The sequence below is a fragment of the uncultured Alistipes sp. genome (assembly GCF_902388705.1).
Lineage (GTDB): Bacteria > Bacteroidota > Bacteroidia > Bacteroidales > Rikenellaceae > Alistipes.
Map to the genome: position 1 here is coordinate 1 of NZ_CABMQJ010000003.1, position 115343 is coordinate 115343.

Here is a 115343-nt window from a genome sequence, read left to right on the forward strand (position 1 = left end):
GGATTCCGCCGCCACAGGCCCGGCAGCGGCAACCCCGGCTGGCTCCGCACCGCCGCACACGGCATTCAACACCGCGACCAGTTCGTTGAGCGTAAAGGGCTTGCGCAGGCATCCCGCGAATCCGCGGGCCGAGAAATCCCCGGCATCCATCTCCCCGCGGGCCGAAACCGCCACCACGGGCAGCGAGGGGGCTACGCCATGCACGGCGGCCAGGACGCTGAACCCGTCGGCCGAGGGCATCTGAATATCGGTGAGGACAGCGGTGAAAGTTCCCTCCGCGACCAGTTTGGCGGCATATTCGGGATACTGACAACACTCGGCACCGATTCCGGCCTGCCGGCACATCCCGGCAGTCATTTCGAGCTGCAGCGGATCGTCGTCGATCAGAAGCACCCGCATCCCCCGACAGGCGGGAAGCGCGGTTTTCGGCTGCGGCCCGCGGCTGCGGCTCTCCGAACCGGCACTGCCGACCGGAATCGAAACGATAAACCGGCTGCCCTCGCCCGGACGGCTTTCGAGCGATATGGTGCCCTCCAGCAGCTTCACGAGGCGGTCGACAATCGAAAGCCCCAGCCCGAAGCCGTCGACACCCTGCGCCGAGCGCAGGCGTACGAACTCCCCGAAAATCCGCTCTTTCTCCGCGCGGCTTATGCCCCGGCCCGTGTCGCGCACCGAAAAGACCAGCCGCCCCTCCGCGATGTCGACGCGCACCGTGACGCGACCCTTGTCCGTAAATTTCAGGGCGTTGGATATCAGGTTCTCGGCAATCTGGCGGATGCGGAACGGATCGCCCGTCACCTCGCCCCCGGCACGGGGCGCCGTATCGAGCAGCAGTTCGATGCCTTTCGCATCGGCGCCCGCGGCGAATCCGGCACAAATCGTTTCGAACAACTGCGCGGGACAGAAGGCCACGCTGTTGACGTCGACTTTGTTGATGTCAAGGCGGTAAAAATCCAGCAGGCTGTTGATCAGCGCCAGCAAATGCTCCGACGACTCCTTCATATTGCGCAGGTAAAGCTCCTCGCGCTTGCCCGTGGTCAGGCGCGAAAGCAGGTCGATGTACCCCATCACCGACCCCAGCGGGGCCTTGATGTCGTGCGTAATGGCCAGCATCAGCTTCTCGCGCGCCGCAAGCAGGGCCTCGTTGTCGCGGTTGGCCCGCTCGAGGGCCCGGCGGTAACGGTTGCTGCGGTTGACGTCCCGCAGCAGAATCCCCACAAAAAGCAGCATCAGCACCACGGCGACGGCGGCTATGCCGCCCAGCACGTACGACGAGCGACGGCGCATCAGCTCCGTCTGGTCGATTTTCCCCAGCAGGTAGGCCGTATCCTCGTCCTCGAAATCCATGATGAGGCGGTATATTTTGGTATTCACCAAATCGTTGCTGTAACGCAGCCGCATGCCCTCGTTCCACGCCCGGTCGTAGATGCCGATACGGTCGCTGGTCACCCGATCCTGCAGCGTGCGCAGCACCGTGGCAATCGTGTCTTTCACGGCCGAAGCGGGCATCGAATCGACCACCCGCTCATGGCGGGAAATCACGATGCCCGAATCCTCTTTCGGCGGGCTGAACAAATCGGCGAAACGCCGGAAAAAGTTGCGTTTGCGCCGCGGCACGGCCACGGTGACCGTGTCCTGCAGCACCCGGCTCACAAACGCGCTGTCCGCGGTGAGCCCGGCGCTGTCCACGCTGTCCGCCGGACCGATCATCTCGCGGATGTTCTTCTCCAGCAGGCTGGCCGTGCCCGCCGAACGAATCGAGCGCTGCAGGCTCATCGTGCGCCGCTCTTTGTCGGCCAAGAGGCGGACGATGCTGTCCAGGCGCATCCTCTGCAGGGAATCCTGCCCGCCGGTCAAGCCGCGCAGCGAGTCGATATACCCGCGCACAGTGCGCAGCTCGCGCTTGTAACGCACCTCGTAGGACTTGTACCCGGCAATCATCAGCTGGCCGTAGCTCTCCGCCTGGTAGAGGTGGTAGAGGGTCTGTCCCACGACGTTGCGCTTGGAGTGCAGCAGCGCATAGCTGCCGTCGGAGGTCGAAAAACGCACCACCGCCCGGTAGACATAGCCTACCGAGAGGACGCAGACCACAATCAGGATGGCGTAACCCGCGACAATCTTCGTCTTGACGAATTTCGACTCTTTCATGCCTCCAAAGATAGTAAAAAGCCCGGAAAAACCGGACTGCCCGGCAATTTCGCGCCCCGCTCCCGCAACAGGCTCCGGAAACCCCGCGGGCGCACCGCGACGGATACCGCGCAAAAAGGGGCCGCGACACTCCCGCAGCCGGCCCCGCCCCTATCCCGTATTCCTCCGCCGCTCGTCCCGCCGCACCCTTTCGGCACCCTTTTCCGGCCGCACTTTCCCGGACACGCTTTTCCGGACACGCTTTTCCCGCGCTTTTCCACCGCCTTGCCCCGCACGCCAGGCCGCCCATAGGCGCCCGGAAACGAACCGGGCCGCACGACAACGTACGGCCCGGTATTTTCGCGAAACGCGGCGACGGTCAATACTTATACCGTATCCACTTGTAAAGTTCCTTGAACGACGGCTTTTTGCCGTACATGAAGATACCCACGCGGTAAATCTTGGCTGCCAGCCATACCATGGCGGTAAACGAGGCGTAGAGGATTACCAGCGAGAGAATCACCTCCCACACGGGAATGCCGTAGGGAATACGCGCCATCATCACCACGGGCGAGGTGAACGGAATCATCGAGAACCAGAAAGCCACCTGCGAGTTGGGGTCGTTCATGATGGTCATCATCACCAGCAGGGCGAGGATAATCGGGATGGTGATCGGCGTCTGCAGCTGCTGGGCATCCTGGATGCTGTCCACGGCCGAACCCACGGCGGCGAACATCGCCGAGTAGAGCAGGTAACCGCCGAAGACGAACAGCAGCAGGTAAACGAAAATCTGCACGACATACCCGAAGTCGGTCATGGCGGCCACCGCCTGCAACATCTCGGGATTCATATCGACCGACGCGGCCGCATCGGGAATTCCCTGCTGCATGGCCTGCGCGCTCGCCATCACGTCAGCGGGCATCAGGTGGGGCATCACCAGCGCCCCGATACCGCAAATCAGCACGCCCCAAATCAGCACCTGCACGACCGCTACCGACGCCACGCCGAGGATTTTACCCAGCATCAAATCGAAAGGCCGCACCGAGCTGACCATCACCTCCAGCACGCGGCTGTTCTTCTCCTCGATTACCGACTGCATGACCATCGAACCGTAAATCAGCAGGAACATGTAGAGAATCATGCCCAGCACGAACCCGACGCCCGTGGCGATCACCGAAGACTTGGCGTGCGCCTCCTCCTCCTGCGACTCGTCGTTGCGGAAGGTCTGCATGCCGACTTTGGTTTTCACCTCCTGCAGTATCTGCGAGAGGTTTTCGATATTGTACGATTTGAGTTTCTCGGTTTCGATAATGTCCTCGATTTGTCCCGTGATGTTGTTCTCGACGGTCATCGACGACGACGAGTTGACGTAGAGTTTCACGTTATTGGGATTGGTGAGGATATCCGACCCGATGTAAAGCACGCCGAACTTGTCGGTCAGCTCCTTGCGGGCGGCCTCGGTCGAGAGGTCGGTGGCCTCGAAAACCAGCTCGTCGCCGCTTTGCAGCTGCGGAGCGACCAGGCCGCTCTCGTCGATAACGGCGATGTGCTTCTCGTCGCCGCGCGAGAACTGCATGATGAGCGCCGGGGCGGCCATCAGGCCGATTACCAGCAACGGCATCAGCAGCGTGGTGATGATGAAAGATTTTTTGCGGACGCGCTCGTTGAATTCGCGCCCTATGATAATTCCTACCTGTGACATAATCGTATCGTTTTAAAGGTTTCCGCTGACGGCGCGGATGAAAATGTCGTTCATCGAGGGGATAATCTCCTGGAACGAACGCAGCTCGACGGCATCGTTCACGGCGGCAATCACCCCGCGCACCTCCTCGTCGCGCTCGACGTGGAGTTTGAGCGAAGCATACACCGACTGGGCCTGCGTGCCCTCGAGTATCTCGCAGCGACCCTCGACGGCACGGCGCAGCGCCGCTTCGTCGCCGCGGTAAGCCACCTCGAAGATATTCAGCCCGTGGCGGCGGCGAATGTCGTCGACACGGCCCGAAAGGATGTTGTGCGACTTGTTAATCAGCGTGATGTGGTCGCAAATCTCCTCCACCGACGACATGTTGTGCGTCGAGAAGATGATCGTAGCGCCCTTGTCGCGCAGGGCGAGGATTTCGTCCTTCAGCAGGTTGGCGTTAATAGGGTCGAACCCCGAGAAAGGCTCGTCGAAAATCAGCAGTTCGGGCTCGTGCAGCACCGTGACGATGAACTGGACTTTCTGGGCCATGCCTTTCGAGAGTTCCTCGATTTTCTTGTCCCACCAGTCCTGGATGCCGAATTTCACGAACCACTGCTTGAGGCGCGTAACGGCCTCGCGGCGCGAAAGGCCTTTCAGGCGGGCGAAGAAGACGGCCTGTTCGCCGACTTTCATCTTCTTGTAGAGGCCGCGCTCCTCGGGAAGGTAGCCGATCCGGTAGACATCCGCAGGCGAGATTTCGCGGTCGCCGAAAAGAATGCGGCCGCTGTCGGGCGCGGTAATGCGGTTGATGATGCGGATCAGCGTCGTCTTGCCGGCGCCGTTGGGGCCGAGCAATCCGTAGACCGAACCTTTGGGAATTGCGAGCGATACGTCGTCGAGGGCCTTGTGCCCGGCGTATTGCTTTGTGACATGTTCTACAGTGAGTAAATCCATGGTCGCTGTGAGTTATTTTGGGGTTTGTTCGGCGACAAATATAACGACAATTTTTGAATATCAAAAAATATTTATCGTTTTTCGATATAAAACCTCAAAAAATAATCCGCCGCCCGCATGCAAAAAAGCGGCCGGAAGTTTCCGGCCGCTTTTCCCGTTACAAATTACATCGATTACCAGATAATCACACGCTCCTGCTCGGGCAGGAACATCTCCCCGTCGGTCATCCCGAACGCATCGTAGAAATCCTGCAGGTTGCGCAGCGTGGCGTTCACACGCCACTTGCCGAGCGAGTGTACGTCAAGTTTGGTGAGGCGCGCGATTTCCGCATCGCGGATATTCTGTGCCCACAGCGTAGCGTAGGCCAGGTAGAAGCGCTGGTCGGCCGTGAAACCGTCGATCGGCGCCGGCTCCGAGCCGTTGAGCGAGTTGCGGAACGCCGTGTGCGACACGCGCAGGCCGCCCTGGTCGGCGATGTTCTCGCCCAGGCTGAGCGCGCCGTTTGCCATAATGGCCGGCTGTCCGTCCTTGGCGGGCAGCACCTCGATGGCGTCGAACTGCTTCACGAGCACGTCGGTCTTGGTCTTGAACGCTGCCGCGTCCTCTTCCGTCCACCAGTTGTTCATGTTGCCGTCCTTGTCGAAATTGCGGCCCTGGTCGTCGAATCCGTGGGTCATTTCGTGGCCGATTACCACGCCGATGGCACCGTAATTCACGGCATCGTCGGCATCGGGATTGTAGAACGGCGGCTGGAGAATGGCGGCCGGGAAGCAGATTTCGTTGGTCGTGGGGTTGTAGTAGGCGTTGACCGTCTGCGGCGACATGTGCCATTCGTCCCGATCCACGGGCTTGCCCAGTTTCGAAATGTTGTCGGCCGTATACCAGCGGCTGGCGTTGACGATATTCTCGAAATAGCTCTTCGACGGGTCGATTGCCAGCGTCGAATAGTCTTTCCACTTGTCGGGGTAGCCGATTTTCACCGTAAAGGCGGCCAGTTTCTCCTGAGCCTTGGCTTTCGTGGCTTCCGACATCCAGTCGAGGGCCGCGATGTGTTCACCGAGGGCTTTCTGCAGGTTCTTCACCAGCACCAGCATACGCTCCTTGTCCCTGGCGGGGAAATACTTGGCGACGTACATTTCACCGACGGCCTCCGACAGCGTACCGTTGGGCACCGACATGGCGCGTTTCCAGCGCGGTTTCATCTCCTGCTGTCCCGACATCGCCTTGCCGTAGAAGTCGAACGAGGCCTGCTGGAAATCGTCGCTCAAATACGACGCGGCATCGTCCAGGTACTGCGCGGCCAGGTAATAGCGGATATCTTCCAGCGGGGCGTTCTTTATCAGTTCGTTGGCGTTGGCGATGGACGATTTCGTGGTCACGATAATCGAGTCGAAGTCGCCGATGCCCATGACCTTGTAATAGGTCGGCCAGTCGATGGCGTCGTAGGTCTTCTCGAACTCGACCTTCGCCGTGGGGTTGTACTGCGCCGGAATGTCGCGCAGCTGGGTGTTCGACCACGATTTCTCGGCCAGTTTCGTTTCGATGTTCATCACGCCGGCCACGGCTTTCTCGACATCGGCCTCGGGGATGCCCGCAAGGCGGAACAGCTTGCCGAGGTACTCCTTGTAGGCCGTGCGGATGTTCTCGTTCTCGGGAGCGAGGTAATAATCGCGGTCGCCCATCATGATACCCGACTGCCCGATATACAGGGCGTTGACGTCGCTGTTCATCAAGTCGGCGCCGACACTGATGCCGAAGAACGGATTGGCGACGGCCGTGTGGAGTCCGGCGATGGCGCCGGTCAGCTGCGAGCGGTCGCCGATGGCGAGAATCTCTTCGACGGCGGCTTTCACTGGCGCCGCGCCCTCGGCGTTCAGGCGCACCGAATCGAGGCCCATCTTATAGAGGTCCGAAATCTTCTGCTCGACGCTGCCCGGCTCGGCCTTTATTTTGGTCATCTCCGAGAAAAGCTCGTTGATGCGTTTCTCGTTGTTGTCGCGCAGAATGTCGAACGAGCCGTAGCGCGAATATTCCGGCTTGAGGGGATTGTTCTTCTGCCAGCCGCCCGTGGCGTACTGGTAGAAATCGGCGTTCGGGGCGACTGTCAGGTCGAAGTTCGCCATGTCGATAGCCGGGGTTTTGGTTGTATTCTGACAACTTGCCATACAAGCTACTGTTGCTGCGAAAAGGATGATTTTCTTCATGGTATCAGTCCGGTTTATTGGTTTGAAAACAGGGGTGCCCCTCCGGACACCCCTTGTTTTGCGAGTTATTTTGCGGGTTCGTCCGGATTATTTGCGGATAGCCGCAACGCCCGGAAGCTCCTTGCCCTCCATGTACTCGAGCAGGGCGCCGCCGCCCGTCGATACGTACGACACCTTGTCGGCCAGGCCGAACTTGTTGATGCAGGCCACCGAGTCGCCGCCGCCGATGAGCGAGTAGGCGCCTTTCGAGGTAGCCTCGGCGATTGCCTCGGCCACGGCGCGCGAGCCGGTCGCGAACTTGTCGATTTCGAACACGCCCACGGGGCCGTTCCAGAGGATTGTCTTGCAATTGAGAATCTCCTCGCGGAAGACTTTCTTGCCTTCGTCGGCGATGTCGACACCTTCCCAGCCGTCGGGAATGTTGTCGGCCGGAGCCACGTCCGTGTTGGCGTCGGCCGAGAATGCGTCGGCGATCAGCGCGTCGGGCGACATGACGACTTTCACGCCCTTCTCCTGCGCTTTGGCCAGGATGTCGAGCGCCGTCTGGAACTGGTCGGGCTCGCAGATCGAATTGCCGACCTTACCGCCCTGCGCAGCCGCGAAGGTGTAGGTCATACCGCCGCCCAGCACGAGCACATCCACCTTCTCCAGCAGGTTCTCGATGATGGTAATCTTGGTCGAAACCTTCGAACCGCCGAGGATGGCGCAGAACGGACGTTTCGGCTCCAGCATGATGCCGTCGATGGCTTTCAGTTCGTTCTCCATCACGTAGCCGAACATCTTGTCGTTGGGGAAATAATCGGCAATCAGGGCCGTCGAGGCGTGAGCACGGTGCGCCGTGCCGAAGGCGTCGTTGATGTAGCAGTCGGCATACGAGGCGAGCTTCTTGACGAACTCTTTCTGCGGACCCTCCTTCAGGGCTTTCTTGGCCGCTTTCTTCTGCTCGTCGGTAGCGTCCTCGGCCAGGCCGCGGGGCTTGCCCTCCTCCTCGGCGTAGAAACGCAGGTTCTCGAGCAGCATCACCTCGCCGGGTTTGAGGTTCTTGGCCATCTCGGCGGCTTTCTCGCCCATGCAGTCGCCGGCGAACATCACCTTCACGCCCAAGCGTTTCTCGATGGCGGGAACAATCTGCTCCAGCGAGAATTTGGGATCGGGATTCTTCTTGGGACGTCCCAGGTGCGACATCAGGATCACCGAACCGCCCTTTTCGAGCACCTTTTTGATGGTGGGAATCGCCGCGCGGATGCGGGTGTCGTCCGTCACCTCGCCCTTCTCGTTGAGGGGCACGTTGAAGTCCACGCGGATAATCGCGCGCTTGCCTTTGAAATCGTAATTGTCGATTGCGAACATAGTACTTTGATTTTGAATTATTTCGATAAATTGATTTTTCGGGGTTTCATTCCGGGGCAAATTTATGAAAATATTTTAAAAAACTGTTATTCCGATAACAGAAAAAATGATGCAAAACGCACCGGAAAAGTTGCCGAACTGCCCGCCGCCGTTCCGTCCGCACCGCTGACCCGGTCCTGCGCACCGGGAAACGGCCCGCTAATAGAACGTCCCCTTCGGCGCGAAGATCGCATAGCCGAAGTTGAACGTCAGGTACATGTTCTTCCAACTGTGCAGGTCGTATTTGGTCAGCGCGAGGCTGACCGGGCCGATCGGCGTATGGTAGACCAGCGACGCCTCGGCGATGTAGTGCCACCGCCTGTCTTCCACCCCGACCCGCGCCCCGGGGTTGTAATTCCGCTTCTCGCGGAACATCGTGTAGAAACCCGTGCGGAAGAAGAAATTGGGCATCAGGTCGAAAGTCGGCATTATGCCGCCGGCCGCAAAGCGCTTGCCCCGGAAATCGGGCATGTAAATCATCTGCGCGTGCGGCACCGGCGTATAGGCCGGCATCGACATCAGGGTGGCGCCCCGGGTCGTGAATTCGGGATGGTTGGTCATTACGCCGTCGACGTTCAGGCCCAGCGAGAACCAGGGCACCCCGGGCATGTCGAAATACTTGTCCCACGTAAACCGCGCGCCGACCCACTGGCGGGATATCCGCGAGCGGAAGCCGTCGGCATCGAACGGTTCGTACTTGTCGCGCCCCGTGACGAAAATCGCCGAAAGTTTCAGGTCGGAGCCCCGGCGGGGATAGAGGAACTTGTCGAGGGTGTTGCGCGCCAGTTCGGCCTTGAGCCCGAAGAACGAATACCGCGAATGGTCGGTGTCGTCGGCAAAAAGCACGTCGGAATCGTAGTGATAGTTGACGTGTCCGCCGTTGGCCCGCAGCAGGAATACGCCGCGGCGGGCGAGGGGCATGCCGACGGCGGTCGAAAAGAAGCTTTCGCTGTTCTTGACCTGCTGCGTATTGTCGACTTTGGTGACGTTGCCGAACGAGCCGTGACGGAAGTTGCGGACGGCGAAATTATACGAGTAATCCAGGAACACGGGCTTCCACATGTAGAAATCCGTGCGCCCGCCGATGGTTCCCCACGTATAAATCGGCCCGAGGTAGAGGTCGGCGCCCAGCTGCTGGCCCACGCGGCCGATCGTCTGGTAGTTCACGCCGATATACGCCTGGTTGAAGGCCGTCGAGGAGACGTTGCCGCCGATGGTGATTTTGAAATTGGGCTTGGTATGGAACACCGCCGAGAACGAATAGCGCTCTTTCACGGAATCGTAGGCCGCATGCGGGAAATCCATCGTGAAGTTGCCGTCCCCGAGTACTGCGTAGAGGTTGTCGCGCAGTTCGGAAAAACCCATCGGTCGCTGCCGCCCGGGTGTACGCCGGTCCACTTTCAGGAAGTCGCGGATGTAGGCCTCCGGCGCCGGCGCCAGCCCTTCGAGCTTGTAGTCGTTGAAAATCAACGGCGGGCATTTGGCGCGGAACTCCTCGCGGCGCTCGGCGTACTGCTGCGGCGTCCAGCGCTCGGAAACCCGCTCCAGAATCTGCGGCATGACCGCTATGGCATCCTCATATCCCGCATTCATGATGGACTCGGCGCTGTCGAAATCGAGCATGTTGACATCCACCGCGCGGCGTATCGTCACGCTGCGGCCTTTGGGCAGGTCGTAGTCGCTGTCGTGCATCGCCAGCATGAAAGCCTGGTCGAGGATGCTGCTGTTCTGGCTGGGCGGGGTGTTGCCCGACGTGCAGATGCTGCCCACAATCAGGTCGGGACGGAACCCCACGTCGAGCGGCCGCCACGGAAAGTTATCGTAAATACCGCCGTCGTACAGCAGCATCGAATCCACTTTCATCGGTTTGAAAACCAACGGTATGGACATGGAGGAACGCACCGCCTCGCTCAAGTCGCCGTTGCGCATCACCACCGGCTCACGGGCGTTCATGTCGCTCGACACGCACAGGAAAGGCACCATCAGCCGGTCGAAATCGCCCTCCGAGGCGGCCGTCGCCGGGGCGAAAAGCTCCGTCAGCGCCATGTCGATCGGCGTCGACGAAATCAGGTTTGTCACCCGGAACCGCTTGCCCGAATTACCCAGGTTCATCCGCACGCTGATAAAGGCCGGGTTGTGGCCAATCTGCCGGTAGTAGGGGGTATAGCGGGGGTCTATACGGCCCGACACCCACTCCTTGACCACGCCCGAGGCGACGATTTCCCGCATCTCGGCCGGGGAGTAGCCCGCGGCATACATCGCCGCGATGATCGACCCCATCGAAGTGCCGGCCACATAGTCGATCGGCACGCCGTTTTCCTCGAGGGCCTCGAGCACGCCGATATGGTAGAGCCCCTTTGCGCCGCCGCCGCTCATCACGACGCCCACCGTGCGGGGCCGCACGGTATCCGCATCGGGATTCCGCGCCCCGGCGACCGTTGCGACGAGCAGCAGCACCGAGATAAATGAGAGGGTTTTACGCAACATGTCTCAATTTTTTTATAACTTTGCACGTTATATAATCGGTAAAAGTAGGGAAAAAGCGTAAACAATCAAAATATGACCGACAAAATCAATGAACTCCTCCGACGTGTCGAAGAGTTCAAACCGAAGGCAGCAGCCGAAATCGAGGAGTTCCGCATCAAAATCCTCGGCAAGAAAGGCGAACTGAACGCCCTGATGGAGGAGTTCAAAACGGTGGCTCCGGAGCTCAAACGCGAGCTCGGTCAGCAGCTCAACAAGCTCAAGGCCACGGCGCTCGAACAGATAAACAACCTGCGCGAACAGTTGCAGGACTCCGCGGAAGGCGACGGCGCCGCCACGGAGGACATGACCCGTCCCGGCTCGGCCGAACAACTCGGTTCGCGCCATCCGATTTCGCTGGTCAAAAACCAGATTGTCGAGGTCTTTTCCCGCCTGGGCTATACCGTGGCCGACGGCCCCGAAATCGAGGACGACTGGCACGTATTCTCGGCGCTCAACTTCCCGCCCGAACATCCGGCGCGCGACATGCAGGACACGTTCTTCATCGAAAAGAACCCCGACATCCTGCTGCGCACGCACACCTCGTCGATTCAGGTACGCACCATGGAGCGCCAGAAACCGCCCATCCGCGTCATCTGCCCGGGCCGCGTGTTCCGCAACGAGGCCATTTCCTACCGCGCGCACTGCATCTTCCACCAGATCGAAGGCCTCTACATCGACGAAGGGGTTTCGTTCGCCGACATGAAGCAGTCGCTGCTCTACTTCGCCAAAGAGGTATTCGGCGAGCAGGCCGTCATCCGCATGCGCCCGTCGTATTTCCCGTTCACCGAACCTTCGGCCGAGGTCGACGTTTCGTGCAACCTCTGCGGCGGCAAGGGATGCCCCGTCTGCAAGGGCACCGGCTGGCTCGAAATCATGGGCTGCGGCATGGTCGACCCCAACGTACTGAAAGCAAACAACATAGACCCCGAAAAATACGCCGGATTCGCCTTCGGCATGGGTATTGAGCGTATCGCCATGCTCAAATACGGCGTCAAGGACCTGCGCCTCTATTTCGAGAACGACGTAAGGTTCCTCCACCAGTTCGACACCGCACTCTGAAACCGATGACCATGAAGCGTCTGACAGCGACAACGGCACTCTGCGCACTCTTCTTCACGGCGTTCGCCGCCGGAAGGGGCCCGGCCGGAGTGCCCGAATATCCCGATTCGCTGCGCAGCGTCTGGCTCTACACCGAAGGCATCAAGCAAAACACCATCGCCGGCGACACGGCCCGGGCGCGGGAGTTTTTCACCGAAGCCATCCGCAACGACTCGACATTCGCCCCGGCCTATTACGAAATGGCGTCGAACGGCATGTATTCCACGCCCGACGAAGCCGTGGAACTGGCGCGCAGCGCCCACCGGCTCGACACGGCCAACAAGTGGTACCACCAGTTCCTCGGGCAGACGCTCATCTTCGCCCGCCGCTACGACGAGGCGCTGGCCGTCTACCGCCGCCTGCGCACCGACGATCCGCAGAACCCCGACAACTACCGGCTCCTGGCGGCTCTCTACGAGCAGGCGGAACAGCCATTCTCGGCCATCGCGACGCTCGACTCGGCCGAGATGCGTTTCGGCCGCATTCCGGTGTTGAGCACCATGAAGCGGCAACTGCTGGTCGCCACGCGGCAGCTCGACAAGGCCGTCGAGGAGGCAAAGGCCATGGTCGATGCGGTGCCTTACGAGGCGCAGCACCACGTGGTGCTGGCCGACCTCTACAACATCCTGGGCAAGGACTCGCTGGCGCTCGCCGAATACGACCAGGCCCTGAAAATCGACTCGACGAACGTCGGGACGCTGATGTCGCTGGCCGACTACTACAACGGGCGCCGCGATTACCGCTCGCTGCTCTCAATCACGGAGCGCCTCTTCAAATCGGACGAAATGCCGCTCGACGCGAAAATCAAACGTTTCGAACTGTTCACCTCCGACATGCGGTTCTACCGCGAATATTACACCCAGCTCAACGCCCTGGCCTCGACGCTCGCCGTGCGTTATCCGCAGGACAAGCGCGTCGTGGAGCTCTACGCCCGGCACCTGATTGCCTCGGGAGAGCTGGAACAGGCGCTGGCGCTCTACAAACTCCACCTCGGCGACCAGCCGCCCGTCGAGTCGTTTTACCGCTCGGTCATCGACATCGAAAGCTACCTCCAGCACCCCGATTCGGTCGACCGTTACGTCAGCCGTGCGCTGGAGCTTTTCCCGGACCAGGTCGATTTCCACATCGCGAAAGGGCATGCGCTGAACTACTCCAAACAATACGCCAAAGCCGTCAAAGCCTACCGGCAGTCGCTGTCTTTCGCTGCCACCGACTCGCTGCGCAGCGCCATTTGGGGCCTCGTCGGCGACACATGGCACCAGAAAGCGGTGGCGGGGGACACAAACGACGAAAATTTCAGCCTCGCCGGTAAAAAAGGCGCCTCGCGTTCGGATATGAAGCAGTGCTACAAAGCCTACGACCGCAGCCTGCACTACAATCCGGACAACGCCATGGTGCTCAACAACTATGCCTACTTCCTCTCGCTCGAGGGGCGGGATCTCGAAAAGGCCTTGGCCATGGCCAGCCGCGCCGTCGCCCTCACGGACAACAATCCCACTTACCTCGACACCCACGCATGGGTGCTCTTCAAGCTGGGACGCACGGCCGAAGCCAAGAAGGTGATGCAGCAGGCCATCGCACTCGACAGCCAGAACAGCCCCGAGCTGCTGGTTCACTACGGCGACATCCTGCATGCCATGGGCGAGCAGTTCATGGCCGAGGTATACTGGCGCAAAGCCCTCGAAAAAGGGTATGACGCCGACCGGATAACCCGCCGCATGGAACAGGGCAAAACCCCGAAAGAGTGATTGCAATGAAACCCGCCCGCATACTACCGACCTTCCTGCTGCTGATCGCCGCCCTTACGGCCGCCGCACAGAGCGACCCTAAAATCGAAGAGCAGAAACGCGTGATTGCGGCCCTCGAACAGCGTATCGCCGCCGAGGAGCGCGAGCTCTCGAAAATCAAGCAGGGACGTGCCGCCACCGAGGAGCGCGTGCGCCGGCTGGCCCGCCAGCTCGATTCGCGCAACCAGCTGCTCGAGGCGACCGAGAAGCAGGCCCGACTCCTGCGCGAGGAGATTTCACGCACCGACAGCGTTGCCGGCGACCTCAATTCCACCCTCGAGCGCAACCGGGCGCAATATGCGGAGATGGTGCGCGAAGCATACCGCAACTACAAGCACAACAATTATTTAACCTATATTTTTTCATCGCGCAGCTTCACCGACGTAGCCCGCAAGCTCACCAACCTGCGCGAGGTCGCCTCGATGCGCGAGCGCAAGCTGCAGGACATCGCGGCGCTGTCGAAACAGGTCGCCGAAGAGAAGATGCTGCTCGACCGCCGCAAGCGGTCGCTCGACTCGGTGACACAGCAGCTCACGGCCCAGAAGCAGAAACTCCAGCGCGACGCCCGCAACGCCCGCACGAGCATCCGCCAGATGTCGCAGAAGGAGAAAACGGCCCTGCAGCGCAAAATGGCGCAGGAGCAGCAACTGGACGTGGCCATCAGCGAACTGCGCAAACTCACCAAAGGAAATACCGAGGGCGCTTCGTTCTCGACAAAGACCACCGGGCTCCGGCTCCCCGTTACGGCGGGCCGCGTCAAGCGCTACAAGGAGAACATGGCCGAAATCACGGGCCCCAAGGGCGCGCACGTCATTTCGATCTACGACGGCAAGGTCGTCGACATCAAGCGCAACCGCATTACCAACAAATACGACGTTTACGTGGCCCACGGCGAATACATAACCTCCTATGCCAACCTGGGGTCGATCTGCGTCGAAAAGGGCCAGAAAGTGGCACGGAACGCACAACTGGGCACCATCGGCTCCAAGGTCAACATCCTGACCATGGAAACCGAGTACCAGCTGGTCTTCGGGATCTACCCGCCGAACCCCGGCCAGAAGCTCCGCGCCGAAAATTGTTTCAGGAAGTAGGGCGGCGCGACGGCATACGCTCCGCAGCGGCCGGCCGGATGCATTCCGCAAGGCCATGCCCGGAATAACGGCAGCAGACCGGGCAGACCGCTAAAGGTGACGGTACGGACGACTGATGGGAACATCCACAAGTCCGGTCGCGCCGGAGTTGGCTGCAACAAAAACTCCGTATGCACGGAAGCCGGGATGAAAAGCACCGGCGGAAAGCCCGCCTGCAAACTCCGGTCGGGGAAACCGGCAGGAAACGCCGGACGTATTTCCCCGGGCTGAAAAACTCCGGCGGGGAATTTGGTCGGAAATGCCGGACAGGAGGCCGGATGAAGAAGACCGAACTGAAAAAACCGGACAGGAATGCCGGACGTAAAGCACCGGAGTATAAATCCGGACCGGCATGTCATAACACGGGAACCGGGCCCCGCAAAGACCGGACAAAAAATACGAAAACACCGCAAAATGGCTGTCAAATACTATACGGACGACTGTACCTACCTGCTGCCGCAGAAACGCCTGACGGCGGCATGGCTGCGCGACGTGGCCCTTTCGGAGGGGTATACGCTGGGTGACGTGAATTATATTTTCTGCTCGGCGCAGCGGCTTCTGGAGATGAACCGCCAGTACCTCGGGCACGATTATTTCACGGACGTCATCACGTTCGACTACAGCGACCGCAAGGGCACGGGTATCGTTTCGGGCGACATTTTCATCGATGTCGAAACCGTAGCCGACAATGCCCGGCAATACGGCGTCACGGCCTTGCAGGAGATGCGCAGGGTCGTGGTGCACGGCGTGCTGCACCTGTGCGGGCAGGGCGACAAAACGCCCCGCACCAATGCGCAGATGCACCGCAAGGAGGATAAATACCTCGAATTCTGGGAGCAGCCCGCCGAACGGCCCTGAAAATGCGCACGCCGGATTCCCATACCGCTTTGCCCTCCAACGTCCGCACGGGCCGCAGCACGGCGGATAACACGGCGCAAAACGGCCTTGCAGCCCCATCGGCAACAGCCTCCGCCGCAGTCGGAACCCCAGCTTCCCGGGCATACGAACCCATCCCGGAAAAAGTGCAGGAAACCCGGCCCGGCAACGAACAAAACGACACGAAATGACACTCGACTACGACATCATCGTCATCGGCGGCGGACACGCCGGGTGCGAAGCCGCGGCAGCGGCGGCGCGCCTCGGTTCGCGCACGCTGCTGCTCACGATGGACATGGCGAAAATGGCTTCGATGTCCTGCAATCCCGCCGTCGGCGGAGTTGCCAAAGGACAGATAGTCAGAGAAATAGATGCTTTGGGCGGTCAGATGGGCCGCATCACCGACCTCACGACCATCCAGTTCCGGATGCTCAACCGCTCGAAAGGGGCGGCCATGTGGAGCCCCCGGGCGCAGTGCGACAAGACGCGTTTTTCCGAGGAGTGGCGCCGCACGCTCGAAAACACCTGGCACCTCTATATCTGGCAGGACGCCGCCACCGAACTGCTGTTCGACACCTCTGCCGGCAAACCCCGTATCCGGGGCGTCCGGACGCGCATGGGCATCGAATTCACATGCCGCGCCGCCGTACTGACATCGGGCACTTTTCTTGGCGGACTGATGCACTGCGGTACCTCGCATGCCGAAGGCGGCCGTGCCGGGGATGCCGCTTCGCACGGCATTACGGAATCGCTCCGAGCCGTCGGATTCGAAACGGGACGCATGAAAACAGGCACGCCGGCGCGCCTCGACGCCCGCACGATAAATTTCGAAATCCTCGAGCCGCAATACGGCGACGAGAATCCCGCAAAATTTTCTTTTTCTACTGATACACAACCAGTTAAGGAACAATTACCCTGTTTTCTGGTCTACACCTCCGCCGAGGTGCACGACATCCTGCGCACCGGTTTCGACCGCTCGCCGCTTTTCAACGGCACGATAAAGGGAATCGGGCCGCGTTACTGCCCAAGCATCGAGGACAAGCTCCGCACCTTTGCCGATAAGGAACAACACCAACTCTTCCTGGAACCCGAAGGCCGTAGCACCAACGAATATTACCTCAACGGTTTTTCGTCCTCGCTGCCCTGGGACATCCAATGGGAAGCTCTTCACAAAATCCGGGGATTTGAAGATCTGCACATTTATCGTCCGGGCTATGCCATCGAATACGACTATTTCCCGCCGACGCAGCTGCATCATTCGCTCGAAACCAAACTTGTTTCGGGACTTTACTTTGCCGGACAGGTCAACGGTACGACCGGATACGAAGAGGCCGCTGCGCAGGGACTTATTGCCGGAATCAATGCTCACCGGGCATTGGTGGGGGAGGAGCCCGTCGTATTGCAACGCGACGAAGCCTATATCGGCGTACTAATCGACGACCTGGTGACCAAAGGCGTCGACGAACCTTACCGCATGTTCACCTCGCGCGCCGAATACCGCATCCTGCTCCGGCAGGACAATGCCGACATCCGGCTCACTCCGCTCGGATATAAAATCGGTCTGATTTCACAAAAAAGATACGACTGTTTCGTCAAAAAAAATACGCTCGTAGAATCGCTTATTTCATTCGCCCGCCGGCAGAGCATCAAAGCAACCGAAATTAACGACTATTTAAAATCGATAAATTCGGAGCCTTTGGCACAGGGACGGAAGCTTTACGACATCCTGATGCGCAACAATGTGACGTTCGATTCGCTGAAATCCGTATTGCCCAAACTTCGGAATTTCATCGAAACGAACGAAATGGATGCCGAAGTCATCGAAGAAGCAGAAATCCAAATCAAGTATAAAGGATACATAGAACGCGAAAAATTCATTGCCGAAAAACTTCACCGGCTCGAAAACATCCGTATTCCCGACGATTTCGATTTTCATTCGATGAACTCCCTCACTATCGAAGCCCGGCAAAAACTCTCGCGCATACGACCGAATACCATCGGACAGGCTTCGCGCATCCCGGGCGTTTCACCGGCCGACGTCAATGTTTTATTGGTAAAATTCGGGCGGTAGGGGAGTGTTCCACGTGGAACAATTCAGAAGACAACAAATCAGAAAATAACAATTTCATCACAAAGACCCGGCAAACAAATCGACAACACATAGTTCCACGTGGAACAAAAAGAATAGGGGTGGCCTAATATAAGCCACCCCTATTCTATCTTTCGGAACTAAAAACTACAATACAATCGTACACCAATTGTATTTATCTTCCGCCCGGCCGTACTGAATATCCTGCAGGCTCGTATATAAAGCCATCGAAACTTTACCCACTTCGCTGCCATACTCATACGTTTTTTCAGTTTGCATATCGTAAATCTTCCCGATAGGGGAGATTACGGCCGCAGTTCCGCAGCCTCCGCACTCCTCGAACGTCGAAAGTTCTTCTACGGGAATCTGACGATCCTCGACCTCGAGGCCCATATCGCGGGCCAACTGGCGCAGGCTCATATTGGTAATGGAGGGCAGCACCGACGGAGATTTAGGCGTAATATACTTACCGTCCTTAATTCCATAGAAATTGCATGCTCCGCACTCCTCGATATATTTGTGTTCGGCAGCATCGAGATACATAATATTCGAATAACCCAATGCATGGCCTTTTTCACCCGACAAGAGGCTGGCCGCATAGTTACCGCCGACTTTAACGTCACCTGTTCCACGTGGAGCAGCGCGGTCCTGTTCCCGGTCGATAGCAACCGGAATCGGTTTAATCCCTGCTTTGAAATAAGCGCCGACAGGCGAGCAATAGACAATCAGCAGCGCATCTTTGGCCGGTTTGACACCCAGTCCGGCCGTCGTGCCGAACATCACGGGACGCAGGTAAAGCGAAGCACCCGTTCCGTAAGGAGGAATGAATTCTTCGTTCCGGCGAACCACTTCGATGCAGGCATTGACAATCATTTCGATGCTCGGAATCGGCAGGCACAGACGCTCGGCCGAAGATCGGAGGCGCCGGGCATTATCTTCCACACGGAAAAGGCGGACTTTGCCGTCGACTCCCCGGAAAGCCTTAAGCCCCTCGAAAAGTTCGATACCGTAGTGCAGGCACGAAGCCGACATGTGCATCTTGATATACTCATCGTCCGTAACCTCCATATCACTCCACTTGCCGTCCGTATAATAATAGCGAACATTGAAATTGGTCTTGTGATAGTCGAAACCCAAGGCACCCCAATCTGTATTTTCCATTATCGTATAATTTAAAGGTTTTTCTAAAATTAAAATCCGAAACAACAAAAAGGGGAGCCGGAAACATCGGTTTCCTCTTTTTGCTGTAATCAGCCTACTACAGCCCCGTTATTCGTTTTTCCGTCGGGGGAGAGCAATTTCAACTTTCCGCTGGCATCTTCGGCCATCAGAATCATTCCCTGTGAAAGAATTCCTTTCAATTCGCGCGGAGCAAGGTTCACGAGCACCAGCACCTGGCGGCCGATCAACTCCTCGGGTGTGAAATATTCAGCGATACCCGACACAATCACCCGCTGGTCGATTCCCGTATCCACGGTCAGCTTCAGCAGCTTCTTGGTCTTTGCGACCTTCTCTGCCGCGAGTACGGTGGAAACACGGATATCCATTTTCTGAAAATCGTCGAACTGGATTGTATCTTTCTGTGCTTCAATATTTTGCACCGATTCTGCCGCCTGATTGGCCTCTTTTGTCGCCGCGAGTTTATCCAGCTGGCGCTGGATTACATCGTCCTCGATTTTCTCGAACAGCAGCGACGGCTCGCCAATGCGGTGTCCCGCTTCCATCAAATCCATCGCACCCAGCCGTTCCCAATCGAATTTTCCGGCGGCAAGCATCTTCAGCATCCTGGCGGCCGAGAAAGGCATGAAAGGCTCGATGGCCACCGCCGTATTGGCCGTAATCTGCAAAGCGATGTTCAGAATCGTTTTCACACGATCGGGATCGGTCTTTACGACTTTCCACGGCTCCGTGTCGGCCAAGTATTTGTTACCGATGCGCGCCACGTTCATGGCATCCTTGAGCGCCTCGCGGAAACGGTAGTTTTCGATATTGTTTTCGAGCGACCCTTTCACGGCTGCAACCTCTTCGATTGTCCGGCGGTCGTAATCGTCCAAGGCACCGCAGGCCGGAACTATGCCGCCGTAATACTTCTGCGTAAGCACCAGCGCCCGGTTGACGAAATTACCCAGCACGGCTACCAACTCGTTATTGTTGCGGGCCTGGAAATCTTTCCAGGTGAAGTCGTTGTCCTTGGTTTCGGGAGCATTCGCGCAAAGCACGTAACGCAGCACGTCCTCCTTGCCGGGGAACTCCTCCAGGTATTCGTGCAGCCATACGGCCCAGTTGCGCGAAGTCGAGATTTTGTCACCCTCGAGGTTCAGGAATTCGTTGGCCGGGACGTTTTCGGGCAGCACGTAACCGCCGTGTGCCTTGAGCATCGACGGGAATACGATGCAGTGGAAAACGATATTGTCCTTGCCGATAAAATGCACCATCTTGGTATCCTGCGACTTCCAGTATTTTTCCCAGTCCGGCGTGAGATCCTTCGTAGCGGAGATATAGCCTATCGGCGCGTCGAACCACACGTAGAGCACCTTGCCCTCGGCGCCTTCCACCGGCACCGGAATGCCCCAGTCCAAATCGCGGCTCACGGCACGGGGCTGCAAACCCCCGTCCAGCCAGCTTTTACACTGTCCGTAAACATTCGTTTTCCACTCTTTATGACCGTCGAGTATCCACTCGCGCAGGAATCCCTCGTACTCGTCCAGCGGCAGGTACCAGTGTTTCGTTTCCCGCTTCACGGGCACGGAGCCCGACACGGCGCTGTGGGGGTCGATCAGCTCGTCGGGCGAAAGGGTAGAGCCGCATTTCTCGCACTGGTCGCCGTAGGCACGGTCGTTCCCGCACTTGGGACAGGTTCCCACGATGTAACGGTCGGCAAGGAAGGTCTGCGCCTCCTCGTCGTAATACTGCATCGAGGTGCGTTCGATGAACTTGCCCTCGTCGTAGAGTTTGCGGAAGAATTCCGATGCCGTCTTCGCATGCGTCGCCGACGTCGTACGCGAATAGATGTCGAACGACATGCCCAGCCCCTCGAACGACTTTTTAATCAGGTTGTGGTAACGATCCACAATCTCCTGCGGAGTCACACCCTCCTTGCGGGCCTTGATGGTGATGGGCACGCCGTGCTCGTCCGATCCGCAGACCGAAATCACGTCGCGGCCCCTCAACCGCAGGTAGCGCGTATAAATGTCCGAGGGTATGTAGACTCCCGCCAGATGGCCGATGTGCACCGGGCCGTTGGCATAGGGGAGAGCCGATGTAACGAGGTAACGTTTGAACTCTTTTGCCATATTCAAGATATACAGTATTACTAATTTCTGTCAAAATTAGTAATTTTTGGGTTAAAGAAAAAGCAAAGCACCATTATTTGTTTACGGTCGTTAAGAAAGAGCGTAACCGGTCAAGAAGGAATCGGTGCATCCGCCGCACTTTTTCCGGCACGGGCGGTCGAATATCCGCGAATCGCCCGGAGCGCCTGTCCGGAAAAACGAATAAAGCGTGCACATGCACGCTTTATTCCTGCCGGCAGCACCCGAAAATCCGTTTGCTGCCGTACACCTTGCGGACGTTACCGAATATCCAGTTCGTCCAGGAGCCAGCCCGCTCCGGCGAATTTGTCGATTACGAACAACACATAGCGGATGTCTACCGAAATCGTGCGCTGCAGCTCGGGCTCGAAAGCCACGTCGCCCGACATCGCCTCCCAGTTGCCGTCGAACGCCAAGCCGATCAGTTCGCCCTTGTCATTGAGCACCGGCGAGCCCGAGTTGCCGCCCGTAATATCGCAGTCGGCCAGAAACGCCACGGGCAGTTCGCCCCTGTCGTTGGCATAACGGCCGAAGTCACGCGCCGCATAGAGCTCCTTGAGCTTTTCCGGTACGGTGAATTCGGTGGGATTCTGCGGATTTTCCTTCTCCATAACGCCCTTGAGCGTCGTATAGTAATTGTATTCGATTCCGTCGGCCGGCGAATAAGGCAGCACGCGGCCGTAGGTAAGGCGCAGCGTGAAGTTGGCATCCGAAGCCCATGCCTTTTTCGGGTTCTGAAGCATCAGCCCGGCTACGTATTTGCGGCTTCCTTCGTTGTATTTCTCCACGAAAGGCTTGCGTGCCGCGGAGAGTTCGCCGTACTTTTCCATAACCGACCGCATAAACGGCACCACCGGGTCGGAAGTGTACTTTTCGACCGAAAAATCGTCAATCAGACCATTCACCTTCTCTTCCGAAACGAAGAGCGAATTGTCGAACATGTAATCTACATAAGCATCCGTATCGCCGCCGAAATCCTTGTCGACAATCTCCGTGTAGAACGACGGCAGGTCGGTCATGTGCTCGTGGGCGATTTTCAGCATGCGCTTGGCCACCTTGCGGTCGGTCGGGGCGTTGTAATCCTTGTACCAGTTGGCCATCGACTCTTTGGAACGCTCGGGATTCTTTATTTCGCTCCGGTTGTCGAGCATCCGCGCAGGCGTCATGATTTCGATTGCGCGGAGGAACGCCTCGTCGATATACTGCCGGTCGTCGTCGACAGAGGCCAATCCCTCCATCGCCTCGCGCACCTTGGGCAGTGCGTCGATATACCCCTCTTCGGGCAGCGTATTCTTTTCGGCCCAGGCCTGGAAAGCCGCCTCCTGCTCCTGCTTGCGCTCCTTGACGCCCAGCTTGCGAATGCCGCGCGACTTGCCGATCGAGTTCTTCCAGTAATTCGACGATGAAGCGTACTTCGACGCATACTGGATACGCACCTTGTCGCTGGCCGCCATATCCTCTTTGAGAATAGCTTGCCTCTCCCCGCGGATGAAGATGCGGTTGGGATTGGCAATCGTCAGCATATTGTCGATCTCATACGAAGTCATATACCGCTGCGTGGAGCCGGGAAATCCCATAATCATGGCGAAGTCGCCCTCCTTGTATCCGCCGAGCGACACTTTCAGGTATTTCTCGGCCTTGTAAGGGCGGTTTTCGGGCGAATAAGCGGCAGGCCTGTTGTCGGGTCCGGCATAGACGCGAAAGACCGAGAAATCGCCCGTATGACGCGGCCACATCCAGTTGTCCGTTTCGCCGCCGAATTTGCCGATCGAGGTCGGGGGCGTTCCCACCAGACGCACGTCGCCGAAGATTTCAATCACGAATGCGAAATACTGGTTGCCGCCGAAAAAGGGCTTGATTTCGATTGCCATGCCGGGATTTGCCGCCTGCAGCTCGCCGATAAGGTTTTTCGTATTCTCCGCCACAATCCGCTCGTACTCCTGCTGGCCGGCAATGCCGGGTACGTTCCCCACGATTTCCGCCGTCACGTCGCTGATGGAGCGGATAAAACGCACTTTCAGCCCGGGAGCGGGAATCTCCTCGGCATGCGACATGGCCCAGAAACCGTTTTTCAGGTAATCGTGCTCTACCGACGACAACGACTGAATCGAACCGTAACCGCAGTGGTGGTTGGTGAAAAGCAGGCCGTCGGGCGATACGATTTCACCCGTACATCCGCCCCCGAAAATCACGATGGCGTCTTTGAGCGACGATTTGTTGATACTGTAAATATCCTCGGCCGAAAGTTTGCATCCGCGCGCCTTCATATCCCTGATATTCATTTTCTGGAGATACGGAAGCATCCACATGCCCTCGTCCGCAAACGCCGTCAGCGACACGCAAACCGCCGTCAGCAATAAAATGATTTTTTTCATAAGCTATCTGTTTAAAATATAGTTCACTATACCGCCAGGTCGTCCTCCCGGCTGCGGTTCCCTTCGCGCTCCATGCGCACCAACATCGCATTGCCGATGGTCACCACCCCCACACGGCCTACGAACATCAGCGCGATAAGTACCAGTTTTCCGGCAGTGGTGAGCGTCGCACTGACCCCGGACGACAGTCCCACGGTACCCAACGCCGATGCGGCCTCGAACATCAGGGGCAGGAAACCGCTCCTGCCGCCCTCGGTCATGGTCAGCAGATAGGTGCCGAAGAAGAGGACGACCGTGTAGAACACGAAAATCGTCAGGGCGTCGTCCACACGGTAGGCGGGAATCCTGCGGCCCGCGAGCGTCACTTCACGGCGCAGCCCGAGCCGGCTTTTGACATAGGCGAAGACAGCCGATACGGTGGTGGATTTCAAGCCGCCGCCCGTACCCGAAGGCGATGCGCCCACATACATGATAACCGTCAGCACGAAAAGCGACAGGGGCATCACGCTGCCGACGTCCACCGTGTTGTAACCCACCGTCGTCATGGCCGACATGGTCTGGAATACCGACACCATCAGCCGCTTGCCGGGCGCGAATCCTGCAAACGAAGGTTCGAAGAAATAGAGGTGGAATGTCCCCCACAGGGTCACGATCAGCGTGATGGAGAGGATGACCTTCGTGGTGAAGGTAATGCGGTGCGCACGCTCCGACACCTTACGCCACAAATCCGAAATGACGATGAACCCCATGGCCCCGGCATAGCTGAGCACCATGATTACCAGGTTGAGCGGAACGTTGCCCGCAAAGCGCACGAGATTATCGGGAAAGATACTAAAGCCGGCCGTGCAGAAAGCCGAAATGCTGTGGAACACGGCGCTCCACAACGGCCCTTCCACCCCTTCCGACCGGAAGATCGGGTAAAGCAGCAGGACACCCGCAGCCTCGAAGAAAAGCGTATACTTCAAAATGGAAGCGGCCATATCCCCGGCCGAAAAATTCTCGGGCAGGGAAAACTGTTTGCGGAATGCCCCGGCCCTCACGCCGACGAAATGGTGCGTCACGCGGTACATCACGAACGTCGAGAGGGTCATATACCCAATTCCCCCCAACTGGATGAGCAGCAGGATGAGCAGCTGCCCCCAGAAGGTGTAATCCGCCGACACGTCCACCGTGGAGAGTCCCGTCGTGGAAACGGCCGATATCGCCGTGAACAGGTTATCCACGAACGACACGTCGCCGCACAGCATGAAAGGCAGGCACAACAGCACGCCGCCAATCAGAAAATAGGAGAGATACCCCACGGTCAGCTGCCGCTGGGGCGAGGAGCAGATATACCCGAACGTGAAGAAGCGCTCCACGTCGAATTTCAACAACCAGTGGCCCAGGTGGCGTTTCACATACCCCGCACCGCGCATCAGGTTTCTCCACAGTTTCCTCATAGGCCTTTCTACCGGATTGCTATCATGTTGCGGATAGACCGCTCGGCGTCGCGACGGACCGCTTCGTCGAGCACAATCTCCGGCGCTTCGTTTTCGAGGCACGCGCAGATATTCTCCAGCGTCACCATTTTCATATACCTGCAGTTGTTGCAGCCGCACGTTTCATCGTCGGGCGGTGCCGGGATAAAATGCTTCCCGGGATAGCGTTTCTTCATCTCGGCGAGGATTCCCGACTCGGTCACGACGATAAACTCCTCCGCACCGCTGCTTCCGCAGTAGTCGAGTATGGCCGCCGTCGAACCCACGAAATCCGCCACTTCGACGATATAGGCCCGGCATTCGGGATGCACGACGACTTTTGCCGCGGGATGCTCTTTTTTGAGCTTCAGCAATTTTTCGAGCGAAAACTCCTCGTGCACATGGCAGGCCCCGTCCCACAGCACCATATTCTCGCGTCCGGTCAGCTTCTGGATATAGGCGCCGAGGTTCCGGTCGGGCGCGAAAATCACGGGCTTGTCGGCAGGAATCGACTCCACGACCTTCAGCGCGTTCGACGAGGTGCAGCAAATGTCCGTCAGCGCCTTTACGCCGACGGTCGTATTGACATACGAAACGACCGTATGGCCGGGGTACTTCGCCTTGAACGCCGCGAAATCCCGTGCGTTGCACGATTCGGCCAGCGAGCATCCCGCTTCGGGGCAGGGAATGAGCACCTTTTTGTCGGGACAAAGCACCTTGGCGGTTTCGGCCATGAAGTGTACGCCGGCGAAGAGGATGATATCCGCATCGACCGACTGCGCCTTGACCGACAGGGCGAGCGAATCGCCCAGGAAGTCTGCCGCCTCCTGCACTTCGGGCGTGGTATAGTAGTGCGCCAGAATCACGGCGCGTTTTTCCCGTTTGAGTTCCTCAATCCGGCGGCGCAGGGCTTCGGAGTTGTTAACGTTCATTTTTTATTTTTACTTTATATTGATTTTAATAAAGAAATAAGAATAGAAATAATAGCTGTTGATACTGTTCACAAGTTTTCCCGGAAAATATCGCTCAACATTCTGTCCCCCTCTTTTCCTTCCTTTATTATTTTAAACGGCTCGTCTTCAAAAATATATACTAATAATCAACAATTGTTGAAAACCGTTATCGACATTTCGACACTCCTTTTTTGTGAACATTCTGTTCCGTTTTCCGGCTTCGGGCGCTGACTATAATTCCGCATAACTTTTTTTGGTTTCCGGCAAAACTTGTATATACCCTGCCGGATTCGGGATTTGCAAGCCCGCGGAGCGGAAAGTTATCATTAGTTGTCGCCGTTTATCAACAGGTTTCCTAACACGATTTCATCACTTTTTCGACAATCTTTTCGGCGATTCCGCGATACCGGTTTTCGACGCGGGGGTCGATGCCCGCGGCGGGACGACCCTCTTCCGATCCCTCCATAATCGATTGTACGATAGGTATTTCACCCAGGAAGTCCACACCGCTCTGCTCGGCGAAACGGCGCGCGCCGCCCTTTCCGAAGAGGTAATAGCGGTTGTCGGGCAGTTCTTCGGGCGTGAACCACGTCATGTTTTCGATGATGCCGGCCACGGGAATGTTGACGTTTTCGTTGCGGAACATCTCCACGCCGCGCACCACGTCTGCAACCGCCACCTGCTGGGGGGTCGACACGATTACGGCCGCGTCGATTTTCAGTTCGCCGATAATTGAGAGGTGCACGTCGCCCGTGCCGGGAGGCAGGTCGGCCAGCAGGAAGTCGAGCGTCCCCCACTTGGTCTGGTGTATCATCTGTTTCAGGGCGCTGACGGCCATGGCGCCGCGCCACAGCAGGGCGTCGGTGGGTTTGATGAAGAATCCGATGGACATCAGCCGGACGTCCATCGACTCGGCCGGGACGATATGATCCGTACCGTCCTCCTGCACCGCATCGGGCAGGTAACCTTCCACCCCGAACATTTTGGGCTGCGAAGGGCCGTAAATATCGGCGTCGAGGATTCCGACACGGTAGCCCATGTTGCGCAGCGCAATGGCGAGGTTCGCCGTGACGGTCGATTTTCCTACCCCGCCCTTGCCCGACGCGACGGCAATCACCTTGGCGATACCGCCCGTGGTCGTTTTCAACTTGGGTTCGGGCCGCGGGGCCGCGCCGCCCTCCTTGATGACGACCAGTACGGTTTGCTGCGGGAATTCGCGCCGGAGCAACTCCTCGGCCTGGTTTTTGATTTTCACCGCGAACGGGTCGCGTGCCTTGGCGAAACGGAGTACGACGGTGATTTTCCCGGCTCCCGAGGCGATATGTTCGATAAAACCGCTGCCGACGATATCCTGTCCCGTTTCGGGGTGGACGACGGCCGCGAGCAGGTGTCTGATTTTTTCTTCCATAACCTATGTTGTAACTTTCATCGCAAAGATAACGTATATTTTGCAGAATAAATATAGGTTCACCAATTATTTTATCGAAAAACGATAAATTTTATTTGTTTTTCGTGAAAATTCTGTATATTTGCCCGAGAAACGACAAACAGGATAAATCAGTATGAATATAAAAACAGCGTAGTCATGAATTTTATCAAAACCTTTCTGGCCGGCATCCTCGCGTTCATCGTGGGATCGGTGCTGGTACTTTTCCTCTGGATTTTCATCCTGCTGGGCATAGCCGGCTCGATGGAGAAAACCGTGGCGGTCCATCCCGAGTCGATTCTGAAAATCAATTTTTCGGAGGTGCTGACCGACGCCCCGTCGAGCGATCCCTTTGCCGGGTTCGACTTCGCGACGCTCCAGTCCACACGGATGCTTCCGCTGATGAAAGCCCTGCGCGCCATCGAGGCGGCGAAGGACGACAGCCGCATCAAGGGTATCTACCTGCGCATGAACGGCGGCGGCGGTGTTACGGGCGCCGCGCTGCTCGAAGAGCTGCGCGAGGCGGTTGCCGACTTCAAGCAGAGCGGCAAATTCGTCATAGCCTATAACGAAACCTATTCGCAGGGCCAGTATTACCTCGCGTCGGTCGCCGACAAAATCTATCTCCAGCCCGAGGGGGCCATGGACTGGTCGGGCCTCTCGTTCAACCTGATGTTCTACAAGGGACTGCTGGACAAGCTCGACATCAAGGCCGAGGTTTTCCGCCCCACGGCCTGCAAGTACAAGAGCGCCGTCGAACCGTATATCCTCAACAAAATGTCGGATGCCAACCGCCAGCAGATGCAGGAGCTGGTCAATTCGATGTGGAACACGATTGCCGGTTCGGTCGCCGAATCGCGCGGCATCGACCTCAAGGAGCTGAACCGCATTACCGACAACCTGCAGGTTTCGCTGCCCGAAGATGCCGTCGAGCACGGTTTCGTGGACAGCCTGGTCTATGAAGACCAGATGGACGACGTCTTTGCCGAACTGGGCGTCGAGGCGGGTTCCGACGGCGAATACAAGTTCGTCACGCTGGGCGAATACGCCTCGCAGGTGGGCGCCGACCTCAAGAACATCTCCGCCGACCAGGTGGCTATCGTCTATGCCGACGGTACGATTGTCGACGGCGAGGGCTACGGCCGGGAGATTTACGGCAATACGCTGGCCGCGACGCTGGCCGGCGTGCGCGACGACGAAAAGGTCAAGGCCGTGGTGCTGCGTGTGAACTCCCCGGGCGGCAGCGCATTGGCTTCGGATGTCGTGTGGCGTGAAATGGAACTGCTCAAAGCCGAGAAGCCCGTGGTGGTTTCGATGGGTTCCTATGCGGCCAGCGGCGGTTATTACATCTCCTGCCCGGCCGATGTAATCGTGGCCGACAAACTGACCCTGACGGGTTCCATCGGCGTGTTCGGCATGTATCTGAACACCATCGACGCCCTGAAGAACAAACTGGGCATCACGCTCGACGCCGTGAAGAGCAACACCTCGGCCGGCATGGGCGCCACTACGGCCCTGACGCCTGCCGAGCGGGCCTCGATTATGCGGGGCGTGGATAAAGTCTACACGACGTTCACGAACCTCGTGGCGCAGGGGCGCAACCTGCCCGTCGAGAAAGTGCTCGACATCGCCGGTGGCCGCGTATGGTCGGGCGACGACGCCCTCGGCATCGGCCTGATCGATACGTACGGAGGCCTGAAAACGGCAATCGCCCTGGCCGTGGACAAAGCCGGGCTGGGCGACAATTACCGGGTGACCGAAGTGATCGAGCAGCCGACGGGTTTCGCGGCGTTCATCTCCTCGCTCAATGTCGGCATCCGCGAAGCGATGACCCGTTCGGAGCTGGGACTGATGATGAAAGAGTACAGGCAGGTGCAGGAGGCGGCTTCACAGCAGGGCGTCGTAATGTACTACCCTTACAAACTCGATCTTCGCTGATTGCGGCACATCTGCGTATAACAGGAAAAGCGGCTCCCCTCGGGGTCGCTTTCCTTTTTTGGAGTTAAAACGAAATCCGGGTTGATTACGATTCCTGTATGGCTTCTAAAGGCTCTCTGACAGCTGAAATTCCCCCCCCCCGTGGGTTCGGCCGGATTGCCGCCCGAATGCAGGTCGTCCAGCCTGCGTCCGAGTTCTTCGACCTGCTCGGCATCGGGCGAAATAAGCGTCGAACCGTACCTGCGCCGGTAGTCGCCGGGCGTGGAGCCGAGGCGCTCGCGGAAAGCGTGGTTGAAATTCGAAATGTTGTTGAATCCGCACCGGGCACCGACCTCCGCAATCGGGTCGTCGCTCTGTACGATGAGCTGCGCGGCCCGGACGATGCGGTAGCTGTTGATATAGTCCCAGAGATTCTGGTAGGTGTTTTTCTTGAAGAAACGGCATGCGGCCGAGGGGGACATGCCGACTTCGGCGCTGATCTCCTCGAGCGAAATTTTGCGGTGGTAGTTGTTCTCCACGAACTGGAGAATTTTTTTGATCCGGTCGTTGCTGCCCTGCTGTGCGAAATAATCCTCCGGCCCGATGACCTGCATTTCGTCCGGCCCGGCCTGGGCCAGGTCGTTGAGGATGTCCATGAAGAGCACGACCGATTCGAATCCCCGCAGTTCGGGCAGCCGCAGCAGCCTATCGCGGACACGGTCGACGACCGGGGCCGAAAACTGGAGTCCGGCGACCTGCCGGTTGAGCATCGTGTGGATGGGCCGCATGTGCTCGGTTTCGAATAATTTCCAGCTGGACATGTCGCGGCTGAACTGCACGGCCACCGCTTCGCAGTCCGTATTGGCATAGGCCGCGTCGCGTTTGTAGCAGTGGGGAACGCCGGGAAAGATGATAATCAGGTCTTTTTCGGTGAAATCGTCCGCCGTGCGGCCCGTGATACGTGTCCCCCGCACGTTGAGCGTGAGGCTCAACATGTAGTCTTCATGGAAATGAAGCGGCGGATCCGACTGTTTGTCCGACCAGTATTGCGTGACGAACAGATCTTTGTCGGGAAGTGGCGAGAGTTCTTTTAAAACACATTTCATGAGCGGATGCTTTCAACAAAAATACAAATTCCGGGCAAAAAACCAAAGAATTATTTAATTTTCCGTTTCCTGTTTTTAAAAAAACGGGGAAACCCCCGTTTTGGTATCTGCGGCCGAAAAAGAAGCGGGATGGTGAAAAATCGGAATTCCCTTTTTCCTTTCGCATTTAATGAATATCTTTGCGATATGAGTGTTATCAGATTGACAAAGGAGTTTTCGTTCGAGGCGGCACACGCCCTGGACGGCTACGACGGGCCGTGCCGCGAGATACACGGCCATTCCTACCGGTTGTTCGTCACCGTGAAAGGCCGCCCCGAGGCCGGCGACCGCGACCCCAAATGCGGCATGGTGATGGACTTCGGCATTCTGAAACGCATTGTCAACGAGGAGGTCGTATCGCGTTTCGACCATGCGCTCGTGCTGCGGGCGTCGCGGCGGAACGCGCCCCTGCGGGCCCAGCTCGCGGAACGTTTCGCCAACATCGTTGCCGTCGACTACCAGCCGACCTGCGAGAATATGCTCGGCGACTTTGCCGGACGCATTGCGCGCCGCCTGCCTGCGGGTGTGGAGCTGTATTCGCTCAAACTGCACGAAACCGCGACATCGTTCGCCGAATGGTTCGCCGAAGATAATTTATAAATAGAAACTCATTGGGAATGTCGCATGCGGCCGGCCCGTTTCCCCGGGAGGGGGTGGGCCGAACCTGCGGACACGGCACAACGCCGTGGGTTCCGCATATGCCGGCATGGTGACCGTGACTATACTGACGCAACATCATAATTTATGAAAAAACTATTCCTTGTCGACGCTTATGCGTTGATATTCAAGTACTACTATGCCTTTTTGGGCCGTCCGATGCGCAACCGCGCCGGAATGAACACCTCCGTGGTGTTCGGTTTCGTGAAATTCCTGCGTGACATCCAGAAACGCGAACGGCCCGACCTGCTGGGTGTGGCGTTCGATCCCAAGGGCGGCAGTTTCCGCCGCGAGATTTTCCCCGAATACAAGGCCAACCGTGCCGAAACTCCCGAGGATATCCTCCTGTCGGTGCCCTATGTCAAGCGGGTGCTCGAGGCGATGTGCATCCCGATTCTCGAAGTCGAGGGGTACGAGGCCGACGACGTGATCGGCACGTTGTCGCAGAAGGGCGTTGCAGCCGGATACGAGGTTTTCATGGTGACCCCGGACAAGGACTACGGCCAGCTTGTGCGTGACAACTGCAAGATTTACAAGCAGAAAGGCGCCGAGGGAAGCATCGAAATCGTCGACCGGAACGCAATCCGCGAGAAATACGGTATCGACGACCCCTGCCTGGTGCGCGACATCCTCGCGCTGTGGGGCGATGCCTCGGACAATATTCCCGGCGTCCCGGGCATCGGCGAGAAAAGCGCCTGCAAACTCGTGCAGGAGTGGGGAACGGTGGAGAATATCCTCGACAACGTTGCGAAAATCAAAGGCAGGCAGGGCGAAAAGATCGCCGAATGGGGCGACAAGCTGCGCCTCGCCAAAACGCTGACCACCATATGCCTCGACGTACCGATTCCGTTCCGCGAGGAGGACCTCACGGTCTGCGAACCGCATATCGACGAGCTCAAGGCCGTCTTTGCCGAACTGGATTTCAAGGCGTTCATGAACGACCTCACCAACCTCGCTCCGCCCGAGGCCCTGCCCGAGGGGCCCCGGCAGGAGGCGCAGACGCAGCTCGCGGAGATGGCCCGCGCCAAATCCGCAGCCGCCAGGCGGGCGGCACTGGTCGGCCAGGGCAACCTGTTCGGCGATCCGGTCGTCGACATGCCTGCGGCCGTTCCCGCCGCCGAATTGCAGGCCGAAGCCGAGGCGATGCAGTTCCAAACGGCACAGACCACGCCCCACGACTACCGGTTGGTGGAAAACGCCGCGCAGTTGCGCGAAGTGGTCGCCGAGGTCGGGAAATACGCCGAGTTCTGTTTCGACACCGAAACCACGGGCTTCGACATCTTCAACGACCGTATCGTAGGCCTGTCGCTGGCCGTAAAGCCTTTCGAAGCGTGGTACATCCCTTTCAAAGAGGAGGATACGGCGGAGTATACCGAAATCGTGCGGCCGTTGTTCGAAGACGACCGGATTGCCAAAATCGGACAGAACATCAAATTCGACCTGATGGTTCTGCGGCGGCTGGGGCTCGAAATCCGGGGCCGCAAGTACGATACGATGATTCTGCACTACCTGCTCGATCCCGAATCGCGCCACAACATGAACGCCCTGTCGGAGAAATACCTCAACTACAGGCCGATTGAAATCGAAACGCTCATCGGCAAGGGTTCCAAACAGCTGACGATGGATTTGGTGAATGTCGAGCGGGTCAAGGAGTATGCCGCCGAGGATGCCGACGTCACCCTGCGGCTCAAGCACGCGCTCTATCCGATGGTCGAGCAGATCGGCCTGCAGCATCTCTATTCCGAGGTCGAGGAGCCGATGATCGCCGTGCTGGCCGACATCGAAATGGCTGGCGTGCGGATCGATTCCGAAGCGCTGGCCGAATACTCCGTCGAGTTGAGCCGCAAACTGGCCGGGCTCGAGGCCGCAATCCGCGAGGAGGCCGGCGAGGCGTCGCTCAACATCAATTCCGCGCGCCAGCTGGGCGAGGTGCTCTTCGGGAAAATGCGTATCGCCGAGAAACCCAAGATGACCAAAACCAAACAGTTCTGCACCGACGAGGACTATTTGCAGTCGTTTGCCCACAAGCACCGCATCGTCGACCTTATTCTCGAATACCGGGGCGTCAAGAAACTCCTTTCGACCTATGTCGAGGCGCTTCCCCAGCTGGTCAACCGCACCACGGGACGCATTCATACGTCGTTCAACCAGGCTGTTACCGCTACGGGACGCCTTTCGTCGACGAACCCCAACCTGCAGAACATTCCCGTGCGCGAGCAGATGGGACGCCGCATCCGCCGGGCATTCATCCCTTCGGACGACGACCACCTGCTGCTATCGGCCGACTACAGCCAGGTCGAACTGCGCCTGATGGCCCACCTTTCGGGCGACGAGTCGCTGATTGCGGCCTTCGCCCACGGCGAGGATATCCACGCCGCGACGGCCGCCCGGCTTTTCAACAAGCCCCTGGGCGAGGTGACTTCCGAGGAGCGCCGCCGCGCCAAAACGGCCAACTTCGGCATCATCTACGGCATTTCGGCGTTCGGTTTGAGCCAGCGGCTCGAAATCCCCCGCAAGGAGGCCAAGGATATTATCGACGGTTATTTCGAATCCTACCCCAAGGTCAAGGAGTATATGGACAACGTGGTGGTAAAGGCCAAGGAGGAGGGCTTCGTTTCGACGATTTTCGGCCGCCGCCGCTACCTCAACGACATCTCCTCGCACAATGCCATCGCCCGCGGCCTTGCCGAGCGCAATGCCGTGAACGCCCCGATTCAGGGCTCGGCCGCCGACATCATGAAAATTGCCATGATAAACGTCCACCGCCGTTTCGCCGCCGAAGGCATCCGTTCGAAGGTGATTCTGCAGGTGCACGACGAACTGGTCGTCGACATGCTCCGCTCCGAGCAGGAACGCGTCGCGGCCATCGTCACCGAGTGCATGGAGGCAGCGGCCGCCCTCAAGGTGCGCCTGGTGGTCGACTACGGCGTGGGCGACAATTGGCTCGAAGCGCATTGATTGCGCCTGCCTGCCCGATTTCCCCTGCGGCGCGCTGTCCTGCGGGTGTTCCGGCAGCGTCCGTGCGGCGTGAAATGCTGAATAGAAAAATGTGTCTCCGGGCTTTCAGGCCCGGATTCCGGAATAAATGAATTGCTTATGATCGAACCCGTTTACCAACCGGCCCCGTCGCGTTACGACAGCGGCATGGTTTACCGGCGTGCAGGACGCAGCGGCGTGCTGTTGCCCGCTTTTTCACTCGGCCTGTGGCATAATTTCGGCAGCAGGCAATCCTTTTCGAATGTCCGGCAGATGGCCCATTACGCTTTCGACCGGGGCATCGTCCATTTCGATTTGGCCAACAACTACGGCCCCGCCTACGGTACGGCCGAGGAGAACTTCGGCCGGCTCATGGAGAGCTCGTTCCGCCCCTACCGCGACGAACTGTTCATCTCGACCAAGGCGGGCTACGACATGTGGCCGGGGCCCTACGGCGACTGGGGCTCGCGCAAATACCTCATGGCAAGCCTCGACCAGAGCCTCCGGCGCATGAAACTCGACTATGTCGACATTTTCTATTCGCACCGCTACGATTCCGAAACGCCGCTCGAAGAGACGCTTCAGGCTTTGGTCGATATCGTTCGGGCGGGCAAGGCGCTCTACGTCGGGCTGTCGCGCTACCCGCTCGCTGCGGCGCGTTTCGCGTTCCGCTACCTGGCCGAGCGCGACGTGCCCTGCCTGCTTTTCCAGGACAGGTACAACATCTTCGACCGCGAACCCGAAACGTCGGGTCTGCTGACGCTGTCCGCCGAAGCGGGGTCGGGTTTCGTGGCCTTTTCGCCGCTGGCACAGGGGCTGCTGACCGACCGCTACCTCAACGGTATTCCGGAGAATTCGCGCATGGCGGCCGGCGGCTCGCTGCGCCGGGATGCGCTGACGGATGCCGCACTGGAGCGCATCCGCGGCCTGAACGATATAGCCCGGCAGCGCGGCCAGACGCTGGCCGAAATGGCGTTGGCGTGGCTGCTGCGCGACACACGCGTCACATCGGTCATTATCGGGGCCAGCTCCGTGGCCCAGATCGAGGACAACCTGCGTGCTTTGGATCATGCGTCCTTTTCCGACGACGAACTGGCGAAAATCGAAGCCCTGTCGCGGGAATAGCAATCTCCACGGATCAGAAGAGCCGCAGTCCCGAAGGACTGCGGCTCTCGTGTTTCCGGCTTTCCGTTATTTTAGCAACCGGTAGGTTCCGTCGGAAAAGTCGATTCTGTCGAGTGTCAGCGTGCGCGGATCGTCGTAGATACGCCGCACCGCAGCGGCGGAATCCAGCTCGCCGCTTTTCTGGCTGTTGATGAAATACCCCCAGACCATGAACCACGCCCAGTCGGGCTGGTTGTGATAGCTTTCCGGTTCGGGCAGCTGCCCCACTTCGCCCAGGGCGATCAGTTTCCCGCCGGCCAGGGCTTTCAGCTCGTCGTGGTGCGACTGTTTGTAATCGCGGTGGTAGACGTCCGCCGCCAGTATGTCGACATACTCCGAACCGGGGTAGTAATCGGCATAGGGGCCGGCTTCGTCACCCTCCTTGTCCCGCGGGGCATTCGTGTTCCACACCCAGAGCAGGTTGTCGAGCCCGTGCACACGGGTCAGGTAATCGTAGGTCATAATCCACAACTTCTTGAACCCGTTTTCGCCGGGTTTGGCGCACCACCAGAACCAGACGCCGTTCATTTCGTGGTAGGGGCGCCAGAGGATCGGAATCCGGGCGTCGCGCAGCTGCTTGAGATAGGGAATGATAGTGTTCATCTGCGCCTTCCATTGCAGGTTGAGGCGTGTGCCGTCGGTGGTCAGCTCCTCCCAGACCCGTTGCGGGGGACGGTTTTTCCATGTCCAGATCGACGAGCCGTTGCAGTCGTTGCACTCCGCAGGGAAGCAGCAGTGCCACATCAGGGTGATGATTCTGCCTTCGGCGTGGCGGGCCTTGATTTCTTCGACGAGTCCCTGCCGCAGCTCTTCGGTCGATTTGTTGTTGGGAAGGCATTCGCCCCAGGGCGAGGTGAGGTTCATCGGGCCGCAGTGGTGGTAGTCGCGGACGTTGCCGCCCTGTGCATTGAAACTGAAATCGCTTCCCCACACCACGGGGCGCTTGCCCGTCATTGCGAAAACGACACTGTCGTAACGGCCGGGGTCGCTGATGAAATTATGCTGCCCGGCGAGGGTATACCGGCCGCGGACGGAATAGAGGAATTCGAGCAGCTGGCGCGCTTGCTGCGATGCGTCGGGGTTGACCGGGGCGATTTTCGGGTTATCGGAGATACATCCGCCCAGCAGGGATGCCGCCATAAAGGACACGAGTATTCGTAGCATGGACCTTTATTTTACGGTTACGCCCTTGGGCATGCGGTACATGTCGGGCAGGTCGTTTTCGAAAACAGTCCACGGGTCGTCGTAGAAGAGCTTGAAATCGGCCGCCGTCGAATCGGAAGGATAAGGCCCGTAGGCGTGGCGGGGATTGTCGTTGCGCCATGCCACGACCATGCAGCAGGGCCGGTTCCGGAGCATGGGCAGTACGTCGTGCGTCCAGTAGTCGGCGTTGTGGTTGTTTTCCAGCCCGGTTTCGGTCACACCGACGGGCTTGTGTACACGCTTCGACACCTCGGCGAGGGCTTTTACGTTCGATTCGAATGCCTTGCGGTTGCGTCCGTGGTAGCAGTCGATACCCACCAGGTCGACCCATTCGTCTCCCGGCCAGCGGAAAAGTATGCGCCCCACGGGATCGTCGTATACCTCGTCCATTTGCGGGGAAATGGCATAGATTACGTTGTGGATGCCTTTCGTGTCGCGCAGGTAGCTGACGATAAAGCGCCAGAAGGCGATGAATTCGGAGTCGGTCGTGGCCGAGCGGCCCCACCAGTTCCAGGTCTGGGTGTGCTCGTGCAGCGGACGGAAGATCACCGGGATGGGGCGGCCGTCGTCGTCGACCATTTTCTTCAATGCTTCGGCGACATCGTCCAGACGGGCTTTGTACTTGACGTTCATCGGTGAGCCTTCGGTAAGTATCCGGTCCACGACCTTGGTGTTGTCCCAGGCCGTGCCGTCGGGATATTTTTTCCCGGGGCCTTCGGTGAGGGGATTGTTCTGGTGCCATACCAGCATGCTGATGCCGCCGCGTTTGTGGGCTTTGCGGAGGAGTTCGATTTTCTGGTCGTTGATGCCTGCCATGTCGAGGCTGTAGACAGCCGGATGCGAGCCGACGATGTCTTTCACGTCCGAGCGATCCGGGTCGCCCCGCCACCCGATGCCGTAGGAGGGGTAGTCGTGGTGGCCGAACATCACGCCGCGGAATCCGATGCACCAGAGGTTGGCGTAAAGCGCTTTGGTTTCCGGCGTCGCCTGGGGGTCGACCATTTTCAGGACGGTTTTTTCCGGCGCTTTCAGGCGTTTGCCGCCTGCGAAGGCCGCCCCGCAGAGCGGGAGCAGGAGCAGGCAAATAAGCAGTCGTTTCATTTCTGTGGGTTTAGGTTGTTTTTATTTGAAGATGCGCTGTGCGAAATCATGCAGCTGAAGTCGCCAGAACTGCCATTCGTGGCCCCAGGGGCCGTCGTGGAATTCGTAGTGTATGCCGCGGCGGCGAAGTTCGCCGGCGGTGTCGAGGTGTCCCTGGTAGCGCGGGTCTTTCGTTCCGCAGGAAATCCACAACAGTTCCAGTTCGCGGTTGATGCGTTCCGGATCGCCGAGCACGCCGGGCGCATAGCGTTCGTAATCGAACCGCCCGTCACTGAGTATGCCGGCACTGAACTGTCCGATGGCGCAGAACCGATCGAGGTTGCGCAGCCCGATTACATAAGCCTGGCCGCCGCCCATCGACAGTCCGGCAATGGCGCGGTGCCGTTTGTCGGTATAGACCCGGTAGCGCCTTTCGATCAGGGGGATAACGTCCTCCAGCAACTCTTTTTCCAATGTCGCGATGCCTTCGGGTGTGCTGCCTCCGGCCCAGGAGCCGTCAATCAGGCCGTTGGTCATCACGACGTACATCGGGACGGCCTTGTTTTCGGCAATCAGGTTGTCGAGTATCGTTGCGGCGCGTCCGTCCGTAATCCAACTGCTTTCGTTGTCCCCGCCTCCGTGGCGCAGGTAGAGCACCGGGAATTTTTGCCGGGGATGCCTGACGGCTGCTTCCGGGACGTAAACCCGCAATGTCCGCATACGGCCCAGAGGGGTAGAGCGGTAATTCAGGGTGTGTATTTCGCCGGCGGGACGGTATGCTTCGTCGAAACGGCGGTTTTTCGTGCCGCGAACCTCCACGACGCTGCCGTAAACCGTGGTTCCGGCCTTGACTGCGGGGTTTTCGGGGTCGATGGTTTCGAAGCCGTCGATACGGAATTTATATTGGTAGATGCATGGCTGCAGGGGGCCGACCGTGACGCTCCACACTCCGCTGCTGTCGCGTTGCATGGGGGTGTCGGATACCTCCCACTCTCCCAAAAGCAGTGTGACCTCGTGTGCGCGGGGTGCCCGCAACCGGAATGTGACCGAGCTGTCGTCGTGTACGGCGGGTGAGAAAGGCGGGTCGGCCGGTTTCCACCAGCCTTCGGTCGAGAAGGGATTCTTTTCCTGTGCCTGCCCGGGGAGTCCGGCCAGCAGCAGCGCCGCCGCTGCAAGCCATTTCGCTATTCGTCCCATACGAAAGTGCCGGCTGCTCCCGGTTCGAGTTCGAGTTCTGCGAAACGTCCGTTATACTGGATGCGGATACTGCGCTGCGACCATGAGTCGTTGGCTGCGACGAGTACGATTCGTCCGTCGGGGGTGCGGAATGCCACATTGGCTGCCACTGCGGCGCGTTCGGCGACGTTCGTGCGGAATACATCGGGACGCTGTTCGTCCTCGCAGATGGAGACGCTCCTGTCGCAGGGGGCGGTCGAGGCGATGCGCACGGAGCCCGGGCGCACGAATTTCGATGCGTGGGCGATGACGTAGTAAGCCAGGTTGCGCGATACCGAATCCTTATCGATGGTCAGCGCGCCCTGGCACATCGAGCAGCCGCCGTTGTCCGTGTGCGGGTCGTTGAGGGGATCGGCCGCGAGGTTCCACAGCACCACGTTGCGGCTCCAGTTGCGCATGATGCCGACGATGAGCCGTTCGACGGCCGGGGCGATTGCGATTTGCCGTTGTCCGGGGCGTTCGGTGGTCATCTGTTCGGTGAAGTAAATCTCCTTGTCCGGACGCGCTTCGTGGACGTAGCTCATGGCGCTCAGGTCGCCGCGATAGTGGTGGAAAGCAGCTCCCGTGACGTATTTCGCGGCCTCCGGGTCGTTGTATACGGCCAGTGCATAGTCCGGGCGGTCGCAGTTGTGGTCGAAGACGACGATGTCGGTCGACAGCCCGGCCTCCCGGAATTTGGGCCCCAGGTGGTTCTTGATGAAATCGGCCTGTTCGCAGGCGAACCAGTACATGCTGGGGGTATTGCGCGAATTGAGGGGTTCGTTCTGCACGGTGACGGCGTCGATGTCGATGCCGTGCTCGCGCATCGCCTCCACGTAACGGACGAAATAGTCGGCATAGACTCCGTAACACTCCTTGCGAAGCTGTCCGCCGCGCACGTCGGCATTGGTTTTCATCCATGCCGGCGCCGACCAGGGCGAGGAAAGTATCTGGATGTCGGAGTTGATGGCCAGTATCTCGCGCATGATCGGAACCACGTCGTGGAGGTCTTGTGCCAATGAGAATTGTTTGAGTTTGAAATCTTCCTTGCCGGCGGGCATGTCATCGTAGGAAAAGACGAAGCTGTTGAGGTCCGAGGCGCCGAGTGTCAGCCGGATACAGCTTATGCCGATGCCTTGCTGCGGGTCGAAGAGCTCTTTCAGGACCGCTTTGCGGGCTTCGGGCGACATCTTCATCAGGTGTTCGGCGCTGCCGCCCGTGAGGGCGTAGCCGAAGCCGTCGATTCGCTGGTAGGCCTGCCGTGGGTCGATTACGATGTAGTTTCTGTTTTCCTGTCGTCGGGTCGAAAATTCGGCGGCATGCTCCTGCTGGGCGAAAAGCTCCGAGCGGTCGGGGCGGGTGATGTATGAGCGGATGGTCTGTGCCGCGGCCGGGACGGCAAGTCCGGCGGCGAGGGATAGGGTCAGGAGTTTTTTTAGCATGATTCGCGTGGTTTAGTCGTTAAAGGCGTTGCGGGCCGTGCGGTCGGGGTCTTCGGCCGTCCTGCATTTCGAGTCGAGGATTATCAGTTCACCCCGTTGGGGCGTGTAGCGGGGCCAGCGGGGCAGGGCGCGGCAATTGGGGTCGCCCGTGCGCATGAATTGCAGCAGGGCGTCGGCCATTTTGCGGGAGAGTTTGCGGGTGGCGCTGCCGCCGCCCGTATGTGTGATCATGCGGTCGGTGTTGAGTAACCAGAATCCGATATCGATGCAATGGAAAGCCCGGTGTCGTCCGTTGAAAAGCGGCGATTCCCAGCCGAACCACGCCATGTAGACCGGCGACTGCTGGTTGCATTTGGCGTTGGCCGTCCGGACTATGCCCTGTCGGTTCGAGGCAATCATCGCCCAGATTTCGATGGGGCGGCAGTCCGGGAAGGCTTCGGCATATGTGCGGACAATCTTCGCGGTGCGTGCTCCGTATCGGGGCGTGAGCCGCTCTATGACCTGCTCGAAGGAGATGCTTTCCAGTTCCGGGTTGTCCCGGTCGGGGTTCCATTCATGGAACGTCGAGCAGAGCAGCATCGGGACGTCCGAGCCCGTCGTGCGGTTTTCCCCTTCGAAGAAGGTGCCCTTCGGGATGTCTATCCCGTCGGCCACGGGGGCGAATCCGCTTCGGGAGCCCGGGTCTTCGGCCGCCATCCGCTGCTGCGCCCGGTTGGCTAATTCCAGGTATTGCTCCCAGGGCACCGACTGGAGCGAGTCCACCTGCGAAGCATCCAGCCCGGCTTCGCGCAGGATCGCATTGCCCAGCCGTTGGGCATAGCCGGAGTTGTTGGCTTTTACTGAATTGCCGCTCAAGGCCACTGCTTTGTGGAACAACCCTTTGGCTGCGGGCATGGCACACAGCAGGCAGACCTTCGAGCCGCCGCCGGACTGGCCCATGATGGTGACGTTCGAAGGGTCGCCGCCGAAGTTCGCGACATTGTCCTGTATCCATTTCAAAGCCGCTACGATGTCGAGCATCCCGGCGTTGCCCGAGTGGCGGTACTTTTCACCGCCGGCGCCGGCCAGGTCGGAGAATCCCAACGCTCCGAGGCGGTGGTTTACCGAGCAGAAGACGATGTCGCCGTAACGGGCGATATTCTCTCCGTCGTAGCTGTCCTGTTCGATGCCGTTACCCTGCGTGAAACCTCCGCCGTGGAGCCATACCAATACCGGACGGCGTTTGCCGTCGGCAATGCCCGGCGTCCAGATGTTGAGCCGCAGGCAGTCTTCGTCCATCAGGTCGTAGTTCCAGTGGTCGACGAACATCGAGTAGGACTCGGGCCGCCGGTCGTAAAAAGGCTGGGGCGACGAAGCCCCGAAAGCCACCGCGGGCCGGATTTCCTGCCATGCGCGCGGCGGTTGCGGCGGCATGAAGCGGTTTTTGCCCCCGGTGTCGTCTCCGTACGGAATGCCGCGGAAGGAGTAGATGCCGTGCAGGAGGAATCCCCGGACGGGGCCGTATTGGGTGGCGGCTTCGGCGATTCCTTCGCCGATGAAGAGTTGCTGCTCGGATGCGGCGGGACGCTTGTTCTTGGCTTGTGCATAAGCTGCTGCGAGCAGGCAGATGCCCGTCGCGAGAACCAGAGTTCTCCGGAAAATGGAAGAGGAAGGGTTCATTTTGGTTAAAATAATATAAGTGGGGCGGCAGAAAAACACAAATGAGTCGCCCGGTTTTCAAAATTACATATTAAGAATACTATTTTATAGTACTATTTTAGTTGAATATAATCTTATTTTGCGGTTTCCGGGTTGCCGAACTGCCTTGTGTCGTTGAAGAATGCGGTTGCATCCGATTCTGAATTAATGAATTATGAATCCATACCCGGTTTTGTATATAATATATATAGGTGTCGGTGAATTTAGTGTTTTTTTGCGGATTGGGAGAATTATTTAATTTTGTAACCGGAACCCACTTAAAAGCTCATTATATGGAAATACTGCGCGAGAGCACACCGCTCACCGACAACGACTGTTTTATGATTTTTTCCCGGAAGAAGAGCTGTTTCGACTTCCCCCTCCATACACACAAGGAGATGGAGCTCAATCTGGTGATTAATGCCGCGGGAGCCTCGCGCGTAATCGGCAACCATGTGGGGACAATCGGGGATATGGAACTGGTGCTGGTGAGCGGCGATACGCCCCACGCCTGGTTTACGGATCGCTGCCAATCGGAGGAAATCCATGAAATAACGCTCCAGTTCAGCCCTGATTTGCTCGACGACAAATTCTTGAACCGCAATCCGATGGGGGCGCTCAAACAGCTTTTCGACGAAGCCCGCCGGGGCGTGCTTTTTTCCCGCGAAACTACCGAACTGCTCGCTCCCCGCATCCGGGAATTGTACGAACAGGGGTCGTCGGGCGGCATGAAACCCGTGCTGGACATGCTGATGATTCTCAACAGCCTCTCCCTGTGCCAGGAGCGCCGCCTGCTTTCGGACGCAACGTTTATCCAGAAGAAAATGAAGTCCCACTCGGCGCGGCTGGAGACGGTTTTCGCGTATATGAACCAGAATTTCAACCGGCAGATTTCCCTCTCCGAAGTAGCGGCTGTGGTCAGCATGTCCGACGTGGCGTTCAGCCGTTTCATCAAGAAAGTCACCGGGCAGAGTTTTGTCGATACGCTGACCGAAATCCGCCTGGGACACGTGGCGCGTATGTTGATTGACACCGATATGACCATCGCTGAAATCGCTTACTGCTGCGGATTTAACAACATGGCCAACTTCAACCGCATTTTCAAACGTAAAAAGGGCATGCCGCCTCATAAGTTCCGGATTCTGTTCATTCCGAAAAAGATTTACGTCTGATACCGGCGGCTCCGAAAATGTTCCGTTAAGGTGCTATATGCATCGGCTTTGGTTAAAAACGTATTAAACGGGCATATGGGTTTTGTATAATTTTGCATTAGTGAATGGTACGACCGTTTTCCGGCGGAATTCGACTGCCGGAGCGGTTCGCAGCCGGACATGGCAAACTAACCTAACAACCAAAACCCTATGCAAAAATCTATCCTTCTTTTTCTGTGTGCCGTGTTGGGAGTTCTTCTTGCCGGATGCTACGAAAACGATTCGTCCGGCCCCGATATGGTCGATCCCTGGTTGCGCGAACGTACGCCGTTGAGCTTCCGTGTGGAGAGTCAGGTCGGAGAAGCAATCATTACCGACGACTGGCGCCACGACGAAACCGGTACGATTCGTTTTCAGCTGGTCACGGGCGGAATAGCCGACATGACCAAAGTCAAACTCGAAGAAATCACCTTGCAATACAATGCGAAGGCCTCGGTTCAGGCTGGTTCGACGATCGATTTGAGTTCGGGTTCCTGCGACATCGTTGTGACGGCCGAAACGGGTGAGACACGAACCTATACGGTTTCCTACGACCCCTTCGTGGAGCCTTTCGAGGGTGTTTACGACATGGATTACGATGTCAACAACCATGACGAATCGCAGTATGAGAACGGCAACGCATTCGCCTTGTGGTTCTTCGGCGGCAGCAACGACGGATGCTACTGCCAGTCGCTGATGTGGAAACACTGGAACTGGAACGGCGGTTACAAGCCGATGGTCGAGGATGACAATGTGTTGACCATCACGCTGACGGGCGTCGATTCGCAGACGGGCGATACCTACGGCACCTGTTACAACGATGCGGGCCCCGACGGCAAATATGCCGATTTCAAATGGAATTCGAACGGGGGCCACGACCTGAAAAAATTCTACCGCTGCATTCCCGAGGGGGAGAGCACGTGGCGGAAAGACGGCAAGACGGGCCTGATTACCTTCACGGCTGCCGACGGCACGGCCCATACGGCGACTTTCTACAGCGAGCCTACGACATTGACCTACGAGCAGAGCGGCAAGTCGTTCTCCTGCCAGATTATGAATCAGGGCCTGGAGTTCCCCGTTGCCGGAACTCCGATGCCGGGCTGGTCGGACTATTCGGATTTCGACAAATACGTGCAGAATCCGCAGAAGTTCGTCGTAAAGATGAAAAAGCGTCAGCAGTAATCCGGGGAGCGCCATGAACCGCCTATTCCTGTTGTTTGCAAAGGCATTCTGCTGTATTGCCCTGTGCTGTCTGGCTCCCGTTTCGTGCGGGGGCGATGACGTCGAAATTCCGCCCGCCCCCACGGTGCCGGGCGGAGGTGACGATAATTCCGACGACGATAAACCGGATCCGAAACCGGATCCCGACCCCGACCCCGATGACCCGACCCGGCTGAAAATCGTCGATTCGCAGGCGACCGAGCAGACCAGGGCTCTCTATTCGAACCTGTGGGCAGTCGCTTCCCGTGGATTCATGTTCGGACACCACGACGATTTGTGGTACGGCCGCTACTGGTATGACGTACCGGGCGGTTCGGACACCAAAGCCGTTTGCGGGGACTACCCTGCTGTCTTCAGCGTCGACCTGGCATCGCTCATGGACAACCGCGCCGGTTATGAGAGCGACCGGAAGGAGAATGCCATCCGCCGGCGTGTGATGCTCGAAGCCTACGAGCGCGGCGAAGTAATCGTCGCCTGCTGCCACCTGAACAATCCGCTCACGGGCGGAGATTCGTGGGACAACAGCAATACGGGCGTCGTACGGGCGATTCTCGATTCGCAGAGCCCCCAGCATACCCTCTACCGGCAATGGCTCGACCGGCTGGCAGACTTTGCACTCAACCTCAAAAGTGCCGACGGAACCCTGGTGCCCTTTATTTTCCGTCCTTATCACGAGCACACCCAGGAGTGGTCCTGGTGGGGCTCGAAATGTACGACCGAACAGGAGTTCATCGACTTCTGGCGGATGACCGTACGCTATCTCCGCGATACCAGGGGAGTGCACAATCTCATCTATGCGATTTCACCCCAGATGGACTCGGAATACTCCGACACCCGGGGCCGCCTGATGTTCCGCTGGCCGGGTGACGACTGGGTCGACTTTATCGGTATGGATTGCTACCACGGGCTCAACACGGCGGCCTTCACCTCCAACCTGAAGGCGTTGACGCAGCTTTCCCGTGAAAAGCTCAAACCCTGCGGCGTCACCGAAACCGGGCAGGAGTCCTTCACCAAAACCGACTACTGGACACAGTGTATCCTCGCTCCGCTGACTACCCAACGTGTTTCGATGGTGGTCATGTGGCGCAACAAGTATGTCTCCGACGAATCCGACAAACACTACTACTCGGTCTATCCGGGGCATGTTTCGGAAGCGGATTTCAAGACCATGTACGACCGTCCTCGCTCCTTGTTCAGCGCCGATCTTCCTGCAATGTACCGGCTGGCCGAGGGTGTCGTCGTCGAATGATATCAAACTGCAAAACCTAAAACAATTTCAATTCTATGGTAAAATTCTTCAAAACGTCCCTGCTGTACGGTTTGCTGATCGTCCTGGGCAGTGCCCTGCCACAATGGGCGGCGGCACAGTCCCGGGTTGTCACCGGAACCGTGAAAGATGAAAATGGGGCCGGGTTGCCGGGAGTTACAATCATCGTGAAAGGTACCGCGAACGGTGCCACGTCGATGGCTGACGGCCGGTATTCGATTAAGGTATCGACCGGAGATGAACTCGAATTTTCATTTATCGGCTATGCATCGCAATCGGTAAAGATTGGTGCGCAAAGTGTGGTGGACATTACCTTGCAGGAGCAGTCGCTCCTTGCCGAAGAGGTGGTGGTCACGGCTTACGCCGTCCAGAAAAAGGTAAATGTCACGGGTTCGATTTCCCAGGTGAAAGGCACGGATCTGGTGGCCACGCCCGTGGCGAACATTTCCAATGCGCTGATCGGCAATACGCCCGGCGTGAGCGGCCTGCAAACCTCGGGCGAGCCGGGGCATAACGCCGCGAACATCCGCATCCGGGGTATCTCGACCTACGGTTCGGCCAGCCCGCTCATCGTCATCGACGGCGTGGAGCAGCCCTCCGAACAGGCCATGTCCGAGCTCAATGCGATGGACGCCAATGAAATCCAGGGTATCAGCGTGCTCAAGGATGCTTCTTCGACGGCCGTTTACGGTATCCGCGGTGCCAACGGTGTGATTATCGTCACTACGCGGCGCGGCAACACGGGAGCCCCGACGGTGAATTTTTCGATGAATTACGGCTTTACGCGGGCTTCGAATTTCCAGAAGGGCACCACCTCCTACGAGTACGCCCTGCTGCGCAACGAAGCCATCCGCAACGACCAGCGCAGCTTCGCCGGCACGGAGAGCCTTTCGACCTACATCTTCGACGATTACGACCTCTGGAAGTTCAAGAACAACCGCGACTATACGCCCGTGGAAGTCGATGCCAAGACGAATCTTTCGGCCGAAAAACGGGAGCTGCTCAAGAAGCAACCCGCACTCTATTATGCCAACCGCGACCTGTATAAGGAGATGTTCGACCGCAGTGCTCCGCAGATGCAGGTCAACCTCAACGTGGCGGGCGGCACGCAGCGCGTAAAGTATTTCGTATCGTTCGGTTATTTCTCGCAGGCCGGTATCACGCGGGACGTGCATTACCATGACGCCAATACGGGGTCGAAGTTCAACCGCTACAATTTCCGTTCGAATTTCGACATCTCGGTGGCCAAGAACTGGAAAATCTCGATTAATACGGCGGGACAGTTCGGCGAAACGCAGGGACTGGGCAGCGGAAGCGACCCTTACGACCTCTCTTCGCGCTACAAAGGCATCATGCAGTATATCTACGAGGGCAACCCCTTCATCTCTCCGGGTATGATCGACGGTCGTCTGGTAGACGGGTTCGCCGGCACGGCGGGTTCCGAGCAGAATCCCCTGGCCGTGAAGACGGGCAGCCAGCTCGGTTCGCAGAACGCTATCGTAAGCCTGCTGACAGCCGGAACGAACAGTATTTTCAACTCGTTGCTCGACAACACCATCAAGTTGGAACATACGATGGACTACCTGCTGAAGGGGCTGCGTATCTACGGCACGGTCAATTACCAGGACAACTACAACCGCATCGTCAAATACAAACCCTCGATTCCGACCTATTCGGTGCAGCGCAATCCCAGTGACCCGACCGTGCTCGATTTCTTCGGCGGCGGCATGGGCGCAGGTTCCTTCGAGTCGTGGGGATACAGCAACTGGAACAAGCTCTACCTCGATGCAGGCATCGACTGGCAGGGAAGCTTCAACGGACATAATGTTTCCGGACTGGTGCTCGCCAAGGCTTCACGCTACACCATGCCGGGCGACTCGTACAACGTGGCTTCGGGCGTCATGGGTTTCGTAGGGCGTGTAACCTACAACTACAAGGATCGTTACATGGCCGAGGTCAACGTCGGTTACAACGGTACCGAGCAGTTTGCCAAGGGACACCGTTTCGGCTGGTTCCCGGCCTATTCGATCGGTTGGGTTCCCACTTCGGAGAAGTTCTTCCCCGAGAACGACATCCTGACGTTCCTGAAAATCCGTGCGTCGTACGGCGAGGTCGGTAACGACCAGTTGGGAGGCAACCGACGTTTCTATTACCTGCCCAATACCTATAACCTCAACCAGGGCGGTTACTGGCTGGGCAACTCCGACGGTTCGTCGCAGAATCCCTATTGGGCCGGTGCTACGGAAGGCGTGATTGGCAATCCCGACATCACCTGGGAGCGCGCCAGGAAATACGACGTGGGTATCGAGGCGCGGTTCTTCCGCAACCGCCTCTCGCTGGTGGCCGACTGGTTCCGCGAAGACCGCCGCAACATCCTCACCACGCTGGGAACCATTCCGATTATCTACGGCGTAAGTTCCGACAAGGTGCCCCCCGTAAACGTCGGTATTACCAAAAACCAGGGTTACGAACTCCTTCTCTCGTGGGAAGACCAGATCGGCAACTGGCGTTATTCGCTCAGCGGCGACGTGAGCTATTCGCGCAACAAGATCGTCTACAAGGCCGAAGCCGAGAATCCCTATCCGTGGATGAACCAGACCGGATTCTCGATCGGACAGCGCTTCGGACTGGTCAGCGACGGTTTCTTCAATACCAATGAGGATCTTGCCAACCGTCCCTACAATACCTATACGGCCAACCGGGCTACACTGGGTGACATCCGCTACAGGGACCTCAACGGCGACGGCCTGATTGACAATAAGGATATCGCACCGATCGGTTATCCCAACTATCCCGAGTATCATTTCAACGTGAAGGCGTCGGTCGGTTGGAAAGGCTTCGATCTGCGCGTGCTCTTCATCGGTACGGCCAACGGCTCCTATTACCTGAACAGCGGCTACACGATGCCGTTCTTCAAACGGGCGGGCAATGCGTGGAAATGGATGTACGACGGCCGTTGGACTGCCGAACGTTATGCCGCCGGCAAGAAGATCACCTTCCCGCGGATGACGTTCGACACGACGAGCAGCGACAACAACTACCAGACGAGCGATTTCTGGATGAAGTCGAGCAATTTCTTCAAAATCAAGAATATCGAATTGGGATACACGTTCGATATGACGCGCGGCCGGTTGGCCCGCAGCCGTATCCGTGCCCTGCGCGTATACTTCAATGCCAACAACGTCTATACGTTCAAGAACGAACTGACGGATATTGGCATCGACCCCGAAACTACCGACGGAAGCACCTATATTTATCCGCTGACGAGCGTTTTCAGCTTCGGTATAAACCTGAAATTCTAATCCGCACCGAACTATGAAAAAGATAATCGTTTCTTTACTGATATCGGCATCGCTGGGCCTTTCCGCCTGCCAGGATACTTTCCTGCAAATGCCGGACACAACCGGAACGGTCGACCTGAACGAGGTTTACGGGTCGGCTAAAAATGCCAAAAGCGCTCTGATGACCTGTTACCGCGAAGCCCTGCTCCACGGCCTTCCCGGCGGTTGGGGCGTCGGTCACGGCACCCTGGGAGCCATCAGCGGCGAGATTTCGCGCGGCTATTCGTGGCACGGAACCTATACGATTTCCCAGTCGGGGCTCGACGTGAACGGAACGGACGGCTCGGATGCCGGCTCCGACCATTTCGGTAACAACTGGTCGTATATCCGCCACTGCTTCACCGTGCGGGAGAACATCGACCGGGTGCCCGACATGAGCGAGCAGGAGAAAAATTACATCAAGGCCGAGGCTACGGCGCTGGTGGCTTACCGTTACATGGGCATGTTCTACCGCTACGGAGGCCTTCCCATCGTTCGCGGTTCGTTCGCCAATCCGGCCGACCCGGGTGTATCCGCCGGCCGGGCATCGCTCCGGGAAACGCTGGAATATATCCTCGAGCTGTGCCAGCGGGCCTACGACGGGCTTCCCGAAGGCGATTGGGGCGCTGCCGATCAGGGGCGGATGACGCGCGGCGCCGTGCTGGCCATCAAGGCCCGTACGCTGCTCTTCGCAGCCCGTCCGCTTTTCAACTCGGCGACTCCCTACTTGAGTGGAGCGCACGACGATTTGGTGTGCTTCGGCTCCAAATCGGACGACCGCTGGCAGAACGCCATCGACGCCAACGAGGCCGTGCTGACCTGGGCTGGCGCCAACAACTACACCCTGCTCAATACCGGCGGCGCCGGTGAGGGCAACCCGAATCCCAAGGCCTTCGAAGATTACGCTACGGCGACTTCGACACCGGCCAACCGGGAGGTGTTGCTGGCCTACAAATGCGACGAAACCGGTCAGTGGACGTGGCCCGGAAGTGCTATCTTCTACTACAACAACTACTCTCCGGTCTGGACGAATAACCGTTGGGATACCGACGTGAGCGGAGTGCTGACCAACTTCCTGAAGCTCTATTACAAAGCCGACGGTTCGGAGTTCACGAACTGGCCCGGCGTGAACGAAGCCGCTCCGCGGGATGCTTCGGAATGGCTCCGGAATATCGAGGAGATCGAGCCGCGCGCCAAGGCCGACAATATGTTCGTGGGCTTCGATGCCTTCAATAACCCGGGCCATTCGAGCTGGTCGGCCAACAACTGGGGCCGCCAGGTGGCGAACGCCGGCAAGAAGACCAATTTCCCGGCCGCCATCGAAGCCGGCAAGGGCTGCGCCGCACCGGTTAAATTTTATTACAGGGCCGGAACGCGTGTCTGGTTCGAATTCCCGCTCTTCCGCCTGGCTGAAACCTACCTCAACCTTGCCGAAGCCTATAACGAGAAGGGCGTTCCCGCCAAGGCGCTCGAAAATCTGAACAAGGTGCATAACCGGGCGGGCCTGCCGAAGATCACCGAAACCGACCAGGCTGCCCTGCGCCGGATTATCCGCCGTGAGCGCGCCCTCGAGCTGTACCGCGAGAACAACCGGTATTTCGATGTCAAGCACTGGAAGGACGAGAATATCGGCGACGGCATTATCGGTGGCGACATGCACGAGCTGCAGTTCAAAATCAAGGAGAGCCATTCGGGTAGTTTCAACCTCGCTTCGGGCCTCGAATCGTACTGGGATGCGGTGGTTTACACCTCTTACTGGAATCCGAAAATGTACCTCGAACCCATTCCGCAGTCGGAGATTAACAAAGGCACGCTGGTGCAGAATCCCGGCTACTAATTCCCGCAGGTTTTTCCGCTAAAAACAAACACGATTATGAATAAATTTATCATTATACCATTGCTTCTTACGGGAGTCGTTTCGCTGACCGCCGCAACGGCAGCCGGGACGATGCAGGAGCCGGCGCCTGCCGATTCGGCTTACACGGCGGAGCCTGCGGTTCCGGGGGCATTCTTCGGGACATCCCAGGCTCGTACGACGGGGGCCGTTTCGACCGTCGACGGAGTTTCCCTCGGCAAGACCACCGCACCCAACCTGACCAACAGTTTTGCCGGACAGTTTTCGGGGCTGACACTTTTCCAGGGGTCGGGCGAACCGGGTAACGACACGGCCAGCTGGCTGATCCGCGGCATCGGGTCGTACGGCAATGCCGGCTACAACACGGCTAAAATCTTTGTCGACGGCTTCGAGGTGAACGCCAGTTATATCGCCTACCTTTCGCCGGCGGAGATCGAACGCGTGTCGATTCTCAAGGACGGCGCCGCATTGTCCGTTTTCGGCGAACGGGGAGCCAACGGCGTGATTTGGATAGAAACCAAACGCGGCAAGATCGCTCCGGCGACCGTCAGCGCCTCGGTGCGTTTCGGGCTCCAGCAGGCCACGACCCTCTCCAAGCCGCTCGATTCGTACGGTTATGCGTCGCTTTACAACCAGGCCGTCAGCAACGACCAGGGGCGTTGGGCGCCTGCCTATAGCAACGAGCAGCTGGAGGCCTACCGCAACGGGACGGGCACGAATGTCGACTGGTACGACGAAGCTTTGCGCAATGCCGGTTACACCATCGACGGCGATGTCTCCTTTCGCGGCGGCACCGAGGTCGCCCGCTACAACGTGATGCTGGATTACCTCAACCAGCAGGGGCTTTACGATGTGAAGAACAGCGATTCCCGCTCGAACCGCACCTACGAGCGCTACAACCTGCGTGCGAATCTCGACTTCACGATTTTCAAGTTCATCGAGGCGCGTGTCGATTTGGGCGGGCGTATCGAGCGGGGCAAGCGGCCCAATATCGCTACCGACGACCTGTTCTACAACATGGCGCGCTATCCTTCGAACATATACGAGATATGGGACGACGCCGAACGGACACACTATTCCGGAACTTCGGTCTACAACAGCAATCCCGTGGCGTCGCTCAATGCCCTGGGATGGCGCCAGACCCAGTCGCGTGTGCTGCAGGGCAATTTCCAACTGGTCGAGAAACTCGATTTCATCACCGAGGGACTCTACCTGCGCGAAGCGTTCTCGTTCAACACCTACACCAAGAGCGGTTATTCGAAAACCCGCAACTACGCCCGCTATCACAACGGCATGCGTACCACCACCGACGAGGATACGTCGCTGCAGGCCAGCGGTTACGGTTCGGACGGCATGGAGGACTGGAAACAGGGCCAGATTTCGCTGGGTTACAACCGTACCTTCGGCCGCCATGCCCTCGACGGCGCCGTGAATTTCCATATGTCGGGCTATAACGGCGACGGCTATTTTTCCTATAAATACCACTATGCGAACCTCAACGGCCGCATCAATTACAGCTACGACGACCGTTATGTGGCCGAATTCGGGTTCTCCTACTTCGGTAACGACGCCTATGCCAAAGGCAACCAGTGGGCGTTCTATCCTTCTGTTTCGGCGGCCTGGGTGCTTTCCAACGAGGCTTTCCTGAAGGACTCGAAAGTCGTCGATTTGCTCAAACTGCGTCTTTCGTACGGCCGCAGCGGCTTCGCCGATTCGGGTGCCACCGGCGTATTGTCGAACTACTCTTCCAACGGCCGCTACCTGTTCAAGGACTATTACACCAATTCCTACGTCGGTTCCTTCTACATGGGCTCCGGCGAGGGCGTATGGCAGAGTTCGCTGGTGCACATGTTCCTTGCGAATTCCGGGGTGCATGCCGAAAAAAGCAGCAAGTACAACGTCGGTATCGACGCCGAACTTTTCGGCAAACTGCATCTGTCGGCCGATGCCTTCATCGACAAACGCACCGACATCCTGACCCTCGACAATTCGATGATGGGTTATTACGGCAAAAATTATTATTTCGACAACATCGGCAAGATGACCAACAAAGGTTTCGAGTTATCCGCCGTGTGGAACGATCAGCGCGCCAACTGGGGATACAGCGTCAACGGGTCGGTGTCGTTTAACCGCAACAAAATCGATTACATGGCCGAGGTAGCCCCGGCGCACAGCTACAACGCCCAGACGGGACGCCCGTACGGGACGCTGATCGGGCTGGTTGCCGACGGTTTTTACGATGTGGACGATTTCAATGCCGACGGTTCGCTCAAGGCCGGCCTGCCGCAGCCGATGTTCGGTGCGGTGCAGCCGGGCGACATCAAGTATCGTGATTTGGATCGGAGCGGCTTCGTCGACCAGAACGACGTGACCAAGGTGGGCAAATCGCCCTATCCGGAGTGGACGTACTCGCTCGGCGCCGCCTTCAACTACCGGGGCTTCGATTTCAGCTTCCTGCTGCAGGGCATCGCCGGCGCATCGTTCAACCTGCTCGACAATGCAGTGCAGACCCGGGCTTTCGTCGACAACGGCAATGCTTATCCCATCGCCCGCGGCGCCTGGGCCTACTATCCCGAGCAGGGGATAGACACCCGCGCCACGGCGACTTATCCGCGCCTGACTACCCAGAGCAACGAGAACAACTACCAGTTGAGTTCATTCTGGGTGAAGAGCCGTAACTTCATGCGCGTGCGCAATATCGAGGTGGGTTACAGCTTCAGGCATCACGCCAGGTTCCGTGCGGCGGGCATTTCCAACTTCCGGATTTACCTGAATGTAACTAATCCGTTCACCGTCAGCAAGCTGATGTCGGATTACGACCTGGATCCCGAATTGTTGTCCTACCGTTATCCGGTGCTTAAGTCCTACAACATCGGCGTAAGCCTTACTTTCTAATTAAACTATCGAAGCCATTATGAAATTCAGACTCATATTCAAGACGTTCCTGCTGTCGGCTGCTGTTGCGGCCGGTACCGGATGCAGCGATTTCCTCGATACCAGTCTTGACCAGAACGAAACGGGGGAGTCGATCGAGACGACACTCGGTACGTTGTGGAAATTCGGCAACGCCTTCTACACCCCGATTGTTTCCGGTTACTCCACGCTCGATTCCAACCTTTTTGCGGCGGCGACCGACGAGGCGCAGCAAACCAAGGTGCAGTGCAACGCGAGCTATTTCAACAAAGGGGTCATCAATGCCAACCTCAACCCGATTTCGAATCTTTATGTCGACTGCTACGAAGGAATCCGCGCCGCCAATTTTTTCCTCGACTACACGGCCAACGGCAAAGGCGAGTATATGGTGGGCATGAACCGCGATACGATTAACGACCGCCCCAACTACGAAAGGGATCTGGCCTCGCTGCACTGGTACCAGGCCGAGGCGCACATCGCACGGGCTTATTACTACGCCGAGCTGATCAAGCAGTACGGCGGGGTTCCCATCGTCGAGAGCCAGTATGCCGCGAACAAGTTCATCCCGCGTTCCTCCTACGACCAGGTCGTCGACTACATCGTGAAGGAAATCGACGACTACAAGGGGAAACTGGCAGTCGACTGGGACAACTTCTCCGAGCGTAACGGCCGCTTTACGCTGGGCGCCGCACTGGCCATCAAGGCGCGTGTGCTGCTCTATGCCGCTTCGCCGCTCCACAATCCCGGCAATGATGCCGAGAAGTGGAAAAAAGCTGCCGCTGCGGCTTATGACGTCATCAGCAACCCGGATTTGAATTATTCGCTCGACAACGATTACGGGGCTTATTTCCAGGGTAACCGCAACCTTTCCAGCCGGGAAACCATCTATGTCGTACGCCGCGAACAGTCCAATACGATGGAGCGCAATAACTATCCGATTGCTACGCCGGGCGGTGCCTCGGGCGTGACGCCGACACAGAATCTGGTCGAGGCTTACGAGTGGGTCGGGGAGCCTGTTGCCGGGGATCCCTATGCCAACCGCGACCCGCGTCTGGCGGCAAGCGTCGTGACCAACGGCAGCACCTGGAACGGCCGTGTAATCGACCAGGCGCCGGGCGGTACGGACGACATGTCGTCGCCGAACGCCAGCAAGACGGGATACTACCTCAAAAAGTTCCTCACCGACAATCTCAACCTGACGCAGGGCGCCAAGGCGCAGCACAACTGGGTCGCCTACCGGTATGCCGAAGTGCTGCTCAACTATGCCGAAGCGATGAATGAGGCCTATGGCCCCGACCAGGCTCCCGGCGACTACACGCTCACGGCGCTCGATGCCCTGCAACTGGTGCGTGACCGTGCCAGCCTGCAGCTTCCGCCTGTCACGGCGTCGAGCCGCGACGAATTCCGCGAGGCCGTCAAGCACGAGCGCCGCATCGAACTGGCGTTCGAGGATCACCGCTACTGGGATTTGCTGCGGTGGAAGGATGCGATGAAGGTGCTCAACAAACCCGTCCGCGGTGTGAAGGTGGCCAAAGCAGGCGAGGGCAAGTGGTCGTATACGCCGGTCGAAGTCGCTACGCGCACCTTCCTCGAACGCAACTACTATATGCCTTTCACCCGCTCTGAGGTTGAAAATTCGAATCATACGCTCGAACAGAATCCCGGCTATTAGTTCCGGGACGCAAAAGAACAATGAATTATGAAAAACAAATTGATTCTGCTCCTCGCATTTGTTTGCACATGCGCCTTTACAGCCTGCGAGGGCGACGGCGATGCCGATTACGGATTCGGTAAAGTATATATGCCCCAGGCCGTTTCGACCGGCGGGCTGAACAACTCGTATGCCGTACCTTCGGGCGGCGGTAGTTATACCTACAATTTCCGCGTCGAGAACGGTACGGTCAGGATAATCCTGGGGGTTACACGCTCGGGCAAGCTTTCCGATAAGAAGGGGTATACCGTCGATGTCTACACCGCTGCGGAGGACACTGCGGCCGCCGTGGCCGCATACGGCGGCGAAGCCATGCCCGAGGGGCTTTATTCGCTGCCTGCGGCGGTCGTGGTTCCCAACGGGAAGACCGGCGAAACATTCTACCTCGACATTCCGGTATTGGCAATCTCAAGAAGCGAATATGCCGGCAAGAAGCTGGTGCTTTCGGTCGGAATCCGGAATCCGTCGGCGTACGAACTCTCCGATACGGCAGGCAAAACCGCCGTTATCGTGAACGTCGATGCCCTGAAGGCCCTGCTCTGAACGTAATTAACCTGTGAACGATATGCCTCTTGTAAGGGAGGCATATCGTTTCTATAAACCTTGACGATTTATGAAAAAAGCCATTCTGATACTCTTTGCACTGCTCGCTGCGGCCGGGATACGGGCGCAAATCCGTTCGGTGGAGTGCGCTACTCCCAAGCCCGGCCTTTACGAGCGTACCGATTTCACGATTCGGTTGACGGCCCGTTACGACAACGCCTACCTGCAGGAGCAGGTTGCGCTCGACATGCTGATTACCACGCCTTCGGGTGCCGAACGGATACTGCCCTGTTACTGGGTGGAGGGGGCGTCGGGTACCGAATCGCGCTGGGAAGCCCGTTTTACGCCCCAGCAGATGGGGCGTTATGCCTGCCGTTTCCGCTTGAGCGAGCAGGGACGCGAAACCTCCCGTTCGAAACCCGTGCGCCTCGATGTGGGGCCTGCAGCGGATTCGCGGGGTATCCTGCATGTGCGCGATTACTGGACGCTGGCTTACGACGACGGAACGCCGTTCCGGGGCATTGCTGAAAATATCTGCTGGGAATCGCGCGCCAACGACGACTCGCGCTTTTTCAAGGCCCTGCACGAGCAGCATGACAAATACAACTACGACTACATGCTGCCGCTTTTCGCCCGCAACGGCGGTAATTTTATCCGTGTGTGGATGTGCGGATTCAATTTCCCGATCGACCAGCAGGACCATTTCAACAACCTACGCTACGAGGCGTCCGATGCATATTACAATCCCAGCGCCATCGCCCGCCTCGACCATTTCGTCGGGCTTTGCGAACAGCTGGGTATTCACGTGATGCTCTGCATGGGACAGGGCGCCGTGCGTGCCGACAGGGCGTTTTTCACCGGGGAGCCGCAAGCCCGCCGCTACATGAACCGCCTGCGTTATATCGTTGCACGCTGGGGTTACAGTCCGGCTGTCGGTATGTGGGAGTTCTTCAACGAAATCGACAACATCCAGTTCCGCGATGCGAAGAACCCGATTCCGGCCGAAGAGATTGTCGCCTGGCATGCCCGCATGGCCAGGTACCTGAAAAGCATCGATCCCTACGGACACCCCGTCACCACGTCGATTTCCCACCGGGATCTCGAAGGGCTCAATTCGGTGCCCGACATCGATGTCAACCAGAAGCATATCTACTGTAATACGGGCATTATCCCGGCCGAGATACTCCGCTATGAAAACCGTTTCGGCAAACCTTACGTTATCGGTGAATTCGGCTATGAGTGGGACTGGTCGAAGAACTTCGATGATTTTGGCGAGGATATGGATCGCGATTTCCGCCGGGGACTTTGGTACGGCATCTTCTCGCCCACGCCCGTGACGCCGATGAGCTGGTGGTGGGAGTATTTCGAGAACCGCGGTATGATGGACTATTTCAAGGGTGTGCGGCAGATATCCGACCGGATGCTCGCCGACGGCAAGGGCTCTTTCGAGCAGGTGACCGTAGCATGCAATCCGGCTGAAGCCATGGGTGTCAAGTGCGGCGAGGTGGTCTATGTTTACCTTTACAACAACTCCGCCGAGGAACTCAGGCAGGCGGGACTCACCGTCAACCTGGGCTGCAAGGGCAGCTATGCAATCGAGGCGTTCGATCCCGCGACCTGCGTTTGCACGGCGCAGGGCCAGCTTCCGACCCCGGGGCGTTTCGTGCTCGAAAAAATCACGCTCGCGCCGTATGCCGAGCGCGTCTATATCTTTACTCCCGAATCCGTTAACTGACCGGTTTATGCGTTTTAAAACACTTGCCATGATGCTGACCCTGGGCATCGCTGCGGGCGGGGAAGCCCCGGCCCAGCAGGCCACGCCCCTCAATCCTACCAATTTCGGGCTCGTGAGCCCCCAGCCGCAGTCCGAACTGCCGCAGTCTGCGACACCGCCCCAACAGGCCGTGCGCAAACCGAAACGACCTGTCCGGGCCCTTCTGGAGCCGTCCGGTGCGGCTTCGTGGGTGCTGTCCGACGGCTGGGAACTGGCCCAAACGGATCAGCTGGTCGGGAGCGGAGGTTCGCTTTTCGACCCCGCCTACGACACTTCGGCGTGGTACAATGCCGTCGTGCCCGGCACGGTGCTGACTTCGCTGGTCGAAGCGGGCGTTTATCCCGACCCCTATTACGGGCTCAACAACCTCTCCATTCCCGACAGCCTCTGCCGTACGGAGTGGTGGTACCGGATACGTTTCCCACAGCCGCAGGATGCTGCGGGACGCCGTGCCTGGCTGCGTTTCGACGGAATCAACTACCGCGCCGACGTGTGGCTGAACGGCCGGAAGGCAGGCACGGTCGACGGGGCTTTTACCCGGGGCGTGTTCGATGTGACGGGGCTTCTCTCGGCCGAAAACGTCCTGGCCGTGAAGATCCGCCCGCCGCATAATCCGGGGATTCCCCACGAGCAGTCGAAAGCCGCCGGGCGGGGCCCCAACGGAGGCCAGTTGTGCCTCGACGGGCCGACTTTCATCAGTTCGGAAGGCTGGGACTGGATTCCCGGCATCCGCGACCGCAATATCGGCATCTGGCAGGATGTGACGCTCGAATTTACGGGCGACGTGACGCTTGCCGACCCGCAGGTAATCACCGATCTGCCGCTGCCCGACACGTCGTATGCCGATTTGACGATTCGCGCCGAGGTGACCAACCATGCCGACGAACCGCGCCGGGCGGTGCTGCGCGGCACCTTGGACGGCGGTGCCGGCTTCTCGCTGCCGGTCGAGCTCGCCGCCGGGGAAACCCGCACGGTGAGTTGTACGCCGGCCGAATGTCCGGCCCTGCGGATTGCGGCTCCCCGCCTGTGGTGGCCGAACGGCTACGGGGCGCAGGAGCTTTACACGCTGCAGCTGGCGGTCGAGCAGGACGGCATCCGCTCCGATGCGGAGCAGGTTCGTTTCGGTATCCGGGAACTTACCTATGAGTTGAGTGTGGATACGCCTGCCGGGGAGGAGCTGCGCATCGACTTCGCACCGACGAACGATCTGTGCGGCGGCGAGATGCCCTTCGACAGTTTCCATCGCCGCCCGGCGGGCGACGGGGTCGTCGTCCCGGCTCTGAAGCCGGGAATCGATGTTTCGCGCCTGCGCCGCCTGGAAAACGACGGTGCCGCACCTTTTCTGGTACTTCGATGCAACGGGGTGCGGATATTCTGCCGCGGCGGCAACTGGGGCATGGACGACGGGATGAAACGGGTTTCGCGCGAACGGCTCGAACCCGCCTTCCGCCTCCACCGCGAGGAGGGTTTCAACATGGTGCGCAACTGGACGGGCGAGTCGACCGAGGAGCTTTTCTATGCACTTTGCGACGAATACGGTATGCTGGTGTGGAACGACTTTTGGCTTTCGACCGAGGGATATAACCAGAACGTCAACGATGAGGAGCTGTTCCTGGCGAACGCCCGCGAAACGGTGCGTCGTTTCCGCAACCATCCGTCGCTGGCCGTGTGGTGCCCGCGCAACGAAGGCTATGCTACCCCGACGCTCGAACCGCGGTTGGCCGCGCTGGTTGCCCGGGAGGACGGCACGCGCTTCTACAGCCCCAATTCCCGCTATATGAACCTGCGCACGAGCGGCCCGTGGCATTACCTGGCCGACGAGTCGGAATATTTCCTTCGCCATGCCTTCGGGTTCTCCACCGAGCTGGGAACCCCGTCGGTGCCGACCGCCGAAACGATGCGCAAGTTCATTCCCGAGGCGGACAGGTGGCCGATTAGCGACACGTGGTATTACCATGATTTGCACTTCGGGCTTCCGGAGTACTGCGAGGCCGTCGATGCGCTTTACGGGAAAGCCGAATCGCTCGACGATTTCTGCCGCAAGGTGCAGCTGATTAATTACGACAGCCACCGGGCCATGCTCGAGGCGTGGAACAGCCGGATGTGGAACTCCACGTCGGGCGTGCTGCTGTGGATGAGCCATCCCGCATGGCCGAGCCTCGAATGGCAGACCTATTCGTGGGATTTCGAGACGCACGGCTCTTTCTACGGCTGCCGCAAGGCCTGCGAACCGCTGCATGTGCAGATGAACCCCCATGACGGGCAGGTATTGGTCGTCAATACCACCCGCGACGCCCTTATGCACGGCCGGGTGCTGGCCACCTGTTACACCCCGGCCGGAAAACGCCTCGGCCGGCAGGAGGCCGCTCTGCAGGAAATCGCCGCCAATGCCGTGACGCCGGCCATGGCGGCCGTCCTGCCGGAGAACGTGGAGTGCTATATGGTGCGGCTCGAATTGTATGTCGATGGCAAGCGGGTTAGCGTGAACGACTACCTGCGCAGCCCCGGCCGGGATTTCACGGCGCTGAACCGCCTGGCGCAGGTGCGGCTCCGGGCGCGCCGCATGGCGCGGCAGGACGACGGCCGTGCGACGACGGTGCGCTTCGAAGTGTCGAATCCTTCGGCCGTTACCGCCCTTGCGGTGAAATTCAACGTCCGCGACGGACGGACGGGCGAAGCGATTCTCCCGGCCTATATTTCCGAAGGGTATATCCATTTGCTTCCGGGTGAAAAACGGATGGTCGAAGCCGAGTGCGCTTCGTGCGAGGGCGCCGTCCTTTCGGCCGAAGGCTATAATCTGGAAAGGCAGACATTGCTGGAACTTTGAACACCCCCGATACGAGAGGAGCCGTGGAACATATGTTCCACGGCTCTTTTTTTGTGCCTGCCTTGTGCCTGCCTGTCGCTCCGAACCGGCGTTCGGGAATGCCTGCGAAACTGCCGGCGTGCGGGCAGGGCGGAAAGGCCCCGGTTAGGCTCCGGTCGTACCGAGCTGCTTCCGCAGGCGCCGCAGGGTGCCGGTTTTATCTCCCGGAAGCGGTTTCGCCATCCGCAATGTGTGAGGCGATTTCCATGCACATGCGGCTGTTGTGATAGGGGCATTTCCAGAATCCGGCCTTGTCGTCCGTCCGGTTGACGTTGCCGTCGGGGAGGATGCTCCACCACCATTCGCCTCCCGTGCGGTCGATGAGGTGTGTTTTGATGTAGTCCCAGCATTTCAGGGCGGGTTCCAGGGCCTCCTTTCGGCCGTGGAACCGGTAGAGATAGAAAAGCCCGATGACGCACTCCGCCTGCACCCACCAATGGCGTTCGAGGTCCCGGGTGCCGTCTGGGTGCCGTTCGTAAATCATGCTCCCGTCGCCCATATAACCTTCGAGGGCCGCATTGGCGATGTCATAGCAGCAGGCGCGCGTGCGCTCGTACAAGGCTTCGTCGCCGAGCGTTGCGGCGGTTTCGAGCAACAGCCACGAAGCCTCGATGTCGTGACCGTAGGAGAAGCAGCCGTCGTTTTTCAGTTGCCATCGGTCGTCGAAAAAGAGTCCCAGATGGCCGTTCTGCGGCTGCAGGATTCGCGAGAGGAAAATTTCCAGCAGGTTGCGGGTCTGCTTGCGCAACCCCCCCCCGTCGTCCCAGATGCGGAGCAGGTTGGTGTAGGCCTCCAGAATGTGGAGGTGGGTGTTCATCGTCTTTTTCTCGTTGGCGTCCTTGTCGCTCAGTCGCACATCGTCGATGGGTGTCCAGTCGCGGGCCGCCGCCTCTTCATAACCGTTGTTTACGGCGTCGTAGGAGTGCTCTTCGATGACCCGGAACAGCCCGATTGCCTCCCGAAGCGCCCGCTCGTCGCCTGTCGCCCGGGCGTATTCGCTCAAACCGTAGATGGCGAATCCGAGGGCGTAAAATTGTTTTTTCGTGTCTGCGGGGTTGCCCGCTGCGTCCACCGACCAGTAGACGCCGCCGTAGGTTTTGTCGAGGAATTTGTCGAGCAGGTAGTCCCGGGCGGCGGTGGCCGTCGCCAGGTATTCCTTGCAGCCCGATGTCCGGTAAGCTGCCGAGAAAGTCCACAGGATGCGGCTGCAGAGGATTGCACCCCGCTCGGCATCGGCCATCAGCAGGCCCGTTCCGGTCATGCGGCCGAAAAATCCGCCGTTCTGCGGATCGGCCATTTGACGTGCCCAGAACGGGAGGATGTTATTATGAAGCTCTTCGGTGAGCTCGCGCTTGAATTGTTGTTCGCGGTTCATGTTCATTTGTTTGTGGCTCTGTGCAGAGCCAGTTTTTCTCCGATTTCACGTATGCGGGTTTCGTTGAGCGGATAGACGGCGACGAGCAGGATAGCCAGCGCACACCCTGCCGCCGGAAGCCAGCTCATCAGCATCCGCAGGCCGAAAATTGCCTCGCCGTTCTGCACCGCGGCGCCCGAGGTGTCGTATCCGTAGGAAGCCAGCAGCCAGAGAATCAGTGCGCTGCCGAATGCGCCGCCGAATTTCTGGGCCATCGACGACGACGAGAATATCAGTCCCGTGGAACCGTGGCCGTGCTTCAGCTCCGAATAGTCTGCCACATCGGCGTACATGCTCCAGAGTAACGGGAAGGTGATGCCGGCTGCGGCTGAAATCACGATTTGCAGCACGACCATCGCCCAGCATCCGGCAACGGTGGCCGGCATGAAAAAGAAGGCGATGCTCAACAGGCCCGACACGGCCATGGCCCAGATGTAGGTCATCCGCTTGCCGATGCGCAGCGAGATCGGCACGGCCAGTACGACCCCGAGCATGTTGGCGATTTCGCCGATGGCGAGGAACGCCCCGCAGGTGAGTATCATACTGCCGCCCAGCAGGTTATCCTCCCCGACAAAATCTTTGAAGAAATAGGCTGCCGCCCCGCCCCGGATCGAGTTGAAAAGCAGCGCGGCCACCGCCACGCCCAGCAGTATCCACCACGGCCCGTTGCCGGCGAGCGATTTCATGTCGGAAAGAACCGACTGTCCGCCCGCAGAGGGGCTTTCGCTCGGGACGACGCGCTCGCGTGTCAGGCGGAAGCAGAGCAGGAAAAGCAATGCACAGATTGTTCCGACGACGATCATGGCCGCCTGCCATCCGCCGGCCTGGGCTGCGACGGCCCGGGCGGTGTCCATCTTTCCAACGTCGCGGGTGAAGAGGTCGCACAGGGGTTCGAAAATAGCCAGAGCCAGGAAACTGCCTCCGTAGGCGAAAAACATCCGGTAGGAGGAGAATACCGTGCGTTCGCGCGAATCGTCCGTCACCACGCCCAGCATCGCTCCGTAGGGGACGTTGATGGCGGTGTAGACGGTCATCATCAGTAAATAGGTGGCGTAGGCCCACACCAGTTTGGCCGAATAGCCCCACGCGGGCGTGGTAAAGGTGAGGATGCCTGCCACGGCGAACGGGACGGCTATCCAGAGCAGGTAGGGACGGTAACGTCCCCAGCGGGAGGTCGTACGGTCGGCAATCAGGCCCATGATGGGATCGGATACCCCGTCCCAGAGTTTGGTGACGAGCAACAGTACGGCGGCATGTTCCAGACTCAACCCGAAAATGTTGGAGTAGAAAAACGGAAGATAATAGGAGAATATTTTCCAGAACATGCTCGACGACATGTCGCCCAGCCCGTACCCGATTTTTTCCGACCGTGCAGCTGTCATTTTAACGTTTGAGGTTTTTATCGATGAGTTTTTTGAGCGTTTCGACGCTGTGTCCCGTCGTGAACCCGTCCGCGGGCGTATGCAGACAGTAGTCGACCAGTTGTCCGACGGTCGAGGTCGCTACGTGCATGCGGGTGTCGCAAGAGGCGTAATAGATGCAGACCCGCCCGTCGGGATCGGCGATCCAGCCGTTCGAGAAGAGCACGTTCGATACGTCGCCCGTGCGTTCATCGCCGACGGGGCCGAGCAGCATGCCCGCGGGCTCGGCCAGGGGTATCCAGGGGCGTTCGAGCTCGGTCATGTAGAGGTAGAGCACATAACGCAGCCCTGCGGCGCAGGTTCGTACGCCGTGCGCCAGGTGCAGCCATCCCCGGGGTGTTTTGATCGGGTGGGGGCCTTCGCCGTTTTTCGTCTCCTTAATCGTGTGGTAATAACGCCGGTTGATGATGGACTCTTCCGTAACTTCGGCGTGCGTGATGTCGTCGATGAGCGCCCAGCCGATGCCGCCGCCGTTGCCCGTGTCGATGAATCCGTCCTGCGGCCGGGTGTAGAAGGCGTATTTGCCGTCCACGAACTCCGGGTGGAGAACGACGTTGCGCTGCTGGCTGGAGCTTTTCAAATCGGGAAGACGTTCCCAGTCCACCAGGTTTTTCGTGCGTGCGATACCTGCCGATGCAACGGCGGACGACAAATCGCCCGGGGCTGCCGCCGGGTCCTTCCGTTCGACGCAGAAGATTCCGTATATCCAGCCGTCCTCGTGTGCCGTCAGGCGCATGTCGTAAACATTGGTCGCCGGTTCTCCGTACTCGGGCATGGTGACGGGATAGTCCCAGAAACGGAAGTTGTCGATGCCGTTGGGCGACTCCGCCACGGCGAAGAACGATTTGCGGTCGGCACCTTCCACGCGAACCATCAGGAGGTATTTATCGTCGAATTTGATGGCGCCCGAGTTCATCACGGCATTCATCCCGATCCGCTCCATGCAGTAGGGATTGGTCGCGGGGTCGAGGTCGTAGCGCCAGAAAAGCGGCGTGTGGGCTGCCGTGAGTATCGGGTGGCAGTATCGGGTAAAGATGCCGTTGTAGGCATCGGTCGGCATATTCTTGCGCGTCAGGAGCTGCTCGTGCTGCAATTGCAACCGGCGCATCGTTTCCTCAAAGTTGGTCATTGTTGAGAATTAAGTCTATTTATTTGTTATTGAAAGCGTTGACTGCGTCGGCCGCGAACAGCGTTCGTGGCGAGGCGTGGAACCGGTTGAAGTCGGCTTCCGAAACCTGTCCGGGGAACGGTGCGTAAAAATGCCCGGGCTTGAGCGTCTGCAGGGCATTCCTCCAGACCAGTACGTAGGCGGGGCGCCGCTCGCCGATGCCCTGCATCAGCACCCCCGTCCACCAGTCGGCATGCGGAATGCCCTCCATACCGGTTTCCGATACGGCGTATGGTTTCCGATGTTCCCCGGCAATCCGCTCCATGATTGCGAGCGATGTCCCGAGCTTTGAGGCGAAGGCCTCGGCGTCGCCGCTGTGGTAAGCGTCCAGTCCCAGTATGTCGACCCATGCATCGCCCGGATAACGTTCGAGGTATTCCTGTTGGGTTGCGCACGGGTTGGGCGAATAGACGGTGAGCATGCATACGCCCCTGTCGCGCATGCGTTCGACGGTCATTTTCCAAAGGGCTTCGTATTCGGCCTCGGAGCAGAGCCGCTGTCCCCACCAGAACCAGCTTCCGGTATGCTCGTGCCAGGGGCGGAACAGCACCGGGACGGTCGTGCCGTCGTTCGTGGTCAGGGAGTTGAGGAAGTCGGCCGCAATGTCCACCCATCCGAGGAATTCGGCATGGTTCGGGCCGCCGGGCAGGATTGAACGCACTGTGCCGGGGTCGCTCACATCCCATGCGTCGCCGCCCGTGGACGGATTGCGGGGATGCCAGCTGACGGTCGTCAGCCCGCCGCGTTCGTGTTGACGGACGATTTCGCGGCGCATCGTGTCGAAAGGTACGCCGTCGAGATTACGTCCCGTCCCGAGTTCGATTTCCCCGAGGTCGCAGCCCAGCACGGCCGGATAATCCCCGCAGCAAGCCTTCACGTCGCAACAGCCGGGTTTGTAGGCCCAGTTGCAGCCGTAGAAGGGGAAGTCCTGCTGTCCGAACAGCAGTTGGTTCCGTGCGGCGGTTTGGCGCAGCAGCCGGAGCTGGGAGGCCGGGGTTCCGTTGCCCGGTGCCGCCGCAAGCGCCCGGGCATGGAGGGCCAGCGTGTGATTTGCCGCCGTGATTTCCCGTAAGGTCGTAAGGTCGTTGTCGAAGACCGAATTGAGCCCCTGCTCTTCCTGCGCCGGGTCGCCGCAGTAGTCGTCGCCTGCCTGCCAGTTGAGGTGTGCGGGGCGTGCCGCGCCGCCCCAGCCCCAGAAATTGCATCCTGCAAGGATGTCGCCGTCCGCGGCGCTGCGAATGATTTGTTCGAAGATATGGCGGTAGTAGGCGTCGCGCGCCGTCGTGGGTGATCCGGGCTCGAAGGAGAAGGCGTCGCGCGGATAGCCGAACTCCTCGATGACGAGCGGCTTGCCCAACTCCCGTGCGATTTCAGCATGGCGGCAGATGTATTCGGTCGATTTTTCGCAGGCTGCGGCGAGATCTTCCCCGACATTTTCCTGCCTTATCCACCGCCAGTTGTAGGGCCAGATGTGTATGTTGGCGTAGTCGATTTCGGGCAGGGCATGGATGCGCCGCCACAGTCCGATGTCCCCTTCGCACCCCATTTCCCCTTCGCTGCCGGTCGAAACCATGTGGTTGGGGTCGAGCTGCTTGATGAGCTTCGCCGTGCGGGCGACCCAGGCGAAGAAACGCTCCTTGTTCTCTTCCGAAAAGGCACGCGGTTCGTTGGCGATTTGCCAGGAGAAGATGGCTGGGTCTTCCCGGTAGGGGCGGCCCGTATAGCGGTTGGTGCGGGTGACGATGTGGCGGATGTGGTTTTCCAGCAGTATCTTGCAGCTGTCAGTGGCCTCTGCTTCGTGGAACTGCCGCACGTAAGCCATGAAAGTGTCCCATCCGGCCAGTCCCGGGACGGGATAAGTGCCGCGGCCGCTCCATTCGAGGTACTGGCTGTATCCGCCGCTCCATTCCCAGGCGTTGGTGAGGTAGAGCACCGCCTGCATATTCCGCTTTCCCAGTTCGGACATCAGGAAATCCAGTCCGTCGAGTGCGCGGTCGTCGTAAACTCCGGGTGCGGTTTGCAGGATCGGTTCGACTTTCGATACGACTCCCGTGTTGCCTTCCGACCCGACCAGGATGCGCAGGTTGCCGATACCCGCTGCCTTCATCCTGTCGAGTTCGCGGCACAGGCGGCCGCGGTCGCACTCCGGCCCTTCGGCGGCCAGTAAAGCCCCGTACCAGAAGTTGGCGCCGACGAAATAGCCCGGGGTGGCGTCACCGCCGGCGAAACGTCCGTTCTGCACACGGACGAATTCGGGCTGGAGTTCGTTCTGGCATGCGGACAAACTCAACGTGAGGGCTCCGAGCAGCGGCGTAAGCAGGTGTTTCATGGGTTCGGGTTTAGTCGGTTTTCAGTAATGCAAATATACGAACGGAGGCGATTGTGAAAAGAGTAGTATTTTAACAGATATTTATACTTTTTTGCAACTTCCGGGGTTGTCGCCCGGTTATGTGCGTGCCGGGGGTCGGCAAACCATCTGTTTCGGTTAAAAAAGTATTACATGCGAAAGTCCCGGGCTGCTTATCTTTATCTTCACAACCGATAATATCCCGACGATGGAAAAAAGAATTGTACGATGTGTTTTATTTGCCGCTGTTTGTGCGGCTGGAACCGCATGGGCCTGTGTGCGGGGCAACGCTTCCCCGCCGGAGGAGGCATCGCCCGCCCGGGGCGTGCTGACATTGAGCGGCAGGGTGATTGACGACGCCTATATCGGCAACGGCGTCCAGTGGGATCCTTACGAGGTGCATGGCGATGACGGCCGGTTTTCGGCGGCCGACCGAAAACGCCTTACCGACAGGCTGGAGTACATGCAGCCCCGTTTCATCCGCGTGATGAGCGGTATCCGGTCGTATCTTACGGACGGGCGGTTCGATTCGTCGCGGAACATGGAGGATTTGCACATGATTCTCGGGTTCTGCAATACGCATGGCGTGACGGTATTGCTCGGCGACTGGGGCGGAGGCCTGGTCGACGTGCAGGCGCAGACCGTCGACGAGGCGTTGATCGACAGCAGCGGCGAGCTGGTGCGCTATCTGGTCGAAGAGTGCGGTTACGATTGCATCCGCTACTACAATATCGTCAACGAACCCAACGGCTCGTGGGCTTCGACGCGGGGCGATTACGCCCTCTGGCTCCGTGCCGCACGCGCCATGGATGCTTCCCTGCGGCGGCACGGCATGGCCGGCCGGGTGGAGCTGGTCGCTCCCGACGCGGCGGTTTGGACGACCCTCGAAACAGACTGGGTGAGCAACTCCGTCCGGGACTTGGGCGATGCCGTGGGACTTTACGACATCCATACTTATCCCTCCAAAGCCCAAATCAATACGGGGGAATATTCGGCGATGATTTCGGCTTACCGGGCTGCGGCTCCTGCGGGGGCGAAGATGATCCTCGGCGAACTGGGATTGAAATTCATCGACCCGCGCGACGCCGCGTATGCTGCCGAGAACGAGCGCCGGATTGCTGCCGACCCCGATGCATCGCCCGGCGATTCGCAGATGTTCGTGTTCGACCACATGTACGGTATCGACGTTGCCGACGCCGTCATGCAGACGGCCGCATGCGGCTATTCGGGCTGCGTGGTCTGGATGCTCGACGATGCGATGCACATGAACGAGCCCGGGAAACTGAAAATATGGGGGTTCTGGAACATCCTCGGCGAAGAGCGCTACGGCGCCGACAAGGAGCGTATCCGCCCCTGGTACTATGCCGTGTCGCTGCTGTGCCGCTATTTCCCGCAGGGTGCGCAGATTCTCGCCTCCGAAGTGTCGGGCGTCGGCGGAGTCCGTTCGATGTTCGGACGCACCGGGAAGGGCGTGACGCTGGCTGTAGTCAATACGGATTCGGAACGGACGGTGGAGCTGACGCTGGAAAATCCCCAGCCCGGACTTTCCGACCTCGCGCTTTATGTCTACGCCGGGGGGCAGCTCGAGCTGGAGGGCGAACGGCTGCTGCCCGTGGAACGCGGGGTGGCGCTTGCGCCCGGAAGCCGCATCAGCCTGGCCCCCGAAACGATGCTGGTCTACACGTCGATGGAGTGACCTCACGCCTGCGTGCCCTTCTCCGAACCGAAAAAACGAATCCCGCCTCCATCCGGAAGCGGGATTCTGCCTTTGCGGGCGGCGGTTACTCTTCCGGTTTGCGGCCGATGTAGAAGACGTAGCCGTAGTACGTTTTGTATTTTTCGTAATGGGCGATTTCGTGTTTCTGCATTTCGGCCAGCAGGAGTGCCTTTTCACTGTAGCCGTATTGTTCGAGGAATTCCGGGAGGCGTGCGAGCACATGGGCGTAGTAATTTTCCGTCCAGCAGTGTTCGGGCAGCGCGAAATGCGCCAGGGGTGCATATCCGGCCTCTTCGAGGATGCGCAGTTTTCCCGCCGGGCTGTCGATTTCGGGGAAATAGTCCGAGATGAATTTCGACGCCAGCCGCGCGCCCGAGAGCCACGAACACTCGGTTACGGCGATGATGCCGCCCGGTTTGAGGTACTGCCGCCACTCCCTCAACCCGCGTTCGAATCCGATGTTGTAAATCGAGCCTTCGGCCCAGATTACGTCGAACTCCCCGGGGCTGAACGGCAGTGCGTCCATCGAGCCCTGAATGGCTGTGACGCGGTTTTCCAGCCCGGCCTTTTTTATCCGGGTGCGGAATCCTTCCAGCAGTTCCGGCAGCAAATCGACGGCCGTTATCGTACAATCCCTGTTGCGGGCGATTGTGACGGTCTGCCCGCCGGTGCCGCATCCGATGTCGGCAATGCGCATTGCCGGCCTGTCGGGCACGAATTCCAGGGCGCGGAGTGTCTGCTCCACGCCGCCGGGCCCCTGCCTGTCGAGTTCCCTGAAGAAATCGGCGATCATTTTTAAATCGAAATCGAAAATCTGTTTATTTTCCTGTTCCATGGTTGTTTGCGGTTGAAGCCGTGCGCGGAAGCGGAATATCCCGTGCACAGCGAAATTTTTAAAATAAGGCAAAATGAATAACCGCCCGGGCAGAATGCCCCGGGAGGGAAGAAAGAGTCGGAATCCAATGCGAACTATGGATTCCTACGATGCCGTATCCGTTTTAAACATCCAATGGTTTTAGTACGGGCAAATCTACGTATAAATTTCCGAAGAACCAAATCCCGCGCAGGGACGCCTGGGAAACAGGAACGCCGGGCCCTGTACAAAGGCCCGGCGCTCCCCGGAAGAGGCGTCCTCCCACTCTGCGTCAGAATGAAATACCGACGCGTATGCCGAAGTTGTTGAGGTTGTTGACCGAATAGGTCAGAATGTCGCCGCTGTTGGTGGCGTAGCTGTAATAGAGCGCCACATGGAAACCGAAGCGATAGTCGGGCCGCGGGAAGATGCTCACGCCGATTTCGGGCGAGAGGTAGAATCCCCACGTGTCGGTGTATTGCTTGACGACGTAATAGTAGGACGAGAGCTCGGCATAGCTGGCACCCAGCTTCATGCCTGCATAGGGCTGGAATACGCTGTCCGTCAGCCAGGTGTATCGGCCCGTAACGCCGAACGGCAGTTGGAACGACGCGTGTTTCTGGTTGACCGTGAGGGCCGAGCCGTTGCCCAGGTCGAGCGTCTGGCGCGGAATGCTTTCGAGGTTGGTCTGGTAGGAGATGAACGGGCCCACGGCGATGGCCGGCGTGATGAAATAGCCGCCTTCGAAGTTCATGCCCCAGCCCGAAGCCTTGTCGGCGTAGCTGCTGCCCAGGGGCACGCCTACCTGCCAGTCGACGTTGATGTAGCTGTTCGGGAATATCTGTGCTTTGCCCGTGCGTGCCGCAGCGAGCATGACGACACAGAGTGCGATGGTTTTAAGAACCTGGTATTTCGATGTTTTCATAATCGGACGTGTTTTACGGTTAAATTATTTTTTCAGGTAGGGCGACTGGTCGAACGCCTGTTCGACGGCGTCCACCGTACGCTGCTGGTTGAGGCTCTCCGACGAGGTCAGCAGGCCCCCGATGTAGCTGTCCCAGATCACGGGGAGTTTCTTGCCGCTCGCCTGGTCGGCTTCGAGGTTCACCATCTCGATCAGCAGCGAACCGGCCGTGTAACCGTAATAGACCCGGTAGGGATAGTGCCACCCGAGCCAGTCGCCCCAGTAACCGGGCGTCCAGTAGTAGGGGTAATACCACCACCAGTAGGGATAGTCGTAACCCACGAAATAGGTCACTTTCTGTACGTAGCTCAATTGCAGGCCGACATTGGCCGTATCCTTGTCGTCGGTACGGGTGTAGCCCGCCGTGTTCATGCGGTCGACGACGGTATTGACGATTTCCAGCGCGTTGTCGTCTTTCCAGTATTCCGTCTTGTCGGCGCCGCCGATCAGCAGGATGCTGTCGGGGATGTAGTAGGTATCCAGTCCGGCGAAATCGGCCTCGGTGTCGTAAGCTGTGTAGACCAGATAATCTTTGTGGAGGCCCGATGTGGAGGGCTCTTTCTGGCATGCGCAAAACGCAACTGCTGCGAGTGCGAATGCAAGGTAACGTAATTTTTTAACGGTCATGATCTTGAAATTTTTGGTTTGCTGTCTGAACGTCGTGTTCAAATTTCGTTCCCGTCGCACCCTTTTCCTCCCCGGAAGTCCGTTCGGGATATAAAGAAACGGTTTTGCGGTATAAGAAAACCGGCGGCTTTGAAAAGCTGCCGGATATAATTCAGCACAAGCGGGTTAGGATGCCGGTGGAAAAACGCTTTTCCGCCGCCGGCGCAGGCCGGCCGGCAGCCGCAGGCGATTCTTCCGGCTGTTTTCGCATCGCCCTTGGCAACCTTGCACCGGGTGCAGGTCGGATTCCGTGCGTCGTTTCCGTGCCGGCGCCCCGTTTTCCGGTGCGGCGGCGTGCCACGGACGGGTGGCGAAGCTCTCGCGTAAGTGTCCGCGGAACGTTTCCGTATGGGCACGGATACCGTGCGGCTGGACAACGAAAAGCCGGACGGGACGGTGTTTTGCCTTTGCGGGGCCCGGGCGTATTTCCGGCGCGTACCGTCGGCCGGTTGGCGGATGCGGTGCATTGCGGAGGCAAAGGGTTCTTTTCGTGGGTGGTATTTCCCGGATAAAGGTGGTAATTTCTTGTTTTTCGGATATTTGTCGTGCTTTACCGGCCCCTCGGGACTTTTTATTCGCAAAAAAATTCCATGAGTCGGAATTAATATTACTTTTGTAGATACCTTGCATAATTCCACAAATATGAGCCGATACGATGACTGCTCCCGGGAGGAGCTTATCCGCAGGATCGAAGAACTCGAGGGGCAGTCCGGTACGGACGCAAATTCACAGCATCCGTTTCGGGATCGCTATGCCTGTAAGATTCTCGATTCCCTGCCGGACATGCTGACCGTGCTCGACAACGAGGGAACGTTGGTCGAGCTGGTTTCCGCCGATGAAACCAACCATGTCGGGGTGCCTGGCGAGCAGTTGCGCGGCAAAGACATCCATGCGCTGCTTTCGCCCGAGGCATACCGCAACGTGAAGAAGAACCTCGACAACGTCTTTGCCTCGGGCCGCGGCTCGTCGTCGCACCACGACATCACGCTCGGCGGCAACACCCGCAATTACGAGAACCGCATCATGCCCCTCGACGACGGACATGCGCTTTGCATCTGCCGCGACATTACCGAGGCGGAGGCCGCCAAGCACGAGCTGGAGATGGTCAAATATGCGCTGAACAATGTCGACGAGGAGATTTACGCCTGCGATTTGGACGGGACGATGGAATATGCCAACGAGCAGTTCCGCGTGCGGCACGAGGTCGAGGGCGGCCTCGCGCAGTACAAAGTCTATGATTTCTGGTCGTTCAAGGGCACGCGCCGGCAGTGGGAGGAGCGGCTGGCGAAAATCCGCCGGGACAACGGTTCCCATAAATATACGGTTCGTTTCAAAAACGAACTGGGACGGATTGTGGCGTGGGACATCGTGTCCTATATCATTTACGACCATTTCAAGCAGCGCGAAATCGTCTGGTTCTTCGGCCGCGACGTCACGCAGCGCCTCGAACACGAGAACAAGGTCAAGGAGATGAACTCGATTCTCGACAGCATTCTCAACAATATTCCGGTCTACCTCTTCGTCAAAGACCCCGGCAACGAGTTCCGTTACCTCTACTGGAACCGGGCGTTCGAGGAGTTTTCGCAGATTCCCGCCTCGAAGGCCCTCGGGCACACCGATTACGAGGTATTCCCGAGTCCGAAAGACGCGGAACACTTCCGCCAGGACGACCTGACGCTGCTGCGCACGGGCGAGCGCATGTCCTTTATCGAGGAGTACGTTGCGGCGAACGGCGAAACACGCATCGTCAACACGACGAAGTCGCTGGTGCCGGTCGAGAACCGCCTGCCGTTGATTATCGGCGTGTCGTGGGACATCACCGACATGAAGAACGCCGAGCTGGAGGTGGTCGAGGCGCGCATCCGCGCCGAAGAGTCCGACCGCCTCAAATCGGCCTTCCTGGCCAATATGAGCCATGAAATCCGTACGCCGCTCAACGCCATCGTCGGCTTTGCCAAACTGATCGGCGAAGCGGAAACGGAGGAGGAGAAGCAGCAGTTCACCGAGATTATCGACACCAATTCGAATTTGCTGCTGCAACTGATAAACGACATCCTCGACATTTCGAAAATCGAAGCCGGGACGCTCGAGTTTCATTTCAGGCCGATGAACCTCAACGACCTCTGCCGCTCGGAACTGGAGGTGCACAAGAGCCGCGTCAAGCCGGGCGTGAACCTGGTTTTCGACGAGCGAATCGAAAACGTGGAGATAGTCTGCGACCAGAACCGCCTGGCGCAGGTCATTTCCAACCTGCTCAACAACGCCGGCAAGTTCACCGACGAAGGGGAGATTCGTTTCGGTTTCGACCTGCGCGACGGACGGATTGAGTTCTTCGTGCAGGATACCGGCGTGGGTATTCCGGCGGACAAGGTGCGGGATGTTTTCGACCGTTTTGTCAAACTTAACGACTTTGCGGCGGGAACGGGCCTCGGACTGGCCATTTCGAGGATGATTGTCGAGAAGCTCGACGGCACGATCGGCGTGGAGTCCGAGCAGGGCAAAGGCACCCGGTTTTACTTCTCGATTCCGGTGCTACACCGGGACGATACGGAGGGTGACGCCTGCGCTTCCGCAACCGGGGAGGCGGGCAAGTCGTGGACGCTGCTCGTGGCCGAGGATTCGGACATCAACTACAAACTCGTCGAAGCGGTGCTGAACCTGCGTTTCAACCTCGTCCGCGCCCGTACGGGGGGCGATGCCGTGGAATTGTTCGAAAAAGTGCGTCCCGACGCCGTGCTGATGGATATCCGCATGCCCGTGATGGACGGCCTGGAGGCTGCGCGCCGTATCCGCAGGATTGCGCCCGAAGTTCCGATTATCGCCATGTCGGCCTACTCGTTCGGCAACGAAATCGAAAACGCCCGCAATGCGGGCTGCAACGAATTCCTCGTCAAACCGCTCTCGCAGTATTCGCTGCATAAGGCGTTGAACGCCTGTCTGGTCGATTTGAAAGACAAGGTGTAGAGCGCCTTCGGACAAGCGCCCCGCAGCTTTCCGGCTGCGGGGCGCTTGTCGTATGGATGTAATGCGGATTTACCGGTATTTGTGCGAGATGAGCGTCATGAACTCCTCGCGCGTGCGGTGGTCGGAGAGGAAGATACCCGTGAATGCCGACGTCGTCGTGGCCGACTGCTGTTTTTCGATGCCGCGCATCTGCATGCACATGTGGCTGGCTTCGATTACCACGGCCACGCCCATCGGATTGAGCGCCTCCTGGATGCAGTCGCGGATCTGCACCGTCAGCCGCTCCTGCACCTGCAGGCGGCGGGCGTAGCACTCCACGACGCGCGCGATTTTCGAAAGCCCCGTGATGTGCCCGTTGGGGATATAGGCCACGTGCGCCTTGCCGTAGAACGGGAGCATGTGGTGCTCGCAGAGCGAATAGAGCTCGATATCCTTTACCAGCACCATCTGCTTGTACTCCTCGCGGAAGGTCGCCGAGCGGATGATGTCGAGCGGGTTTTCCTCATACCCTTTGGTCAGGAACGACATCGCCTTGGCCACCCGTTCGGGGGTTTTCTGCAAACCCTCGCGCGCCGGGTCTTCGCCCAGCAGGCGCAGTATTTCGGTGTAGTGTACTTTCAGGGCCTCGATGGTTTTGGCATCGAAGCGCTCCTCCTTGTTGTAGTTTCTCTCTTCCATAGGAACGGCAAAGATAGTGCAAGCCGAGGGCAAAAGCAAGTTTACTTGCATTTTGCCGAGGCACCGCCTATCTAAAACAGGGTTAAAGGTAGTGCAAGCCGAGGGCAATGCCAAGTTTAGCGGGGCATTGCCGAGGCGCCGCCTATCTAAAACAGGGTTAAAGATAGTGCAGTCCGAGGGCAATGCCAAGTTTAGCGGGGCATTGCCGGGGCCAGCCTCTTCTGTAAAATAGTATAAGCCGGGCGCAATGCCCGAATTTAGCGGGGCATTGCGGGCACAGCCCGTGTTCAGTAAAAGACACCTTATTTCTCGATGGCGTGCAAATAGGCCGCGAGCTTGCGTACGGCGCGGGCGCGGTGCGACACTTCGTTCTTCTCCCCGGTGGTCATCTGGGCGAAGGTGCGGTCGTAGCCGTCGGGGATGAACAGCGGGTCGTAGCCGAAGCCCTCGTGTCCCTGTTCGCTGTCGATGATGCGGCCCTCGACGATTCCCTCGAAAAGGTGCTCTTCACCTTTCAGAATCAGTGAAATGACCGTCCGGAAGCGGGCCCGGCGGTTCGTTTGCCCCGTGAGGTTTTCCAGCAGCAGCCGGTTGTTGGCCGCGAAATCGTGCCCGTCGGTGGCGTAGCGGGCCGAGTGTACGCCCGGGGCTCCGCCCAGCGCCTCGACCTCGAGGCCCGTGTCGTCGGCGAAGCAGTCCATGCCCGTGCGGCCGTGCAGGTATCGCGCCTTCTGCGAGGCATTGCCCTCGAGGGTTTCCTGCTCTTCGGGAATATCTTCTGTCACGCCGCAGTCGCGGGGCGTCAGCAGTTTGAAGCCGGGCCCCAGCACGGCCTGCACTTCCATGAGTTTGTGCGCGTTGTTCGTCGCAAAAAGAATCTCCATATTTCTGTGTCCGGTACTTGATTTTTTCGTTGGGACGCCCGGCTTTCCGGCCTGTCCGTGTGCGGACTCCGGCCCGGGCGGATTTCGCCTGCCGCTGCGCAGGCCGGGGATTATTTGACGACTTCGAGCTTTTCGAGTTTGTCGTCGAGGTCGATTTTATCGATGATCGTCTTGACCAGCACGTCCATGTCCGACCCCTCGGAGTAGTCGGCCGGGCAGACGTGGCTGACGCGGTTGTCGTGGATGAGCGAAGCCATCTCCCTGCGGGCCCCTTTCTGGTCGGGGTTGTATACCGCAATCGAGTGGCCGCCGGAGTTCTTCACCAGCCGCATGCAGGGGATGTCGGTCGTTCCGTCGCCCACGTAAATCATGTGCTTGAAGGGCACGGGGCGTTCGTTCTCGGGGATATAGCGGTTCACCAGCTTGCTGTCGAAAACCGACTCCACGCCCTTGTTGATTTTGAAGATGAACTGGGTTTTGTTGGTGTAGTTGACCGCCACGGCGGGCCAGTAGGCGATGCCGTCTACGTCGTAGAGGAACGAGCAGGCGTAGATTTTCCGGAACTCGTGGGCAATCTCCGTTCCCTCGATAATCTCTTTCATCCCCGACGAGTTGATGTAGTGCAGGATTCTTATCCCGTGTTTCGCGCCGTAGGCGTTGATGCGCGAGAACCACTCTTTTACGCCTTTGTAGAGCGTCACGCGGCGTCCCGAGTCCTGAAACGCCTCGCGCCGCAGCGACAGGCCTTTCGACTTGGCTTCCTGGAGCATACGCGCCATGTAGGTCAGCACCATGTCGGCGTCCTGCTCCTCGGCCAGCGTGTTGGCCTCCGTCCAGAACTCCTTGTTGCTCTTGCCCACGGCGGGGATGAAATCGTATTCCTGCATATTCCCGGGCGCCAATGTGCCGTCGAAATCGTATATCAGGGCGATGGTGAATCTGTAATCCATTCTTTTGCGGTTGTTTTGAATTTCAAATATACCCTTTTTTTCACTATTTTTGCAAAAGAGAGGCCGAAAACACAAAATATAAAACACATGGAATTCAAAGAGTTGATTGAAAAGCGCCGCAGCATCCGCAAATTCTCGGAGCGCCCGGTGCCGCGCGCGGTCGTCGACCGTATCCTGCGCGAAACCCTCACGGCGCCTTCGGCGCGCAATACCCGTACGACCCGCTTCGTGGTAATCGACGACCCGGCGCTGGTGGCCCGTATGGCGGAAATGCGCGATTACGGCTCGGCGTTCCTCAAAGGTGCCCCGCTGGCGTTCGTCGTGCTGGGCGATACCGCGAAAAGCGATTTGTGGCGTGAGAATGCCGCCATTTCCGCCACCATCCTGCAACTGGCCTGTGTCGACGAGGGACTGGGTTCGTGCTGGGTGCACGTCAACGGGCGTCCGTGCCGCAAGGACAATCCCGACGGGCCTACGGCCGCCGGATTCCTGCGCGAATTCCTGCCCCTGCCTGCGGGCTGCGAGCCCCTCTGCGTCATAGCGGCGGGGTATTCGGACTTCACCCCCGCGCCGCTGCCCGCCTCGGACGATGAGGCGCGTGTCGTCTATGCGGGAGCAGAGCCGCAGCGCTGACTTGCCGGACGTTGATGCGGATGCCCCGAAATGGCGCCGGCGGCTTACCCGGGTGCCCTCTGCGGGACGCCAGCAACGTGCGCCTGCCGGGGGCGCGATGTGAAACGGGCGTGAGAAAAAGGGACTTGCGATCCTCGCAAGTCCCTTTGTTCTGTTCGTTCGGTTTTTATATCAGCGTCATGTGTTTGCGCAGGGTGTCCAGTATCTGGGTCTTGAGTTGTCCGGCGTTAATCGGTTTGGGCATGTAGCCGTTGAAGCCGCTCGAAAGTACTTTCTGCTCGTCCGAGGCGAATGCGAAAGCCGTCACGGCGATAATCGGCGTATCCTCCGACAGTTTGCGTATCTCGGCGGTCGCTTCGTAGCCGTTCATCACGGGCATGTTGATGTCCATCAGCACGAGGTGCGGACGGTGTTCCCGGAAAAGGTCGACCGCCTCCTGCCCGTTCCATGCGTGCAGCAGGGTGTACTCGTGGCGCAGGATCGACTCGAAAAGCCGGTAGTTGCTTTCGTTGTCTTCGGCCACGAGGATGACCAGTTTGTTTTTCTCGACGGTGAGCGTGGATAACACCGTGTGCTCCCGAGTCTGCTCCTGTGCGGATTTTCCGGGAACGTAGGGCAGCGTGAACCAGAACGTCGAACCCTTGCCCTCTTCGCTCTCCACGCCGATCGTGCCGCCCAGGTGTTCGACGATTGTCTTGCAGATGGAGAGCCCGAGGCCGGTGCCCTGCTTGAACGCGTTGAGCTTTACAAAGCGTTCGAATACCGTGTCCTTGCGCTCGGCGGGAATGCCGCATCCGGTGTCGGTCACCCAGAAGTACACCTCCCCGCCGCGGTGTTCGTAGCCGAAGCGGATGCAGCCTTCCCGGGTGAATTTCGCCGCATTGGTCAGCAGGTTGATGATGAGCTGCGAAAGGCGGTTGCGGTCGGTGTGGATGTGACACGCTTCGTACTTCTGTTCGAAGACGAGTGCGACGCCCTCCTTGACTTTCATGCGGATGATATTCTCCTTTTCGCGCATCAGCTCGTTCAGCTCGACGTCGGTATGGACGAATTCGAGCGTTCCCGCCTCGATTTTCGAAAGGTCGAGGATGTCGCCGATAAGCTGCAGCAACAGGGCGTTGTTGTTCTCGATAATCGAGATATACTCCTGTTTTTCCTGCTCCTCGTCGGTCGACGCCAGGATTCCCGAGAACCCGACGATGGCGTTGAGCGGCGTGCGGATTTCGTGGCTCATATTGGCCAGGAACGCCGACTTGAGGCGGTTCGACTCTTCGGCGCGGTCGCGGGCCGAGAGGAGTTCCTGCTCCATCTGCTTGCGCTGGGTGATGACCAGCGACGTTCCGACCAGCGTCTGCGGTGTGCCGTCGTTGTCGTACGATTCCACGGCCGCCTGCGCCTCGACCCACTCCATGTGCCAGTGTCCCGAAGCGTTGGATACGACGCGGTACTCTTCGCAGACTTTCGGGGTTCGGCCGGCTACGAGGTCTTCGTAAGCCCGGCGAACGCGGTCGCGGTCTTCCTTGTGGATTTTCGAGAAGTAGCATTTGTCGGAAACTTCGAGTTGCGCATCGTCGGGCATGATATTTCCGTCGGAGAGTTTGACCGATTTGTTGACGTCGCACAGGATCGTGCCTTTGACAAGATCCCATTTCCAGGGGACGATGTTGGCCACGTTGAGCGCCAGCGAGAGTTTGTGGTTGATGGAATCGAGTTTTTTCTGCGCCTTGTGGAGCGCCGTGCCGTCGAGGCAGAAGATGTCGATATGGTCGGGCAGGTACGAGCGGCTCAACACCACTTCGTAGAAAATATCCAGCGGTTTGTAGTAGAACGGATAGGTGATGGTGCGGTTTTCCGTCAGGACGATGTTCACCAGCCGCAGGAATTCGGCCATCGGTTCGGCAAAGAGCATGCTGCCCCGGTTGCCGATAACCTTTTCGCGGGGCAGGAATACCCGTTCGAAATGGGAGTTTATATCGCGGAATTCCGTGTCGGCCGGGTAGCGGTTCCCGTCGAATATCACCTTTTGCTGTATGTAGACGATGGGCATGCGGTTGAACAGGTTGGAGTATTTGGCCTGGCTCTCCGCTTCGCGCAGCCGGGCCGTTTCGACGTTGTGCATGACGCGGATGCGCCACTGCTGGAAGAGGATAAGCAGCACGAGGATAATGCAGCCTGCGGCAAGTAGCGATTTGTTCCGGTCTATGAACGAGTCCGGCTTGTCGAAAAACAGCGTGTTCGACGGACAGACGCGCGGCGATATTTCGTGACGCAGCAGGGCCGGATAATTGAACATCGGCCGGGGGGCGTCCGGTGTGTAGAACGGGATGTCGCGCGGCTCCTTTCCGTTCAGTACGGCGTCGATGGTGGTCACGACCTGCCGGTTGTAGCGGGACGCGTCGTAGACATAACCGCCTACGATGCCGCTTTTCTCCAGTTCCGTCGGATGCAGGGCGAACATCGGGGCCGTCGAGCTGGCGATGATGTTGAACGGGTTGCTCACGATTTCGATGTTGCCCATCATGTTCTTCGTGTAGTGCCACGAGGAAAAGAGTATGCCGGTATGTCTTGTGTCGGCCCTGTTCAGCGAATCGAGCAGCTGGTCGATGGTCATGTCCGCAGCTGAATAGGAGATGAATTCCATGCCGGGATAATCGCTGTCGAGCAGTTTTTTTATCTCCTGCTCGTTCTGCCGGTTGACATAGCGGCCGTCGCCGATGAATATGAGCCGGTTCATCTCCGGTACTACGCGGTGTATCAGTTCGACGGTCGGTTCGGGGAATACCGGGGCGTGGAGCAGCGTCAGGTTCCGCTCTTTGGCCATGCTGCTGATGGGAATCCGTTCCGGTTCGGGAATCGCCCGCTTTGCGATGTAATATTTGTCAGGCCCGACGAAATTCTGTTCCGCGCAGACGATGGTCGCAACATCCCCCCCCCACGCCTTTTGGGGGAAATCGCGCAGCACATAGGACGACGAGCCGATGAGTATCAGCATCCGGGGCGGATTCTTGCCGTATGTCCTTACGAGGTTCTGCATGAATTCATCGATGCTGGCCTGCGTGTTTATCAGGAGCATGTTCATGTATTCCGTGTAGATTTCCGTGTTCTCGACCTGTTCGATTCGTGCCGTGATGTCGGAGATGATTCGGTAGCTCCACGGGTCCGATTCGGTGTAGGTGTTGATGACCAGAATATATTCGCGCTTGTCGCCCGGGGGGCTGCTCGTAGCCTGGGAGAAGGGGTGGGCCAGCAAGACCCCGAAAAGCATTGTCCACAGCAGGACATGCAGCGAAAACCGGAAAGATTTCTTGTATAGAATCATGGCGCAAAAATGCGACGGCCGGCAGGATGCGGGGCCGCAGTGCAGGTTTAGGTTCAGTGACGCGGAAAAAGTGATGTCTGACGCAATAAAACGCCGGAAAACCGTACGCAAATGCGGTTTCCCGGCGTTTGAAACGATTTATTTGTTCAGTACGGGTTTGATATCCTTGATGCGGAGCTGGGTCGTTACCGTGCCCCGGTAGTGGTTCTCGACGATCTGGTAGCATACGTCGATCGGGCGGCCCGAGCGCACCCATTCGTAGTGCGTAGGCTGCTGGAAGGCAATCGCCTGTATTTTCGTGTTGGGCTTCTGCCGCTGCATGAGATCCATGCGCAGGTGCTCGCACTCCATGCCGACCAGCTTGGCGTCGCCGTGGTTGCTTACGCCGCAGGTCGCGAAAACCGGGGCCGTATTTCCGGGCCCGAAAGGCTGGAAGCGGTTGAGGTCTTTGCGGAATGCGGTGGAGATGTCCGAGAAGAGCAGCTCGCTGTCGATATCCACCTGCGGCATCAGCATCTGTGGGTCGATGTTCTGCTCGACGTAGGCGTTGAAGCGGCGCGTGAACTCCTCGACGTTCTCGGGCCGCATCGTCAGGCCCGCGGCGTACATGTGACCGCCGAAATTCTCCAGCAGGTCGGAACACGATTCCACGGCCTGGTAAAGGTCGAAGCCCGGTACCGAGCGGGCCGAGCCCGTCACGAACCCGTTGCTCATCGTCAGCACCACCGTAGGCCGGTAGTAGGTTTCGATCAGGCGCGAGGCGACTATTCCCACGATGCCTTTCATCCACTTGGGATTGTAGATGACCGTGCTTTTCAGCCGTTTCATCTCGGGATTGTGCTCGATAAAGTCGTGCGCTTCCTGTGTGACCGACCGGTCGATCGACTTGCGATCCTGGTTGTAGGCGTCGATGACGTTGCCGAACTCCGCGGCGATGCTCTCGTTGCCCTCGATCAGCAGCTCCACGGCCGCATGTCCGCCCGACGGCGACGCGTTTTCGTCGTTCTCGTCCATGCGCATGCGCCCGGCGGCGTTGATGCGCGGCCCGATTTTGAAGACGATGTCGTCGATGGTGATGTTGTGCTTGTCGAGTCCGCAAATCTTGATGATCGACAACAGACCTTTCGACGGTTCGCGGTTGAGGTTTTTCAGGCCGAAATGGGCCAGGATGCGGTTCTCCCCCACCAGCGGAACGATGTCCGAGGCGATGCTCACCACCAGCAGGTCGAGCAGCGGACTGATTTGTTCGAACGGCAGGCGGTTCTTCTGGGCATAGGCCTGTACCAATTTGAATCCCACGCCGCAGCCCGACAGTTCGTCGAACGGGTAGGAGCAGTCGACCCGCTTGGGGTCGAGAACGGCTACGGCACGGGGAATCTCCTCGGCCGGGAGGTGATGGTCGCAGATGATGAAATCCACGCCTTTCGTCTTTGCATAGACAACCTTTTCCGTGGCTTTGATGCCGCAGTCCAGGGCGATGATAAGGCCCACGCCCTTGCGGGCAGCCAGATCGATGCCTTTCACCGAGATACCGTAACCTTCGGTATAGCGGTCGGGGATGTAGAACATCAGGTTTTTGTGCCCGATCTGGCGCAGGAACTTGTACACCAGCGCAACGGCCGTACAGCCGTCCACGTCGTAGTCGCCGTAAACCATGATTTTCTCATTGTTACGAACGGCCTGTTCGACCCGCTCGACCGCCTTGTCCATATCCTTCATCAGGAACGGGTCGTGGAGGTCGGCGAGGCTGGGTTTAAAGAACTTGTCCGCCTTTTCTACGGTGTCTATGCCTCTCTGTACGAGCAGATTCGCCAGCACGGGCGAGATCTTGAGTACGGCAGCGAGCTTCGCTACCGTCCCGGGATCTCCCTGCGGTTTCACTACCCATCGTTTTTCTATAGGCATACGATTTTCTATTTATATATTCTAACATTTAATATCTCACTTAAAAATTTGACAACGAACGATTTAACTTCGTTCATTGCGATTTTGCGGCCCGTTTCCCGCTCGAGCGAGGTCACGCCCCGGTCGGTAAATCCGCAGGGGTTGATTCGCGAGAACCATCCGAGGTCGGTCGTGACGTTCAGCGCAAACCCGTGCATGGTAATATAACGTGACGAACGGACGCCTATTGCGCAAATCTTGCGCGGAACTTCTCCGGATTTCCCCCGATCGCCGCTGCCGCCGACCCACACGCCCGAAGCGCCTGCGATGCGTCCCGCCGCGATGCCGTATTCGGCTACGGTGCGGATTACGGCCTCCTCCAGCGCGTCGATGTAGCTTCTCAAGCCGATGCCCAGCCGTTCGAGGTCGAGAATCGGGTAGCAGACCAGTTGTCCCGGGCCGTGGAACGTGATGTCGCCGCCGCGGTCGATGTGAAAGAACTGTGCGCCCATCGCTTCGAGCGCTTCGCGGCCTATCAAAAGGTTTTCGGCATGGCCGCTTTTGCCGAGCGTGTAAACCGGCGGATGCTCCACCAGCAGGATTGTGCCCGCTTCGTCCGGACTGTTTCCGGCCGCGGGTGCCGGTTCGACCCCGGCTCCGGGTACCGATCCGGGGTTTCCGGCTGCAAGTGCGGCCCTGTTGCGGGCGGCCTTGCTCTCCAGCAGGGTGTCGAACAACGACTGCTGTAAATCCCAGCAGTCCCTGTAGTCCATCAGTCCGAGGTCCCGGCAGGAGGCTTTCATCGCTACAAACCTTTAACGCTTCGCAGAGCCTCTTCCGCCATGTATGACGAGCGTACCAGCGGTGCGCTCGCACAATAGCTGAAGCCCATTTCCAGCGCTTTCAGTCTGTACCATTCGAATTTTTCAGGAGTGATATACGCCGCAACGGGGTAGTGCTCCAGAGTGGGACGAAGGTACTGACCGAGTGTTACGATCCCCACGCCCGCTTCGCGCAGATCGTGCAGGGTCTGTAAAACTTCATCATCGCTCTCGCCAAGTCCGACCATCAGTCCGCTTTTCGTCGCGACTCCCCGTGCACTCAAGTAGCGCAGGGTTTCCAGGCTGGTGCGGTATTTCGCTTTGGAACGCACCACCGGGGTCAGCCGCTCGACGGTTTCGATGTTGTGCCCGATAATATCGGGCTTCGACGCGATGACCACGTCCATCAGGGCGGGTTTTGCGTCGAGATCGGGAATAAGGAGCTCAATTACGGCGTCGGGATTCTGTGTGCGGATGGCATGGACGGTTTCGGCCCAATGTGCGGCGCCGCCGTCCGGCAGGTCGTCACGCGTCACGGAAGTTACGACGACATACCGGAGTTTCATCAGAGCAACGCTTTCGGCGACCCGTCGGGGTTCCTCGGCGTCCGGGGCAAGGGGGTGTCCTGTCTTTGTCGCACAGAAGCGGCAGCCTCGGGTGCATATATCTCCCAGAATCATGAAGGTCGCGGTTCTGCGGCTCCAGCATTCGGCCTTGTTGGGGCACATGCCGCTGCTGCAAATCGTATGCAGCGCATGCTTGTCGACTATCTGCTGCACCTCGGCGTATTCCGGGGTGCGGTGGAGCCGGATCTTCAGCCATCCGGGTTTTTTCAGCACATCTACCTTGTCATAAAACTTCGGCATTTAAGTTCATTATTTTCCCAATTGATGCAAAAATACGAAAAAATAATTGATAATTCCTATGAATGTCTTATTTTCTTTCGCAACCGTACGCCGGATGTACCTGCCGCCCGTTTTGGCCGGTTCCGTCCGTTTCCTCAGGGCTTTCCCGCCTTCCGCACCGAATTTTCGGGGCCGTGACCCCGACAGGAGCTGCCTGCCGGGGGCATCCCCCGGCGGTTGCCGGGACCTGTTTGGGCCGTTGGATTGGGCTTGCTTTCGGAGGCTGTCCTTTTGCCGCATCGGGCCGCGTAATTGAAAAAATAAAAAATGCGGCCGTTAAAACCGCAATTATTCATTATTTAAACCCCTCCGGCCTGCATTCCGGACACAAGAAAGGGGGCCGGTACCTGGCAGTAGCGGCCCCCTCTGGTTAGGTTAGTTAGGTTAATGAGAGTGGGAGAATCCCACGTTTTGTTATACAAAGATAAACGGAAAATCTTGATAAAACAAATCTTTTATAACATTTTTTCAAACTAACCTAAAAAAATCTGTTAATTTATAATTAAAAATTTTAAAATTAGAGTCAGTTTATAAGTTTTTGATTAAAGCGCTTCGCGGATTTCTTCGGCCTCCTGTGGCTGGGACTGCTTCTCGGGAGCGAGCGAAGTGATGTGGCGGTTGCGGTATGCGGCCGGCGTCATCTGGTACTCCTTTTTGAAAAGTTTAATAAAATGCGACGTGTTGGGGAAGGTGCAGGCGTTGCCGATTTCGGAGATGGATTTCGAGGTCGAGATCAACAGCAGTCGCGAATGCATCAGCCGCTGGCGGATGTACCACTTGTGGGGCGGCATCTGGAAGTGGCGGCGGAACTCCTTCTTGAACGATGTGAGCGAACGGTTCGTGAGTTTCGACAGCTCCTCGATCGAGATGTCCTTGAAGATATGGTCGTAAACGATTTGTTCGAAGTTTTCCTTGGCGGCGTCGACATTGCTCAACAACTTGCTTTTCAGGCAGCAGTCCTCGTGCGAGGCGATGAGATAAATCAATTCGGTCATCTTGATGTTCTCGGCGGTGTCGTCGCGGTGGAAGTCCTCGTCGCGCAGGTAGTTGTTGGTGTTGACGAAAAAGTTACGGATCGAATTCCATGCGGGCATCGCGACGTGCGATTTGTTACGGCAGTTTTCGCATGAATGTTCGTTCGAAATGTTCAGTCCGTAAGTAATGTTCAGGTGCAGGAGGATACGCTGGAGGTCTGCCGGCGTATAATAAAAGAGCACTTGTTCGAAGGGCTGGCCGTTTTCCGGGAAGTTCTCGATATAGTGATGCCCGATACCCAGGTAGAATACATCGCCGCGCGTAAGTGTCTGGCGTTTATCCCCGTCGTAAATGTACTTCGTACCGCGAAGGATGTAACCGATTGCGTAGCGCGAGAGCGCCTGGGACTGGATTCCGTTGTGAAGCGTTTCTACATACTTCACGATCATCGGCTGTTGGGCCGACGAATTCAATGAATTCTTCATACTAAATCGTATTTTAAGTTTTTGAGAACAATAAGTTGCGTCACCATTGTTCAACACCAAATATACAATTTAATATTTGTTATATAAAAGAATCAATACGCCAAAAAGGCACATTCGGGCATATAGAACCTTTTGTGCTATATTTAGGGCTAAATAGATTATTGTAATAATATTGTAGCGAAAGTTGCCGCGAGAAGCAGCATATAGACCGGGAGTGCTATGTTGCGGTGAATACGGACGAAAAATACCGGAATCAGCAGGGCCGAGGGAACGGCGATAAGGGTGAAAATTTCAGGTGTCGCGGCGGGGCTGAAGAGCAGTGCCCAGACCAAAACGAGTATGCCGATATTAAAAAAGAGCACAAAGCGCGGTTTGGTTCCGGTGGCGTAGAGGTCGGTCAGGAAAAACAGGAGAGCCGTCAGATCGAGCAGGGCGAAAGCGCCCAGCATCATAAGGGCCGGAAAGGGCAGTTCCGTGAAAATCCGCAGGGGCAGGCCTGCCGTCATGCTTTCCCCCAGGGCGACGAGCGGGCCGGTAAAATCGCCGCCGGCTCCCCAACTGACATAACAGGCGGCAGCGATGGGCAGCAGCAGTCCGGTGAGCGCGACGACGGCTTCGCGGAACGTTCGCCGGAAGATTAGCACGGCCAGCGGGAGAATCAGCAGCAGCGGCGTTCCCGGTGCGTATACGACGGGCAGCAGCCCCAGGTAGAGCGAGGCCCGGAAAATGGCGTCGAAGCCGTACCCGTTGCAGAAAGCCCGACAGTAATTTTTTGCGGCCAGGGCCAGCAGCATCGAGGCTGCGAATCCGGTCAGGTAGTTTTCCCCGATGGAAATCCCGCAGGCGGCGATGGCATAAAGCGGAATCGGCAGGCAGGTGCCGATCGTATAGAGGTTGTAGCGGATGGCGATGCGGCCGATGCACATACCCGTAAAAAGAATCATGAACCCTGCGGCAATCCGCGCCCAGACCGGGCAGGCTGCCTGGAATTGGCGGAGCAGTTCGCCCGCGAGCGGCACTTCTCCCGGAACGCCGCCGCTGCCTGCGGGCTGCAGGTGGCCCCCGGCGCAGCACATGGTGGTGACGGCGAGTACGAAGAGGGTCAGAAAAGCCGGGACGAGCGGCTGGCGGGCGATGTCGAGTTTCATGCGGAATTGATTTCTCCTTTCGGCAAAAATAGCGAAAAAAGCCGGACGGGAGTAAATAATTGCTAACTTTGTTGTACTTCGGAGTTTCGGATGCGGTGTTTGCGCATTCGCCGCTTTTACTGCCGGGCCTGTGTACGAGGGCACTCATTCCCGGTTGTGGGAACGAAAGTGCATCCCTTGCCGGTGGTGTGCGCATAGGGCGTGAAGGCAGGGTTTCGATGTGCCCCGTCAGCGCAGGCGCCGTGGACGGCAACTGAAACCCGGGCTTGGGTACAGGCCGGGGCCGGAGGCCGCCCGTGCGGAAGTCATGCTGTGGAGAACGGCCTCCGTTTCGTTCATACGGGAAAGGATATAGGCCGGGCCCGCGAACCCAGAAGCCTTGGGCCGCAGGGGCGGAGTGCCGAAAGTGAAGAATACACTTCCCTCCGTTCCCTAACTATTGGAATCGTGCCGAAGGGGCTGGCCGAAGTGCAGCGCAGGGGATAAAACCGGAATCCGCCTGTGCAAAGACTGCAAGAAACGGGAGCCTGTTGGCATGGGAACCGTGCAGGTGGAAATAAAAACCGGAATTCCCTCCATGCGCAGGAAGCGGGGCGGAGGCGTCAGAATCCTGTTGACCGGCATGGGAGAAAAACATCCGGCTTCGTTCGCACGGAACTGCGGTATATCTTCTTTTCTTGCGGGGCCGGGATGAATGATAATTACCAGGCGCTCCGCGGGTGCCGGGTCGGTGCTGAGCCGGTGGAAGTCCGGGTGACGGCAGAACGAACACACTGCCTGCAAAGAATGCGGGCGGGTTGAAATACGATTGCGATGCTTGAGAACTGTTTTCAATACGACCTCGCCGAAGCGGGGTGCGACGAAGCGGGCCGCGGCTGTCTGGCGGGGCCTGTTTTTGCTGCTGCGGTGATTCTGCCGTCCGATTTCCACGACCCGCTGCTCAACGATTCGAAGCAGATGACCGAGCGGAACCGGGACAGGCTGCGGGAGATTATCGAGCGCGAAGCGGTCGCATGGGCCGTCGAAGCGGTGTCCGCAGCCCGGATTGACGAAATCAACATCCTGAACGCCTCGTTCGAGGGAATGTCGCTGGCTGTGGCGCGGCTCGACCCTGCGCCCGGCTTTCTGGCCATCGACGGCAACCGTTTCCGGACACGGCTCGAGCTGCCGTACCGCTGTATTGTCAAAGGCGACGGCAAGTACGCCGACATTGCCGCGGCTTCGGTGCTGGCTAAAACCCATCGTGACGAATACATGCTCCGGCTTGCCGAAGAATTTCCGCAGTACGGCTGGAAAAGGAACAAGGGATATCCTACCCGCGAACACCGGCTTGCAATCCGCGAGTACGGCCTGACACCCCACCACCGGCTGACATTCAACCACGAAATCGACCAGTTGGAATTTTCTTTCTGACCGTCCCGGACAGATTGTCGATACCTATATATAATATAATAAAAAAGGGTTGAAGCCGGAACTTCAACCCTTTTTTCAGTAAATACCTCCGATTAGTATCCCAGCGACTTGGAAGCTGCGTAGGAGATTTTCAGTGCATTGGCACGGCGAAGCTCCTGCTTCACGTCGGTGATGATACCCATTTTCGTCGTTTGGTCGGCCTTGAGGCAAATCGTCATCGAAGCACGGTCGAATTCGCTCAAATTGTCGCGTTCGGCGGCTACGAAGTCCAGAATGTCCTTGGTCGTCTTATACGAATCGTTCAGCTGGATACGCGGTGCAGTACCGAATTTGGATTGCATCGCCAGCGACGGCTGGCCGATGTGGATGTAGCTTACGAGCGATTTCTTCTCGAGCTTCTGCACTTCGGTCGCATCGGGGAGTTTGTATCTTACGAGCAGTTCCTGATCGCGCATGGTCGTCGACACCATAAAGAAGAAGAGGATCATGAAGATCACGTCAGGAAGCGATGCGGTCGAGATAGGGGGCAGACCTTTGTTGCCCTTTTTTTTCATTACTGCCATGGCTTACTTCTTTTGGATGTTACGCGGCTCGGCCTCCGAAATCTTCAGAGGAATAGCACTCGAAATTACTTTGCGCTGATCTTCCGTGAGGTTCATGAATTTATCGCCGAATTTCTTCATGGCCAAATCGTCGCGCACTTCGTTGAACGCGCGTGCGAGTTCGTTCTGAACCATGATATACGACTGATAGCCCGTATCACGGGTGGTCTGCAGCGAAACAACGCCCTGGCTCACGGGATAAACCCATTTGCTGCCGTCGGGAAGTTCGATTTCCTCATCCTTTTTCTCCGGGAGATTTTCGTCGTCCATCGGATTGAGAATGAATTCCTTCGTCCTGTCCTTCAGCTGGTGCAGGTCGATAACGCCCTGATTGCCGGGAGTTCCTGCCATGATGTTACCGCTGCCCGAAATGAGCACCAGGAAGAGGTTGCGTTCCTTGACCTTGATGTCCTCCTGTTTCTGATCTTCAGGAGGCATCGGCGGAAGCATACGCACCAGACCGGTGTCGACATTCATCGTAGTGGCCACCAGGAAGAAAATCAGCAGCAGGAAGGCGATATCGGCCATCGAGCCGGCATTGATCTCCTGTATTTGTCTTTTATTTCCTGCCATTGTTCGTTATTATTTGAAGGCCCCGTAAATTTCGGTTCCGATGGCCGTCAGGAATGCTGCGACCAAAGCAACGTAGGTCACCAGGATACTGGTGTCGGTCAATACCGTTTCACCGCGGTCGAAGAACCCGCCTTCGGCAAGGTCGGGAATCTGGATGTCATGTCCGGACGCTACGAAGTAGGCGATACCGATGATGACGATGATCAGTGCGAGTGAGATGATCGTACCCTTGATTCCCGCAGGATTCTGGATCATGCCGAAAACCGCGCAGAAAATAGCGGTAAGCACGGCAAACACCACGAGGAAGTAGCACCATATGAGGTTCAGGTTGACCGAGGGGTCAAATTCCGTCGCCACTTCCGGATGGGGAGAAACCAGAGCGTAGATCAAGAGCGCGGCCGTGATTGCCAGAATCACACCCAACACTATGTTCAATATCTTTTTCATAATTGTTTTTAGCTCTTTAAATCGTTGGGATTATTTCTTGTTGTAAGCCGTCAGGATATCCATCAGCGTGATAGACGAATCCTCCATATCGTTTACGAGCGAGTCGATCTTCGAAACGATATAGTTATAGAACAACTGAAGAATAACCGCAGCGATAAGACCCATGAGGGTGGTCAGAAGGGCGACCTTGATACCACCTGCAACGAGGGTCGGGCTGATATCACCGGCAGCCTGGATGGCGTCGAATGCCGCGATCATGCCGACAACGGTACCCATGAAGCCCAACATAGGCGAAAGGGCGATGAACAGGCCGATCCACGAAAGACCCGATTCCATCTGGCCGGTCTGAACCGAACCGTACGATACGACGGCTTTCTCCACTGCGTCCAGTCCCTGGTCGTAGCGATCCAGGCCCTGATAGTAGATCGAAGCGATCGGGCCGCGGGTGTTGCGGCAAACCTCTTTGGCAGCCTCGATACCGCCGTTCTTGAGGGCTTCCTCGACTTTGGCGATGAGTTTCTTCGAGTTGATCGTCGAGAGCGACAGGTAGAGGATACGCTCGATGGCTACGGCCAGACCGATTACCAAGCAGAGGAGCACCGGAAGCATCCAGGCCCAACCTCCCTCGAGGAACTTCTGCATCAGGATGTGGTGCATGCTCTCTCCGGCGATTTCTGTTTCGGCAACAACCGTTTCGGTTGCAGCAGCAGCCTCCTGCGCGAATGCGTTAACAGTACCCAGTGCGAACAGGGCCACTGACAGAATCAAAAAAAGTTTTTTCATAGTTGTGTTAGATAAAATTAAATTTGATTAGTTGATCTTTTATTAGTTTTGTGTTTTCAGGTTTGTTCCTTTTGCCCGGTTTCCCGGCTCCTTTTGTTTTCGTTCAATAACTTTTTTTGTAAAAAAATCCTAAAAAAACATTTTTTCCGGCCTTGTCGGATGCTTCCGGCACCCTGTTTAGCATTGTCCGCGGCCTTTTCGGGCCGGCTCCATGCACACGGCCGAATCCCGAATATTTCATTCTGAATCCACCCAATTGCCTGCCGGTCAATGTCTTGTGTTGTAAATGCACCCCCGGCTGCCGTGTCCGAACGGCCCGATAAGGTACATTAGCAGTGCGAAATATAGAAAAAAAATTCGTTCCGTGCAACGTCTTAAGCCGTAAATTCTCCGCGCAGGGGACGGCGCAGCATCGCGCGGGTCTGTTCTTCGGAAAGTTCCAGCCCGAGGACGTACATCAGCTTGGTGACGGCAGCCTCGGTGGTCATGTCGTGGCCGCACAGGACGCCGATTTTTTGCAGCCGCAGCCCCGTTTCGTAGAGTTCCATCGAAACCTTGCCGCCGCCGCACTGGGTGATGTTGAGGATGATGACACCGCGGTCGATCGCCTCTTTCAGCACACGGATGAACCACTCGTTGGTCGGGGCGTTGCCCGCACCGAACGTTTCGAGCACCACGGCCCGCAGTCCCGGCGCCGCAAGCATGGCCCGCAGGATATTCTCCCCCAGCCCGGGAAAGAGTTTGATGATTTCGATGCCGTCGGCCAGGCGGGTGGCGATGCGCAGCTGCGGCGAATTCTCCGTCGGTTGCAGGATTGCCGGGAGGTTGTAGGCGATGTTCACCCCGACCTCGGCCAGCGGCGGGTAGTTGTAGGAACGGAAGGCGCTCAACGCCTCGGCACTGCGCTTGGTGGTGCGGTTGGCGCGGAACAGCCGGTTCTGGAAGTAGAGCGACACCTCGGGAACCTCGGGGCGGCCGCCGATATGGGCGCCTGCGATTTCGATGGCCGTAATCAGGTTCTCGCGGCCGTCGGTGCGCAGCACGCCGATCGGAATCTGGCTTCCGGTGAATACCACCGGCTTGGCGAGGTTCTCGAGCATGAAACTCATGGCCGAGGCGGTGTAGGACATGGTGTCCGTCCCGTGCAGTACGACGAATCCGTCGTAGCGCGCGTAGTTGTCGCGGAGCAGTTCGGCGAGCGCCACCCAGTTGGCGGGCGTGACGTTCGACGAGTCGATCACGGGGTCCATGGTCAGCACGTCTATGTCTACGTTGAGCCGCTTGAGCGAGGGGAACTCGTCGTAGATGCCGCTGAAATCGAAAGGCACCAGCGCCCCGGTTTCGGCATCGTTCTTCATGCCGATGGTTCCGCCCGTATAGATAATGAGGATTGAGGATTTCATCGTATATGCTTGTAACGGTTATTTTCCGAAAATGCGTTCGGCGTTGGCCGTGGTCGCGGTTGCGACCTCCTCGGGCGTCAGCCCTTTCAGTTCGGCGACCTTTTCGCAGACGAACCGCACGTAGGCCGACTCGTTGCGTTCGCCCCGGTGGGGTACGGGCGTCAGGTACGGACAGTCGGTTTCGAGTACGATGTCGCACAAATCCATTTCGCGCACCACGTCGGCCAGTTTGCTTTTCCTGAATGTCACCACGCCGCCGATTCCGAATGCGAAATCGCCGTAATTCTTCAGCTCCCGGTAGGTTTCGGCCGAGTCCGAAAAGGCATGGAAAACACCCCGGACGCCGCGTCCCCGGTAGGTGCGCATCAGCTCGGCGGTTTCGGGCCAGGCGTCGCGCGTATGCACGGCGATGGGCAGTCCGTATGCCAGCGACAGGTCGATTTGGCGGCGGAACGCCTCGTATTGCTCCTGTCTGTAATCCCGGCTCCAATAGAGGTCAAGTCCGATTTCGCCCACGGCGCAAAACCGTGCGACGCCCTCGGGCGGCGAGGCGAGGTAGTGCTCCGCGAGCGCCAGTTCCTCCCGCCAGCGGGGATTGTCGTTGACCGAGGTCGGGTGCAGTCCCATCATCGGTACGCACTGCTGCGGATGGCGGCGGCAGAGGTCGAACAGCCGTTCGTGGCTCGCGGAGTCGATGGCCGGGAGCAGCAGCCGCTGCACGCCCGCTTCGGCGGCCCGTGCCAGCGCCTCTTCCCGGTCTTGGTCGAATTCGGGTTCGTACAGGTGCGAATGTGTATCTGTCAGTTTCATATTAATTTCATGTATCGGTTGCCGGGCAGTTGGCGCACGGCTCCCGCCAGTTCGAGTCCCACGAGCAGCGTGGCCAGCTCGCCCGGATTCAGGCCGCACGATTCCGTTAGCGCCTCGACCGTCAGCGGGGCGTCCGTGCGGAAACACCCTAAAAGCCCCGCTTCGTCGGGCGTGAGTTGCGGTGTGGCCGGTTTTTGACGGAGCAGGGCCGGCGCTGTCCCGAAATCCCACATCAGCTCGCGGACAATGTCGCCGGCCGTAAGTACCAGCTGTGCTTTCCGGTTGCGGATTAGGTGGTTCGTGCCTGCCGACATCCGGTCTGTGACGCGTCCCGGAACGGCCATGACCGCCCGGTTGTAGTCGTCGGCATACTGTGCCGTTACGAGCGAGCCGCCGCTGTCGGGCGATTCAATCACGACGCACCCTGCACTCAATCCCGCGATGATGCGATTGCGGGCGAGATAGGCCGTACCGTTCTGCCGCGTCTGCGAATGGAGCTCCGTGACCAGCGCTCCGCCGTGGTCGAGGATGTCGTGCGCTACGGCCGTATGCTGGGCAGGCATTACCTCCGGCAACGGATTGGCCAGCACCGCAACGGTCGGGATGCCGTTGTCCAGTGCGGCCCGGTGGGCGGCGACGTCGATGCCGAATGCCAGCCCGCTGACGATGCAGGAGCCCGGAACCTGTGCCGCGAGCCCCTCTGCGAGCCGGTTGCACATCACTTGTCCGTAGGGTGTCGCGGTGCGGGTGCCGACCATCGAGATGCAGCGTGCCGACAGGGCGGCGGTATCGCCCATGAGGTATAATACGTGCGGATAATCGGGAATTTCGCGCAGCAGGGCGGGATATTCGGGGTCGGTCGATGCGATGGCCGTGATTGAATTGCGGCGGCAGTGGGCGAGTTCCTTTTCCGCGGCGGCGAAGCCTTTGCGGCGGACGATCTGCCGGGCCGTTTCCTCGCGCAGGGCCGCCCTGCCGACCAACTCTTCCTGCGGCGCGGCGAAGATACTCCGCGCGTCGCCGAATAATTCGAGCAGGTGCACGGCGCCTTTCACGCCGATACCCGGGGTCATCTGGAGGGCAATATCCTCGATGGTCATAACCGCGAAAAGTCGTTTAACGTGTCGTAAAAGTAAATATTTTTGGGAAATAACGCAAAGTTGGGCCGAAGTTTTGCAGATTTTAGAAATGTTTGTATATTTGCACTCCCGATGCGCTTGAAAATAAATCGGATATTTCCGGTGCGCCGCCGGATAACGAAACCGGGTTGCTCCGGCTTTTGAACGGATGCGGAACGGGACAGTGCTTCGGGAATTAAAATCAGGGTCTGATGGCCGAGTGGCTAGGCAAAGGTCTGCAAAACCTTGTACAGCGGTTCGAATCCGCTTCAGACCTCAATCAAACAGCAGGTAACTAATTTTTAGTTACCTGCTGTTTGATTGAGGTTGTTTCTTTGTCTAACTGTTTCTGGTTCCCCAATGTCGGATTAGTTCTGGTCAAAAAAATGTCCGATTTTCAAGTATTTTTCATAAAGCGCATTATATACTTTCCGGTGGCAGGGATCAGGATAATAAACAGTGGCGAAACCGTGCCCCATTGCCTGCTGTGCCTCTCTGATGGAGGCATGTATGCCTCCTGCTACTGCCGCACACATAGCTGCCCCGAGGGCGCATGTTTGCGAACTTGCAGCTACCTTGATCGGTAGTCCGCTTACGTCGGCCATGATTTGCATTACGAGAGGCGATTTATGGGCGATTCCGCCGATGGCAATAACGTCTTCGATCCGTATCTGTTCCCGTGTGAATCGTTCGTTGATGGCCCGTGATCCGAATGCTGTAGCTTCTGCCAGAGCCCGGAAAAGCATCGGTGCCGTTGTGGCGAGGGTGATTCCTGAAATGGCCCCCTGTACCCGGGGATTTGCATCAGGCGTGCGCCGGCCGTTCATCCAGTCGAGTGCAATGGGTGCGGATTCCGTCGGTTCCAGTCGGGCCGCTTGTTCCGAGAGTTTCGGAATGATAGCCTCTTCCGATAAGGGCGTATTTCCGCAGATATATTCAAGAGGCCATGCTATCAGCCCTTTGAACCATGCATATATATCTCCGAAAGCGGATTGCCCCGCTTCCAATCCCAGGTGTCCAGGCGTTACTGAACCGTCTACTTGCCCACATATTCCTTGTATCACCCGATTCTGCATGTCTTCAGGATGCACGGTTAGGATATCGCAGGTGGAGGTGCCGATTGTCTTTACGAGGACATTGGGCGTGATTTGTGCCCCTATGGCGCCGATATGGCAGTCGATGGCTCCCAGTCCTACTTTGGTCGCCTCGCGAAGGCTCAACCGAGCGGCCCATTCGCGGGTCAGAGTACCGGCGTATGTACCGTTGGTATGGGTTTTGGTATAAAGATGTTCACGGAATCCGTCCAGCAGCGGATCGAGGGCCGTCAGGAACTCCTGGGACGGCAGACCGCCCCACGACTCGTGCCACATAGCCTTATGACCTGCGGCACAACGACTGCGCAGCATCGTTTTAGAAGCGGTGTTTCCCGTGAGTATGCCGCTGATCCAGTCGCAATGTTCGACCCACGCCCAGGCATCGTTGCGGAGTGACGGGGCTGCTCGCAAAGCATGAAGCACTTTCGCCCAAACCCATTCACAGGAGTAAATACCACCCGAATATTTCGTATAGTCGGTTTTCCAACGATGCGTCAGTTCGTTGATTTCATCCGCTTCGCGAACGGCTGAATGATCTTTCCAGAGCATGAACATGGCGTCGGGGTTTTCTGCATGCCGGGGAAGCAGTGCAAGCGGTGTTCCGTAGCGATCGGTCAGTACGGGTGTAGAGGCTGTCGTGTCGAACGAAATAGCCTGTATCTTGGTTGCAATGAGGTGCCCGCACTGCGCAAGGGCCCTGCGAATGACCGTTTCGAGTGACTCGAGGTAGTCAAGCGGATGCTGCCGATAGCAGTTGGTGCCGGGATCGCAGTATTTGCCTGCTGTCCATCGGGGATAATGCTCTACGGCGGAAGCTATTTCGTAACCGTTGGCGGCATTCACAATCAGGCAACGTACCGAGTCGCTGCCGAAGTCCACTCCGATTACATAATTTTCCTCCATGATCTTATATATTTCGGTCTTTTATTCCAAAATCAGACCCATCGGTACGCGGAGGAATACCGGCCGATACGTATTTACGTCCATAAAAGGTTTCTGCAGGTCGTAACTGTTGACGTTGTAACAGATCAGCAGTTCCTGTTCCCGGTTGATGAATTGCGGGTGCGCCATGGCATTGTAGGTGAAAAGGTCTTTGTCGGCATCCTGTTCGGGGGTGACGTAAAGCAACTGCTTGTTGCGCCACGGGCCTGCGGGCGTATCCGAAATAAAGGAGTATATATCTCCCGCCTGTTGCGCCCGGCGCTGCGTGAGCAGTACGTAAGTGTCGTCGTATTTGAAAACGGAGAACTGTTCCGATACGGAAATATCAAGGCCCCCGCAGGCAGCAACGGCGGCCGGATCGCTACTCCAACCCCGACCGTCGAAATATTCATAAGCACTCAGATTTCCGGATGTTTCGTCGAGTTTCGCACGTGAAACACACAACTGTGCAGAAGCGTATTCGGCGCCCGAACGGGTTCCGTAAATATAATAATAGGAGCCGGCTTTCAGGACGCAATGTCCCCAGTGGACGGGACATTTACCGTCGTAGATCTCCTCGATTGACTTGACGCTGTAATCTTTCGAATCGATTTGCACGAGGTCCGTACCGTCGAATACAAAGCCCCACTGGCCTTCGCCGCCTTGGTAGAATTTCGTCATGAAACAGTAAAGTATGTCGCCGTGTTGGAATCCGTGCCCCGGCCAGTACCAATAGGTGCATGGCGATGTCGCGGCCTTGGGCGGTGTGCACAGTGACTGGGGTTCGGCCGTCGTGCCGAGGTAATGCGAGCCCAGATACTTGTAATCGGAACTGATGTGCACCAGCGAATTGTTAATCATTTTTTCGCCCGGCTTGCGTTTCCCATCGACTACGTTTCCTACGAAACAGTCCCCGGTCATAAAGAGCGAGCTGCCGTCATCGAGAAGTATCGAAATGGTTCCATCGGCACTCGTCACGCCGCCTGAATCGGGCATGTAAAGCGATGTGAATTCATTATCGACGCGTACGGTCAGCGCCTCTTTGGACGTATTTCCGCCGCATGCCGCTGCTGTCAGGAGTGACAATAGCACAAGGGGTTTCAGAATCTTCATAATTAAATCGGTTGATAGTTTTATTTTTCGGTTAATTGCTCCGGAAACGGGATTTCCGGGAAAGGCCGGTGTGAAAAACCTTGTCCCCGCGCCGTTCCGGGTTGCCGGATTTACCAGTTGTCGGTTCGGAATGAGGAGGCCGGAAGCCCCTCTGTATTGTAAAGCGATCCGTCTACATAATTCGTGTAGCCGTAACGCACGGCGACGGGTTCCGCCACCTTGTCGCTCCATACTTCCAGTCCTTCGTTGCCCCAGAAAGCGGGGGCGATACGTACTTCGGCAGGATGGAAAATACGGTCTTTACCGGCAATTTCGAATCCCGACGGCCTTTTCCCGAAGAACGAGAGCCCGTTCGGGGCGAAATCGAACTTCAGCACGGCGCGTCCGTCGCGCACCTCCATAGACCGGAACTCCGGGCCGCGGCATCCGAAAGCCGTATACCCGTAATCGCGGTTGAGCGCCCAATAAGCGAGCCGTTCGCCGATTACCTCTTTGCGGGGCGGGTGAATGACATTCCGTTCGCCGGCATCGAGTGCTACGGCCATACCCGTGTGGGGGATGTTTTGCATGACTTCCAGCTGGGCTTCGCGCAGTTCGGCCGAGTTGCTGCCCTGATGTTCGTAGGGGGCTATCTGGACGTAATAAAACGGCATGTCGGAATTGCGGAAATAACGCCTCCATGATTCGATCAACAGCGGGAAAAGGGTCTTGTATTGCTCCGGGCGGCCTACATTGGCTTCGCCCTGGTACCAGATTACACCTTTGATACTCAACGGCAGAAGCGGTTTGAGCATCTTGTTGTAGAGTATGGTCGGAAGTACGCCGTACCATACCGGATCCACTTTCCCGGCTTCGATGTTCAGGTCGAACCCACCGAATTGTTCCAATGCGGTGCGGTCGATCCATGCTTCGGCTGTGGAACCTCCGTGAGCGGACTGTACGAGGCCTATCGGGATGTCGAGCAAGTCGTGCAACTTCTCGCCGAAAATGTAGCCCACGACGCTGAATTCTTTCACATTCGCCGGATCTGCCGGTGTCCATTTCCCCTCGATGCGGATCGTATCGCTTTCCCGGTATGCATATCCGTTTTTGACCTGGAAAAGCCGGATGCCCGGGCGGTGGCAGCGAAGCAGGATACGTTGTGCGTTTTCCACCGGTTGGTCCGCATTGCCGTGGAAATTCATCTGCATGTTGCTTTGCCCGCCGAGCAGCCACACGTCGCCGGCCAATAGGTCGTTCAACACAATACATTCCCTGCCGCATGCAAAGGTCAGCGTGCGGGGAGCGTAACTCGCCTCGGGTGTCCGTACGACGACGCTCCAGCGACCGCTGTCGTCAGCCACGGTCTTGTGGGTCGCTTTATCCCAACTTGCAACAATCTGGACTTCGGCCCCGGGAGCAGCCCGTCCCCACAACTCCACGTCCGCCTGTTGCTGGAGTACCATGCCCGATGCGAAATGCGGCGGCAGTTCGAGGCTCTGCGCACCCGCGAGGGATGCGCAGAGTCCGAACAACGCTGTCATGAAGAGTCGCTTCATCGGATCTACTTGTTGTTTTCGGGGAGTGAGAACTCTCCGCCGTTGGGCATCTTCACTTCGATGCTCTTATCTTCGTTGACCATGTAGAAGCTGACGCTCTCGATCTTCACGCCGGCGGGAATGCCGAAAAATTCGTGCGGATAGATGTAGAGCACCCATTTATCTGTGCCGTTCTTCATCATGAGGGTTTTCGGACCGACTTCGTCCACAACGGCCTCGTGTGCTCCGTCGCCATAGGTGGCCCGGGCCATCAGGTAAACCTTTTCCGCTCCTTTCAGGGGCGAATCCTCCCCGTTCATCGGAATAGACAGGTTGCAGTGGAGTGCGACGATATCCTCCCAGGTGAACGTTTCCGGGGTGATGGAGCATACTTTGGGCTGTGTGTAGTCGATCGTGGCGTTTTCTCCGCCTGTCGTTTCGAACAGTTGCTTGTGTACCACGCGCACGTCCACGTCGGCAGCTTCCTTGACATTGCTGACTACGTAAGCAAGGTTGGTTTTCAGGTTTTCCGCACCCGTGGTAAAGTGGATTTTGACGGTTCCCGTGAATACCTCCTTGTTTTTCCATGAGAGTTCTTCGTCTGCGATGAATGCAGTCCATTCCACGGGTTCATAGTTGTCCTGCGTACCCAGCGAATCCCTCAAGGATACCGGCCATGTTTTACCCGAGGGGGCGACATCCGCTTCGGTGGCAACCCTCATGGTCATCGTTTCCGGGCCGTAACTCGTCGTAAAGGTGACTTGCGAACTTTCGGTGAGTTTCCATGTTTCGGGAGCCAGGATTCCCACCAGTACGCGGGAACTCCCGTCTTCCGCGGGGGTAACTTCGATGTCGATCGAAACATCTACGCCCGTATTTACGGGAGCAGTTTCGGGATGGGTGACGTTGAGAATTTTCATACAGGCCGCAACCAACAGGGCGAGTCCTATGAGTGCCAGGTATTTTTGATAACGTTTCATTTTCGGTGCATTTTATTCGTTCTCTCTATTTACTACGGGAAGCAGCTGGTATTCGTATTTGTTCGAAGGGGCTCCCAGCTTGAACGGAAATGTGACGAGTTTGTCGCGCGTTATGTAGCAGATTACCTCTCCGGTGGCTTTCAGGCGTATTTCGTAAGGGCTTTTGCCCGTGTAGATTTCCCAATCGACATCCGTGTAGCCGCTTGTCACTACGTTGAACGGAGCTCCCGTTTCGGAGAAGGTCAGTTTCGACGGTTTGCCGTTCTCGTAGCTCAAGGTCAGTTCCACGTCGTCGAAAAAAGTGAAATAGGGTTTTACATCCACGTCGTTCTGGAGCACCTTGTCGATTTTAAAGGTTACTGTTTCTGTTCCCATTGCAAGGGCCGGATAATCCTTGCCGCTTTCCAGGTCGTTGGTGCAACCCGCCAGGAAAAGGCCCCATGCGGCTATCAGGAAAACATACGATGCTTTCATATCGGTAGCTTTTTATTGTTGTTTTTCAGAATTCGAATATTTGAGTTTTCCCCACTCTTTGGTGGGTTCGTTTCCGAGCCACAGCTCGAGGGAACCGCCGCGGGAGAAAGTTTCATGGTCGAACTGGGCGTAGTCCCATGCCTCTCCGTTCAGCTCTGCACGGCGGATATAGCAATTTTCGGACGAATTGTCGTGTGTCGTGATGACGAACTCTTTCCCAGTGTAGTAATCGGGATTGAGCCGGATAGTCACACGGTCGAAAATCGGCGAGGTAATCTCGTAACAGGGTGTGTCGGATTCTGTGCCCGTAACGCTGAACAGACCGATTCCCATCAGTGCGCTCACGCCGCCCATCTGACCCTGGTCTTCGTCGTGGCCGCCATAGCCCTTGTCGGGAGTAGTGCCGCCGTATGCCTGTTCTTTGACCCGGCGAACCCAATACTGGGTCATCCATGGTTTACCCCCGTAGGTGAACAAATGGGCGTTCGAGCAGCCAGGCTGATTGGCGTAGCTGACATAACCGCCGCTGTACGCATAGACGAAGTCGAGGTCGCGGGCCTGTTCGAATGCATAATTCAGCTTTTCGCAGAAAGCATCGTTTCCGCCCATCATTCCGATGAGCTTCGGCAGGTCGTGCGACAGCGACCAAGTTGCCTGCCAGGAGTTGGCTTCGACCCATCCCCGGCCGTCGAGCGGATCGGTGTGCACCCATTCGCCGGTACGCGTTTTTGGGAAAATCAGCTTTTCCCCGGCATGGAACAGGGGTGTCCATCCGCGCGAACGGCGTTCGAACTCACGGGCGTCGGATTTTTTACCCAACCGTGCCGCCATGCGGCTCAAGCCCCAGTCCTGGAATGCCCACTCCAGCGTTTTGCCCGCATTGTCGGGACAATAGCCGTTACGGATATAGAACTTCAGGTCATCGGCGCTTTCGTGGCTCATCATGCCGCCCGGCAAGTGGTTGCGCTTGATGACTTCATAGGCGTGCATCGGGTCCGTCTTTTTCATGATGCCTTTCATATAGGCACTTACCAACATGCTTGTCGAGGGACATCCCGTCATGATGAAAGAGTATCCTCCGGCACAACCGCCACGCGGTAACAGTCCTCCGTTGTCCGCATACTGCACCAGGCAGGCCGTGAAGTCGTCCATGATTTCGGGCCACGCCAGGCCCCACAGGATGTTGAGGTTCCACTGTGTCAGCCAGATGCCGTCGAAGCCGTACATGCTGAACTTCGGCGTGCCATTTGCGTCGAGGGGCACGCGGCGCAGTTTCATCGGATCAGCCGAACGTTTTTCCACGTAATTACCGCCCGCATAGTCGGGGTACCAGCCGTTCACGTCGCTGATTTTGTGACGACCCAGCAATACATGCCACAAATCGGTGTAGAACTTGATCCGCTGGGCATCGCTGCCGCCTTCTACCGCAATACGCCCCAGGGTGTTGTTCCATATCGCACGGGTTTCCCGGCACACGCCGTCGAAATCCCATCCGTAAAGTTCCGCCCGCAGGTTGTTCACCGCATTCTCCATGCTTGTGTAGGACATGCCGATTTTGAACATCACTTCATTGGAATCTTTCAGGTCGAAATTCAGCACCATGCCGGCTGCATCGCCGGCAACTTGTTCTGCATCGGGCTGGATACCGTTCTCATTCCATCCGTCGACACGGGCAAAAGGTCGGTTGCACTCTAACACGAAGAAGAGCGGAATGTTGTCGGGTCCGCCCCAAAAACGGTCTGTTGTTGCGAACTCTCCCAGAATGCAGGTTTCGCTCATACGGTGGAGTGTGGCTTTGTTCATCGAGCAGTTGCCCAGTACGCTGCCTACGTCGACGAGCAGTTTGGCCGTGTCGCCATTCGTGTAGTTCAACCGGTAAAATGCCACGCGGTCGGTCGCCGTGTATTCGACCCATGCATGGTAACGGTCGAGGTAGAGGCGGTGGTAACCAGGCTGAATGATTTCGCTCTCATGCTTAAAGGACGATTTCCAACCCTCCATACCCAGCATCGGGTTGATATCGCCGGCTGCCGGCATGATGTTCGGGCCCGAAATCATCCAGTCGTTGACTTGCGAAAAACCCAGGATGTCCGGGAAGTTGTAGTTGTATCCGCCGCCGCCCTGGTTTTTGTTGCGGGTGAAGGCATGCGCCGCTACCATACCCATCGGACGAGCCGCCGGGGTGCAATAGAACCAGCGTCCGCGCGTGGTTTCGATGTAGGGATCTACCCACTCCGTATATTCGGTGTTTTCACCTCGGGCGGGGAACACTTCAATTTCGGAGAGGCCGATGTTCTTGCCGTTTCCGTCGGTGGCTTCGAACCGGAGCCATTTCACGGTCTTGGGCGCAAAAGTCACACTCCGGGCGCTCCCGTCGTTGGGAATACCCGTCACGCTTACCGTGGAGCCGTCGCTGAAATGGAGCGTACCCCCGGCAGTATGTTCCGCTTGTGAAACACGGTCGTAAAGTACTACCCGGTCGATCGAAACCTCATTGTCCCATTCCAATTGGGCCCACGGCATGTACATCACGCCCCATGCGGGGACAAAGCCTTTGCAGGCCCATTCGCCGCTGCCGTCGTACATGATTCTGCCGTCGTTGATATTTTCCGCACCGTATGCTTCGCTCAATGTATTCGAAACGGTCGCGTGTGCCAACGGGGCGATGTTGTCCTGTCCTGCCTGTACCTGCAGGGCCAGCGGGCAGCATGCCGTAAGAGCGTATAATCGGATAATTGTCAGTCGTTTCATTTAACTCGGAATCAGATGATTAATAACCGTCGTTCTGCGTGATTTTTTTATTTAGCAAACGCTCGTACTGCGGGATCGGGAAGAGCTTGTGTTTCTCTTCGGGATAAGCACTGGGTTTGACCCGCTTGATGGTCTGTGCGAAGTCTGTCGACAGGCGCACCAAGTCGAACCAGCGCGAACCCTCCAATGCGAGTTCCCAGCGGCGTTCATCGAGTATGGCCTTGCGGAAACCCGTATAATCGAGGTCTTTCAGGTCGTGGGCTCCCGAACCGTTATCCTTGAAAGCGCGGTCGCGCACCTTGTTGATTGCCTGATAAGCCTCTGTCGTCGGGCCCTGGTGCACCTCATTGAGCGCTTCGGCGTATATCAGCAGTACTTCGGAATAGCGCATAAAGGGATAGTTCTGATCGGAGTTCTTGCCGTCCGGTTCGGCTACGCGATCCCAGTATTTGGTGTAATAATAGGGATATTTTGCATTTCCCTCGAATACATAGACCGATCCGTCACTGTAAGTGAAATCTTTCATGATCGTAATGTCGCGGCGCAAATCCCCTTCGGCGAACGACATGTACAGATCTTTGGTCGGTGCAACCCAGGAGTTGGCGTTGTCGGGACCCTCGCTGCCTCCGGGACTGTTCTTGCGGATTTCGGAGGGAAGCAGCGAAACGTTGAACTGCGATTTCCACGTGTCGTTGATACCATAGTTGATCGACAGGATGGATTCGATGCCGTGCTCTTTGCTGATGACGAAATTGTCGCCGTAATCGGGGTAGAGATCGTATTTTCCCGTTTTGATAACTTCGTAAGCATAGTCGGCTGCAGCCTGGTAGTCTTCCGCTGCATGCGTGCGGGTTGCTTTGATTAAGCTTGCTTTGGCTGCGACTGCATTTGCAATCAGTGAATTGGCGCGCCCGTAGCCTGTGCGGTAGTTGTCCAGCAGGTTGTCGATGGCGAATTCGAAATCTTCGAAACAGGCGTTAAGCACCGTGAGCTGGTCGGTACGTTCGACATTGAACAACGGGTCTACCGATTCGCTCGGGAGCTGGCGCAGCGGCACATCTCCCCATAATTTGACCATTTCCGCATAGAGCAGGCCGCGCCAGAAACGGGCTTCGCCTACCAGGTGGTTGCGTTTGTCCGGGTCCATGTTGATTGCGGGAATCTTATCGATGGCGATATTGGCCGTGTTGATAGCGCGGAAAAAGTTGAACCACAGGGTCTTTACCTGGCCGTCCGTTTCCGGGAGACTGAAGGTGTCGAAACCCGCATAACGCCAGTCGTCGTGGATTGCATTGTCCGACATGAGTTCTTGTGCGAGCCAGTAATCGTTGGAGAAAAGTCCGCCGTAAGGGGTGTTTCCGTTGCCGGTTCCGTACCAGAATCCGACCGAGCCGATGCCTACCGCTTCATAGATGGCATTGACAGCTCCTTCGGCATCCGATTCCGTAGTGTAATAGTTCTTATCCGTTACGTTCGACAGGGGTACTTCGTCCAGGAAGCCGCTGCACGACGCGAGTGACAGGGATAAACAAAAGACCGTATTGATAAATCCGTTTTTCATCTTCGTTGTAGTTATTGGTTATACGTTTAGAATGTCATCGAAACGCCCAGCGAATACTTGCGCGACGTAGGATAGAGGTTCTGGTCGACACCTCCGCCGATCGAGGGGTCGTAACCTGTATATTTGGTGAACGTATAGAGGTTTTCGAACGATACGAATACGTTGATGCTGGCAATGCCGCGAAGCAGTTTCCGGGGAATCGTATAACCGAGCGTCAGGTCGCGGATGCGCAGGTAGCTTCCGTCTTCTACCCAACGGTCAGAAAAGGCCGTAGAGTTGGAAACCACGTCGGCACGCGGCATTTTCGCGTTGGGGTTCTCCGGTGTCCAGCGGTCGAGTACCGTTGTGATGTTGTTGCGTGCTCCGTCCATGGACTCCAGCGATTTGCGCGTGTAGTTGATTATGTCGTTGCCGTAGGTTCCCTCCAGGAAAATGTTCATGTTGAAGTTCTTGTATGTAAAGCTATTGTTAAAGCCGAACGTGAACTTCGGGGCGAGGTTGCCAAGGATGACTTGGTCGTCCAGGTCGATGATACCGTCCTTTTTGATGTCCTGGTACTTCTGCTCTCCGGCTACCATCGGACGGTTGGGGAACTGTGCCACCTGCGTCAGATCTTCGTCCAGCTGGGCGATGCCGTTCGTCTTATAACCCCAGATGTTGTTCAACTTGTCGCCGACTACCATGCGGGTTACGCCCGTACCTGCCGATTCGCCCTCTGCGATATTGAGTTTTTCGATTCGGGTAACGTTTGTGTCGAAATTGAGCGTCGACGTCCATTCGAAATTACGCGTGGTAACGGGTATCGCTATCAGTGAGAACTCGAGACCGGTATTGCTCAAGTCGCCGAGGTTGCGCAGCGAGTACATGTAACCCGAGTACATCGGCAGGTCGACGTTGTAAAGCAGGTCGGTCGTGTATTTGCGATAGTAATCGGCCGTAAGATTCAGCCGGTTGTCGAACAGACCGATATCGATACCCGCGTCGAACTGCGATGTCGATTCCCATGCCAGATCGGCATTGGGCAGTGTCATGGGTGCCATGCCGCCGTTGGGGACTCCGGGGCCGAACGGGGGCGAAACCGAAATCAGATTGCCTTGCGACTGATAGGGCGCAATGCCCGCGTTGCCGACGACGCCGTAGCTCAAACGGAGTTTCAGATTCGAGATGGGTTTTACGTCTTTCATGAATTTCTCTTCCGAGATGCGCCATGCGACAGCTCCCGAGGGGAAGAAACCGTATTTGTGGTTCTTTCCGAATTTCGACGAACCGTCGACGCGCCCCGTAAAGGTAAACAGGTAGCGGTCGTCGTAAGAGTAGTGGATACGGCTGATGTAGGAGAGCATTGCCCATTCGGAATCAGTCGTCGAAGTTATCGCGACATCCTTGCCGATGCTCAAGTCGTGGTAACCCAGCCGGTTGTCCTCGAAGTTCTTCGTTCCCAGGCGGGCAATGCTCTGCGTGAACTTTTGGGCAGTCTGGCCGATCATGGCCGAGAGACTGTGCTTGCCCCAGACGTTTTTATAGGTAAGAGTGTTTTCCCAGACCCATGTTTTGGTAGTGAACGTGGATACGTTGCCTTTACCGGGGCCGTCGGCCGACACGGCCAGGTCGCTGGGGAGGAACAGACGGTCGTTGCTGAAGATGTCGTCCACGCCGAACGAGGTCTTGAATACCAGCCGGTCGTCGCCCAGGAATTTCACGTCGGCGAAAAGATTGCCCGTAAAACGGTTTTGGCGGTTTTGCATGTCGGCCTTTTGGGCTGTTGCCACGGGGTTTCCGCCGTTTACGCCTGTCGATGAAGAGAGGTTGTTCCGGAATGTATATTCGCCGTTTTCGTCGAAAACCGGGAGTGCCGGATTCATGTCCTGTGCCATGGCGATCAGGGCAAGGCCCGAGTTGGCGTTGCCGTACCCTTCGGTTTGCACCTGCGAATAACCCATCGTCGAGCCGAAACTGATGTAACGGTTGACGTCGGCATCGATCTGTCCGCGGAATGTATAGCGGGTGAAGTCGGTTTTGATCAGAATACCTTCTTGGTCGAAATAACCGGCCGAGAAGTTATAATTGACTTTTTCCGATCCGCCGCTGAAATTCACCTGATAATTCTGCGTCAGGGCCGTGCGGAAGATTTCGTCCATCCAATTCGTCCTTGTCACTACCGACTCGGGGGCCTGGAAGTAGGCGGGAACGGACATGCTCGAATTTTCATACGCTTCTTTACCCAGCTGCGCGAGCTGCTGGCCGTTGAGCATCGTATATGCCTGTTCGGGACTTTGCAGTGAGAACGTAGCGCTCAAACGTACCGTACCCTGCTGGCTGCGGCCTTTTTTTGTCGTTACCAGAATGACGCCGTTAGCGCCTCGGGCGCCGTAAATCGCCGAGGCCGAGGCGTCTTTCAACACTTCGATCGACTCGATGTCATTTGTACTCAAGCTCGAGAGCGGATTGATGGTCAGGCCCTGTCCGTCTGTTACCGATTCGCTGATCAGGGGCACGCCGTCGATTACATAAAGCGGTTCGTTGGTACCGTTGATCGAAGTGGTGCCGCGGATGCGGATGGAAGCGCCTCCGCCCGGCTGACCGTCGTTCTGTCGAACCTGCACACCCGCAATCTGGCCGCGCAGCGCATTATCGAACGATGCGATGGGCTTGTTTTCCAACAGGTCCGACTTGACGGAAGAAACTGCTCCCGTCAAATCCGACTTTTTCATCGAGCCGTACCCGATGGCGACGACCTCTTCGAGGGCGATCGCATCTTCCTGTAGCGAAATGTTGATTTGCGTACGGCCGGCCACTGCTATTTCCTGGCTTTTGCATCCGAAGAATGAATAAATTAATACGGCGTCGTGCGACGAAACCCGGATCGAGTAGCTTCCGTCCGATGAAGTTACAACTCCCCGGGAAGTCCCTTTTTCGACAACGGACGCTCCCGTCAGCGGGGACGGAGGGGAATTGTGGTCGGAAACGACGCCTGTGACCTCATACGCAACCTGTGCCTGTATTCCGGAAACACTCAGCAACAGAAAACAAATGAGAGCGAAAAAGCCCTTGAGAGAACCTCTTTCGCAGCAATCTGTCAATTTTTGTTTCATGGTCATTTTTTGATTTAGGTTAATTTTTAATAAGTAGGATTATGGTACTTAATTGGTTTTTTGTTTTCGGCGGTTTCGAGATTGCGGTTGCCCTGCATGGCCGAAAACCTGTGTGAAAAAGTTTTGTTTGATATATGTCTGGTTGTTAATGCTTTAATATGTAATATGGATGTGCGGTGCACGCGGTTTCCGGGAATAAGGTGCTGGAACGGCGCCCTTTTATTCCGGTTCGGCGCCCGTTCTGAAAACCTTCGATAGCGATCATTCTTCCCGAACCGATCCGCTCGGCTGGTGGTATTCCGGGACGGTTGAGAACTCCGCCCCGAATTTCGATGTCTGTCGGATATTCTCTTCTCGTTGCTATCGGCCGGACTCCGGCCGATATAGGATTGCTTTCCGGTTTTTTATAATTGGTTTCAAGTGATCGTATCAGTACATGGTTGTGCGGTTACCGCGTTATGTGTGCCTGGTTGCCTTCCTTCTCGAGGCACAGGCATTCGAAGTCGAATGTCCCGGCTCCTCCGTTTTTCCGGATTTCGATGGTTAGCGAAGCGGTCTGCGGCGTCAGGTACATTTCTCCGAGAGGACATTTTTCCCGGACGGCTCCAGAGCCGCGCGAAGATTTCCATTCGGTAATCGGGTTTTGGCGTTGCCAGAGGCGGAAATCTGCTCCCGTACTCTTTTCAAGGTAGGTAAGGTAAATGCGGTAACGACCTTCCGGAATTTCTGACAGGTTGATTCGGATTTTTCCGCTCTGTTCGGTAACTTCAGTGCGGACGTAGTCGTCCAGCGAAACTTTCAATCCCCTGGCAAGATTGAAATCCATGAGCTGCGGGTAGAACGTATGTTTGTCGGGCAGGTAGACCGTGCGGAGTTCTTCGGTGGGTTCCCTGTGTTGTGACGGAGCGCGGTCGCAGTAATAATAAGCGACCGAAGTGTAATCCACCGGATATTCGTTCTTTTCGGGGCCGTGCTCGATTCCGAAGTAAAAATCATTTTCGAAACTCATTTTGTCGGAGAGGCACAGGCGGTAGCCTCCGGTTCGGGCCATCGGCAGGGAGTAATCCAGCGCCCCGTGGACAGGCAGGCTCATGCCCCTGTCCCAACGATCCATTACCGCATACCAGCCGCCGTTGTAAAAATCTTCGGAGCCCGTGCCGTGAATACGCATTACCCCGTCCACGCGAATTGAGTCATCTCCTTCGAAAAAGAGCGTCATGCCGGGAACGAGCCCCTGGGCCTGGTGAACATTGCCTACATAGTGCCCTTTGCCTTTCAGGTCGGCAAACGGATAGTAACGGCCTTTCGGCGGATTGATTTCGCGGTTCCAGGTTGCGTAGAATTTGCCCTCGGCGGCGATATCGCGTTTTTTGTCGCTGTGATAGATTTTCGAACTGATTCGGAGCGGCTCCTGTTTCACCCCTTTGCGCTGTTTGTAGATTAGCTTGATTTCGGCTTTTTGGTCGTAGGGACAGGGTATATAGCAATAGTTTACCCCGTCCTTGCTGCCTACGAGGACACTGCTCATCGCCGGTTTTCCGTAGGCATACCCGAAGAAATCCTGCAAAGGAGCATAAATCGCCTCGGTTTTATCGTTGTCCCAGCGGACGGAGAGAATAACATCTTTGTTCAATCCCTCGAACGATGTCCCGCCGTCTATCTCGAAACCCAGAATGCGTCCCGGACGGGTGCTTCGGTAGAGGATAATTTCCTTTCCCGGCTCGAGCGTGGTCCGGCTGCCTGCCACCCGGGCATTTGCGGGTATGGCCGGAGTCTTCCAAGTATGGCGAACCTCATCCAGCACGTCAGCAGGAATGTTATTTGTATCGAACGACTTCACGTCATATCCCGGAAGATTGCGATACTGTATCTGGTGGAACAGTATTTTTTCACCGCTGAAGACGATTTTACACGATTTCTCATAGGGAATCGGCAGGTAGCAGAAAAATCCCCCGATTTCATTGCCGCAAACTGGTTCGACGAACGGAAATACTTTCCCCGAAAAAAGGTCCTCGAACGGGAGCGAGATACGCGGGGTCGTTTCTCCGTCGAAGTAAAACGAAATGGTATCGCAGGTCGGGGTCGGGGTATGGATACGGTTGATTACACCGGGCCCTTTCAGATCGGCGAGCACCAGTTTGCCGTTCTCTTTGCGGATATACGAGTACCGTCCCGAAAAACCGTCGTCATTACCTCCGGTCGGGTCATACGACGAGATTTCCTCTACAATACATCCCGTTCGGTAGCGGGGGAGCTGGTCGGGTCGGGACAATGTGCGGATTTCTTCAGCCCAGTCATAGCGTCCGGGCTGTACGGCTACGAGTTGTTGTGTCAGCGCGACAGCAAATAACGTAGCTAGAATGATCTGGATTCGGAATTTCATGGTGTGTTCGTTAGATTAGCGGCCGAATATCACTTTGTCGATACCCATGTGCCCCAGGCCGGAGGGGGAGGACGATCCGACTATTTCGAATTCGAACCGGTTCATGCCTTTTACCAGTTTGCCTTCGCCCAAGGCTATACGCTTCACTTTGAATTCCGGGGCATTGAAATCCACTCCGGATTTGAGCAGCCTGCCGTTCAGGTATATGTTCACGGTGTATCCGTTGCTGTCCGTGCAGCAAAGGGCGGAAATGGGTCCGCAGAAATCGAATACGTTGTCGAACTCCACCGTCAGCCGCTGTTTTTCGCCTGCGTTGCACCAGAACAGTTGCATGCCTCCGCTGAGTTTTTCGGGATGAACGAAGCGGTATTCGAAATGTCCGCCGTCACGTGCGACTGCATGCATCGCTTCGCCCTCGACCGACAGTTCCGTCCGTTCGGGCATGATGTCGTTCCGGCTCATGGCTACCTTGCGGCGCACTCCCTCCAAGTCGGGCGCAATATTCGACGTCGCGCCGGGCATCGCATACCAGAACGTCGAGCAGGCGTAATCGATATAGCCTTTGGCCCAGTGCCACAGTTCGAGGTCGAACTGGATGGATTTGTCGAACGGAATCCCGTCCAGGGCGCGCAGGCGCGTATTGGCTGTATAAGCGGGAGAATAACTGCCTTCGCCGCAGGGTTGTGCGATGAAAGGATGGTCGGTGAACGTTTCGGGACGGCACCATGCATATCCGTAGTAATCTTCGGTTCCGGTGCCGATATGCGACGGGAATGTTTCTCCGTCGACATAGACCTTTTCGTCGCCTTCGCCCCACCAGGCGTATGTCGTGTTGAACAACGCTACACCGTCACCGATATAGACGCCTTTACCGGAAAGTGTAACGAAATTCAGGTCGCAGAGTCCCTCGTTCTCGCCCGATGCATCTTTCAGGCCGCCGGTATAAAGTTCATTGTACTGGTGCCATGACGAGCCGAAGTGCATGGAACGGTCGTCCCACTTCCACGACGCGAACTCCGCGGCCGCATCGGAAATACGAACGGTTTCCCGGCCCACGTTGAGCAGTGTGATGCGGCACTCCTTTTCGAACGGCATTACCCAATAGGCGTTCATCATGCCGTCTTCCGATACGGATGTATACCATGTGTTGGTGTAAATCCGCCGGGGGCCCGTACCGAAGAAATCCCCTGCGGGAATCCATACGGTTCTTTCCCCGTCGAAACTCATTTCCAATACAACTGAGCGCAGGGCCTGGGGTATGTCGGCGGCATCGATGCGCATGCCGATGCGGCGGACGGCTTTTGATCCGGTAATGTCGATGCTCTTACGCTCTCCGGGGATCAGTTCGGCATTGAGTGGCATGCTTGTGAGGCGTACGCCTTTGAGGCCGCGGTCCATCTCTTTCAGTTGTTTGAGCGTGCGCGCGATCAGGCTGCGGTTCCGGGCCATTTCGGCGGCCGAATAGGAAATGACCTTGGTGCCTTCCGTGTATGTTCGGTAGTTGATGTTGTAGTAAACGCATTCGCTGCGGCCTTTTCCCCCGATGCCGTCCTCGTAGATGTTTTCGGTTTCATAGGTGACTTTGCAGTGCTTTGCATAGGGTATCGGGAAATAAAGGTTGTGTCCTCGTTGTTCGTAGGGCGAAAGTTCCGAAACGGATGCGGCCAGGGGTGCGTCCGATACGACATTGCCGCTCAATACGTCGAAAGCACGGCCTTCGATTACGGGAACCTGCATATCGTCGACGTAGATACGCAGTGTGCCCAGTCCGCAGTTTTCCCCGGCGAATGTCATCCAGAAACGGACGATTGCACCCGGGCCTTCGGCGTCCATCATCACGAATTCCCGCCGGCCGTTGTTTTGCTCGATGGCGATGAACTGGGTGCGATCCCAGTTTCCGAACCACCCGGGTTTCCCTTTTTCGGTCGTGAGCCGGTCGTAGCTGCTGAACTGTCTGCAGGTAAATCGGGGCGAGGGAAAGCGCGCTTTTTCAGTGCGGTCTGTCATTTCGCCCAAAAGACTTTTTATCGAAACGGGCTCGTGTGCTGCAGCCGTATATGCGGCAGCAAGGGTTAGGAGAAATGTGAAGATTTTTTTCATATGCTATTTTTTTTCGGTTTTACGACAAACTGCAATGCTGTAATACAGGATTACGATGAATGCGATTGCGGGTACCCAGTAAGCCATCTTGATGCTGCCGACCTGATCGGATACGATGCCTTGTATCTGGGTCAGGACTGCCGCTCCCGCAATGGCCATAACCATGCCTGCACCGCCAATTTTCGTATCCTCGCCGAGGCCTTTTAGCCCGAATCCATAGATTGTCGGGAACATGATCGACATGCAGCCCGAGATACCCATCAGCCCGTATACGCCTGGAGCTCCATGGCCGTAAATAGCCACGAAACAGCAGATCGCTGCCAACAGAGCCAACGTTGTCAGGATGTTACGCGGTTTGAGAAAGCGCATCAGTCCTGTGCATACAAACCGGCCGATTACGAAGAGAATAAGCGAAAGAATGTAATAAGTGGCTCCGGCCTGTTCGGCTGTGCGTGGCAGAAGGTCGTCCAGACCTATCCATTCGCAGAGATTGTAGAAATTTCCTGCGACGGGTTCCACATCACGCAGTGCCGAAATGACGTTTGCAGTCGATGCATTGTTTCCGAGCGATGCCACTACGGTGTCGAAGTGGAGCTGTTGCATGGCATATCGGATGACGAACGACCATACGGCGATTTGGGCTCCAACGTAAAAAAACTGTGCAACGACGCCCCAAACATAATTTTTGTTTTTTACCAGTCGCTTGAACGTGCCTCCGAAATCGACTTTGCCTTCCGCTTCTTTCAGGGCCGGCATTCGGGTGAAACGAATGGCGAGCATGATGGCGAGCATGACCAGACCGAGAATGACATAGGTAGTGGTTACGGCATTCAATTCGGCTCCTTGTATTGCAGCCAGTTCGTCAGCGTGGAGTGTGGCGCGTTCGTTCGAAGTAAGCAGGTTGAGTTGTGAAAGGATAAATACCTGACTGATGACGACGCCGGTAATGGCGCCGAATGGGTTGAATGATTGTGCGAAATTGAGCCGCTGTGTTGCGGTCTGTTCATCACCCATCATCAGCACATAGGAATTTGTGGAGGTTTCCAATATGGAAAGCCCTGAAAAAAGGACAAAAATCGCTATCAGAAACATGACGAAGCTGAAATCGATATTCACCGGGGAGCAGAGCATGGCCGGATAGAACAGAAATGTTCCGAGGGCATAGAGGCCTAAGCCCAGCAGTACCCCCGCCTTGTAGGTGTAGCGTTTGATGAACATCGCTCCCGGAATAGCGCAGCATCCGTAGCCGAGCAGATAGCAGACGACCTGTATCCATGCTGTCTTTGAGTCGGAAAGGCTCATGATACGTTTGAAAGCCGCAAGCATTGTGTCGGTCAGGTTGTTGGGAATTGCCCATGCGAAGAACAAGCAGGTCAACAGCATGAACGGCCATGCGATTCCTTTGGGTATGACGCGTCGTTTTTCCATTGAATTCGGGGTTGGGTAGTTTTAGTCGAAGCGGGTCAATGGGTAAATATGCCGGAAACTTTTTTAAGGTTCAGGCCGAAGAGGTCATACAGGATCGGGTCGAGGTCGGCGTCTTCGCCCTGTACATGGATTATCGTCTGAATGTGGCGCATAGAGGCTCCGGGAGATAAGGCTGCACCGGGCGATGAGGTTTCTATTTCGTAAAAAGGCCCCATGATGGAACCGTCCTCGACGGGCCCGTCGTTATAGGAGTTGATGACATCACCTTCGTAGAGCTCTGATTCCTTTTGATGCCCCCACTTCGAATTGACATATGGGGCTTCTTTTTCCGGCATTGTGCAGGTCAGTATGGTCAGTACTTTCTTTTGAGAATCGTAGCTCCCGCAGATGCCTTTGGCCCGTCCTGCGGGCAGCCCGATTTTACTGCGGTATGTGCCGTCGATTTTGAAGAATACCGTGCCGTTTTCTGCAATCAGGCGGTCTTCGGGCACCTTGCCGAAATAATCGTCATTGAGTATCTTGCCCTTGGTATCCGTGACGTAGGGAATAAATACGGTCGTACTCGGTGTGGGGTTGAACATGCAGAGCAACCAAATCGAAACAAGTCCCTTTTCCCGGGTCCAAACCTCATTGCCGGTATTGGTAATGACGTTGTCGGTTCTGTAAGCGACCGCTTTTACCCGTTTCGGGACGGGACGCCCCAGAACTGCTGCTGTTGCGTTCGCATCGAGCAGCGATATTTCGCGCTCGATGCGCAGATCGAATGGGGTGCCGGACGCATTCGAGAGATGGGCCTGTTTGACGAACTTCACGCTCTGTGAATCCCGGTGCGCGATGTCATACCGTTCGGTGTCGATTACCGGGGGGACAATCCAGTTGGAATATACCTGTTCCACTCCGGGTTTGAAGTAGAGGGAGAAGGGGCCGCCTTCCGGGCCGAGCCAGAATCGTTCTTCACCGCCCACCGGATTGAACTGCGGATTGAGCTCTCCCGATTGGATAAGTTTGTAATTCAACCATCCGTAACTGTCGCCCGTGTCGCCGGCAGCTGTCGTAGTCATGACACGTCCCTGATAACCGGGGGCAATCAGCACTTTCGACTGACCGTCCGGGCTGGCGAGTTCGAGAAATTCAACGGCATGCGTTTTCAGAAAATCGGAGTCATATCCGTAGGTACCCATTTTGGTTCGAGTTTTTTGTTGTGTGCATGAACCCATTAAGGTCAGTAGTATGACCGGAATAATGTAGTTTGTCGTTTTGCACATAATTGGATGTTTTAGGATTTCGTTATTTATATACCGGTCCGTAGTTTTTGCAGGCTCTGAAATCGGCGCTTTCTGTATCCATGCCGAATGCACTCCATGCCGAAGGACGGAAAATCTGCCCGGCGTCCACATTGTGCATGCAAACCGGAATGCGAAGCATCGATGCGAGTGTGATTAGATCAGCTCCGATGTGTCCGTAACTTATGGCTCCGTGGTTGGCTCCCCAGTTGTTCATTACCGAATAAACATCCCGGAAAGCTCCGGTGCCGGTCAGACGCGGAGCAAACCAGGTGGTCGGCCAAGTCTTATCGGTGCGGCGGTTGATGATGTCGAAAATTTCTTCGTTGATGTTTACGGCCCATCCTTCGGCAATTTGCAGTACGGGGCCTTGTCCCTTGATCAGGTTCAAGCGGCACATGGTCATCGGCATGTCACCTTGTGTCAGGAAATTCGACGAGTAGCCGCCGCCACGGAAATATTCGCGTGATCCGGGATACCATGTGACGGAATCCAGGCATGCATTGACCTCTTCCGGGGCAATTTCCCAAAAAGGTTTCATAACTGGCTGGCCGTTCTCTGTCTGGCGTCCTGTAGCATCGAGGCAGCAGGAACCCGAGTTGATTAGATGGATGATACCTTGTGCCGCGCGGCCTTCAAGTTTTTTGCCTGTGACACGTTCAACCGATTCGGGGCTCCAGAATGTACGTACGTCGGCGAACAGCTGTGCCCGGTTGGTCAGCAGATGACCCAGCAGCATCGAAGCCCCGTTGAGCGAATCGTTCTCCGTGGCAAATGTAAAT

The 115343-nt window shown here is 57.5% G+C and carries 77 protein-coding genes and 1 tRNA gene (1 of these 78 running past the window's edge); 24 read left to right on the top strand and 54 right to left on the bottom strand.

The window, feature by feature from the left end:
• From QZT71_RS01635 to QZT71_RS01660, 6 genes are all read right to left on the bottom strand, one after another.
• Positions 1–2148 (bottom strand): hybrid sensor histidine kinase/response regulator (locus QZT71_RS01635; RefSeq protein ID WP_295911463.1); only part of this gene is annotated, 2148 nt, incomplete at its 3' end.
• A 358-nt stretch (positions 2149–2506) separates the two neighbouring features.
• Positions 2507–3829 (bottom strand): ABC transporter permease, encoded by a 1323-nt coding sequence (locus tag QZT71_RS01640; protein WP_295911466.1) that lies wholly within the window; start codon positions 3827–3829, stop codon positions 2507–2509.
• Positions 3830–3841: 12 nt separating this feature from the next.
• Positions 3842–4762 (bottom strand): ABC transporter ATP-binding protein, encoded by a 921-nt coding sequence (locus QZT71_RS01645; RefSeq protein WP_295911469.1) that lies wholly within the window; start codon positions 4760–4762, stop codon positions 3842–3844.
• A gap of 173 nt (positions 4763–4935) precedes the next feature.
• Entirely contained in the window at positions 4936–6966 is a 2031-nt protein-coding gene (locus QZT71_RS01650; RefSeq protein ID WP_295911472.1) for a M13 family metallopeptidase, read from the bottom strand.
• Between the two features lie 87 nt (positions 6967–7053).
• Positions 7054–8316 (bottom strand): phosphoglycerate kinase, encoded by a 1263-nt coding sequence (pgk, locus tag QZT71_RS01655; RefSeq protein WP_295911475.1) that lies wholly within the window; start codon positions 8314–8316, stop codon positions 7054–7056.
• A gap of 198 nt (positions 8317–8514) precedes the next feature.
• On the bottom strand, positions 8515–10842 hold the full coding sequence (locus QZT71_RS01660) for a patatin-like phospholipase family protein (protein WP_295911479.1): 2328 nt from the start codon (positions 10840–10842) through the stop codon (positions 8515–8517).
• Positions 10843–10914: 72 nt separating this feature from the next.
• On the opposite strand from QZT71_RS01660, the gene pheS reads away from it, so the two are divergent.
• The 5 genes from pheS to mnmG all read left to right on the top strand — a co-directional run bounded on the left by pheS (position 10915) and on the right by mnmG (position 17843).
• On the top strand, positions 10915–11940 hold the full coding sequence (pheS, locus tag QZT71_RS01665) for a phenylalanine--tRNA ligase subunit alpha (RefSeq protein WP_295911481.1): 1026 nt from the start codon (positions 10915–10917) through the stop codon (positions 11938–11940).
• Positions 11941–11951: 11 nt separating this feature from the next.
• Positions 11952–13727: a tetratricopeptide repeat protein gene (locus QZT71_RS01670; protein WP_295911483.1), complete on the top strand. Its 1776-nt coding sequence runs from the start codon at positions 11952–11954 to the stop codon at positions 13725–13727.
• 5 nt (positions 13728–13732) lie between these two features.
• Positions 13733–14857, top strand: a complete 1125-nt coding sequence (locus QZT71_RS01675) for a peptidoglycan DD-metalloendopeptidase family protein (protein WP_295911804.1) — start codon at positions 13733–13735, stop codon at positions 14855–14857.
• 453 nt (positions 14858–15310) lie between these two features.
• On the top strand, positions 15311–15754 hold the full coding sequence (gene ybeY / locus QZT71_RS01680) for an rRNA maturation RNase YbeY (protein WP_295911486.1): 444 nt from the start codon (positions 15311–15313) through the stop codon (positions 15752–15754).
• Positions 15755–15959: 205 nt separating this feature from the next.
• The gene (gene mnmG / locus QZT71_RS01685) at positions 15960–17843 is read left to right on the top strand and encodes a tRNA uridine-5-carboxymethylaminomethyl(34) synthesis enzyme MnmG (protein ID WP_295911489.1); all 1884 of its coding nucleotides are present in this window, start codon (positions 15960–15962) and stop codon (positions 17841–17843) included.
• 165 nt (positions 17844–18008) lie between these two features.
• On the opposite strand, the gene QZT71_RS01690 is transcribed toward mnmG, so the two are convergent.
• The 6 genes from QZT71_RS01690 to QZT71_RS01715 form a co-directional block, all read right to left on the bottom strand.
• A complete protein-coding gene (locus QZT71_RS01690; protein WP_295911492.1) occupies positions 18009–19022 on the bottom strand; it encodes a branched-chain amino acid aminotransferase in 1014 nt (337 codons plus the stop codon).
• 89 nt (positions 19023–19111) lie between these two features.
• The gene (gene metG / locus QZT71_RS01695) at positions 19112–21154 is read right to left on the bottom strand and encodes a methionine--tRNA ligase (protein WP_295911494.1); all 2043 of its coding nucleotides are present in this window, start codon (positions 21152–21154) and stop codon (positions 19112–19114) included.
• A gap of 278 nt (positions 21155–21432) precedes the next feature.
• Positions 21433–23547 carry a S46 family peptidase gene (locus tag QZT71_RS01700; RefSeq protein WP_295911499.1) on the bottom strand — a complete coding sequence of 705 codons (2115 nt, stop codon included), beginning with the start codon at positions 23545–23547 and terminating at the stop codon, positions 21433–21435.
• Positions 23548–23573: 26 nt separating this feature from the next.
• Entirely contained in the window at positions 23574–24986 is a 1413-nt protein-coding gene (locus QZT71_RS01705; protein WP_295911502.1) for a TrkH family potassium uptake protein, read from the bottom strand.
• Positions 24987–24994: 8 nt separating this feature from the next.
• Positions 24995–25936: a quinolinate synthase NadA gene (nadA, locus tag QZT71_RS01710; protein WP_295911504.1), complete on the bottom strand. Its 942-nt coding sequence runs from the start codon at positions 25934–25936 to the stop codon at positions 24995–24997.
• Between the two features lie 376 nt (positions 25937–26312).
• Positions 26313–27365, bottom strand: a complete 1053-nt coding sequence (locus tag QZT71_RS01715) for an Mrp/NBP35 family ATP-binding protein (RefSeq protein ID WP_295911506.1) — start codon at positions 27363–27365, stop codon at positions 26313–26315.
• 177 nt (positions 27366–27542) lie between these two features.
• On the opposite strand from QZT71_RS01715, the gene sppA reads away from it, so the two are divergent.
• Entirely contained in the window at positions 27543–29321 is a 1779-nt protein-coding gene (gene sppA / locus QZT71_RS01720) for a signal peptide peptidase SppA (RefSeq protein WP_295911509.1), read from the top strand.
• Here the strand turns inward: sppA and QZT71_RS01725 are convergent.
• Entirely contained in the window at positions 29300–30406 is a 1107-nt protein-coding gene (locus tag QZT71_RS01725; RefSeq protein ID WP_295911510.1) for an AraC family transcriptional regulator, read from the bottom strand. The genes sppA and QZT71_RS01725 overlap by 22 nt on opposite strands.
• A 186-nt stretch (positions 30407–30592) precedes the next feature.
• On the opposite strand from QZT71_RS01725, the gene QZT71_RS01730 reads away from it, so the two are divergent.
• The 3 genes from QZT71_RS01730 (at position 30593) to QZT71_RS01740 (ending at position 35203) form a co-directional block, all read left to right on the top strand.
• Positions 30593–31045: a 6-carboxytetrahydropterin synthase gene (locus QZT71_RS01730; RefSeq protein WP_295911512.1), complete on the top strand. Its 453-nt coding sequence runs from the start codon at positions 30593–30595 to the stop codon at positions 31043–31045.
• A gap of 144 nt (positions 31046–31189) precedes the next feature.
• Positions 31190–34060, top strand: coding sequence for a DNA polymerase I (polA, locus tag QZT71_RS01735; protein ID WP_295911514.1), 2871 nt, complete (start codon positions 31190–31192; stop codon positions 34058–34060).
• A 138-nt stretch (positions 34061–34198) separates the two neighbouring features.
• Complete coding sequence (locus QZT71_RS01740; protein WP_295911516.1) at positions 34199–35203, top strand: aldo/keto reductase; 1005 nt, start codon at positions 34199–34201, stop codon at positions 35201–35203.
• A gap of 66 nt (positions 35204–35269) precedes the next feature.
• Here QZT71_RS01740 and QZT71_RS01745 read toward each other — a convergent pair whose 3' ends face one another.
• The 5 genes from QZT71_RS01745 to QZT71_RS01765 are packed head-to-tail and all read right to left on the bottom strand — an operon-like array spanning position 35270 to position 41841.
• Positions 35270–36406, bottom strand: a complete 1137-nt coding sequence (locus tag QZT71_RS01745) for a glycosyl hydrolase (RefSeq protein ID WP_295911517.1) — start codon at positions 36404–36406, stop codon at positions 35270–35272.
• 6 nt (positions 36407–36412) lie between these two features.
• On the bottom strand, positions 36413–37546 hold the full coding sequence (locus QZT71_RS01750) for a glycoside hydrolase family 26 protein (protein WP_295911520.1): 1134 nt from the start codon (positions 37544–37546) through the stop codon (positions 36413–36415).
• 21 nt (positions 37547–37567) lie between these two features.
• Positions 37568–38722, bottom strand: a complete 1155-nt coding sequence (locus QZT71_RS01755; RefSeq protein ID WP_295911523.1) for an esterase — start codon at positions 38720–38722, stop codon at positions 37568–37570.
• The gene (locus QZT71_RS01760) at positions 38710–40182 is read right to left on the bottom strand and encodes a glycoside hydrolase family 30 beta sandwich domain-containing protein (protein ID WP_295911524.1); all 1473 of its coding nucleotides are present in this window, start codon (positions 40180–40182) and stop codon (positions 38710–38712) included. The genes QZT71_RS01755 and QZT71_RS01760 overlap by 13 nt, the downstream gene beginning before the upstream one ends.
• A 12-nt stretch (positions 40183–40194) precedes the next feature.
• Positions 40195–41841 carry a carboxylesterase family protein gene (locus QZT71_RS01765; protein ID WP_295911527.1) on the bottom strand — a complete coding sequence of 549 codons (1647 nt, stop codon included), beginning with the start codon at positions 41839–41841 and terminating at the stop codon, positions 40195–40197.
• A 311-nt stretch (positions 41842–42152) separates the two neighbouring features.
• Here QZT71_RS01765 and QZT71_RS01770 point away from each other — a divergent pair, with 311 nt between their 5' ends.
• The 10 genes from QZT71_RS01770 (at position 42153) to QZT71_RS01815 (ending at position 60480) form a co-directional block, all read left to right on the top strand.
• On the top strand, positions 42153–43031 hold the full coding sequence (locus QZT71_RS01770; protein WP_295911530.1) for an AraC family transcriptional regulator: 879 nt from the start codon (positions 42153–42155) through the stop codon (positions 43029–43031).
• Positions 43032–43220: 189 nt separating this feature from the next.
• Complete coding sequence (locus QZT71_RS01775; RefSeq protein WP_295911533.1) at positions 43221–44231, top strand: hypothetical protein; 1011 nt, start codon at positions 43221–43223, stop codon at positions 44229–44231.
• 13 nt (positions 44232–44244) lie between these two features.
• Positions 44245–45519 (top strand): glycoside hydrolase family 26 protein, encoded by a 1275-nt coding sequence (locus QZT71_RS01780; RefSeq protein WP_295911536.1) that lies wholly within the window; start codon positions 44245–44247, stop codon positions 45517–45519.
• Between the two features lie 35 nt (positions 45520–45554).
• Positions 45555–48839, top strand: coding sequence for a TonB-dependent receptor (locus tag QZT71_RS01785; protein WP_295911539.1), 3285 nt, complete (start codon positions 45555–45557; stop codon positions 48837–48839).
• A 13-nt stretch (positions 48840–48852) separates the two neighbouring features.
• A complete protein-coding gene (locus tag QZT71_RS01790; protein WP_295911542.1) occupies positions 48853–50694 on the top strand; it encodes a RagB/SusD family nutrient uptake outer membrane protein in 1842 nt (613 codons plus the stop codon).
• 36 nt (positions 50695–50730) lie between these two features.
• Entirely contained in the window at positions 50731–53607 is a 2877-nt protein-coding gene (locus tag QZT71_RS01795; protein WP_295911544.1) for a SusC/RagA family TonB-linked outer membrane protein, read from the top strand.
• Positions 53608–53626: 19 nt separating this feature from the next.
• Complete coding sequence (locus QZT71_RS01800) at positions 53627–55297, top strand: RagB/SusD family nutrient uptake outer membrane protein (RefSeq protein ID WP_295911546.1); 1671 nt, start codon at positions 53627–53629, stop codon at positions 55295–55297.
• 27 nt (positions 55298–55324) lie between these two features.
• Positions 55325–55879 carry a DUF1735 domain-containing protein gene (locus tag QZT71_RS01805; protein WP_295911548.1) on the top strand — a complete coding sequence of 185 codons (555 nt, stop codon included), beginning with the start codon at positions 55325–55327 and terminating at the stop codon, positions 55877–55879.
• Between the two features lie 70 nt (positions 55880–55949).
• The gene (locus QZT71_RS01810) at positions 55950–57614 is read left to right on the top strand and encodes a cellulase family glycosylhydrolase (protein WP_295911549.1); all 1665 of its coding nucleotides are present in this window, start codon (positions 55950–55952) and stop codon (positions 57612–57614) included.
• A 28-nt stretch (positions 57615–57642) separates the two neighbouring features.
• Positions 57643–60480: a glycoside hydrolase family 2 TIM barrel-domain containing protein gene (locus tag QZT71_RS01815; protein WP_295911552.1), complete on the top strand. Its 2838-nt coding sequence runs from the start codon at positions 57643–57645 to the stop codon at positions 60478–60480.
• 196 nt (positions 60481–60676) lie between these two features.
• On the opposite strand, the gene QZT71_RS01820 is transcribed toward QZT71_RS01815, so the two are convergent.
• Genes QZT71_RS01820 through QZT71_RS01835 form a run of 4 tightly spaced genes read right to left on the bottom strand, consistent with a single transcriptional unit; the run spans position 60677 to position 66851 of the window.
• Complete coding sequence (locus QZT71_RS01820; RefSeq protein WP_363150461.1) at positions 60677–61900, bottom strand: AGE family epimerase/isomerase; 1224 nt, start codon at positions 61898–61900, stop codon at positions 60677–60679.
• Positions 61897–63315, bottom strand: coding sequence for an MFS transporter (locus tag QZT71_RS01825; RefSeq protein ID WP_295911556.1), 1419 nt, complete (start codon positions 63313–63315; stop codon positions 61897–61899). The genes QZT71_RS01820 and QZT71_RS01825 overlap by 4 nt, the downstream gene beginning before the upstream one ends.
• A 1-nt stretch (position 63316) precedes the next feature.
• Positions 63317–64483: a glycosidase gene (locus tag QZT71_RS01830; RefSeq protein ID WP_295911557.1), complete on the bottom strand. Its 1167-nt coding sequence runs from the start codon at positions 64481–64483 to the stop codon at positions 63317–63319.
• Positions 64484–64502: 19 nt separating this feature from the next.
• Positions 64503–66851: a glycosyl hydrolase gene (locus QZT71_RS01835; protein ID WP_295911560.1), complete on the bottom strand. Its 2349-nt coding sequence runs from the start codon at positions 66849–66851 to the stop codon at positions 64503–64505.
• Between the two features lie 226 nt (positions 66852–67077).
• On the opposite strand from QZT71_RS01835, the gene QZT71_RS01840 reads away from it, so the two are divergent.
• Positions 67078–68565, top strand: coding sequence for a cellulase family glycosylhydrolase (locus QZT71_RS01840; RefSeq protein WP_295911563.1), 1488 nt, complete (start codon positions 67078–67080; stop codon positions 68563–68565).
• An 85-nt stretch (positions 68566–68650) separates the two neighbouring features.
• Here QZT71_RS01840 and QZT71_RS01845 read toward each other — a convergent pair whose 3' ends face one another.
• The 3 genes from QZT71_RS01845 to QZT71_RS01855 form a co-directional block, all read right to left on the bottom strand.
• The gene (locus QZT71_RS01845) at positions 68651–69421 is read right to left on the bottom strand and encodes a class I SAM-dependent methyltransferase (protein ID WP_295911566.1); all 771 of its coding nucleotides are present in this window, start codon (positions 69419–69421) and stop codon (positions 68651–68653) included.
• 310 nt (positions 69422–69731) lie between these two features.
• Positions 69732–70364, bottom strand: coding sequence for an outer membrane beta-barrel protein (locus tag QZT71_RS01850; RefSeq protein WP_295911605.1), 633 nt, complete (start codon positions 70362–70364; stop codon positions 69732–69734).
• Between the two features lie 24 nt (positions 70365–70388).
• A complete protein-coding gene (locus tag QZT71_RS01855) occupies positions 70389–71030 on the bottom strand; it encodes a DUF4136 domain-containing protein (protein WP_295911606.1) in 642 nt (213 codons plus the stop codon).
• A gap of 681 nt (positions 71031–71711) precedes the next feature.
• On the opposite strand from QZT71_RS01855, the gene QZT71_RS01860 reads away from it, so the two are divergent.
• Entirely contained in the window at positions 71712–74033 is a 2322-nt protein-coding gene (locus QZT71_RS01860) for a PAS domain-containing protein (RefSeq protein ID WP_295911609.1), read from the top strand.
• A 69-nt stretch (positions 74034–74102) separates the two neighbouring features.
• On the opposite strand, the gene folE is transcribed toward QZT71_RS01860, so the two are convergent.
• The 3 genes from folE to QZT71_RS01875 form a co-directional block, all read right to left on the bottom strand.
• Positions 74103–74711 (bottom strand): GTP cyclohydrolase I FolE, encoded by a 609-nt coding sequence (gene folE / locus QZT71_RS01865; RefSeq protein ID WP_295911610.1) that lies wholly within the window; start codon positions 74709–74711, stop codon positions 74103–74105.
• A 302-nt stretch (positions 74712–75013) separates the two neighbouring features.
• Complete coding sequence (gene rdgB / locus QZT71_RS01870) at positions 75014–75595, bottom strand: RdgB/HAM1 family non-canonical purine NTP pyrophosphatase (RefSeq protein ID WP_295911613.1); 582 nt, start codon at positions 75593–75595, stop codon at positions 75014–75016.
• Positions 75596–75705: 110 nt separating this feature from the next.
• On the bottom strand, positions 75706–76545 hold the full coding sequence (locus tag QZT71_RS01875) for an HAD family hydrolase (protein WP_295911614.1): 840 nt from the start codon (positions 76543–76545) through the stop codon (positions 75706–75708).
• A gap of 87 nt (positions 76546–76632) precedes the next feature.
• Here QZT71_RS01875 and QZT71_RS01880 point away from each other — a divergent pair, with 87 nt between their 5' ends.
• On the top strand, positions 76633–77178 hold the full coding sequence (locus QZT71_RS01880) for a nitroreductase family protein (protein ID WP_295911616.1): 546 nt from the start codon (positions 76633–76635) through the stop codon (positions 77176–77178).
• A gap of 166 nt (positions 77179–77344) precedes the next feature.
• Here the strand turns inward: QZT71_RS01880 and QZT71_RS01885 are convergent, their stop codons facing one another.
• The 6 genes from QZT71_RS01885 to QZT71_RS01910 form a co-directional block, all read right to left on the bottom strand.
• Entirely contained in the window at positions 77345–80497 is a 3153-nt protein-coding gene (locus QZT71_RS01885; protein WP_295911619.1) for an ATP-binding protein, read from the bottom strand.
• A gap of 138 nt (positions 80498–80635) precedes the next feature.
• On the bottom strand, positions 80636–82402 hold the full coding sequence (recJ, locus tag QZT71_RS01890) for a single-stranded-DNA-specific exonuclease RecJ (RefSeq protein WP_295911621.1): 1767 nt from the start codon (positions 82400–82402) through the stop codon (positions 80636–80638).
• 8 nt (positions 82403–82410) lie between these two features.
• Positions 82411–83184, bottom strand: coding sequence for a lipoyl(octanoyl) transferase LipB (gene lipB / locus QZT71_RS01895; protein WP_295911625.1), 774 nt, complete (start codon positions 83182–83184; stop codon positions 82411–82413).
• Positions 83185–83186: 2 nt separating this feature from the next.
• The gene (lipA, locus tag QZT71_RS01900) at positions 83187–84068 is read right to left on the bottom strand and encodes a lipoyl synthase (RefSeq protein WP_295911628.1); all 882 of its coding nucleotides are present in this window, start codon (positions 84066–84068) and stop codon (positions 83187–83189) included.
• A gap of 581 nt (positions 84069–84649) precedes the next feature.
• Positions 84650–85567 (bottom strand): AraC family transcriptional regulator, encoded by a 918-nt coding sequence (locus tag QZT71_RS01905; RefSeq protein WP_295911630.1) that lies wholly within the window; start codon positions 85565–85567, stop codon positions 84650–84652.
• 158 nt (positions 85568–85725) lie between these two features.
• Positions 85726–86715, bottom strand: coding sequence for a hypothetical protein (locus QZT71_RS01910; RefSeq protein WP_295911632.1), 990 nt, complete (start codon positions 86713–86715; stop codon positions 85726–85728).
• Between the two features lie 813 nt (positions 86716–87528).
• Between QZT71_RS01910 and QZT71_RS01915 the strand changes: the two genes are divergently transcribed.
• Positions 87529–88128 carry a ribonuclease HII gene (locus QZT71_RS01915; RefSeq protein ID WP_295911636.1) on the top strand — a complete coding sequence of 200 codons (600 nt, stop codon included), beginning with the start codon at positions 87529–87531 and terminating at the stop codon, positions 88126–88128.
• Positions 88129–88220: 92 nt separating this feature from the next.
• On the opposite strand, the gene QZT71_RS01920 is transcribed toward QZT71_RS01915, so the two are convergent.
• The 7 genes from QZT71_RS01920 to dprA all read right to left on the bottom strand — a co-directional run bounded on the left by QZT71_RS01920 (position 88221) and on the right by dprA (position 93846).
• The gene (locus tag QZT71_RS01920) at positions 88221–88682 is read right to left on the bottom strand and encodes a biopolymer transporter ExbD (protein WP_295911806.1); all 462 of its coding nucleotides are present in this window, start codon (positions 88680–88682) and stop codon (positions 88221–88223) included.
• Positions 88683–88694: 12 nt separating this feature from the next.
• Positions 88695–89303, bottom strand: a complete 609-nt coding sequence (locus tag QZT71_RS01925) for a biopolymer transporter ExbD (protein ID WP_295911638.1) — start codon at positions 89301–89303, stop codon at positions 88695–88697.
• Positions 89304–89312: 9 nt separating this feature from the next.
• Entirely contained in the window at positions 89313–89750 is a 438-nt protein-coding gene (locus QZT71_RS01930; protein WP_295911641.1) for a hypothetical protein, read from the bottom strand.
• Between the two features lie 30 nt (positions 89751–89780).
• Entirely contained in the window at positions 89781–90533 is a 753-nt protein-coding gene (locus QZT71_RS01935; RefSeq protein WP_295911644.1) for a MotA/TolQ/ExbB proton channel family protein, read from the bottom strand.
• A gap of 374 nt (positions 90534–90907) precedes the next feature.
• On the bottom strand, positions 90908–91936 hold the full coding sequence (locus QZT71_RS01940) for an asparaginase (RefSeq protein ID WP_295911647.1): 1029 nt from the start codon (positions 91934–91936) through the stop codon (positions 90908–90910).
• Positions 91937–91954: 18 nt separating this feature from the next.
• Positions 91955–92746 (bottom strand): TatD family hydrolase, encoded by a 792-nt coding sequence (locus tag QZT71_RS01945; protein ID WP_295911650.1) that lies wholly within the window; start codon positions 92744–92746, stop codon positions 91955–91957.
• Positions 92743–93846, bottom strand: coding sequence for a DNA-processing protein DprA (gene dprA, locus QZT71_RS01950; RefSeq protein WP_295911653.1), 1104 nt, complete (start codon positions 93844–93846; stop codon positions 92743–92745). The genes QZT71_RS01945 and dprA overlap by 4 nt, the downstream gene beginning before the upstream one ends.
• A 224-nt stretch (positions 93847–94070) precedes the next feature.
• Here dprA and QZT71_RS01955 point away from each other — a divergent pair.
• Positions 94071–94141: transfer RNA gene (locus QZT71_RS01955), tRNA-Cys, on the top strand.
• Between the two features lie 91 nt (positions 94142–94232).
• Here the strand turns inward: QZT71_RS01955 and QZT71_RS01960 are convergent.
• The 13 genes from QZT71_RS01960 to QZT71_RS02020 form a co-directional block, all read right to left on the bottom strand.
• Positions 94233–95861 (bottom strand): ribulokinase, encoded by a 1629-nt coding sequence (locus QZT71_RS01960; protein WP_295911655.1) that lies wholly within the window; start codon positions 95859–95861, stop codon positions 94233–94235.
• Positions 95862–95882: 21 nt separating this feature from the next.
• A complete protein-coding gene (locus QZT71_RS01965; protein WP_295911658.1) occupies positions 95883–96992 on the bottom strand; it encodes a hypothetical protein in 1110 nt (369 codons plus the stop codon).
• A 110-nt stretch (positions 96993–97102) separates the two neighbouring features.
• Entirely contained in the window at positions 97103–98530 is a 1428-nt protein-coding gene (locus QZT71_RS01970) for a sialate O-acetylesterase (protein ID WP_295911661.1), read from the bottom strand.
• A gap of 5 nt (positions 98531–98535) precedes the next feature.
• The gene (locus tag QZT71_RS01975; protein WP_295911664.1) at positions 98536–99489 is read right to left on the bottom strand and encodes a DUF4961 domain-containing protein; all 954 of its coding nucleotides are present in this window, start codon (positions 99487–99489) and stop codon (positions 98536–98538) included.
• Positions 99490–99501: 12 nt separating this feature from the next.
• Positions 99502–99963: a hypothetical protein gene (locus QZT71_RS01980; RefSeq protein WP_295911667.1), complete on the bottom strand. Its 462-nt coding sequence runs from the start codon at positions 99961–99963 to the stop codon at positions 99502–99504.
• A 12-nt stretch (positions 99964–99975) separates the two neighbouring features.
• Positions 99976–102714 (bottom strand): GH92 family glycosyl hydrolase, encoded by a 2739-nt coding sequence (locus tag QZT71_RS01985; protein ID WP_295911670.1) that lies wholly within the window; start codon positions 102712–102714, stop codon positions 99976–99978.
• Between the two features lie 19 nt (positions 102715–102733).
• Entirely contained in the window at positions 102734–104275 is a 1542-nt protein-coding gene (locus QZT71_RS01990; protein ID WP_295911674.1) for a RagB/SusD family nutrient uptake outer membrane protein, read from the bottom strand.
• A 26-nt stretch (positions 104276–104301) separates the two neighbouring features.
• Positions 104302–107373, bottom strand: a complete 3072-nt coding sequence (locus QZT71_RS01995) for a SusC/RagA family TonB-linked outer membrane protein (RefSeq protein ID WP_367112538.1) — start codon at positions 107371–107373, stop codon at positions 104302–104304.
• A gap of 442 nt (positions 107374–107815) precedes the next feature.
• Positions 107816–109750: a glycoside hydrolase family 172 protein gene (locus tag QZT71_RS02000; protein ID WP_295911680.1), complete on the bottom strand. Its 1935-nt coding sequence runs from the start codon at positions 109748–109750 to the stop codon at positions 107816–107818.
• A gap of 15 nt (positions 109751–109765) precedes the next feature.
• The gene (locus QZT71_RS02005; RefSeq protein WP_295911684.1) at positions 109766–111757 is read right to left on the bottom strand and encodes a DUF2961 domain-containing protein; all 1992 of its coding nucleotides are present in this window, start codon (positions 111755–111757) and stop codon (positions 109766–109768) included.
• 96 nt (positions 111758–111853) lie between these two features.
• Positions 111854–113278, bottom strand: coding sequence for an L-fucose:H+ symporter permease (fucP, locus tag QZT71_RS02010; protein ID WP_295911686.1), 1425 nt, complete (start codon positions 113276–113278; stop codon positions 111854–111856).
• 35 nt (positions 113279–113313) lie between these two features.
• Positions 113314–114459, bottom strand: a complete 1146-nt coding sequence (locus QZT71_RS02015; protein WP_295911688.1) for a DUF6786 family protein — start codon at positions 114457–114459, stop codon at positions 113314–113316.
• Between the two features lie 106 nt (positions 114460–114565).
• A protein-coding gene (locus tag QZT71_RS02020; protein ID WP_295911690.1) for an L-fucose isomerase crosses the window boundary here: on the bottom strand, positions 114566–115343 show its final stretch. Its footprint extends 1004 nt past the window's final position; only the last 778 of its 1782 coding nucleotides appear in the window; the start codon falls outside the window, past its right edge — the gene reads right to left on this strand; its stop codon occupies positions 114566–114568.

Coding starts and splice junctions, on each gene's coding strand:
- QZT71_RS01850 (WP_295911605.1), bottom strand. CDS start 70,364: ATGAAAACATCGAAATACCAGGTTCTTAAAACCATCGCACTCTGTGTC.
- QZT71_RS01700 (WP_295911499.1), bottom strand. CDS start 23,547: ATGAAAAAAATCATTTTATTGCTGACGGCGGTTTGCGTGTCGCTGACG.
- QZT71_RS01945 (WP_295911650.1), bottom strand. CDS start 92,746: ATGAAACTGACAGATACACATTCGCACCTGTACGAACCCGAATTCGAC.
- pheS (WP_295911481.1), top strand. CDS start 10,915: ATGACCGACAAAATCAATGAACTCCTCCGACGTGTCGAAGAGTTCAAA.
- QZT71_RS01985 (WP_295911670.1), bottom strand. CDS start 102,714: ATGAAACGACTGACAATTATCCGATTATACGCTCTTACGGCATGCTGC.
- QZT71_RS01770 (WP_295911530.1), top strand. CDS start 42,153: ATGGAAATACTGCGCGAGAGCACACCGCTCACCGACAACGACTGTTTT.
- QZT71_RS01910 (WP_295911632.1), bottom strand. CDS start 86,715: ATGAAACTCGACATCGCCCGCCAGCCGCTCGTCCCGGCTTTTCTGACC.
- QZT71_RS01675 (WP_295911804.1), top strand. CDS start 13,733: ATGAAACCCGCCCGCATACTACCGACCTTCCTGCTGCTGATCGCCGCC.
- dprA (WP_295911653.1), bottom strand. CDS start 93,846: ATGACCATCGAGGATATTGCCCTCCAGATGACCCCGGGTATCGGCGTG.
- QZT71_RS01940 (WP_295911647.1), bottom strand. CDS start 91,936: ATGAAATCCTCAATCCTCATTATCTATACGGGCGGAACCATCGGCATG.
- metG (WP_295911494.1), bottom strand. CDS start 21,154: ATGGCAAAAGAGTTCAAACGTTACCTCGTTACATCGGCTCTCCCCTAT.
- folE (WP_295911610.1), bottom strand. CDS start 74,711: ATGGAAGAGAGAAACTACAACAAGGAGGAGCGCTTCGATGCCAAAACC.
- QZT71_RS01880 (WP_295911616.1), top strand. CDS start 76,633: ATGGAATTCAAAGAGTTGATTGAAAAGCGCCGCAGCATCCGCAAATTC.
- QZT71_RS01935 (WP_295911644.1), bottom strand. CDS start 90,533: ATGAAAAAACTTTTTTTGATTCTGTCAGTGGCCCTGTTCGCACTGGGT.
- QZT71_RS01855 (WP_295911606.1), bottom strand. CDS start 71,030: ATGACCGTTAAAAAATTACGTTACCTTGCATTCGCACTCGCAGCAGTT.
- mnmG (WP_295911489.1), top strand. CDS start 15,960: ATGACACTCGACTACGACATCATCGTCATCGGCGGCGGACACGCCGGG.
- QZT71_RS01740 (WP_295911516.1), top strand. CDS start 34,199: ATGATCGAACCCGTTTACCAACCGGCCCCGTCGCGTTACGACAGCGGC.
- polA (WP_295911514.1), top strand. CDS start 31,190: ATGAAAAAACTATTCCTTGTCGACGCTTATGCGTTGATATTCAAGTAC.
- QZT71_RS01885 (WP_295911619.1), bottom strand. CDS start 80,497: ATGATTCTATACAAGAAATCTTTCCGGTTTTCGCTGCATGTCCTGCTG.
- QZT71_RS01975 (WP_295911664.1), bottom strand. CDS start 99,489: ATGAAACGTTATCAAAAATACCTGGCACTCATAGGACTCGCCCTGTTG.
- QZT71_RS01930 (WP_295911641.1), bottom strand. CDS start 89,750: ATGAAAAAGATATTGAACATAGTGTTGGGTGTGATTCTGGCAATCACG.
- QZT71_RS02015 (WP_295911688.1), bottom strand. CDS start 114,459: ATGGGTACCTACGGATATGACTCCGATTTTCTGAAAACGCATGCCGTT.
- pgk (WP_295911475.1), bottom strand. CDS start 8,316: ATGTTCGCAATCGACAATTACGATTTCAAAGGCAAGCGCGCGATTATC.
- QZT71_RS02000 (WP_295911680.1), bottom strand. CDS start 109,750: ATGAAATTCCGAATCCAGATCATTCTAGCTACGTTATTTGCTGTCGCG.
- QZT71_RS01845 (WP_295911566.1), bottom strand. CDS start 69,421: ATGGAACAGGAAAATAAACAGATTTTCGATTTCGATTTAAAAATGATC.
- QZT71_RS01765 (WP_295911527.1), bottom strand. CDS start 41,841: ATGAACCCTTCCTCTTCCATTTTCCGGAGAACTCTGGTTCTCGCGACG.
- QZT71_RS01815 (WP_295911552.1), top strand. CDS start 57,643: ATGATGCTGACCCTGGGCATCGCTGCGGGCGGGGAAGCCCCGGCCCAG.
- QZT71_RS01810 (WP_295911549.1), top strand. CDS start 55,950: ATGAAAAAAGCCATTCTGATACTCTTTGCACTGCTCGCTGCGGCCGGG.
- QZT71_RS01960 (WP_295911655.1), bottom strand. CDS start 95,861: ATGGAGGAAAATTATGTAATCGGAGTGGACTTCGGCAGCGACTCGGTA.
- QZT71_RS01980 (WP_295911667.1), bottom strand. CDS start 99,963: ATGAAAGCATCGTATGTTTTCCTGATAGCCGCATGGGGCCTTTTCCTG.
- QZT71_RS01820 (WP_363150461.1), bottom strand. CDS start 61,900: ATGAACATGAACCGCGAACAACAATTCAAGCGCGAGCTCACCGAAGAG.
- QZT71_RS01925 (WP_295911638.1), bottom strand. CDS start 89,303: ATGGCAGGAAATAAAAGACAAATACAGGAGATCAATGCCGGCTCGATG.
- QZT71_RS01715 (WP_295911506.1), bottom strand. CDS start 27,365: ATGGAAGAAAAAATCAGACACCTGCTCGCGGCCGTCGTCCACCCCGAA.
- QZT71_RS01800 (WP_295911546.1), top strand. CDS start 53,627: ATGAAATTCAGACTCATATTCAAGACGTTCCTGCTGTCGGCTGCTGTT.
- lipA (WP_295911628.1), bottom strand. CDS start 84,068: ATGCCGAAGTTTTATGACAAGGTAGATGTGCTGAAAAAACCCGGATGG.
- QZT71_RS01785 (WP_295911539.1), top strand. CDS start 45,555: ATGGTAAAATTCTTCAAAACGTCCCTGCTGTACGGTTTGCTGATCGTC.
- recJ (WP_295911621.1), bottom strand. CDS start 82,402: ATGCCTATAGAAAAACGATGGGTAGTGAAACCGCAGGGAGATCCCGGG.
- QZT71_RS01805 (WP_295911548.1), top strand. CDS start 55,325: ATGAAAAACAAATTGATTCTGCTCCTCGCATTTGTTTGCACATGCGCC.
- QZT71_RS01990 (WP_295911674.1), bottom strand. CDS start 104,275: ATGAAAAACGGATTTATCAATACGGTCTTTTGTTTATCCCTGTCACTC.
- QZT71_RS01920 (WP_295911806.1), bottom strand. CDS start 88,682: ATGAAAAAAAAGGGCAACAAAGGTCTGCCCCCTATCTCGACCGCATCG.
- QZT71_RS01860 (WP_295911609.1), top strand. CDS start 71,712: ATGAGCCGATACGATGACTGCTCCCGGGAGGAGCTTATCCGCAGGATC.
- QZT71_RS01795 (WP_295911544.1), top strand. CDS start 50,731: ATGAATAAATTTATCATTATACCATTGCTTCTTACGGGAGTCGTTTCG.
- rdgB (WP_295911613.1), bottom strand. CDS start 75,595: ATGGAGATTCTTTTTGCGACGAACAACGCGCACAAACTCATGGAAGTG.
- QZT71_RS01915 (WP_295911636.1), top strand. CDS start 87,529: ATGCTTGAGAACTGTTTTCAATACGACCTCGCCGAAGCGGGGTGCGAC.
- QZT71_RS01640 (WP_295911466.1), bottom strand. CDS start 3,829: ATGTCACAGGTAGGAATTATCATAGGGCGCGAATTCAACGAGCGCGTC.
- QZT71_RS01875 (WP_295911614.1), bottom strand. CDS start 76,545: ATGGATTACAGATTCACCATCGCCCTGATATACGATTTCGACGGCACA.
- QZT71_RS01690 (WP_295911492.1), bottom strand. CDS start 19,022: ATGGAAAATACAGATTGGGGTGCCTTGGGTTTCGACTATCACAAGACC.
- sppA (WP_295911509.1), top strand. CDS start 27,543: ATGAATTTTATCAAAACCTTTCTGGCCGGCATCCTCGCGTTCATCGTG.
- QZT71_RS01730 (WP_295911512.1), top strand. CDS start 30,593: ATGAGTGTTATCAGATTGACAAAGGAGTTTTCGTTCGAGGCGGCACAC.
- QZT71_RS01780 (WP_295911536.1), top strand. CDS start 44,245: ATGAACCGCCTATTCCTGTTGTTTGCAAAGGCATTCTGCTGTATTGCC.
- ybeY (WP_295911486.1), top strand. CDS start 15,311: ATGGCTGTCAAATACTATACGGACGACTGTACCTACCTGCTGCCGCAG.
- QZT71_RS01760 (WP_295911524.1), bottom strand. CDS start 40,182: ATGCTAAAAAAACTCCTGACCCTATCCCTCGCCGCCGGACTTGCCGTC.
- QZT71_RS01835 (WP_295911560.1), bottom strand. CDS start 66,851: ATGAAACACCTGCTTACGCCGCTGCTCGGAGCCCTCACGTTGAGTTTG.
- QZT71_RS01755 (WP_295911523.1), bottom strand. CDS start 38,722: ATGGGACGAATAGCGAAATGGCTTGCAGCGGCGGCGCTGCTGCTGGCC.
- QZT71_RS02005 (WP_295911684.1), bottom strand. CDS start 111,757: ATGACAGACCGCACTGAAAAAGCGCGCTTTCCCTCGCCCCGATTTACC.
- QZT71_RS01660 (WP_295911479.1), bottom strand. CDS start 10,842: ATGTTGCGTAAAACCCTCTCATTTATCTCGGTGCTGCTGCTCGTCGCA.
- fucP (WP_295911686.1), bottom strand. CDS start 113,278: ATGGAAAAACGACGCGTCATACCCAAAGGAATCGCATGGCCGTTCATG.
- QZT71_RS01745 (WP_295911517.1), bottom strand. CDS start 36,406: ATGCTACGAATACTCGTGTCCTTTATGGCGGCATCCCTGCTGGGCGGA.
- QZT71_RS01790 (WP_295911542.1), top strand. CDS start 48,853: ATGAAAAAGATAATCGTTTCTTTACTGATATCGGCATCGCTGGGCCTT.
- QZT71_RS01650 (WP_295911472.1), bottom strand. CDS start 6,966: ATGAAGAAAATCATCCTTTTCGCAGCAACAGTAGCTTGTATGGCAAGT.
- QZT71_RS01725 (WP_295911510.1), bottom strand. CDS start 30,406: ATGAAATGTGTTTTAAAAGAACTCTCGCCACTTCCCGACAAAGATCTG.
- QZT71_RS01825 (WP_295911556.1), bottom strand. CDS start 63,315: ATGACAGCTGCACGGTCGGAAAAAATCGGGTACGGGCTGGGCGACATG.
- QZT71_RS01705 (WP_295911502.1), bottom strand. CDS start 24,986: ATGAGGAAACTGTGGAGAAACCTGATGCGCGGTGCGGGGTATGTGAAA.
- lipB (WP_295911625.1), bottom strand. CDS start 83,184: ATGAAAGCCTCCTGCCGGGACCTCGGACTGATGGACTACAGGGACTGC.
- QZT71_RS01965 (WP_295911658.1), bottom strand. CDS start 96,992: ATGAAGATTCTGAAACCCCTTGTGCTATTGTCACTCCTGACAGCAGCG.
- QZT71_RS01645 (WP_295911469.1), bottom strand. CDS start 4,762: ATGGATTTACTCACTGTAGAACATGTCACAAAGCAATACGCCGGGCAC.
- QZT71_RS01995 (WP_367112538.1), bottom strand. CDS start 107,373: ATGACCATGAAACAAAAATTGACAGATTGCTGCGAAAGAGGTTCTCTC.
- QZT71_RS01750 (WP_295911520.1), bottom strand. CDS start 37,546: ATGAAACGACTGCTTATTTGCCTGCTCCTGCTCCCGCTCTGCGGGGCG.
- QZT71_RS01775 (WP_295911533.1), top strand. CDS start 43,221: ATGCAAAAATCTATCCTTCTTTTTCTGTGTGCCGTGTTGGGAGTTCTT.
- nadA (WP_295911504.1), bottom strand. CDS start 25,936: ATGAACGTTAACAACTCCGAAGCCCTGCGCCGCCGGATTGAGGAACTC.
- QZT71_RS01830 (WP_295911557.1), bottom strand. CDS start 64,483: ATGACCAACTTTGAGGAAACGATGCGCCGGTTGCAATTGCAGCACGAG.
- QZT71_RS01670 (WP_295911483.1), top strand. CDS start 11,952: ATGAAGCGTCTGACAGCGACAACGGCACTCTGCGCACTCTTCTTCACG.
- QZT71_RS01840 (WP_295911563.1), top strand. CDS start 67,078: ATGGAAAAAAGAATTGTACGATGTGTTTTATTTGCCGCTGTTTGTGCG.
- QZT71_RS01905 (WP_295911630.1), bottom strand. CDS start 85,567: ATGAAGAATTCATTGAATTCGTCGGCCCAACAGCCGATGATCGTGAAG.
- QZT71_RS01970 (WP_295911661.1), bottom strand. CDS start 98,530: ATGAAGCGACTCTTCATGACAGCGTTGTTCGGACTCTGCGCATCCCTC.